A 115,343-nucleotide genomic window follows, 5' to 3' on the forward strand; every position below is an offset into this window, starting at 1 on the left:
CCAACTCTCCGCCAACGACATGGAAAATCATTCGCTTTATTGTCAGTGCATTAATTTCTTCATCCGTTAAAAAACTCATAGTGTCATCCCGTTATTTTGCTTCTTATTTTATCGTTAATTGCTGTGGTAGATTTCAACCCAGGTAGTATAGGTAATCACCTGTGCATGCGTATAATATTTCAAAGCAGGAGGAAGTGCAGAGAAACACCAGCGCCTCTGTGAAGAAATATATACAGGGAAAAGAAAAATAAGGAAACATTCTCCCGGCAGCAATGCCGGGAGAATGGATTATAAGCGTTGTTGTCTGGCGTAATCGAAAGGTGATACTGGGTTTTCACGGTTTGCATCCAGATAATCCGCCCACCACTGAAGCATTAGCCTGCGTTCCTCCAGAAACTCTGCTTTATGGATATATGCAGCCCGAACGCCGTTACGTTCCTGATGACTCATCTGGCGTTCAACCGCATCTCTGGACCACAGTCCTGACTCAATCAACGAACTACAGGCCATTGCCCTGAAGCCATGCCCACAGACTTCAACCTTTGTATCGTATCCCATCAGTCGCAACGCGTTATTCACCGTATTTTCACTCATGGGTTTCCACTGATTGTGGTCGCCAGTGAAAATCAGCTCGTGCCCACCACTGATAGTGTAGATCTGTTTCAGAATATCCATTGCCTGACTTGAGAGAGAAACCAGATGCTCTGTACGCATTTTAGAACCACGATGCGAGTACTTAACCCCTTCAATAGGTTTTCGCTCAGGGGGAATGGTCCACATGGCTTTCTCGAAGTCGATCTCAGTCCACCGGGCAAAGCGCAGTTCACTGGAACGGATGAAGATAAGCAGGGTGAGTTTTGTTGCCAGCCGGGTAAGAGGCTGCCCTCTATAGGTATCCAAACGCTCAAGGAGCTCTGAAAGGCGATTTAAGGCGAGGGCAGGGCGGTGCTGTCGTTTCACCGTCGTTAATGCGCCAGCCATATCCATGGCAGGGTTATAGCTGATAATGCCAGACTGAGCAGCATAACGCATGATGGCTGAGATTCGTTGCTGGAGGCGGGCAGCTATCTCGTATATCTCTTTGGCTTCAGCGGCTTTAACAGGAACAAGCAGGTCCGGCGTTTTCAGTGTGGTGATATCGCGTGAACCGATAAACGGAAAGACATGTGTTGCCAGACTTTTTAGTATTTTTTCACTATGCGAATCTGACCACTTTTTGTTGTTGTGGTGCCACTGCCGGGCAATGGTTTCAAACGTCTGGGCAGTATCAGGTACCGATTTTTGAACTCGTTTTTGTTCGCATGGATCAATGCCTTCTGTTATCTGTTTTCTTGCAGCATCGCGTTTTTCGCGAGCTTCGGATAACGAGACTTCCGGGTACACGCCAAGGGCAAGCGTTTTCTCTTTGCCAAGGAAGCGATAGCGGAGGCGCCAGTAGCGGGAACCATTGGGATGAACAAGCAAAAACATATTGCCGCTGTCGGCGAGTTTATAGGGTTTTTCATCCGGTTTTGCTGCCCGAATTTTAGCGTCAGTGAGCGCCATGGGTAAGGTCTCCTGCCAGTTGAAAAGGGTATAAATTTTATCGAATCAGGCTATACCCTCATTTGTACCCGCACAAGCGGCTTGATGTGGGTTGAAGTTGATTGAGTTGAGTGGAATCGAGTTATTGTGGAGGTGTTGATTCTGGCGGGTTTAGAATGCAAAAACGGACCTCCGTGGAGGTCCGTTGATATGAATTTGGTGCCCGGACTCGGAATCGAACCAAGGACACGGGGATTTTCAATCCCCTGCTCTACCGACTGAGCTATCCGGGCAACGGGGCGCATTAAACCTGATTCACCACGCTCCGTCAACGAAATTTCTTGAAATCGTTGCAGACTGCACAATCTATCACCACTTTGTTGAAAATGCACGCCAGGTCAGGCAAAAAACGCCGTCCACAGGGCAGAAATCGGCATGGCGAGCACCAACGCAGGCAGCATATTTGCCACCGCAAACATTTTAATTCCGCAAATGCGTAAACCGGTCGCCAGCAGCAGGACACCGCCAACTGCGGTGAAATCCCCCATCATTGCTGGCGTAGTCAGCGGCAAAATCAATGTGGCACAGGTGGCGAGCGTCAACTGAATAATCAGCATTGGTACAGAAATGACGGCCACAGCAAAACCGAGCGACGTCGCGAAAATAACCGCGGTAAAGAAATCGAGAAAGGCCTTGGCAATCAGGATGCTGGCGTCACCGGTCATCCCTTCGCGCATTGCGCCAAAAATACCGGTGCCGCTGGCGCAAAACAGAATGATGATCGCCACCAGGCTTTGAATAAACGATTCGTGAGCACTGTTGGCGTCCTGAGTATTTTTGCGCTTTTGCACCAGATTGCGCAGGGCATTCACACCGCCACTGATGCCGCGTTCGACATAGCACAACTCACCAATCAGCGTGCCGACAAGCGTGGCGAGTACCATCACGGGCAGATTAACGCATTTCACCACCAGCAGAATGCCGATACCCAGCGACGCAAGTCCAAAAATTGATGGCATGGAGGCTCGCACCCTTTCCGGCAGGCGATGGCTGAGCAGTGCGCCAAGGGTTCCACCTATCAAGACGGCGGCGGCATTGATAAAAGGGCCAGTTAACACGTTATCTCTCCCGAATGTTCATAAAACTGAATAATACGGCGCACAGAATAGCATTTTTATGCGAATCATCCGCCTCGTTGGTTGCGCCACCTGGGGAAAAGTGACATGATTGCGCGAATTTTCTTCCATCTCTCGGGGGCTTCTGATGACGCAGCTTTCAGCCGTTTATCGCCCGCTTTGCGCCAGCATGCGGCCTGCCGCCCGTTTCATTTTATCCCATACTTTACTCACCATGCGGTGAGGGTATCGCACGCTCACTGCAGGACAACAGTAAGATCAGAAGCGTTCTGCTTTTACTGATGTCTGGCGGTCGGAGCTGGTTCCGGTCAGACACGTTCGTTGGGTGAAGCACCTGCTTCACCTGGGGCCTTTTACTCCCCTGAAACGGGTATTCGTGCTTATGAAATCACTGAAAATTGCCGTCAGCCGCGAGCTGGTATCCACACTCTCCACCCACCGCGAAAAGGTGACGCTGGACAGTACAGACTTTACGGATGTGGCGGCAGTCGTCATGACGATGGCGGAGAGTCGTAGCGGCATTCTTATGCTGCTAAAACGAACGGGTTTTAACCTGCCGGTGTTCGTGTTTGCGAAAGACAATGCGGTCGAAACGCCGGAAGGCGTCACAGCGGTGATCGGCGGTAAAGATCAGGAGTGGCTGGAACTGGAAACCGCCGCCTGCGATTACGAAGACAATCTGTTGCCGCCCTTTTTCAACACGCTGCGCCAGTATGTCGAAATGGATAACAGTACCTTTGCGTGCCCAGGGCACCAGCACGGCGAATTTTTTAAGAAGCACCCGGCCGGGCGTCAGTTCTATGACTTTTTCGGTGAGAATGTCTTTCGCGCCGACATGTGCAATGCCGACGTGAAACTGGGGGATCTGCTGATCCACGAAGGTTCGGCGAAGCATGCGCAAAAATTCGCAGCAAAGGTGTTTAACGCCGATAAGACCTACTTCGTGCTTAACGGAACGTCTGCCGCTAACAAAGTCGTCACCAACGCGCTACTGACCCGGGGCGATTTGGTGCTTTTTGACCGCAATAACCACAAATCAAACCACCACGGCGCGTTGATTCAGGCCGGTGCGACGCCGGTTTATCTGGAAGCGGCACGCAACCCGTTTGGTTTTATTGGCGGTATTGACGATCATTGCTTTGATGAGCGCTATTTGCGCGAGCTCATCCGCGACGTCGCGCCGGAGAAAGCCGATCAACCTCGCCCGTTTCGCCTCGCGGTGATCCAGCTTGGTACGTATGACGGCACTATTTATAACGCTCGCCAGGTGATCGACAAGATCGGCAGCCTGTGCGATTACATTCTGTTTGACTCGGCGTGGGTGGGTTACGAGCAGTTTATCCCAATGATGGCCGACTGCTCGCCGCTGCTGCTCGATCTGAATGAAAACGATCCGGGGATTTTTGTCACCCAGTCGGTGCATAAACAGCAGGCGGGGTTCTCGCAAACCTCGCAGATCCACAAGAAAGATAATCATCTGCGCGGCCAGGCGCGTTTTTGCCCGCATAAGCGGCTCAATAACGCTTTCATGCTGCACGCGTCCACCAGCCCGTTTTACCCGTTGTTTGCTGCGCTGGACGTTAACGCAAAGATCCACCAGGGCGAGAGCGGTCGCCGCCTGTGGGCCGAATGCGTCGCGCTGGGCATTGAAGCGCGCAAAGCGATCATCGCCAACTGTAAAATGATCAAACCGTTTGTGCCCCCGGCGATCGGCGGGCGGCCGTGGCAGGATCATCCGACTGAGGTGATCGCCCGTGAACGCCGTTTCTTCAGCTTCGAGCCTGGCGATAAATGGCACGGCTTTGAAGGGTATGCGCAGGAGCAATATTTTGTTGATCCCTGCAAGCTGCTGCTGACTACACCAGGCATTGATGCCGAAACCGGTGACTATACTGAGTTCGGCATTCCGGCAACCATTCTGGCGCACTTTCTGCGCGAGAACGGGATTGTGCCGGAGAAATGCGATCTCAACTCGATCCTGTTCCTGCTTACGCCGGCCGAAAGCGCAGAGAAGATGGCGCAACTGGTCGCCATGCTGGCTCAGTTCGAGCAACATATCGAAGATGACACCCCGCTGGCCGATGTGCTGCCGACGATCTTTAACAAATACCCGGTGCGTTACCGCGATTACACTCTGCGCGAGCTATGCCAGGAGATGCACGATCTGTATGTCAGTTTTGACGTGAAAGATCTGCAAAAAGCGATGTTCCGCAAAGAGAGCCTGCCAGCTGTGGTCATGAACCCACAGGACGCCAACAGTGAATTTATTCGCGGCAATGTTGAGCTGGTGCGCATCAGCGAGGCGGAAGGGCGCATTGCGGCGGAAGGGGCACTGCCTTACCCGCCAGGCGTACTCTGTGTGGTGCCGGGCGAAGTGTGGGGCGGCGCAGTGCAGCGCTATTTCCTGGCGCTGGAAGAGGGCGTCAATCTGTTGCCGGGCTTTTCGCCGGAATTGCAGGGCGTCTATTCGGAAACCGATACGGATGGTATCAAACGCTTGTACGGGTATGTGCTGAAGTAATGTTTTGCCCCCTCACGCCGTGCAGGGTGAGGGGCAACATTCAGGCGGCAGCCCGACGGTACATACGGCGCGGGTGGCCAATTTTGCCATACTGCATCTCTACCGCCAGGAAACCGGCGTCTACGCAGTGCTCCAGATAACGCCGGGTGGTGGTTTTACTCAACCCGGTTTCGCTGACCACTTCATCTACCGAAAAACAGCGCTCCGCATCGTCGGCAAACAGCTTTTGCACCAGCGCCAGCGTATTCTCCTCGATGCCTTTGCTGCCATTATCCTGCCGGTAGTTTTTGGCCTGTAATTGATAGAGTGAGTCAACGTTTTGTTGGTCGACAACCTTCCATACCCGTTGCTGCTCGGCAAATTGCACAAAACGCTCAAGCGACTGACTCAGGCGCTTCCAGGAAACCGGCTTGAGAATGTAGTCGAAAGCGCCGTTGCGAATAGCAAGACTGCAGGTGTCCATGTCGCTGGCGGCGGTGATAAAAATCACCGAGCAATTCGCCCGGGCAATCAACGGATCGCTGATCAAGGTGATGCCTTTTCCATCCGGCAGGTAATTATCGAGTAAAACCAGTTGCGGCTGCGTACTGCTCAGCAACACCTGCGCGTCGGCAAGCGACGACGCAATGCCCACCAGGCGCAAACGTGGGTGTTTGCCGACCAGTTCAGCATGAAGCTGCGCAAGCGCGTTTTCATCTTCTACTATCAGCACGTCTATCTGTTCATGTCGCATAATTCTGATCTTCCAGGGTCGGTACGGGGCGCTGTACATTGCCCGTTTCAGGAATAAACAAAGAAAAAATAGCACCGCGAGGCGCGTTGGTGGAGACATCAATAGATCCACCTGCTTGCATAACGTAGCTGGCGATCAGATACAGGCCAAAGCCATGATCGCCACTGCGTTTGGTGGTCATCCCTCGCTCAAAAATCCGTTCGCGGATGGCCGGATCGATACCGATACCGCGATCCGCCACCTCAATGATCAGTTCCCGCTCATTAAGTAGGATTAGCACCTCCACCGGCTCATGCGGCAGCGGAGCGCGCTGTGTCGCCTCAATGGCGTTATCCAGCAGGTTGCCGATGATGGAGATCAGCTCCGCTTCTCCCAGCGATCCGCATGCTTTTTCCATCTGGCACAGCGGATCGAAGGCCAGCTCGACGCCTTTTTCACGCGCGCGGGCCGCTTTACCCAGCAGCAGACCGCACAAGGTCGGCGAGCTAAAGCGCGACGAGATAAAGTCCAGCAACTCCTGGGCATGTTCCGACTGCGCCTGGATATAGCGTACCGCTTCGTCGTAACGTTCCATATGCAGCAAGCCAGACAGGGTGGTCATGCGGTTTAGTTGTTCATGGCGCATAATGCGCAGGTTATCGACGTAGCGTTTGACCTGGCTAAGCTGTGCACTGAGCGTGTCAATCTCGTTGCGGTCGCGGAAGGTGATCACCCAACCCTGTAATTTATCTTCCAGCATGATGCGCACCCGGCTGGCAATCACCGTCAATTCGTTAAAACGGCAAATTTCATCGTGGGTATCTTTCTCCAGCATCACCGTGCGGGTGAAAAAGGGCCCCGGTGCAATCACCTCACCAATGGCCAGACCGCGTAACGCGCGCGTTGGCTGGCTTAACCCCAGCAATTTCCGCGCGGCCTGGTTGATCACCTCAATGCGCAACTCGCTGTCGACGGCGATTACCCCTTCATAAATCGATTCCATCATCGCTTTCTGCTGACGCACCAGCAGGCCGATTTCGCGCGGCTCCAGCGAAAAGATTTGCTTTTTAATGCCGCGGGTGAAAAACCAGGAAAAAATAAACAACGCGGCCAGCAACAACACGGCGGCAATAAAAATATTGATCACTTTACCCAGCGTAATGGTGTCGAGATAGCTGGTCAGATAGCCGACCGAAACAATACCGACGACATGCCCATTATCATCAAATATCGGCGCCTTGCTGCGCAGTGAAATCCCCAGCCCCCCTTTGCGAATGGTGGTGGTGCTTAACCCCTGTAATACCTCTTCGTTATCACCGCCAACCAGGGTTTTACCCACTACATCAGCATGGACGGAATGAAATAAATGGAGGCCTTTATTGTCACCGATAACAATAAAACTGGCATCGCTATGCGCGACAACTTTATGCATAAATTGCGTAATCGCCGGAATATCTTTTTCGGCCACCGAACGACGTAAATTCGGAATAATCGCGATCTCTTCGGCTTGTATTTTTGCTCTTGCACTCATTTCCTGGTATAGCTGGCGGCCAACGTCCTTGTAATAATAAACACCAAGCAAGGCAAAAAGGCCGGAGAAAAAAAGCACCAGCGAAATAAAAAGTTTGATTTGAAAGGATACTTTCATGACGGCACGCACAGCAGCTAACAAAGCGTCAATGTAGCATCTTTTACGGGCTTCGTGCGCAGTTTACTGGAAACTTGTGATCCCTTGCACAGCAAGCGTTGGCGGCAAAAAACAGCCTGTTAAATAATTCTTTTGGGAAATGTTATTAACTTGTGTTTCGATATAAAAGAAACCATAAAAACCACGCGCATAATTAAGGCGTGAATCACACAAAATAAAAGAAACCATAAAAACCATAGGCGCCATTAAAACTCCAATTTTATTATGCAGCTCCTCACATAAAGTGTGTGTTTAGCCCTTTAATCTGTACACACAAAATAACCAAGGGGCTTAATTATGAGCACAACTGACGATTCATTTTCTGTTACCTCTGAATCGCTGTCGATTCAAAAAACATCACTTAAAGATAAGTGGTGGCACATTATGGATACCTGGAAAGTAGGGATTATTCCACTGCCATTATTCCTGTTGGCGGGCGCGTTGATTGCTATCGACTGTCTGGGCGGCAAGCTTCCCAGCGATATCGTGGTGATGGTGGCGACACTGGCGTTCTTTGGTTTTGCCTGTGGCGAATTTGGTAAGCGCCTGCCGATCATTGGCAAACTGGGCGCGGCAGCGATTTGCGCGACCTTTATTCCGTCGGCAATGGTCTATTACGGCCTGCTGCCGGATGTGGTTGTGGAATCAACCACCAAGTTCTACAAATCCACCAACATTCTCTATCTCTATATCTGCTGCATTATTGTTGGCAGCATTATGAGCATGAACCGCACCACCCTGATCCAGGGCTTCCTGCGTATTTTCTTCCCAATGCTGTGCGGCGAAATCGTCGGCATGCTGGTCGGCATGGGCGTTGGCCTGATGCTCGGTATGGAACCGTTCCAGATTTTCTTCTTTATTATCCTGCCGATTATGGCGGGGGGCGTGGGTGAAGGCGCTATTCCGCTCTCCATTGGCTATGCTGCTCTGCTGCATATGGACCAGGGTGTCGCGCTGGGTCGTGTACTGCCGATGGTGATGCTCGGTGGTCTGACCGCCATTATTATCTCTGGCTGCCTGAACCAGCTCGGCAAACGCTTCCCGCACCTGACCGGTGAAGGCCAGTTAATGCCAAACCGTGAAAACGGGGACGAGAAAGCCTCTGCTGCACCGGCCTTTTCTGGCAAAACGGACGTGACCACTATTGCTGCAGGCGCGCTGTTGGCGGTCCTGCTGTACATGATCGGTATGCTGGGCCACAAACTGATTGGCCTGCCTGCACCGGTCGGCATGCTGTTTGCCGCGGTGCTGGTCAAACTGGCGCATGGCGTTTCCCCGCGTCTGCTGGAAGGCTCTCAGGTGGTGTACAAATTCTTCCAGACCTCTGTGACCTATCCAATCCTTTTCGCGGTTGGCGTGGCCATTACGCCGTGGCAAGAGCTGGTTCACGCTTTCACCCTCAATAACCTGCTGGTGATCGTGAGTACGGTGTCCGCACTGGTTGCGACAGGCTTCTTTGTTGGTAAAAAAATCGGCATGCATCCCATTGATGTGGCGATTATTTCCTGCTGCCAGAGCGGCCAGGGCGGTACAGGGGATGTTGCCATCCTGACGGCGGGCAACCGCATGAGCCTGATGCCATTTGCACAGATTGCTACCCGTATCGGTGGGGCGATCAACGTGTCGGTATCACTGCTGGTCCTTGGCAATTTCCTCGTCTGATTAAGCATTACAGGAACTGATATGAAACTCGCAAGCTTTGTCCATCAGGGGATCCGTAGCTACGGCATCGTCACGGCTGATGGCGTCATCAATCTGGGTCAGCGCCTGGGCGATCGTTACGGTGATTTGAAGTCGCTGCTCGCCGCCAACGCGCTGCAAGAAGCGCAACAGCTGGCTGGCGAAACGCCGGATATTCGCTTCGATGATCTCCAATTTCTGCCGGTGATCGACAACCCAGGGAAGATTCTCTGCGTTGGCATGAACTACGCCGAAAAGCGCAAAGAATTTGATCAGCACAACCCGGCACCTACGCTGTTTGTCCGCTTTGCCGACTCACAAACCGGGCATAACGCACCGGTACTGAAGCCACGTCACTCCAGCGAATTCGACTATGAAGGCGAACTGGCGGTGATCATCGGTAAAGGCGGTGAAAACATCAGCCGTGAGACAGCGCTAAGCCATGTGGCAGGTTACAGCTGCTACATGGATGGCTCAGCGCGCGACTGGCAGCACACCTGGTTTACCGCCGGTAAAAACTGGCGGCAGACCGGCGCGTTCGGGCCGTGGATGACCACCGCTGATGAAATCCCGGATCCGCATGCGCTGGCAATCCGCACCTGGCTGAATGGCCGCATGGTACAGGACGACAACACCGCCAGCATGATCCACAAGGTGGCGGAGCTGATTGAGTATATCAGTACCTTTACCAGCCTGACGCCGGGTGACGTGATTATCACCGGTTCGCCTGGCGGAGTGGGTAAAAAACGTAACCCACCGCTGTTTATGAAAGCGGGCGATCGCATTGAAGTGGAAATCGAGAATATCGGCCATCTCAGTAATGTGATTATCGATGCGCCAGCCCATGCGCTGACGGCAGCGCACTAAGGACGAAGGCAAGACCATGCAAGCACGACCCCCCATCGACTTCCGCGTAGCGGAAGTCAACGGCAATACTCAACGGCTGGCTTCTATCCGCACGTTGCTCGCAGACAGCGGTTTAGGTATGGACAGCGATATCACCACTTTCGTTGAAGCCTGGTCGGGAAACCGACTGGTGGGTTGTGCGGGGCTGGCCGCCAACGTCATCAAGTGTGTGGCAGTCGATGAAGCGCTGCGCGGTGAAAACCTCAGCGCGCGGCTACTCGCAGAAGTTGAAAACCTTGCGCTGGCGCGTGGCCATTTTCATCTGTTCTTGTGCACCCGTCCGTGCAACCGGGAGCGTTTTCAGCACAGCGGTTTCTGGCCTGTAGCGCAAAGTGGCAACAATGCGATTCTGATGGAGAACACACCGTCTGGCATTCAGCGTTATTGCCGTACGTTACAGGCCGATCGCGTGCCGGGAAAGCGCATTGGCGCGATTGTGATGAACGCCAATCCCTTCACCCTCGGGCACCGTCATCTGGTTGAACAAGCCGCGCAATCCTGCGACTGGCTGCACTTGTTTGTGGTGCGTGAAGACGCGTCGTTCTTCTCTTTCGCCGCGCGGCTGAAAATGGTGAAGGCAGGCGTCGCCCATTTGGCCAATGTCACCGTACACGAAGGCTCTCAATACATCATTTCTCGCGCTACCTTCCCGGCCTACTTCCTTAAAGAGACAGGAAAAGTGCAGCAGGCGTGGAGTGAAATCGATCTGCTTATTTTCCGTAACTATATCGCCCCGGCGCTCGGCATTACGCATCGCTTTATTGGCAGTGAGCCATTTTGCGACGTGACCCGCCAGTACAACCAGACCATGCATCAGCTGCTGGCTGGTGCGGTGGAGGTGCGGGAAATCCCACGTATCAAAGCCACGGGTACTGCCATCTCGGCATCGGAAGTGCGTCGTTTACTGAAAACACACCAGTTTTCCCGTATTCGGGAAATTGTACCGGATACCACTTTCGCGCATCTGGAATCCCATTACAGCGCGGAAGTCGCTTAAAAATCAGGAATGTCATTATGAAAATTGTTAGGGAGGCGCTGGCCGGGACTATGGAGTCCAGCGACCTGATGGTGAAAATAGCGCCCGCCGAAGGCGAGCTTGAAGTGGTTGTTCACAGTGAAGTGATCAAGCAGTTTGGCGATCAGATCCGTCAGGTAGTGAACGCCACGCTGCGTGCAATGGATGTGCGCCAGGGGTTAGTGATCATTGAAGACAAAGGCGCACTGGACTGCGTGATCCGCGCCCGTCTGCAAAGTGCGGTGCTGCGTGCCGCCGAAGGGAGTGAAATCGAGTGGGGGAAACTGCTGTGAAAAAACTTCGTCGTAGCATGCTGTTTCTGCCAGGCGCGAATGCCGCCATGCTCTCTACCGCGTTTATTTATCGCCCGGATTCGATCATGTTCGACCTGGAAGATGCGGTCGCTCTGCGTGAAAAAGACACCGCGCGTCTGCTGGTCTTCCATGCGCTGCAACACCCTATGTATCAGGACATCGAAACGGTGGTGCGTATTAACCCACTGAATACTCCGTTTGGCTTGCCGGATCTGGAAGCGGTCGTCCGCGCTGGCGTGGATGTGGTGCGTTTGCCAAAAACCGACACCCCGGAAGATATTTACGAACTGGAACGTCACTTGGAGCGTATTGAGCTGGCGTGCGGCCGCGAAGTGGGATCAACCCGCGTGATGGCGGCAATTGAGTCCGCTATCGGCGTGATTAATGCAGTGGCCATTGCCCGCAGTTCCCCGCGTCTGATTGGCATTGCGCTGGCGGCCTTCGACTACGTTATGGATATGCAAACCGAGCGCGGTGACGGTACCGAGCTGTTTTATGCACGTTGCGCCGTGCTGCACGCTGCCCGTGCTGCCGGTATAGATGCTTTCGACGTGGTGTGGTCAGACGTTAACGATGAGGCGGGGTTCCTGCGTGAAGTCGAGCTGATCCGCAAAATGGGCTTTAACGGCAAGTCATTGATTAACCCGCGCCAAATCGACCTGTTGCATAACGCCTATGCGCCAACACAGCAGGAAGTTGACCACGCTAAGTTGGTTATCGAAGCTGCGGAAGAGGGGGAGCGTAACGGCCTTGGGGTTGTCTCGCTGAACGGCAAAATGATTGACGCCCCGATTATTAATCACGCGCAGATGGTGCTGGAACGTGCGGCTGCGTCCGGCGTGCGTCAGTAAGGAAAGAACAATGAATCAAACAGAACTTCTTCACGTTAATTTTCCCCATCTGCGTGATTTAAAACCTTTTGATAGCGCCCATGCAGCCACACCCTGGCTGGCGGACGTTAACAGCAAACATACCCGCAAACTCTGCGCCACGCTGGAAGATGCGATTGCCCGTAGCGGCCTGAAAGATGGTATGACCATCTCTTTTCACCACGCGTTCCGCGAAGGCGATCGGGTGATTAATAATGTGATCGCGACCCTCGCGCGTCTGGGTTTTAAAAACCTGACGCTGGCATCCAGCTCACTGATGACCTGTAACGATGCCCTGATCGAACACATCCAGAACGGGGTGATTACCCGAATCTACACCTCTGGCATGCGCGGCAAACTGGCTGATGCCATCTCGCACGGCCTGATGGCGGAGCCGGTACAGATCCACTCCCACGGTGGCCGCGTGAAACTGTTGCAGGACGGCGAGCTGAATATTGATGTCGCGTTCCTGGGGGTACCGTGCAGCGATGAGTTTGGCAATGCCAATGGCACGCAGGGTAAATCCGTTTGCGGGTCGCTGGGTTACGCGATGGTCGATGCGCAGTTCGCCAAAAAAGTGGTGCTGCTGACCGAAGAACTGGTGCCGTTCCCGAATATGCCGGCCAGCCTGGGACAGGATCAGGTCGATCTGATTGTACAGGTGGAGAGCGTTGGCGATCCGGCGAAAATCAGTGTCGGCGCGGCACGCGTCACCAGTAACCCGCGTGAGCTGATGATCGCCCGTTATGCCGCCGACGTGATTGAACATTCAGGCTATTTCAAAGATGGCTTTTCCATGCAGACCGGCTCCGGAGCGGCAGCCACCGCGGCGACCCGCTTTATGGAAGCGAAAATGGAACGTCATGGCGTAAAAGCCCGTTTCGCGCTCGGCGGCATTACCGGCAGTCTGGTGGATCTTCATGAAAAAGGGCTGATCGAAAAACTGCTCGATACCCAGTGCTTCGATGGCGAGGCGGCGGCATCACTGCGCCGTAACCCGAACCACGTAGAGATCTCCACCAATGTGTACGCCAATCCTGGCGGTAAAGCAGCAAGCTGCGATCAACTGGATGTGGTGATCCTCAGCGCGCTGGAGATCGATGTTGATTTTAACGTCAACGTGATCACCGGTTCTGACGGCGTAATGCGTGGCGCTTCCGGCGGTCACTGTGATGTGGCCGCAGCGGCAAACCTGACGATTGTGGTTGCGCCACTGCTGCGTAGCCGCATTCCGACGGTAGTAAAACGCGTGACCACGCTGCTGACACCAGGGGAAAGCATTGATGTGCTGGTCACCGATCACGGGATTGCCGTTAACCCGGCGCGCCCGGAAATCCGCGAGCGTTTGCTGGCGGCAGGGCTGAAAATCGTTGATATCGACACGTTGTATCAGCGCGCCATCTCCCTGACCGGCGAACCGAAACCGATCGCCTTTACCGACCGCATCGTCGGGGTGATCCGGTACCGCGACGGCAGCGTGATTGATGTTGTTCGTCAGGTTAAAGAGGAAAATCAATGACCACACTGACGCCCGTGAGAGCGGGCGTCAGCCTTGAAGCGTTGCTGGCGGCGAAAGATAGTCGCGCAGCGCGTCAGGCTGACTGGCTCACTCACTATCAACAACCGGTCATTTCACTGACGCTGGTGACACCCGGTGCCGTAAAAGACAGTATCCGCTATCGCAATACTATGGGCGTGGCGCTGCAAGCCTGCGACCAGTTGCTGTGGCAACATCACTGGAACGTACTGGACAGGCAGGTACTTTGGTTGCCAACCGGCGCGGAAGCCTTGTGGTGTGTTGAGCACCCGGCGGTGGAAATTAAAGCCCGCTGCGTGGAGATGGAGCAAACGCATCCCCTCGGCAGGCTGTGGGATTTTGACGTGTTCTGCCCTCATAACGGGCAGGTGGGTCGCCATTCACTGGACCTGAACACGCGTCGTTGCCTGGTTTGCGATGAACCGGCGCACGCTTGCGCACGGTCACGCCGCCACCCTGTCGACGACGTGACAGCCCGCGTAGAGAGATTAATCGATGGCTGGTTTGCTCGCGACTAAACCGCAAGCAGCGGATGTTCCTTCTCTGGCGGCGCAGGCGCTGCGCCTTGAACTGGATTTAACCCCAAAACCGGGGCTGGTGGATCGGGCAAACTCCGGGTCGCACCAGGATATGGATCATCGTCTGTTTTTAACCAGTATCGCCGCCATCACGCCGTGGTTTCAGGTATTCGAGCAGGCGGGCAGACAGCACGCGCATCAACCCTCAAGCGAACAACTGCGCCTGTTGCGGCCAGCCGGCATTGCCTGCGAACAGGCAATGTTTGCCGCCACTAACGGGGTGAATACGCATAAAGGCGGTATTTTTTCCCTGGGATTATTGTGTTTTGCCGCCGGGCGCTTGCAGGGGCAAAACCGGATTATCAGCGCTGATGCGCTGTGCCTGCAGGTCAGTGAAATCTGTTGTGGCCTTGTGGAGCGTGAGCTGGCCACCCGTTCGCTGGCGGTAACAGCAGGCGAAAAGCAGTTTCGCGATTACGGCCTGACCGGGGCGCGTGGTGAAGTTGAGCAAGGCTTTGTCACTGTGCGACGCGCAGTGTTGCCGTTCTGGTATCAGGAACAGGGCGAGCGGCGATTGCACAACGCATTGCTGCGGCTGATGGCCGCCAATGCCGACAGCAATCTGGTATCGCGCGGGGGCATGACAGGACTGCGTTATGTACAGGATTATGCGGTGAGGCTACTGGCCACGCAGTGGGATACTGCCGCACTGCGCCAGATGGATGAGGCACTGATAGCCCGGCGTTTAAGCCCAGGTGGCAGCGCTGATCTACTGGCGGTTGCCTTTGTGCTGGCTATGGTCGGGTAACTCTGCACTGGCCGCTGAGCCTCATACCACTCAGGCAATAAAAAACCCGGCGCCAGGCCGGGTTTTCTGTTTTACGCTTTCTGCGCGACGCCTTCAGGCTCTCGCACATGTTTATATTTAAACAACGTGACGAAGGCGAAAGCCAGTACCAGCGAATAACCTGCGAAAATCAGCCATACCGTTTTCCAGTCAGTGATGCCTGCGGTGGTGTAGATTTCTACCACTTTGCCACTGACCATACCACCGAGGATACAGCCAAAGCCGTTGGTCATCATCAGCAGCATCCCCTGCGCACTGGCGCGGATAGCCGGGTTAACTTCTTTCTCAACGAACACCGAACCGGAGATGTTGAAGAAATCGAAGGCGCAACCATAAACGATCATCGACAGCACCAGCAGCACGGTGCCAAACGGCGTCGGATCGCCGAAAGCGAACAGGCCGAAACGCAGCACCCAGGCGAAGATACTGATCATCATGACGTTCTTAATGCCGTAGCGGCTCATAAAGAACGGGATAGCCAGGATAAAGGCGGTTTCGGAGATCTGCGAAATCGACATCATCACTGACGCGTGCGTCACAATAAAGCTATTGGCGAACAGCGGGTTGCTATCGAAGCTGTGCAGGAAGGTGTTACCGAACATGTTGGTGATCTGCAACTCTGCGCCCAGCAGCATCGAGAAGATGAAGAAGATTGCCATACGCTTGTTTTTAAACAGTGCGAAAGCATTCAGGCCCAGCATTTCCACCCAGGTCTGCTTCTCTCTACTTTTGGCGACCGGCATATGCGGCAGCGTCAGGGAGATCAGGCTCAACACCAGCGACAAGCCCGCGCCAATATAAAGCTGCATATGGCTGAGTTCAAAGCCCGAGAAGCTGACTGCCCACATCGCCAGAATAAAGCCGATGGTGCCCCAGATACGGATGGGCGGGAAATCCTTCACGATATCGTAGCCGGCAGATTGCAGGCGGAAATAGGAGATGGTGTTCACCAGGCCAAGCGTTGGCATATAGGCCAGCGAGTTGAGCAGGATAATCGCGAACATGGCCCCCGGCGTGGTGACGCCCGCAGCAATGAACAGTGTGATTGCCCCAACCAGATGACACAGCGCATATACCCACTTCGCACTGAGCCATTTATCGGCCACGATACCAAGCAGTGTCGGCATAAGCAGCGAGGCGATACCCAGCGAGCTGTAAACGGCACCAATTTCCGCTCCCTCGAACTTCAGGGTAACGAACATATAAGAGCCAAGTGTAGTCAGCCAGCTTCCCCACAGGCAGAACTGCAGAAAGATAATGACTTTCAGCTGCAGCTTAAGATTCATGCTAATTTCCTCACAAAGGAGACGGATAGATGTTGGAATGGGCACAATTACTATTGTTATCTGTCACGATCCTACCACTAACGGCGTGTCGAATTTGTTATGCCCGACATAAAAATGCAAACTTCCTCTGATTGCAATTCCGTATGGTGACTCATGTCACAATTTTACGCAACCGTTTGCATTTCCCAGAGGAAACGTTTATGCCTCTTTCCTTCTCAACAGAAAGAGGCATACACGAAACGATTAATTACGGCGCCAGGTTTTTTGCGCGGTATTCACTTTGTAGAGGTAACGGCGGGATTCTGCCGACGGATGGCGGGTGGTCAGGGTCTGGTAAACATCGCCGGGCGTCATGGTATTAATGATGTTCGCCGCCTGCACCTTATCGCTGGAGAAGACGCGTAACACACTGCCTGCACCGCCGTTATAGGCGGTGATCACCGCATAACGGCGTGATGTCGGGTTGCTGATGCCAGAAAGATAAACATTGTTCAGCATCGCCAGATAAGCTGTGCCGGTATCAATATTACTCTGAGGATCAAACAGGTAGCTCCTGTCCGGCGTACCCGATTTCCCCTGTGCGCGGAACACATCTTTCCCGGCGCTGTGCTGTACGACCTGCATCAGGCCAAGCGCATCGGAGCGGCTGACAGCGTAAGGGTTAAAAGAAGATTCGGTTTGCATGATGGCCAGAATCAGCGACTCTTCGACACCATATTTACGCGCGGCCTGGCGCACCATGCCCACGTATTTATGTGCGCGTTTATCGAGGTGGTTCGGGACCAGATTAATGGTCACGCTGTAAATCATATGCAGGCCATTGCTGCGGCTTTTTAACCGCGTTTGCAGCAGATAATCGGCAAAACGCACGGCGCGCCACTGCCAGCGAATCGCTTCGCCGTTGTTATCCAGCACCTGACCATACAAGAACGGCTCTTTGGAAATCTGAATGTCGTCGGCATCGGAATAGAGATCGATAGATCCCGGATCGTCGCCCATCAGCAGGGTTTTGATAATTGCCTCGCGCAAGTGCGCAGCGGGCTCAGTGCCGGCAATGGTTTCGACAGTAATAGTACCTTCGTCGAAGTTAATATGGCTTCGGGTCTGATACTGGTCGGTGTATTTAACGTAATCCTTCGGCCCTGCGATCAGAACTTCGTTAAAGCCCCATAAATTTTCAATATTGTGGGCGAACTGCCCCATCAAAATGTCAAAACCGTTGGTGTCTTTGATCCAGGCTTCGTTATAGTCTTCGCCTGCTTTTTTAGAGCTGGAACAAGAAATCAGCAACGGCGCAATAATGGCAAGCGCTAAAAATTTTTTCATCATTCCGGGATGCAGTTGTGTGGGTGTGAACGCGCCGGTGATGCACGCAGGCTGGCACTCTTTTGCCTGTTTAGCGGCGTTGCCAGCCGGCGGGCGATCAGAAGCTTATTTTTTTTCTTGCGGCGTATAGCCTTCAATGTGCACGTCTTTGCCCTCGAAGAGGAAATTCACCATCTCCTCTTCTAACAGCTTGCGGTGCTCCACATTCATCATGTTGAGTTTTTTCTCGTTGATCAGCATGGTTTGCTTCTGCTGCCACTGCTTCCAGGCTTCCTTCGAGATCTCGTTATAAATACGTTTACCCAGATCGCCCGGATAGAGCTGGAAGTCCTGCCCTTCCGCTTCACGTTGCAGGAAGGTACAAAAAATGGTTCTGCTCATAAGTCATCCTCTTTCATGCGCGAAGCGACAGGGCTTCGGCGCGTAATTGCTGTATCAGGCGTTCCACCGGAGCCGCCAGACCGACCGACGGCGGTTGCGCTAAGTTATACCAAAGACCCACGCCTTCATCCATGCAAGACGAGAACGAGGACACGCCAAGCCACATCGGTACAATATCCAGATGGAAATGGCTAAAAGTATGGCGGAAAGCGACCAGTTGGCTGAGATTATCTGCATTTATATTTCTCTGTGCCAGCCAGTCTCGTAGGCCCGACTCATCACTGAACTGCGGGAAGCAGAACAATCCGCCCCATAGCCCGCTCGGCGGACGCTGTTCAAGATAGACCTCGCTTTCATGCTGCATCAGCAGGAAGTAACCGGTGCGTTCAGGAAGCGTCTGCTTCGGTTTTTTGCCGGGATATTGTGCCCAACTGTGCGCGGCATACGCTTCGCAGCCGGTTTGTAATGGGCACAACTCGCACTTTGGCTTTGAGCGTGTGCACACCATTGCTCCCAGATCCATCATCGCCTGGTTAAAGCGTTCAACGCCTTTTGCTGGCGTGACCTCGGTACTGATCGTCCACAGGCGTTTTTCCACCTCTTTTTTACCCGGCCAACCGCCAACGGCGTAGCAGCGCGCCAGCACGCGTTTGACGTTGCCATCAAGGATGGGAAAATGTTTGCCCAGCGATAAAGAGAGGATCGCGCCCGCTGTTGAGCGGCCTACGCCGGGCAGGGCGGCGACCTCCTCGAATGTTTCCGGGAAATGACCGCCATGATGCTGCGCGACTTGCTGCGCGGCTTTGTGTAAGTTGCGGGCGCGGGCGTAATAACCCAGCCCGGTCCACAGATGCAACACTTCATCCAGCGGCGCATTGGCCAGATCGGTTACCGTCGGGAAACGCACCATAAAGCGCTGGAAATAGGGAATAACGGTTGCCACTTGGGTCTGTTGCAACATCACTTCCGATAGCCATACTTTGTAGGGCGTTTTTTCAGTTTGCCAGGGCAGGGTTTTTCGCCCGTATTTGTCGTACCAGTCCAGAACCTGGGCTGAAAATTGAGACGCTTGCATGGTCACCAGAATCGCGTTGTCAGGGGCGAAGATTGCAGCACAGAGGCACCGCGCTGTAAATCGGAACTTTTACGATGCTTGCATCGGGCGATGAACTTTGGATAATGCCCGTTTCCTGAACACTCTCACAAGCAGAACACTGTATGAATAACGACGTCATTTCACCGGAATTTGATGAAAATGGTCGCCCGCTGCGCCGGATCCGCAGTTTCGTCCGTCGTCAGGGCCGCCTGACCAAAGGGCAGCAGCACGCGCTGGATCACTACTGGCCGGTGATGGGCGTTGAATTCACGGAACAGCCTGTGGATTTTACCGCGCTGTTCGGCCGCAACGCGCCGGTGACGCTGGAGATCGGTTTCGGTATGGGTGCTTCGCTGGTTGAAATGGCGAAACTCCGCCCTGAGCAGAACTTCCTGGGGATCGAAGTCCACTCGCCGGGCGTGGGAGCTTGTCTCTCTTCCGCACACGAAGAGGGGATCGGCAACCTGCGAGTGATGTGCCACGATGCCGTAGAAGTGCTGCACAAAATGATCCCTGACAATTCTTTAAACATGGTTCAGCTGTTTTTTCCTGACCCGTGGCATAAAGCGCGCCATAATAAACGCCGTATTGTTCAGGTACCGTTTGCTGAACTGGTGAAGAGTAAGCTTAAGCTGGGTGGCGTGTTCCATATGGCGACCGACTGGGAAGCGTATGCGCAACATATGCTTGAAGTGATGTCGTCTATCGACGGTTATACAAACCTGTCGGCGACCCACGACTATGTACCGCGTCCGGCGTCGCGCCCGGTAACCAAATTTGAACAGCGTGGCCATCGTCTTGGTCACGGCGTATGGGACTTAATGTTCGAGAGGGTGAAATAATGGCAACAAACCGCAGCCGCCGTTTGCGTAAAAAAATGCATATCGACGAATTCCAGGAACTGGGCTTCTCTGTGGCGTGGCGCTTCGCCGAAGGCACCAGCGAAGAGCAAATCGACAAAACCGTTGATGACTTTATTCAGGAAGTGATTGAGCCGAACAAGCTGGCGTTTGACGGCAGCGGTTACCTTGCATGGGACGGGCTGATTTGCCTGCAGGAAGTGGGTAAATGCACGGAAGAACATCAGGCCATCGTGCGTAAATGGCTGGAAGACCGCAAACTCGATGAGGTGCGTATTAGCGAACTTTTCGACGTTTGGTGGGACTAATCAAGCATAAGGGGCCAGCATTAGCTGGCCCGTTTTGTCTCTACAGGAGTTTTTTATGATGCGCAAAACGCTGCTGGCGGCTGCCCTGACACTGACCGCCTTTGCCGCGCAGGCGGATTATCAGTGTAGTGTGACCCCACGCGACGATGTGATCCTCAGCCCGCAAACCGTGCAGGTTAAAGGTGAGAACGGCAATCTGGTTATCACGCCGGATGGCAATGTGATGTTTAACGGCAAGCAATATACGCTCAGCGCTGCTCAGCGCGAACAGGCGAAGGATTACCAGGCGGACTTGCGTAGCGCACTGCCATGGATTGACGATGGCGCGCGCAGTCGCGTGGAGAAAGGCCGGGTTGCGCTGGATAACATCATCGTCAAAGAAGTCGGTGAAAGCAGCAGCATGCGCAGTCGTCTGACCAAACTGGATGCGCAACTGAAAACGCAGATGAACCGCATTATTGAACATCGTAGCGATGGCCTGGCCTTCCATTATAAAGCGATTGATCAAGTCCGGGCGGATGGCCAGCAACTGGTGAATCAGGCGATGGGCGGCATCCTGCAGGACAGCATTAACGAAATGGGCGCTAAAGCCGTACTGAAGGGGGGCGGTAATCCTCTTCAGGGCGTGTTGGGCAGCCTTGGTGGTCTGCAAACCGCTATTCAGAATGAGTGGCAAAACCAGGAAGCGGATTTCCAGCAGTTCGGAAAAGACGTCTGCAAACGCGTGGTGTCGTTGGAAGATAGCCGTAAGGCATTAACTGCCGGGCTAAAATAATCCTTCTTATAGCCTTCTTTTTTAAGAGGGCTAATTATCGCTTTACTCTCGCACATTTCATCTCCCCCAATATTCTGCCTACTTAAACTCTCTTTTTTTAGAAATTTATCTAATGATATTTCGGAAATGTATTAAGCGAGGTTTTGTATTAATTTGATGGATGTTTATTCTCCTTTTGGAATAAGAATGATAGTGATAGAGTGGCTCCCTAAATTACGGGTATGACTATTGAATGGATTAATATGTCAACATTTAATATTCCTCACGGAAATAATGAGAGTGTATACGGGCCGAATATTGCCCCGTTCAAAAAAGATGAAATAGATCTTTTGGATTTATTTCGGATTTTGTTGAACAGTAAAAAATTCATTATAGCCATCGTTGTGGCGTTTGCGGCGGCAGGTTTCTTTATTTCATTGTTGTTGCCGCAAAAATGGACCAGCCGGGCAGAAATCACCCCTGCCGAGAAAATTCAGTGGAGTGAGCTTAATCAGGCCATTAATACCCTTGATACTCTTGGCGTGAAAGCACCGGTAACCGCCGAACAGGTCTTTAATCTGTTTCTCAAAAATTTTAATTCACAAACGCTACAGGAAAAGTTTTTAGGCTCTTCGCCGTTGGTGGCAGATTTCCCGCAGCTTAAGAATGCAGAGCCGGAGGCGCGACACCGCGGCATTGTCCAGCTTGCCCAGCAACTCAATGCGGTCAATAATCTCACCGATAAAAATAGCCAATCCATGCCTTATCCGTCATGGACGTTAAGCTTCACAGCACCGAATGCACAAGACGCACAGCAGGTTCTTAACCGCTATATTAATTATGTTTCAGAGTTGGTAGTTAAGGAAACTGTAGATACTTTACGGGATGAAGTGGCATTAAGAACCAATTTTGAAAAAGACTCGCTGGAAATAGAGCGTGTTGAAATGCTTAATAAGCATGATGCGAGTATTCACCGTTTAAACTATTCGCTTATTGTGGCGAACGCCGCTGGTATCAAACGCCCGGTTTATAGCAATGGCCAGATAGTACAGGACGACCCGGATTACTCTATTGCGCTCGGTTCAGATGGTATTGCGGAAAAACTTAAGATTGAAAATTCCATTAAAGATGTGACGCGATTGGATCCTGCGTTTCTTAACCGCGAATATCGCTTATCACAACTGCAAAAGATCAATTTAAAAGACATTGATTTTAAACCTTTTAAATATCAGCTTTCCCCTTCATTGCCTTTAAAAAAAGATGGTCTGGCAAAAAGCCAGTTAATGATCATGATGGCGATTCTGGGCGGCGTGATTGCCTGTGCTGTTGTGCTGGTTCGCTCTGCATTCCAGCATCATGACATTGTCAGCAAACAAGAACATGAGGCGGTGAAAAGCGTGCCCGCCGTAGCAGGCACGGCAGAGCGGTTATTCGGCAAGGAACAGTTCAAGGAGTGAATTTAAGAATAGCTTTCCGTGCTCGGTTATCTGCCACGCATTCTCATTTTCAGTCAGATAATTAAGCGACAGCGCCTGGTCGATCTGAGCGCGGATAGCACTTTCATCTAAGCCGGTATAACGAGAAAACTCCGCGCGCGGCGCGGGTTCAAGCAGACGAAAACGGTTCATAAAGAACTCGAACGGTTTATCCTGCGCTTCCACCTCATGCTGCTTATCCAGATAGTTACCCTGCATATAACCACGAGGATGGCGCGTTTTTGCCGTTCTTAAAATGCGGCCATCCGCCAGGGTCACTTTGCCATGCGCGCCGCAGCCAATACCCAGATAATCGCCGAAACGCCAGTAGTTCAGGTTGTGCTGACATTGGTAGCCGGGTTTGGCATAGGCTGAGGTTTCGTACTGCTGATACCCGGCAGCGGTAAGGATCTGATGACCTTGCTCGAAGATATCCCACAGCGCATCATCATCCGGTAATACAGGCGGGCGAGAGCCGAACAGGGTGTTGGGTTCGATAGTGAGCTGATACCAGGAAAGATGCGGCGGATTAAGCGCAATCGCCTGGCGCAGATCGTCCAGCGCCTCTTCCAGCGACTGATCCGGCAGGCCATGCATTAAATCAAGATTAAAACTGCGCAGCCCAAGGCCGCTTGCGAGACGTGCAGCGCGCCGGGCTTCCTCCGGGCCGTGAATACGCCCCAGGCGCTGGAGTTTGTTGTCGCTAAAACTTTGCACACCAATCGAAATGCGGTTCACTCCGGCGCGCTGATAATCGACAAACCGGTCTGCTTCCACGGTGCCTGGATTGGCTTCCATGGTGATCTCCGCATCAGCAGCGAGAGGCAGCCGTTCACGCACACCATCAAGGAGTGTTTGCATCGCCGGGCCGGAGAGCAGGCTCGGCGTACCGCCACCAATAAAAATGGTCTTTATTTCCCGTCCCTGTGCATAGGGCACATCGGCATCCAGATCGTTCAGCAGGTGCTGCACATAATCGTCGTGCGGGACTTCGCCTTTTAACGCATGGGAATTGAAGTCGCAGTACGGGCATTTCTGCACGCACCAGGGAATGTGAATATAAAGACTCAGAGGTGGCAAATCAGCCATTACGCAGTGCTTCCAGTAACAGTTTTAACGCCTGCCCCCGGTGGGAGAGGGCGCTTTTTTCTTCGCGGGTTAGCTCCGCAGCGGTTTTCCCGGCAGAGGGAACAAAGAATACGGGATCGTAACCAAAGCCGCCATCACCGGCAGGCTGGCGGGTAATCACGCCCGACCAGCTACCGTGGCATACCAGGGGAGTAGGATCGTTGGCATGACGCATATAGACCAGCACGCAATGGAACTGTGCCTGACGTTCAGTGTCCGGAACCTCTTTTAAAGCATCCAGCAGTTTTTCCAGGTTCTGCCGATCGCTGGCATCAACACCCGCATAACGAGCGGAGTAGATCCCAGGAGCGCCGCCCAGCGCGTCCACCGCCAGACCTGAATCATCGGCAATCGCCGGTAAACCCGTTATCTGCGCAGCATGGCGCGCTTTGAGGATCGCGTTTTCAATAAAGGTCAGGCCGGTCTCTTCCGCAGACTCAACACCCAGATCGGTTTGCGCCACAATCGTGAGGCCAAAATCAGTGAGTAGCGAGGCAAGCTCGCGCACTTTACCGGCATTACCGGTAGCGAGGACAACTTTCTGCATAAGGGATCCTAATTTATCAACGCCGCGACTTCCGTCGGGATCTGTTGCGGATGCGTGATTTTAATCTGTTTGTGGCGGCCCAGGTCGCCTTTTTCAATGACGACCTGGTTTTTCGCCACGCGAAACTGTTTCGCAAGGTATTTGACCAGATGCGCATTGGCCTGGCCATCCACTGGCGGAGCGGTGATGGCGACTTTTAATTCATCGCCATGTAAGCCAATGATTGCGTCCCGGCTGGCTTTCGGCTGAATATACAGCCGTAACACCAGCCCGTCTTCACAGACTGCAGCGGCACTCATAGCGCCATCCACAGCCCCGGCAGCAGGATATTGCCGGTGGATTGCAGCAGTTCAGCAACCCCCATGTTGATCACGTACAGCAGCAGCACGAGGATCATAGGCGAAAAATCAATTCCCCCCATTGAGGGCAGCAGATTACGGATAGGACGCAGCAACGGTTCCGTCAACTGCATCAAAACGTACTCCACCGGGCTACGCCCCTGGCTGACCCAGCTCATGATCGCCATCACCAGCAGAACCCAGAAAATCATCAGACCGATGGTTTTCAGCAAGATCAACAGCGCAGAGATCCAGATAATCGGCTGGAAGGTGACCACCATAAACAGCACGATGGCTTTGATAAAACTCAGGACAAACGCGATCAGTAGCGAGGCGCTATCAATCGGCCCGAGCGGCGGCAGAATACGGCGAAGCGGCCCGACAATCGGCTGCGTGGCCTTGACCACGAACTGCGAAAATGGGTTGTAAAAATCGCAGCGTGCCCACTGCATCCAGACGCGCAACAGCAGAACCATCGTATAGAGTTCAATGACTGTCGAGAGCAGGAAAGTCAACGTCTTCATGGCGTTCCTCAGTTTTCCTTAATTTTTTGTGTAATCGCGCGCACCAAAAATGGCCGTTCCAATGCGCACCATCGTGCTGCCAGCCGCGATGGCGGCGGCCATATCGTCTGTCATGCCCAGCGACAAAGTATCTACCGTGGGATAGCGGGTTTTAAGCGCTTCAAATGCTACAGCCATTTGCTGCGCCACGGCAAACTGCCTTTCGTACTCTTTCTCCGGCGCTGGGATCGCCATCAACCCACGCAGGCACAGCCCTGGTAATTCCACAACCTGCGCCGCCAGTGCATCCAGTTCCGCAAGAGCAATGCCGGATTTACTGTGCTCGTCGCTGATGTTGATTTGAATCAGTACATTCAGCGGAGCGAGCGTTGCCGGACGCTGTTCACTTAAGCGGCAGGCAATACGCAGGCGATCAACGGTATGACACCAGTCGAAATGCTCGGCAACCAGACGACTTTTATTGGACTGTAATGGGCCGATAAAGTGCCATTCCAGCCCCTGGGTACCGATTTCCTGAAAATGGCGGATTTTATCCACCCCTTCCTGCACATAATTTTCACCAAACACACGCTGGCCTGCATCAATGGCTTCTGCGACAGCGCTCGCAGGTTTGGTTTTGCTCACTGCAAGTAAGGTAACGTCTTCTGAAGCACGACCGCAACTCATTGCTGTCGCTGAGATTTTGTCCCGGACTTGTGCCAGGTTATGCGCAATATCGTTCATGATTCCAGGATGGCTATATGGATATAGAAGAAATAGTGGGGCTTAGTGTAAAGCATAATGTCTCGGATCTACACCTGTGCAGCGGGTGTTCACCACGCTGGCGGCTACAGGGGAGGCTGGAGCCGGCGCCCTTCGAGTGCCCTGATATTAACGCACTCCTGAATGACCATTTGAGTGAAACAATGCAATGTCAGTGGTGGGAGCAGGGGCAGGTAGACTTTGCCCTGACGACCGCCAGTGGCCAGCGTCTGCGGGCGGCGGCGTTTGTCCGCCATAACGGTATTTCGCTGGCGTTGCGTTTACTCCCACATACCTGCCCACAACCCACCTTTCTCGAGCTCCCCCCGGCGCTCACCGAAACGCTCACCCGTGAGACGGGCCTGATTTTGGTGACAGGGGCGACTGGCAGCGGAAAATCGACCACGCTTGCCGCACTGGTTAATCATCTGAATCAGCATGTCGCCGGGCATATCCTGACACTGGAAGATCCTATTGAATATGTCCATGTCAGCGATCGTTGCCTGATCCAACAACGTGAAATCGGTCGGGATTGTCCCACTTTTGCCGCAGGGTTGCGCGCAGCATTGCGAGAGGATCCTGATGTGATCCTGCTTGGCGAGTTGCGGGACCACGAGACCATTAGCCTGGCGCTGACGGCGGCGGAAACCGGCCATCTGGTCCTGGCAACGCTGCATACACGCGGCGCGGCGCAAGCGGTTGAAAGACTGGTGGATGCTTTTCCAGCACAGGAGAAGGAGCCGCTGCGTAGCCAACTCGCCGGCAGTCTGCGGGCAGTACTGGCGCAAAAGCTGGAACAGGATAAGCAGGGGGGACGGGTCGCCCTGTTTGAACTGCTGATTAATACCCCGGCGGTGGCAAACCTGATCCGTGATGGCAAAACCCACCAGTTGCCCGGTGTGATGCAAACCGGGCAGCAGGTGGGGATGCAGACCTTTGAACAAAGCCGCCAGAAGCGGGTGGGGCAGGGCAGGCTTTAGCTGACATTCAGGGAGTAAACCGCCGGGAGCGCCCCTGCTGTGGCAACAATCTCCAGCCGGATGCAGGTGGCCGCCAGCGGTTGATCCAGCCGGTGCTGGCAAACGGAGTGGTGATTATCCTCTACCTCGGCCAGCAACCGATCATCCACCCACAAGCGATAGTGGGTGATACAGTGTGGCGTGACAGCGTAGGGGTGTCCCATCTGGACGGACTCCATTGCGTTATCAAAGTCGTTGTCCTGCACCAGCGTCAGTTGTTGCAATTTCTGAGGCGCATCCCAGCGCCAGATGATTTGTGGAACCTTGTCATCGAGAGCCGGGCTCCATGCATTGGTTTGCTGTTCCGGGCGCAACCGGCCATTAAGCACATTCTGCGCGCGCCAGCAGGTGAGCGGCTGGTTGAAACGCAGGGCTGGAAGGATTTGATGCGGGTGGCGGCGAGGTAGCCAAAAGTCGAATTCATCGACACCGAAGTCGCCATCTGCCACCTGCCGCGTGTGCTTCGCGACACGGGCATTCAGGCTGTTAAACACAGTCATCAGGCCGGGAATGCGGGCGTCGGTCAGCGCGATATCCACACCCTCCTGCGCCCCGAAGGCCAGGAAAAGATACTGGTCGCGATCGCTTTGCCAGTGGAATGTCAGTCGGTGTTTTGCCTCACCGTCGACTCGCACCGCGCACTCGTCGTACTGGTAGTCTGGCGTAAAGTTCCCGGCGCGGGCACTGCCCAGCAGCGATATGACTAACTGCTGCGCTGAAGTGGAACGCAAGCGCAGGGTGATTTCCGGTAAATGTTCGCCAGCCTTAATGGGCAACAGCAGCGCCATGCGTTCGCCAAGCGATTGCCAGCGGCCGTTGGCTGGCAGTTCAGTGAGCTGAAATTCACTACTGGCGGTGACCGTCGCCCCGACGGCGGGATCGCTCAGCCAGTGACGCGGTATATAACAGCCATTCGCCTGGAGCTGGGTTTGTAGCGCGCCAATATGCTCTGGTGTCGCCAGCTCACGCGGCAATAAGTGCCGGGTTTGGCATAACGCGGCGGCGCGACCCACTATTTCGCCCAGCAGGCCACACGTGCACATCACGCGGGCACTGCCAAAAGCGACATGAGAGGCGGAAATCAACCGCCCGGTTAGTAGCAGGTTATCCAGCGATCGGCTGTAGAGACTGCGAAAAGGAATAGTGTAGGTGCCTTTACTGTGGAACTGACGGCAGCCATCGTGAGTACTGTAAACGCCATCTGCCGGATGGAGATCAATAGACCAGCCGCCATATGCCACGGCATCGTAGTGATCGCGTTGTTCAATGATGTCCTGCTGGCTAAGCAGATGATCGCCCACAAAACGGCGGCTTTCCCGTTTACCGGGAATGGCTCCCACCCATTCGATGGTCATGTTTGCCGCTTCCGGGAAGTGGCCTGAGTTTTTAATATGATCCCAGACGCCCCAGACGATTTTCCACAATTCCCATTTGATCTCTTCGCTTTCGTGGACGGTATCAAGACGCCCGCCCCATTCCAGCCACCATAAGTCGCAGCCGTTAAGGGTCGAGGTGAGGCGTTTGTAGCGCGGGATCTCCGTAATGTCCTGCAATGCAAAGGAGGGGGGAACAAAGCGTACCGGTCCGTCGGTTTGTTTGGTGTAAAAATAAATTGAGTGGCCTAACTTGTGGCCGAAGCTATCGCCTGGCGCCATTTTTTCACTCAGCTCCCCGGCGTCTTCCGCCCCTTCGCGGTACTCTGCTCCGGCCAGGTATCCGAGCACACCATCGCCGGTGGCATCACAAAACTGATCTGCGCTGACGCTATAAAACGTTTCGTTAATCGGGTTAAACGCTTTGACTTGCGTGATCCGTTGCTGCGCTTTTTCCACCTCGTAGACGGCCGTGTTCAGTAGCAACGTCAGGCCCTGCTGACGTTTGGCGAGATCGAGCAATACCAGATCGAACATCACAGGATTCCCCTCTTTGTTGCGCCAGAGGTTCTCTTCCATGATTTCGCCCATAATGCCGCCTTCGCGCGCCCAGCGATTATTATTCCCCATATGCGATGTTGCGCCGTTGGCCCACAAGCGGACTTCACTGGAGGCATTCCCCCCCAGTACGGGTCTGTCCTGAATCAAAATGACTTGCAGTCCGTCACGCGCAGCAGCAAGCGCAGCGCACAACCCTGCAAGACCGCCACCTGCCACCAGCAGGTCAGCATGCAGCGTGCGTGTCGGAAAGGTTCTGGCATCGGTTTGGGGAAAGATTTTCATAACCTTGTATCCTTCTTTACTGACGGTAAAATCGAATTTTTGAGCAACCAGAGAAGCGACCCCTGCTATGTCCTCACAACCCAACCAAAGCCTGATCGACGGTATTCGCTGTCTGCAGTACCTGGTATCCAGCGGCCGCGCGATTGGCTGCCGCGAACTGGCGCGCCTGATGGGGATCAACACCACCCGCGTCAACCGGTTGTTAATGACCATGGCCTCTATTGGCCTGACCATGCAGGATGCTCAGCGACGTTATCTGCCCGGCCCAGGCATTCATGCGCTGGCGGCTCAGGCGATTCGCGGTTCGGCGCTGTTCTCCCATGCATTACCCTTACTCGAACGCTACGCGCCGAAAGACATTGTGGTGGCCATGGCGGTGTTGTGGGAGGATCAGGTCATTTACATCTATCACTCCGAACCCGGCAGCCAGGTTAGCCAGGCGCTGGCGGGTTTTCATATGCTGCCGGCCTGGCAGTCGGTCATCGGTATGTCGCTCCTGGCGGCAGAAAGCGATGACGCACTGCAACAGCGCTTTACCGATGAGCAGTGGCAACAACTTGGCCCGCACGTGGCTCAGCAGCGCGAACGGGGCCATGTGGTCTGGCACCATGACGATGGCGAAATCTCCATGGCGAAACCCCTTGGTGCTCATTCGGCCGCTCTGGCCTTTGCCGGTATGTGGCAAGTGGACGACACGGTCGTGGAAGCGCGCTTACAGGAACTTCATACCCTGGTGAAACGCCTGACAGATAAACCCTGATAATCACAGATGTTACCTGTTATGTTTCTTTTATAGAAACAAGAAAAGAATTGCAAAAAGCATGGGCTGAATTTGTGAGAGCGATCGGCAGAAAGCCGCGGATGAGACGCGGCTTGCTGTTTTAAAGGGGAAGGGGGAAGCGCAGATCAGATGTTCTGTTCGAACCAGCTTTCCAGAATGATCACGGCGGAGGCGGAATCCACGCTGCCTTTATCAAGCGCACGAAAACCGCCGCGCTCGAATAGCCCGGAGCGGGCTTCAACAGTGCTGAGCCGTTCATCGTGCAGTTTGACCTGCACACCAAAACGGCCATGTATTTTGTTGGCAAAATTACGCGCCCGCGCGGTCAGCGGCTGCTCTGTGCCGTCCATATTCAGCGGTAATCCGACAATCACCGCATCGGGTTGCCACTCTTTCAACAGCTTTTCAATCAGGCTCCAGTTTGGCGTACCGTCCTGCGCTTTTAACGCATTTAGCGGGCGCGCCGTGCCGGTGATACGCTGCCCAATCGCCACACCAATGCTTTTGGTGCCAAAATCAAATGCCAGCAGAGTTCCGCTCATCAGGCGTGCCCCGCGACACCCGGCATGGTCGTGATGTCTATGCCGATCAGTTTTGCAGCGTCGCGCCAGCGGTCGGCAAGCGGTGTTTTAAACAGAATGTTGAGATCCGCCGGGGCGGTCAGCCAGGCATTGTCGAGGATCTCCTGCTCCAGTTGCCCCTTTTCCCATGAGGAATAGCCCAGCGTGACCAGCACTTCGCTGGGTTGCTGTGCCGTCCCGAGGGTTTCCAGAACATCCCGCGAAGTGGTCACCACGGTATTGTCAGACACGCGAATGCTGGAGGAGAAACTGGCGGGCGGTGTGTGCAGAATAAAACCACGATCTTCCGCCAGTGGGCCGCCGAGCAACACCGGTTTGTCCAGCCGAATCGCCGGATCGCGTGGTTCCGGCTGGATTTTGAGCTTCTCCAGCACGCTGTCTACTTTCAGGTTTTCCAGCGGCTTATTGATAACAAGCCCCATTGCGCCTTCGTCGTTGTACTCGCAGATATAAACCACGGAGCGCCGAAAGAGGGGATCCTGAAGCGTGGGCATGGCAATAAGAAAGTGATGCTGTAAATTCATTGTCAGAGGTTCGGTTTCCTGGTTCAAAAAAGCGACAGTCTAGTATGGGGTGAAAGCAGAATGCTGTCACTAGCCAAACCTGGCAGGATACGGGATCCTCCCGTATCCGATGCGCTAAGGGCTATTTCCCCAGGCGTTTTTCGATGGCATCCATCAGCATGCCGGTAATGGAGATGGGAAATTCAGCTTCAATCTCGCGAATGCAGGTCGGGCTGGTGACGTTAATTTCAGTCAGACGATCGCCAATAATATCAAGACCGACAAAAATCAGCCCTTTGGCTTTGAGCGTCGGCGCAACTTTTCGCGCAATCGCCCAGTCGCTTTCGCTCAGCGGACGCGGTTCGCCGCGCCCCCCAGCCGCCAGGTTACCACGCGTTTCGCCGCCCTGAGGAATGCGTGCAAGGCAGTAAGGCACGGGTTCGCCGTCAACAACCAGAACGCGTTTGTCGCCGTCTTTGATGGCCGGCAAATAGTTCTGTGCCATACAGTAGCGGTTGCCCAGTTCCGTCAGCGTTTCGGCAATGACCGACAGGTTAGGATCGCCCTCTTTCACGCGGAAAATAGAGGTACCACCCATACCATCCAGCGGTTTAAGAATGATATCGCCATGTTTTTGCCAGAAGGCTTTCAACTGGGCTTTATTGCGTGTGACCAGCGTTTCCGGGGTCAGTTCGGCAAACCAGGCGGTGAATAATTTTTCATTACAGTCGCGCAGGCTCTGCGGTTTGTTGACGATCAATGAGCCTTGCTCTTCGGCGCGTTCAAGAATGTAGGTCGCATAGATGTATTCGGTATCGAACGGCGGATCTTTGCGCATCAGAATGGCATCCAGCCCGGCAAGGGCAATATCCTGCTCGCTGCCAAAGTCGTACCATTTATCGTAATTTTGCTCGACGGAGAGCTTACGGGTACGGGCGCGGGCTTCTCCGTTGATCAAATAAAGATCGGACATCTCCATATAGTGCAGCTCGTAGCCGCGGCGCTGCGCTTCCAGCAACATGGCGAAGCTGGAGTCTTTTTTGATGTTAATGTCCGCGATGGGGTCCATCACGATGCCGAGCTTAATCATTATGCTTCTCCTCTCAACCCAGGTCGCCGAAGCGAACCTGAAGGGCGGTGATGGCGGTAAGCGCCGTGGTCTCTGTGCGTAATACGCGTGGCCCTAACAAAATATCCGTGAACTGATAACGCGCGGTCATGGCAATCTCATCGGCGGTCAGGCCGCCTTCCGGGCCAATCAGCAGCCGCACGCGCTCCACAGGCAACGGCAGTGTATTAATACTCTGACTGGCGCGCGGATGAAGGTTCAGTTTCAGACCTGCCTCTTCTTCAGCGCACCAGGCTTCCAGATCCATGGCAGGGCGGATTTCCGGAATACGATTGCGCCCGCACTGTTCGCAGGCGGCAATGGCAATTTTCTGCCACTGTTGCAGCTTTTTATTCAGGCGTTCGGCATCCAGTTTAACGCCGCAACGCTCAGAAAAAAGTGGCGTAATGAGGCTTACTCCAAGCTCAATCGATTTCTGGATGGTGAATTCCATTTTTTCACCACGAGACATCACCTGTCCGAGATGGATGTGCACCGGTGATTCACGATCGTCCACACTGCCGCGCAGCACGTTCACCCGTACGCTTTTCTTATCGGCATAGACGATTTCTGCGTCGAATACCTGGTTAGAGCCATCGAAAAGCTGAATTGCCTGGCCGGGGCCCATACGTAACACGCGGCCAACATGATTGGCGGCATCTTCGCTGAGGGCGATTTCATGACCCGCCTGGATAAGCTCAGGATGATGAATGCGGGGAGTGCGCATAGTGTGAAATTCCGTTTGTCGCGTGGCGCTCAAGTTCCCCTCCGCCGCACAGGTAGAGGGGGGCGCCAGCAAAATAAATGATTGCCGCTAGTGTAGGTTAGCTCTTTCGCGCCATGCAAGCTTGCTGCACATAGGGGTTATGGTTGCCCTGAACTTCAGCGATGCGTGCATCGCGTTTGCACTCCCAGTCGGTAACCGGGTAGAGCTTATCCCATACGGTGAAAAGCTGCGTTTGCTGGCGTGAAAGCGTGATGTGGTATTGGTCGCGCATATAGAAATAAGTACGGGCAATGGCGCCACGGGCACGTACCGGCGGCTCAGCCAGTTTAGCTTTAAAATCGATCTTCATTTGGCACTGGCCGTACTGGCCTTCGCCACCGTTCCACTGGCTGTACATGAAGTTGCCGCGATCGCCATTAACTTCGCCCACGGCAGGTTGCAGGTTGTGCATATCACTCTCGATTTTGCGGTACAGCGGATCTTTAGCACAGTTTTTCCGGCCGCCATCCTGCCAGCACTGGCGCTGATGGCCGAACTGCCATGCAGGCATGACATGCTCCCATTCAATGCGGCTGGCGCGGTTTTCATTTTTGCGAACCTGATAGCCGCAGGAAGCGAGATCAACCACGCCTTTTTTACCCTGCCAGTTAATTTTACAGCCGCAGTAGAAATCGCCTGGCGCGTCGGCGTTCACTTTAACGCCCGCCGCTTTAGCCTGGGCAAAGCTGTTTATGCCATCGGCGGCCAGCGCCGGAGCAGCAATCAGAGTCAGTAAGATGGAGAAAAGACGAAACATGGCGAACTCCCTGTCAAAACGAGTCCGCAACGTAACGGAAGGTGTTGCCTGATGCAATCAGTAAGAGCAGAAAACTTCTTAATGGATTCAGTTACTGGCGTCAGCAATAAGCGGTTCACCGCAACGTACACAGCGGTAAACGGCCTCGCCGCGTATCACCCGATTATGACGGCGCACGGTTAACTGGTGTTGCTGGCATTTACAGCGGTAGGGGAAGGTGTTGCGTCGCACGGATTCCAGCTCAAACTGATGCGTACGGCGGGCCGGGACGCCTAGCACGCTTTCCATCATCCATTTCCACTCTTTTCCGTGGGGAGGCACACGCCCGAAGTGCTTCCACACCAGCAGGTGCGCCAGTTCGTGAGGTACGACCTCTTCAATAAATGCCTGCTCATTTTCCAGCAGCAGAACCGGGTTAAGCCGGATCTCATAATCTGCCAGCCATGCCGTACCCGCAGCAGTGCCGCGTTGCTGGTAAACAAGCTTAGGCTCTGGATAGTTACGGTCGAGCGTCTGGTTGGCCAGAGCGAGTTTTTCTCGCAGGCTACGCATTACGGCTTGTTGCGTGGCGATGGGAAGGCGGGGCGTTTTCATAAGTGCAGAGGATAGGATGGGCGAAGCGGGAGTGCAAGCGTAAGAGGAAAGGCTTCCTCCGCAGAGGAAGCCAGTGTGCTTAGTTTTGCGAACCAATTTCACGTAGCGGGCGGCCACGCATCAGATTGCGTTCAATATGCTCCAGCGAAACGTGTTTGGTTTCCGGAACCAGCCACAGTGTCAGCACAATGAACAGCAGGTTCAGCGCGCCGTACACCCAGAAGGTGTTGGCATTGCCCAGCGAATTCAGCATGGTCAGGAAGGTCGCACCAACGATCATGTTGGCAATCCAGTTGGTTGCGGTCGAACAGGTGATGCCGAAATCGCGGCCTTTCAGCGGCTGAATTTCAGAACACAATACCCAAATCAGCGGACCGGCGCTCATCGCGAAGCCGACAATAAACATTAACAACATCGCGACAGCGAAATATTGCGCCGACGGGGAGTGGATCCCCAGATGCAGCATCGTACCGAGGATCCCCATACCGGCGGCCATGACCAGGAAGCCCAGCACCAGGGTCGGTTTACGCCCCCAGCGATCCACCAGACCGATGGCAATAAAGGTGGCCAGCACGTTGGTCAGACCGACAATTACCGTACCCCACATCTGCTCGGTAGTGTTGCTGTAACCCGCCAGTTCGAAGATTTTTGGCGCGTAATACATGATGACGTTCATACCGGTGAACTGCTGCATGACCTGCAACAGAACGCCCAGGAACACCGCGCGGCGGAAGTTGCTGTTCTCTTTGAACAGCGCCCAACCGCTTTGTTTAACCTGCAGACTTTCGCGGATCTCTTCCAGCTCGTTCTTAGCTTCGGCGCTGGTATCACGCAGCCTCAGCAGAACCCGTTCGGCATCATGGAAACGGCGTTTCGCGGCAAACCAGCGCGGGCTGTCTGGCAGGAAGAAGACGCCAATCAGCAGTAATACCGCCGGAATGATGATCACGCCCAGCATCCAGCGCCATGCACCGCTGTAGCTGAACGCGGTATCGGAAAGGTAAGCACCGAGAATACCGATGGTGATCATCAACTGATACATGGAGATCATGCTGCCGCGGATTTTTTCTGGTGCAATCTCAGAGAGATAGAGCGGCGCAGTATACGAAGCCACACCGACGGCAAGGCCGAGCAGCACACGAGAGATAATCAGAACGTCAACGTTAGGCGCAACGGCAGAGCAGAGCGAACCGATCACAAACAGCACCGCCCCGATCATCAGGCTTTTTTTGCGACCCAGGCGCCATGAGAGCCAACCGCTGCCGACAGCACCGACGGCGGCACCGAACATCATTGAGCTGACCACCCACTCCTGGGTGTGTGAGCTAATTTGAAAATCCTCAGTGATAAAGGGCAGCGCCCCGGCAATCACCCCAATATCCAGGCCGAAAAGCAACCCTGCCAGTGCAGCGAGGAAGCAAACAAAAAAGGTCATTGCCTTGTTTGAACGCCCCTGTTTTTTATTGTCAGGCATTATGCCCTCCATTCGTGTCATTAGTTTTATCGATGTAAAAGGTAGGCCAGTAGCAGGCAAAATTATGTGATTGTTATCACATGAGTGTAATCGGTTACATCTCGATTTTTCGCGAAATGTAAATTAAAGTCATAAATATTATAGAATTACTAAAGACGGATTGTGAGCGGGAAGGCGAAGATTCGGACAAAACCGAAGCGTGATGTAACAACTCGTGTTTAAGATAATTTCAAAGAGAAAATTCTTAATTTGCAGCGGAGCGGCGCTATGTAATCGCTTTCATATTGTGTGGAGCGAGATTAAGCCAGTATAGACCGTGTGAAAAATCCTGGCGGGATGAACGCAGGGGAAATAAAAAAGCCAGCACGAGGCTGGCCTTAAAAGCAGTCGGGAAGGGATTACAGGCCGGCAGCTTCGCGCAGCTGAGCCGCTTTGTCGGTTTTTTCCCATGGGAAGGTTTCTCGACCAAAGTGACCGTATGCAGCGGTTTGTTTGTAGATTGGGTGCAGCAGATCCAACATCTGGATCAGGCCGTACGGGCGGAGATCGAAGAACTCGCGCACCAGCAGGGTTAACTGCTCGCTGGCGATTTTCTCGGTACCGAACGTTTCCACCATGATGGAGGTTGGTTCTGCAACGCCAATGGCGTAAGAGACCTGGATCTCGCAACGGTCTGCAAGGCCAGCGGCAACGATGTTTTTCGCCACATAGCGTGCAGCATAGGCTGCAGAACGGTCAACTTTTGACGGATCCTTACCAGAGAATGCACCGCCGCCATGACGCGCCATGCCGCCGTAGGTATCAACAATAATTTTACGCCCTGTCAGCCCACAGTCGCCCATCGGGCCACCAATAACAAAACGGCCAGTCGGGTTGATAAAGAATTTGGTGGAGGTGTTCAGCCATTCAGTCGGCAGGATCGGTTTAATGATCTCTTCCATCACGGCTTCTTGCAGGGATTTTTGATCAATATCTTCCGAATGCTGGGTCGACAGCACTACCGCATCGATACCGACAATTTTGCCGTCGTCATACTGGAACGTGACCTGGCTTTTCGCATCCGGACGCAGCCACGGCAGGGTGCCGTTTTTACGCACTTCAGCCTGACGCTCAACCAGACGATGCGCGTAAGTGATTGGCGCGGGCATCAGAACGTCGGTTTCATTGGTCGCATAACCAAACATCAGGCCCTGGTCGCCAGCGCCTTGTTCCAGCGGATCGGCACGGTCAACACCTTGGTTGATATCCGGAGACTGTTTACCAATAGCGCTTAGTACCGCACAAGAGTTGGCGTCAAAGCCCATGTCGGAATGCACATAGCCAATTTCGCGGACGGTATTACGGGTGATCTCTTCGATATCAACCCACGCGCTGGTGGTGATTTCGCCGCCTACCAGAACCATGCCGGTTTTGACGTAAGTTTCACACGCAACGCGCGCTTTCGGATCCTGCTCAAGGATCGCATCCAGCACGGCGTCGGAAATTTGGTCAGCAATTTTGTCAGGATGCCCTTCGGAGACGGACTCGGACGTAAAAAGGTGTTTTGCCATATGTTGTTTTCACCCTGGAGTAATACGGTTAGCTCGAATTCTGTGCCCGAATGCCAGCGCGGTGGCGCCGCGTGGACGACAGATGATGACACAGAAGTCTGACTGTTATTCTGTGCATGCGCGATGGTTGTGGCGTATGGACGGATTAACATCTGGATGGCTATTCTAGGTTAATTCTTAACCCCATTGCCAGCGGTTTTTGCTGTTCACCACATCCTGTCACAAATAGTGACGGAAAATTTTCCTGGCAATGCGTCAAACACAGCTTTTTTATTTTGCATTTTCACCCCGTTGTCGGTATAAAACGCCGCGCGCGGCTCATTAAAAATCAGCGCACGGCAAGATGCTGTGTCGCCACTTCCAGCCGGGTTAAGCAGTGAAATTAATGGCTTTGGCTTGTCGCAGGTCGTCAATGGCTTGTGTGGAGGTGATACGAAATAATGAACCGTTGTTTTCTGCAGAAACTGTCGCGTTGTTCTGACGCGCACCTATTCCCCGCAACCTGCATTTCTAATCTGCAAACCTGCCGATGTTATACCCATTTCGGCGCTTCTCAGGACTCCAGGGCCGGTAAGGCGTTGCGATAACTGAACAAGGGCTCTCCTGGTTTTTCAGGAGTTTTCTCGTGGTTTCGCCGGACTGTCATACTCAAGTTCGGAACGTGTTTTACAATGATATGAACAAGAAACCGGTCGCACAGCGGGCGCTTCAGCATGAAATGCTGAGTAGTCAGGCTGTTTATGGGTTGTTATCGCTATGTGTCACTGCGATAGTAGTCAACTGTTTCGTATCCACGCCTTTTCATTCAGCAGCCAACCGGTGCGGTGAAACGGACAGGGTATACACTTTGTTATGTTGAGGTTTGCTATGTCTGACGACATGTCTTCGGTTTCGCCTTCGTCAGCGGGCGAACCAGGTGTACTACGTTCCATGCAGGAGGTTGCGATGAGCTCCCAGGAAGCCAGCAAGATGCTTCGTACTTATAACATTGCCTGGTGGGGCAATAATTACTACGACGTCAATGAGCTGGGCCATATCAGCGTTTGCCCGGATCCGGATGTCCCGGAAGCCAGGGTTGACCTTGCGCAGTTGGTAAAAGCGCGTGAAGCTCAGGGGCAGCGTCTGCCAGCATTGTTCTGCTTCCCGCAGATCCTGCAACACCGCCTGCGTTCAATTAACGCCGCGTTCAAACGCGCGCGCGAATCCTATGGCTACAACGGTGATTACTTCCTGGTATACCCGATTAAGGTGAACCAACACCGTCGCGTCATTGAGTCATTGATCCATTCCGGCGAGCCGCTGGGTCTGGAAGCCGGTTCAAAAGCTGAACTGATGGCGGTCCTGGCGCATGCGGGCATGACCCGATCGGTGATTGTTTGTAACGGCTATAAAGACCGTGAATACATTCGTCTGGCGCTGATCGGCGAAAAAATGGGCCATAAGGTCTATCTGGTTATTGAGAAAATGACCGAAATCGCCATCGTGCTGGAAGAGGCCGAACGCCTTAATGTGGTTCCGCGCCTGGGTGTGCGCGCACGTCTGGCGTCTCAGGGCTCCGGTAAATGGCAGTCGTCCGGCGGCGAAAAATCCAAATTTGGTCTTGCGGCTACGCAGGTTCTGCAACTGGTGGAAATTCTGCGTGAGCGCGGGCGTCTGGACAGCATTCAACTGCTGCATTTCCACCTCGGATCGCAGATGGCGAATATTCGCGATATCGCCACCGGGGTACGTGAATCCGCACGCTTCTACGTTGAGTTGCATAAGCTGGGCGTGAATATCCAGTGCTTTGATGTCGGCGGTGGTCTGGGGGTGGATTACGAAGGGACCCGCTCTCAGTCTGATTGCTCCGTGAACTACGGGCTGAACGAATACGCTAACAACATTATCTGGGCGATTGGCGATGCCTGCGAAGAGAATGGCCTGCCGCATCCGACGGTCATCACCGAGTCAGGCCGGGCGGTGACAGCGCACCATACGGTGTTGGTATCCAACATTATTGGCGTTGAACGCAACGAATACACACAGGCGATCGCACCGGCTGAAGACGCACCGCGTGCGCTGCAAAGCATGTGGGAAACCTGGCAGGAGATGCATGAACCGGGCACCCGTCGTTCGCTGCGTGAGTGGTTGCATGATAGCCAGATGGATTTGCACGACATCCATGTTGGTTATTCGTCCGGGACTTACAGTTTGCAGGAACGTGCCTGGGCCGAGCAGCTGTACCTGAATATGTGCCATGAAGTGCAAAAGCAGCTTGACCCAAGTAACCGCGCGCATCGTCCGATTATTGATGAGCTGCAGGAGCGTATGGCGGACAAAATGTACGTCAACTTCTCGCTGTTCCAGTCAATGCCGGATGCCTGGGGCATCGATCAACTGTTCCCGGTGCTGCCGCTGGAAGGGCTGAACCATGCGCCGGAGCGCCGTGCTGTATTGCTGGATATTACCTGCGACTCTGATGGCGCTATCGATCATTACGTTGATGGCGATGGGATAGCGACCACGATGCCGATGCCGGATTACGATCCGGAGAACCCGCCGATGCTGGGCTTCTTTATGGTTGGTGCGTACCAGGAGATTCTTGGTAACATGCATAACCTGTTCGGGGATACCGAAGCGGTTGACGTGTTTGTTTTCCCGGATGGGAGTGTTGAAGTTGAACTCTCCGATGAAGGAGACACCGTGGCAGATATGCTGCAATACGTACAGTTGGATCCGAACACATTGCTGACGCAGTTCCGCGATCAAGTGAAACAGACCGGGCTGGATGAGACGCTGCAACAGCAGTTCCTCGAAGAGTTCGAAGCGGGTCTGTATGGCTACACCTACCTGGAAGATGAATAACATTTACAAGTAGCAGCCAGTCGAACAATACAGGGAGGCAATATCGCCTCCCTGTTGCGTTATTGAATGCCGTCTGCCGCCATGCGGTCGCGAATATGTTGCGCGCGTGCTGCAGATGCAGGGTGGTCGTCAAACATTGAGCTTTGGCGGCCTTCTTCCATTTTGGCCAGTTTCTCAAAGCTGGTGGCCAGTCCCGCAGGGCTGATGCCGCGTTTGCGCAACAAGTCGTAAGAGTAATCATCCGCTTCGGATTCCTGACGCTGAGAGAACTGCGAATTGACCAGTTGCTCGCCCAGCGCGCCAAGCTGTGACTGCGACAAGCTACCGACAACGCCGCCCGCAGATGCCGCAGCTGCACGTACCGCATTGGTCCCCAGCGCAACCTGCATGCCTTTCTTCACATGCCCTAGCGCAACGTGGCCCATCTCATGGCCAATCACTGCCTCAACTTCGTTATCCGTCATCATATCCATCAAGGCGCTGTAAACACGGATACAGCCGTTCGCCATTGCAAAGGCGTTCACATCCTTCGCCACATAGACTTTGTAGTTCACCGGTTGACCGTTGATATTGTCGCCAAGCGCCGCCGCGATTTTACTCAGACGCTGACTATAGGGGCTGCTCGCTGGCGCGATGCTGGCTTTGCTGTCCATCTGCTTACAAGCGTCATCACTCAGCGCCTTAACCTGTGCATCACTCAGAGTATAGGCCTGGAATGCTTCCGCCCCGGAGGTAAGGAAACCGCTGGAGTCCATATTCTGGCAGCCGGCCAGCAGGGTGGTCATTCCCAGAGCAAGTAATACTGGGCGAATTTTCATGTGTCATCTTCCGCAATGGTGAGTAATTTTCTGATTTTGTCACTGCCCGGGCGAACCGGTAGTGAACGTAAGTATAAAGAAGAGCAGGAAAGGCGAGCGAGAGGATTGCGCAACATGCGAGCAGCTTCCGGAGATTTCTGAACAGGCAAAAGGATGGTCCATGTACATGACTATCCGCTTGGGTTACATTGTTGGCACTTTTTTCCGGCGTAGCCCAAAACGCGCTGTCGTCAAGTCGTTACGGGAACTGCCTTTAATCGTCCGATCTGGAGTCAAAATGTCCTCACGTAAAGAGCTTGCCAATGCTATTCGTGCGCTGAGCATGGACGCGGTACAGAAAGCCAAATCCGGTCACCCGGGAGCCCCGATGGGGATGGCTGACATTGCCGAAGTCCTGTGGCGTGATTTTCTGAACCACAACCCGACGAACCCTGCATGGGCTGACCGCGACCGCTTTGTGCTGTCCAACGGCCATGGCTCGATGCTGATTTACAGCTTGCTGCACCTCACCGGCTACGATCTGCCGATGTCCGAACTGCAGAACTTCCGTCAGTTGCACTCCAAAACGCCAGGTCACCCTGAAGTCGGTTACACCGCCGGTGTAGAAACCACCACCGGGCCGCTGGGGCAGGGCATTGCCAATGCCGTGGGCATGGCGATTGCTGAGAAAACGCTTGCTGCGCAGTTCAACCGTCCGGGCCATGACATTGTTAACCACTTCACCTACGCCTTTATGGGTGACGGTTGCATGATGGAAGGCATCTCTCATGAGGTCTGCTCGCTGGCGGGCACCCTGAAACTGGGCAAACTGGTCGCGTTTTATGATGACAACGGCATCTCTATTGACGGTCACGTTGAAGGCTGGTTCACCGACGATACCGCGAAACGCTTCGAAGCCTACGGCTGGCACGTGGTGCGCGGCGTTGATGGTCACGATGCAGACGCCATTAAACGCGCAGTAGAAGAAGCGCGCAGCGTTACCGATAAACCATCGTTGCTGATGTGTAAAACCATTATCGGTTTCGGTTCACCGAACAAAGCCGGTACGCATGACTCCCACGGTGCCCCGCTGGGTGATGCAGAAATCGCCCTGACCCGTGAGCAACTGGGCTGGAAATACGCGCCATTTGAGATCCCGTCTGAGATTTATGCCCAGTGGGATGCGAAAGAAGCAGGCCAGGCTAAAGAAGCAGCCTGGAACGACAAGTTCGCGGCCTATGCCAAAGCCTTCCCGCAGGAAGCGGCAGAATTCACCCGCCGTATGAAAGGCGAACTGCCGTCTGACTTTGATGCTAAAGCGCAGGCTTTTGTTGAGAAGCTGCAGGCTAATCCGGCGAAAATCGCCAGCCGTAAGGCTTCACAGAACGCCATCGAAGCCTTTGGCCCGCTGCTGCCGGAATTCCTGGGCGGCTCTGCTGACCTGGCGCCAAGCAACCTGACTATCTGGTCTGGTTCGAAAGCGATTAACGAAGAGACTGCCGGTAACTACATCCACTACGGTGTGCGCGAGTTCGGTATGACCGCGATTGCCAATGGGATCTCCCTGCATGGCGGTTTCCTGCCGTACACCTCTACCTTCCTGATGTTTGTAGAATATGCCCGCAACGCGGTGCGTATGGCGGCGCTGATGAAACAGCGTCAGGTGCTGGTTTACACCCATGACTCCATCGGTCTGGGTGAAGACGGCCCGACTCACCAGCCGGTGGAGCAGGTGGCTTCTCTGCGTATGACCCCTAACGTCAGTACCTGGCGTCCGTGCGACCAGGTGGAATCTGCCGTGGCGTGGAAATACGGTGTTGAACGTGCCGACGGCCCGACCGCGCTGATCCTCTCCCGTCAGAACCTTGCGCAGCAGGAGCGTTCGGCGCAGCAACTGGCAGATATCGCCCGCGGCGCATACATCCTGAAGGATTGCGCAGCCGCGCAGCCGCAGCTGATTCTGATCGCTACCGGTTCTGAAGTTGAACTGGCGGTAGCCGCATGGGAAAAACTGACAGCCGAAGGCGTGAATGCACGCGTGGTTTCTATGCCGTCCACCGACACGTTCGACAAACAGGATGCTGCGTACCGTGAATCCGTGCTCCCGAAAGCCGTTTCTGCACGCGTGGCTATCGAAGCTGGTATTGCTGACTTCTGGTTCAAGTATGTTGGCCTGAACGGTGCTGTGGTTGGCATGACCACTTTCGGTGAATCAGCACCGGCTGAGCTGCTGTTCGAAGAGTTTGGTTTCACTGTCGACAACGTCGTCGCCAAAGCGAAAGCAGTGCTGTAAGAGCCTGCCTGCAGGTGAGCTTCCTCTTATCCGGCTAGGTGTGTTAGCTGGCCGGAAAGTGTAAGCGCTAACCCGCATCGTCAGGTAATCATCAACCGGGCAGATTGCCCGGTTTTTTTTCGTCCGCTATTCTTCGTTTCGCCGCCATGTTGCCCATTATTCCAGTGAAAATGTGACACAAGTCAGATTACTGGCGAATCCGTCTGGACAATCATTCCTTTTATTCCTTGTTTCGCTTATTCTAGCTGAAGCGTTTCAGTCGATTAAATGTTCGACAAATGACCAAATAAGCGCAGTTACGGCAGGCGAGGATTCCCCTCCAGGCGTTGCTGGATTACTCTGTCATCCACTTCAAACCAGCCTGTCTTGCAGGAGAGTTATGACCGTACGCATAGCGATAAATGGTTTCGGTCGCATCGGGCGCAATGTGCTTCGTGCTTTATACGAATCCGGGCGTCGGGCGGAAATCACCGTGGTGGCAATCAATGAACTGGCAGATGCCATAGGCATGGCGCATTTATTGAAGTATGACACCAGCCACGGCCGTTTTGCCTGGGATGTGCGCCAGGAGCGAGAGCAACTCTTTGTTGGCGATGATGTGATTCGTCTTTTACACGAGCGCGCTATCGCTGCATTGCCCTGGCGTGAGCTGGGCGTCGATGTGGTTCTCGACTGTACTGGTGTGTATGGCAACCGCGAAGATGGTGAAGCGCATCTGGCGGCGGGGGCGAAAAAGGTATTGTTTTCCCATCCCGGCAGCCACGATCTCGACGCGACCATCGTTTTTGGTGTTAATCAGCAGACATTACGCGCCGACGATCGCCTTGTCTCTAATGCTTCCTGCACCACGAACTGTATTATTCCGGTCATCAAACTGCTCGACGATGCATATGGTATCGAGTCGGGAACGGTAACAACCATACACTCGGCAATGCACGATCAGCAGGTTATTGACGCCTATCATCCGGATCTGCGTCGTACGCGGGCAGCCAGTCAGTCGATCATTCCGGTAGATACTAAACTGGCGGCGGGGATCACGCGAATCTTCCCGCAATTCAACGACAGATTCGAGGCGATAGCCGTACGCGTACCGACGATTAACGTCACGGCTATCGATCTCAGCGTAACGGTTAAAAAACCTGTAAAAGCTATGGAAGTCAACGGGTTGCTGCAAAAAGCAGCGCAGGGGACATTTCATGGTATAGTTGACTATACGGAATTACCGTTGGTTTCAACCGATTTTAACCACGATCCGCACAGTGCCATTGTTGATGGCACACAGACACGGGTCAGTGGCGCGCACCTTATTAAAACCCTGGTATGGTGCGATAACGAATGGGGCTTTGCTAATCGGATGCTCGACACGACGTTAGCAATGTCGGCTATTGGTTTCAGGTAAGGCACTGATGTGTCTGCAAAACTTTAAGAATCATTGAGAGGATTCACCATGTCTGTAATTAAGATGACCGATCTGGATTTGGCAGGTAAACGTGTTTTCATCCGTGCGGATCTGAACGTACCGGTTAAAGATGGCAAAGTGACCAGCGACGCGCGTATCCGTGCTTCTCTGCCGACCATCGAACTGGCGTTGAAGCAGGGCGCGAAAGTGATGGTAACTTCTCACCTGGGTCGTCCGACCGAAGGTGAGTACAACGAAGAATTCTCTCTGCTGCCGGTCGTAAATTACCTGAAAGACAAACTCTCCAACCCGGTACGTCTGGTTAAAGACTATCTGGATGGCGTTGAAGTGGCTGCAGGCGAACTGGTGGTTCTGGAAAACGTGCGCTTCAACAAAGGCGAGAAGAAAGACGACGAAACACTGTCCAAAAAATACGCTGCCCTGTGCGACGTATTTGTGATGGATGCCTTCGGTACTGCGCACCGCGCGCAGGCGTCTACGCACGGTATCGGCAAATTTGCTGATGTTGCCTGTGCTGGTCCGCTGCTGGCAGACGAACTGGAAGCGTTGGGTAAAGCGCTGAAAGAGCCGGCTCGTCCGATGGTCGCTATCGTGGGTGGTTCTAAGGTTTCTACCAAACTGACTGTTCTGGACTCCCTGTCCAAAATTGCGGATCAGCTGATTGTTGGCGGCGGTATCGCTAACACCTTCGTTGCTGCCCAGGGCCACAATGTGGGTAAATCTCTGTACGAAGCTGACCTGGTGGATGAAGCGAAACGTCTGCTGAGCACTTGCGATATCCCGGTTCCGACAGATGTTCGCGTGGCCACTGAGTTCTCTGAAACCGCTACCGCTACCCTGAAATCCGTTAATGACATCAAAGATGATGAGCAAATTCTGGATTTGGGCGACGCGTCTGCAGAAAAACTGGCTGAAATCCTGAAAAACGCCAAAACTATCCTGTGGAATGGTCCGGTTGGCGTGTTTGAATTCCCGAACTTCCGTAAAGGTACTGAAATTGTGGCTAACGCTATCGCAGACAGCGACGCGTTCTCCATTGCTGGCGGTGGTGACACCCTGGCGGCGATTGATCTGTTCGGTATCGCTGACAAGATCTCTTACATCTCCACTGGCGGCGGCGCATTCCTCGAATTCGTCGAAGGCAAAGTTCTGCCGGCAGTAGCTATGCTCGAAGAGCGCGCTAAAAAGTAAGTTTTGCTGGGCAGGGAAACCTGCCCAATTTTCAGCGCGCTTAAAAGCTCGCGACGTTTCTCAACGGTCGAAGATACAGATACAGGACTACGTAACATGTCTAAAATTTTTGATTTCGTAAAACCGGGCGTGATCACTGGTGATGACGTTCAGAAAGTGTTCCAGGTAGCAAAAGAAAACAACTTTGCACTGCCGGCAGTTAACTGCGTGGGCACTGATTCCATCAACGCTGTTCTGGAAGCTGCTGCGAAAGCTAAAGCACCGGTTATCGTTCAGTTCTCTAACGGCGGCGCAGCGTTCATCGCAGGTAAAGGCGTGAAAACTGACGTTCCGCAGGGCGCAGCAATTCTGGGCGCTATCTCTGGTGCGCACCACGTTCACCAGATGGCAGAACATTACGGTGTGCCGGTTATTCTGCACACTGACCACTGCGCGAAAAAACTGCTGCCGTGGATCGACGGCCTGCTGGACGCGGGTGAAAAACACTTCGCTGCTACTGGCAAACCGCTGTTCTCTTCTCACATGATCGACCTTTCCGAAGAGTCTCTGGAAGAGAACATCGAAATCAGCTCTAAGTACCTGGCACGCATGGCTAAAATGGGCATGACGCTGGAAATCGAACTGGGTTGCACCGGCGGCGAAGAAGACGGCGTAGACAACAGCCACATGGACGCTTCTGCACTGTACACTCAGCCGGAAGATGTTGATTACGCGTACACCAAACTGAATGCGATCAGCCCGCGTTTCACCATCGCTGCTTCCTTCGGTAACGTACACGGCGTATACAAGCCGGGCAACGTGAAACTGACCCCGACTATCCTGCGCGACTCCCAGGAATATGTTTCTAAGAAACATAACCTGCCGCACAACAGCCTGAACTTTGTATTCCACGGCGGTTCCGGTTCTTCCGCACAGGAAATCAAAGACTCCGTAAGCTACGGCGTGATCAAAATGAACATCGATACCGACACCCAATGGGCAACCTGGGAAGGTATCCTGAACTACTACAAAGAAAACGAAGGCTACCTGCAGGGCCAGCTGGGCAACCCGAAAGGCGCAGATCAGCCGAACAAAAAATACTACGACCCGCGTGTATGGCTGCGTGCAGCGCAGACCAGCATGGTCGCACGTCTGGAGCAGGCTTTCAAAGAACTGAACGCGGTAGACGTTCTGTAATCTGAATCCTGATTCAGCAAAAAGCCCGCAAATATGCGGGCTTTTTTATTGGGATTTCAACAGGCTGCTGGCGGCATAAAGTGTGATCCGTTTGGCGAAACTGCCTCTTATTGTTTACCCTTTAGGGATCTGTCTCCGCGCGCGGGCGGCAGTTTTTATGTCTGGAACAACAGTAAGGAAGAAAGAATGGAAGATCTCAACGTCGTCGACAGCATTAACGGTGCCGGCTCGTGGCTGGTGAATAACCAGGCGCTATTGCTGAGCTACGCCGTCAATATCGTGGCTGCGATTGCCATCATCATTATTGGTATGATCGTGGCGCGTGTTGTCTCAAGTACCGTTAACCGTCTGATGATGGCAAGACATATTGATGCCACTGTCGCGGATTTTCTCTCCGCACTGATTCGCTATGGGATTATCGCATTTACCCTGATTGCCGCGCTGGGGCGCGTAGGGGTGCAAACGGCTTCGGTGATCGCGGTGCTCGGTGCCGCTGGTCTGGCGATTGGTCTGGCATTACAGGGCTCGCTTTCTAACCTCGCAGCTGGCGTGTTGCTGGTTACTTTCCGTCCGTTTCGTTCGGGTGAGTACGTTGATCTTGGTGGCGTGGCGGGTACGGTATTACAGGTGCAGATTTTCTCAACCACCCTGCGTACCGTTGATGGCCGCATTGTCGTGATCCCGAACGGCAAAATCATTGCCGGTAATATTGTTAACTTCTCTCGTGAGCCGGTACGCCGCAACGAGTTTATTATTGGTGTCGCTTACGATTCCGATATCGACCTGGTGAAGCAGATCCTGACTGAGATTATTCAGGCCGATGATCGCATCCTTAAAGATCGTGACATGACGGTACGTCTGAACGAGCTGGGGCCAAGCTCCATCAACTTTGTGGTGCGGGTGTGGAGTAAGAGCAGCGATTTACAGAATGTTTACTGGGATGTACTGGAGCTTATCAAACGCCGCTTTGATGAAAACGGCATCAGCTTCCCGTTCCCGCAGATGGACGTTAACCTCAAACGTACCCACGAAGCGACAGAACAATAATTATCCGGGCCGACACTGTCGGCCTTTTTTATCGTCTTCTTCATTAGCTGTACTTATGTATGATTAAAATTATCAATTTCCGCTAATGAAAATCTCGCGTTATAGTCTGTTTTAGAAACAATTCAGACGGAATTTCGATGTGATATCTTATTATTTTCAAGGCTTTATGCTTGGTGCTGCACTGATCCTCCCTCTCGGCCCGCAAAACGCGTTTGTGATGAATCAGGGGATCCGCAGGCAGTATCACATTATGACTGCACTGCTCTGTACTTTGAGTGATGTTTTACTGATCTGTGCCGGGGTGTTTGGCGGTAGCGCGTTGCTAATGCAGTCCCCGTGGCTGTTAGCGCTGGTGACCTGGGGCGGCGTTGCTTTTTTGCTGTGGTACGGTTTCGGCGCGCTAAAAACGGCACTCAGCAGCCAACCGGATATTGCCAGCGCGGAAGCGTTACGCCAGGGGCGATGGCGTATTATTGCCACAATGCTGGCGGTGACCTGGCTTAATCCGCATGTTTATCTGGATACGTTTGTCGTGCTCGGTAGTCTGGGGGGGCAACTGGATGTTGAACCGCGCCGCTGGTTTGCGTTAGGTACGGTCAGCGCTTCTTTCCTGTGGTTCTTTAGCCTTGCTTTACTGGCCGCCTGGCTGGCACCGCGCCTGCGAACAGCCAAAGCACAGCGGGTAATTAATCTGCTGGTCGGGCTGGTGATGTGGATTATCGCGCTTCAGCTGGCGAAAGAGGGCGTGCACCATTTGCAGGGATTAGTCAGTTAAGGTAAGTCCGATGGACAATTTGCGCCGAGCCGCTAAGCTTGCTGCCAGGCGTCCAGTGTGTGTGGACGTAACAAAGCACCATGGAGGAGCAACGGTGAAATTTAAAGTGATGGCCCTGGCGGCAATGGTTGGTTTCAGCGCAATGGCGGTACAGGCAAATGAATTGCCTGACGGCCCGCATATTGTCACTTCGGGTACGGCAAGCGTGGATGCGACCCCGGACATCGCCACCCTGGCGATTGAAGTTAACGTCGCCGCTAAAGACGCCGCTTCAGCCAAAAAACAGGCTGACGACCGTGTTGCGCAATACCTGAGTTTCCTTGAGCAAAACGGCATCGCCAGGAAGGACATTAATGCCGCGAACTTACGTACTCAGCCCGACTACGACTACCAGAATGGCAAAAGCATTCTGAAAGGTTACCGCGCGGTGCGCACAGTGGAAGTGACGTTGCGCGAGCTGGAAAAACTCAACTCATTGCTGGACGGCGCACTGAAAGCCGGGCTGAACGAGATCCGTTCCGTCTCGCTGGGCGTTGCGCAACCAGAGTCTTTTAAAGATAAAGCCCGCAAAGCGGCCATTGATGATGCGACGCATCAGGCACAGCAACTGGCGGCCGGTTTTAATGCCAGACTCGGCCCTATCTACAGTGTGCGTTACCATGTTTCTAACTATCAGCCAAGCCCGATGGTGCGGATGATGAAAGCCGAAGCAGCAGCGCCAGCTTCAGCGCAGGAAACCTACGAACAGCCGACGATCCAGTTTGATGATCAGGTTGATGTTGTGTTCCAGTTGGAACCTGTACAGAGCCAGCAGCCAGCCCCCGCGGCGAAATAACGCTCACCCTCACCCTCACCCGTTGCGGGTGAGGGCATTATTAATCCTGCCGTAACACGCGGTGCCCATACTCTAACAGCGCATCGGTCACATTGCGCATCATCCGGCTTTCCGGTGCGAAACGGTGCCAGTAAAGCATGCGGCGTTGCAGCAGTCCCGGCGTTAAGTCAATCAACTCGCCGCTGTTCAGCTCTCTTTCAATCTGTAAGTGTGGGATCATACAGCAGGTGGTTCCCTGACGCGCCAGCTGAACAAACGCTTCTGACGAGTTAACGATATGGCATGGCACACTACCCGGCGGTAAATCAAAATACTGTTGTAAAAAGGCCTGGTGCATATCATCCAGGTGGTCAAACGCCACCGCAGGGGCCTTCAGCAGCGCAGCGCGCGTGACACCATTCGGAAAGTAGCGCTCGGCGAATGCTTTCGAACCGACAAACAGGTAATCCAGCGCCCCCAGTTGATCGACCAGGCAGCTCGGCAGAGCCTGCGGCTGGATACTTACTGCCCCCACTACTTCACCGCGACGCAGGCGTTCCTGAGTACGGGTTTCATCTTCGACTTGCAGATTGAGGCGAATGGGCGAGTCCGCCAGGACAGGGGCCAGCGCAGGCAGCAGCCAGGTTGCAAGACTGTCGGCGTTGACCGCCAGCGACAGCAACAGCGGCGTGGAGCCGGTTTGCTCATCGCCCAGCCACTCCTCTTCTAACAACTCGACCTGACGCAGCAGCGCCAACAGCTTTTGCCCCTGTTCAGTCGGGCGGGGCGGCACCGTGCGCACTAATAGCGGCTGGCCGAACATATTTTCGAGCTGCTTAATGCGCTGCGATACGGCGGACTGGGTAATACACAGCTTTTGCGCGGCGCGCTCAAATCCGCGCTCACGGATGACCGCATCAAGGGCTTGTAGTGTTCTGTAGTCCGGACGTTTCATTGCTCGCGCAGTCTCCTGAAAAATGATTACCCAGCACTATGACATAAATTTTTGTCAGATACAGACGAAATTGGCTGTCGCGTAATGTGACACTGGTCACAGGGACATTTAGGGGGTGGCTGGTCTATAATGCGCCTGAAATTTCACACCACAGGTGAACGACCATGACGCAGGATGAACTCAAAAAAGCCGTGGGCTGGGCAGCGCTGAAGTATGTTGAGCCCGGCACCATTGTTGGCGTAGGCACTGGCTCCACCGCCGCGCACTTTATTGACGCGCTGGGCACGATGAAAGGCCAGATTGAAGGCGCCGTTTCCAGCTCGGATGCCTCGACTGAAAAACTGAAAGGCCTGGGTATTACCGTGTTCGATCTCAACGAAGTTGACCGTCTGGGCATTTATGTTGATGGCGCGGATGAGATCAATGGCCAGATGCAGATGATCAAAGGCGGCGGCGCGGCGCTAACGCGTGAGAAAATTATCGCCTCGGTCGCCGATAAGTTTATTTGTATTGCTGATGCGTCCAAGCAGGTCGATATCCTGGGTAAATTCCCGTTACCGGTAGAGGTGATCCCGATGGCTCGCAGCGCAGTCGCACGCGAACTGGTTAAACTGGGCGGTCGCCCGGAATATCGCCAGAATGTGGTAACTGACAATGGCAACGTGATCCTTGACGTTTACGGTCTGGAAATCATCGACCCCGTCGCGCTGGAAAACAGCATTAACGGCATCCCGGGCGTCGTCACTGTAGGGTTATTCGCCAACCGGGGCGCGGATGTAGCACTCATTGGCACCGCTGATGGCGTGAAAACCATCGTAAAATGATCTGACCGGGAGGCGAAGGCCTCCCTGTAAAAAATCCGCGATCGGCAAATTTGGTGATATCTGTCACGTTTATAGGCCTCTCGTCGTCTACCTGCCGCCGTGTTTCGCTTTTCCAGCATTTTTGTCTGCCTTTTCCCTCTGTATGACATTTCTTCAGATGGCCGACGCAAACGTTCATATTGCTGCAATAGTTTTTTTTGATATGTTGACTAGAGCGGATCGTTATCTGCACAACATCACAGTCAAGACAAAACAGGGTCGGGTAAATGGCAAAGGTATCACTGGAGAAAGACAAGATTAAATTCCTGCTCGTTGAAGGAGTTCACCAGAAGGCGCTGGATAGCCTTCGTGCGGCAGGTTATACCAACATCGAATTTCACAAGGGCGCGCTGGACAGCGAACAACTGAAAGAATCTATCCGTGATGCCCACTTCATTGGCCTGCGATCCCGTACTCAACTGACTGAAGATGTCATTGCAGCCGCTGAAAAGCTGGTGGCGATTGGTTGTTTCTGTATCGGTACCAATCAGGTCAATCTGGATGCGGCAGCAAAACGCGGTATTCCGGTATTCAATGCCCCGTTCTCTAACACGCGTTCTGTCGCTGAACTGGTCATTGGCGAACTACTCCTGCTGATGCGTGGCATTCCGGAAGCGAACGCCAAAGCGCACCGCGGCATCTGGAACAAGCTCGCGGTCGGCTCCTATGAAGCTCGCGGCAAAAAACTGGGCATCATCGGTTACGGTCATATTGGCACCCAGCTTGGCATTCTGGCGGAATCGCTGGGCATGCATGTATTCTTTTATGACATTGAAAACAAACTGCCGCTGGGTAACGCCACACAGGTACAGCATCTTTCCGATCTGCTGAACATGAGCGATGTTGTCAGCCTGCATGTACCAGAAAACAACTCCACCAAAGATATGATCGGCGTGGAAGAGCTGGCGCTGATGAAGCCAGGCGCACTGCTGATCAACGCCGCACGCGGTACGGTAGTTGATATTCCGGCGCTGTGCGATGCGCTGAAACGCAAACATCTGGCCGGTGCGGCGATTGACGTCTTCCCGACAGAACCGGCAACTAACAGCGATCCGTTTGATTCCCCGCTGTGCGAGTTCGACAACGTGCTGCTGACGCCGCATATTGGTGGCTCCACGCAGGAAGCGCAGGAAAACATCGGTCTGGAAGTCGCAGGGAAACTGATAAAGTACTCTGATAATGGCTCTACGCTGTCTGCCGTTAACTTCCCTGAAGTGTCTCTGCCGCTGCATGGCGGTCGCCGTCTGCTGCACATCCACGAAAACCGTCCTGGTGTGCTGACTGCGCTGAACCAAATCTTCGCCAGCCAGAACATCAACATTGCTGCGCAGTATCTGCAAACTACGCCATATATGGGTTATGTGGTTGTGGATATTGAAGCGGATGAAGAGGTGGCGCAGAAAGCGCTGCAGAGCATGAAGGCCATTCCTGGCACCATTCGTTCCCGTCTACTGTTCTGATAAGCCACGCGTCTTCCTCTCCCTGACGGGGGAGGGAGGCCGTTACCATTCCCAGATTTTTGACGGCGTGATCACCGCAGGCAGCGGGACATCCCACTCTTCTACCGGCAATTCACCCACTCCCTGGCAATCATGGGCATAACCCACCGGTTGTAAACCATACCGACGCCAGTTTTGTAACGTCCTGTCGTAAAAACCGCCGCCCATTCCCAGGCGCTGGCCTTGTTCATCAAACGCCACCAGCGGGGTGATAAGTACATCTAACTGCTGGAGTGGCAGCACATCGCGGACGTCCAGTCTGGGCTCCCGGATCTTCAGGCGATTAACCACCAATTCACTGTGCGGATGGTAGTGCAAAAAAAGTAAATTTCCGTGGCTAAAAGGATGCAATACCGGCAGGTAAACGCGTTTGCCGCTGCGCCAGAGTTGTTCGATCAGGGGTTGAGTATCCAGTTCGCCATCAAATGAAAGAAACAGCGCGACAGTATGCGCCATCACGACTGGCGGCCAGGCCATCATACGTGCGGCGGCCTGTTGGGCAAAATGTGCTTGCTGCTCGCTGGTCAGTGCCTGGCGTCGCTGGCGAATGAGTTTGCGCATTTCTTGCCGAGATGAAGGAAAATCAGGAAGTTGTGTCATGGTAGTAAAAAGAAGGGAATCTCCGAGATGCCGCCGCAGGCTGTAACCCTTGAACCCTTGGTTCAAGGTGAATGCGTCGTCATGATTTTAAGGCTTCTCGGACGAACCGAGCATGCTCACCAACCATGGATCGCCACATTCTTGTGGTATGAAATATCGGCTCAGGGGACTGGCCCGCTTGCAAACATCTCAGAGAATTTTTTAACTTCACGGTCACTCTACCACAACTGACCCTGAAGTGTTATTCAAACTTCGGCCCCGGTCTTTCTGTTATGCGACCCTGATCAAGCAATGCCTGTTCGATGGTCTGCTGTAACATCCGAATACGCTGTTCCATGCTGGCGGCGTATTCGCGGGTTTTTGCCTTTTCCTGAGTCAGCTCGTAGCTGATGTTCAGCGCGGCGATAAACACCAACTGCTCAGTATTTGTGACTCTAGTGCGAACTTTCAGATCTTGCAACCGCTGATTCAGATCTTCCGCAGCCTGGTTTAGAGCATCCCTCTGTTCAGGCGGGCAGTTCACTCGCAGTGAACGACCAAAAATTTGGATATCGACGGGTTGTGCAGACATGCCACCTTCCTGCTGTTTGACTGCGCTCTGCCTTCGCATCCGAGCCCTGGGCTGCGAAGGGGCGACACTATATGCTAGCCTGGCGCGTGCTTTCAAGTTTTTTGCGTCTATACCTTAAATATTCAGCGTGCATGCAAAGGCATGGAACGTGAAGCATCACGGGTATATCACCAGGGGCCAAAGTGGTAGCATATCATGAATATTCCCCCCAACGACGACGAATGCGCATGTCTATACAGAACGAAATACCTGGTTACAACGATGTAGGCCAGCTACTCAACCAACAAGGCGTGGGATTGCTTCCTGCTGAAATGCACGGGCTTATCGCGGGGATGCTCTGCGGCGGCAACAAAGACAGCTCCTGGCTGCCGTTGCTGCATGATTTAACCAATGACGGACTGGCGTTCGGCCACGAGCTGGCAGAGGCGCTGCGCAAAATGCATGCAGCAACCAGCGACTCTCTGGAAGACGACGGTTTCCTGTTCCAGCTTTATTTGCCGGATGGCGATGAGGTGAGTGTTTTTGACCGGGCCGATGCGCTGGCTGGCTGGGTCAATCATTTCTTGTTAGGACTGGGCGTAACGCAGCCGAAGCTCGATAAAGTCACGGGTGAAACCGGTGAAGCAATTGACGATCTGCGCAACATTGCGCAGTTGGGCTACGACGAAGAGGAAGATCAGGAAGAGCTGGAGATGTCGCTCGAAGAGATCGTCGAATATGTCCGTGTCGCGGCGTTGCTGTGCCACGACACTTTCACGCGCCCGCAGCCAACCGCACCGGAAGTGCGTAAACCGACATTACATTAATCAGCCTTGCAGGGAGGGGTGTCATGACACAGCTTGAGTTTCTCCGTCGTCGCCAGGCGTTACTGGCGCAGATGGTGCCAGGGAGCGCGGCGCTGATTTTTGCTGCGCCGGAAGTTACCCGCAGCGCCGACAGCGAGTACCCGTATCGGCAGAATAGCGATTTTTGGTACTTCACTGGCTTTAACGAGCCGGAAGCGGTACTGGTACTGATAAAAAGCGATGACACTCATAACCACAGCGTCCTGTTTAACCGCGTGCGCGATAAAACGGCAGAAATCTGGTTCGGTCGCCGTCTCGGCCAGGAAGCTGCGCCGGAAAAATTGAGCGTCGATCGCGCGCTGCCCTTCCCGGATATCAACGAGCATCTTTATCAGTTGCTGAATGGCCTTGATGCGGTTTACCACGCGCAGGGTGAGTTTGAGTATGCTGATAAAGTTCTGTTTACGGCGCTGGATAAGCTGCGCAAAGGTTCGCGTCAGAATCTGACCGCCCCCGCCACGTTGACCGACTGGCGCCCAATTGTGCATGAAATGCGTCTGTTCAAGTCCGCCGAAGAGATTGATGTGATGCGCCGTGCCGGAGAAATTTCTGCGCTGGCGCATACTCGCGCCATGCAGGTTTGCCGTCCGGGCATGTTCGAGTATCAACTGGAAGGTGAGATTCACCATGAATTTAACCGCCACGGTGCGCGTTTTCCCTCCTACAACACGATTGTCGGCTCTGGCGTGAACGGCTGCATCCTGCATTACACCGAAAACGAAAGCCAAATGCGCGACGGCGATTTAGTGTTGATTGATGCAGGCTGTGAATATCAGGGATATGCCGGAGATATCACACGCACGTTCCCGGTGAATGGCAAATTCAGCCCGGCTCAACGTGAAATTTACGACATAGTGCTGGCATCCCTGGAACATTCCCTGACGTTATTCCGACCGGGCACTTCAATTCAGGAAGTGACGGGTGAAGTGGTGCGCATCATGGTAAGCGGGTTGGTAAAACTCGGCATTCTGCACGGTGATGTGGAAGAGCTCATCACCAACAACGCACAGCGCCCTTTCTTTATGCACGGGTTAAGTCACTGGCTGGGGCTGGATGTGCATGACGTCGGCGTTTACGGCCAGGATCGCTCACGCAAGCTGGCGCCGGGAATGGTGCTAACGGTTGAGCCGGGGCTGTATATCGCGCCGGATGCTGATGTACCGGAGCAGTATCGCGGTATTGGCATCCGCGTGGAAGATGACATTGTCATCACAGAAGATGGCAATGAGAACCTGACTGCCAGCGTGGTGAAAACCGCGGATGATATCGAGGCGCTGATGGCGGCGGCACGTCGTTTATGAGCGTGATTATTGTTGGTGGCGGCATGGCGGGCGCCACCCTTGCGCTGGCCATTTCTCGCCTCACTAACGGCCAGTTGCCGGTACATTTGATTGAGGCGACCACGCCTGGTACGGCACATCATCCGGGGTTTGATGCCCGCTCAATTGCCCTGGCGGCAGGAACCTGCCAGCAACTGGAGCGTGTGGGGATCTGGCAGACGCTGGCCGCATGCGCCACGCCCATTTCCACTGTTCACGTAAGCGATCGCGGTCACGCGGGGTTTGTCACGCTGGACGCGCACGATTATCACCTTGATGCGCTGGGCCAGGTGGTGGAGTTGCACGATGTGGGGCAGCGGTTGTTTGCCCTGCTGCAAAACGCCCCGGGCGTTACCCTGCATTGCCCACAAAAGGTCGACCGCTTTTGCCGTACGGAGCAGCACGTCTGCGTAACACTGGAAAGCGGCGAGTCCATTACCGGTCAACTGTTGGTGGCGGCAGACGGTTCGCGTTCTATTATTGGCGGGCAGTCAGGTATTCACTGGGAACAATCGCCTTACGATCAGGTGGCGGTTATTGCCAACGTGACCACCTCCGTAGCCCATCAGGGGAGGGCTTTTGAACGGTTTACTACGCACGGTCCGCTGGCCATGTTGCCTATGTCGCAGGGGCGATGCTCGCTGGTGTGGTGCCATCCGCAGGAAAAACAGCAGCAGGTTGCTGGCTGGTCAGATGAAGAATTTTGCCATGAGTTGCAAAAAGCCTTCGGCTGGCGACTGGGCCGCATCATGCAGACCGGTAAACGCAGTGTTTATCCACTGACGCTCACATGCGCCTCTTCGCCCATCTCTCACCGCACGGTGCTCGTGGGGAATGCGGCGCAAACGCTGCATCCTATTGCCGGGCAAGGTTTTAATCTCGGTATGCGCGACGTGATGACCCTTGCAGAAAGCCTGGCGCAGGCCTGGTCGGCGCAGAACGATGTGGGAAGTTATCCGGTGCTGACGCGCTATCGCAATCGCCGTCATGCGGATAAGAAAGCCACCATCGGTGTAACCGATGGACTGGTGCATCTGTTTGCCAATCATTGGGCGCCGCTGGTCGTCGGGCGTAATGCCGGGCTGATGGCGATGGAATTATTTACCCCGGCGCGCGACAGGCTGGCGCAGCGAACCCTCGGTTGGGTTGCCCGTTAAGGATTTAAGGAGTCTAGAGTGCAGAGTGTTGATGTTGCGATTGTCGGCGGCGGCATGGTGGGGCTGGCGCTGTCCTGCGGGTTACAGGGCAGCGGCCTGCGCGTGGCGGTGCTGGAACAGCAAGTTCCTGAACCATTAGCGGATGATGCGCCACCGGCGCTGCGCGTCTCGGCGATCAATGCCGCCAGCGAAAGGCTGCTTAGCCACCTTGGTGTATGGTCAACTATTATTGCCCGGCGCGCGGGTTGCTACCACGGCATGGAAGTGTGGGACAAAGACAGTTTCGGTCGCATTACTTTTGATGATCACAGCATGGGGTACGATCACCTCGGCTACATTGTTGAAAACGCGGTCATCCAACAGGCGCTGTGGGAAAAAGCCCGGCAGTGCCAGGACGTCACCCTGTTTGCTCCCGCTGGCGTGCAGCAAGTTGCGTGGGGTGAAAACGACGCTTTCCTCACGTTGCAGGACGGAACGATGCTCACCGCACGGCTGGTCGTGGGGGCGGATGGCGCTAATTCGTGGTTACGCAACAAAGCCGATATTCCTCTGACGTTCTGGGATTATCACCATCATGCGCTGGTGGCGACCATCCGCACCGACGAACCACACCAGGCGGTGGCCCGTCAGGTTTTCCATAACGATGGTATCCTCGCCTTTCTGCCGCTCAACGATGCGCATTTGTGCTCTATTGTCTGGTCATTGCCACCCGATCAGGCAAAAGCGATGCAGCAGGCCAGTGATGAAGCCTTTAACCAGGCGTTATGTATGGCGTTCGATAACCGTCTTGGTTTGTGTCATGTGGAGAGTGAACGGCAGGTCTATCCGCTCACCGGGCGTTATGCCCGCCATTTTGCCGGGCACCGTCTGGCACTGGTAGGGGATGCAGCCCATACCATTCATCCGCTGGCGGGCCAGGGGGTTAACCTCGGTTTTATGGATGTGGCTGAGCTCATTACCGAACTGCGCCGTTTGCGCAGCCAGGGCAAAGATATTGGCCAGCATCTGTATCTGCGTCGCTATGAACGCAGCCGTAAACACAGCGCGGCAATGATGCTGGCAGGGATGCAAGGTTTTCGCGAATTGTTCGCTGGCGCTCACCCGGCCAAAAAATTGCTGCGCGACATGGGTCTGAAACTGGCCGATACCCTTCCCGGTGTTAAAAGCCAGCTTTTGCGTCAGGCATTAGGTCTGAACGATCTTCCAGAGTGGTTACGTTAACTTCGTCACACTTTCCCTTCCCCATAGCGGGAAGGGTTCCTCCCCCCTCATTTGAAATATTCTAATTTCACGCCATTTTTCACATTACTTTTTCTCATGTGGTGAATTTTCTTTTTCTGGAAAACTCACTCTTTTACCGAGTGAAAAGCTGGTTGAAGACCAATTTTCATGCAATGTGTAATAATAATGACGGTTTTTTGCGGTCATGCGCAGCATAATAAACTTCCTCTGCTTTTCGTGAAAAAGGCCATAAGCTAATGTGATGACCCATTTTGCCTTATGGTTAAGCACGGCTTTCGGTGATAAGTTCAGGCAAAAGAGAACGTTTGCGTTGCTCTGTGTAAATCGGGGCGACAGCGGTTTTCCGGCGCGTTTCACGTCCGGCAAACGTAATAGCTCAGCTTATTCGACGAGGAAAAGATGGCTCAGCAGACCCCCTTGTATGAACAACACACACTGTGTGGCGCCCGAATGGTGGATTTTCATGGCTGGATGATGCCGCTGCATTACGGCTCACAAATTGATGAACACCATGCAGTCCGGACCGATGCCGGAATGTTCGATGTGTCGCACATGACCATTGTCGATCTGAAAGGCGCCCGAACCCGCGAGTTCTTGCGGCATTTGCTGGCGAACGATGTGGCAAAGCTAACGAAGCCCGGTAAAGCGCTTTACACCGGCATGCTAAATGCCTCCGGTGGCGTGATTGATGACCTCATCGTCTACTACTTCACTGAAGATTTCTTCCGCCTCGTTGTAAACTCCGCCACCCGCGAAAAAGACCTCTCCTGGATTGCCCAACACGCTGAACCCTTTGCGATTGAAATTACCGTGCGTGACGATCTGTCACTCATTGCGGTTCAGGGACCGAATGCGCAGGCGAAAGCCGCTTCGCTATTTAACGATGCGCAGCGCCGCGCCGTGGAAGGCATGAAACCGTTTTTTGGCGTTGAAACTGAAGGTTTTTTCATTGCCACGACCGGTTACACCGGGGAAGCAGGCTACGAAATTGCGCTGCCTAATGAGCAGGCCGCCGGTTTCTGGCAACAACTGCGCGATGCTGGCGTCAAGCCATGCGGTCTCGGCGCCCGCGACACGCTGCGTCTTGAGGCGGGTATGAACCTGTATGGTCAGGAAATGGATGAAAGCGTCTCTCCGTTGGCCGCGAATATGGGCTGGACCATCGCCTGGGAGCCGCAGGATCGTGATTTCATTGGACGCGAAGCGCTGGAGTTGCAGCGTGAAAAAGGCACCGAACAACTGGTTGGTCTGGTGATGACGGAAAAAGGCGTACTGCGCAACGCGCTACCGGTACGTTTCACCGACAGCCTTGGCAACGTGCAGGAAGGCGTGATCACCAGCGGCACTTTCTCTCCGACACTTGGCTACAGTATTGCACTGGCGCGTGTTCCGGCGGGCATCGGTGAAACAGCTGTTGTGCAAATCCGCAACCGCGAAATACCGGTAAAAGTGACCAAACCGATTTTTGTGCGCGCAGGCAAAGCTGTCGCGTAACTTTTTTATCTGGAGAGAATGAGATGAGCAACGTACCTGGCGAACTGAAATACAGCAAAGAACACGAATGGCTGCGTAAAGAAGCAGACGGCACTTACACCGTTGGCATCACCGAACATGCACAAGAGTTGCTGGGCGACATGGTCTTCGTTGACCTGCCGGACGTCGGCGCAACGGTTACGGCAGGCGACGATTGCGCCGTAGCCGAGTCGGTCAAAGCGGCATCCGATATTTATGCACCGATTGGCGGCGAAATCGTGGCGGTCAACGATGCGCTGAGCGATTCACCAGAGCGGGTCAACAGCGAGCCGTATGGCGAAGGCTGGATCTTTAAAATCAAAGCCAGCGATGAAGCGGAAGTTGCTGCTCTGCTGGATGCCACCGCATACGCGGCGCTGTTAGAAGACGAATAAATACGCCCTATCCTTCGCGTTGCAAACGCGTTGGCTTCCTTACTTGCTCCAGTCACTACGGATGTTGATTACTGGGGTGAGTTGCGTCGCCGCCTCCCTGCAACGCGAACGATTTAGCGTACTCCGATAATTTCCAAACTCGATTCACTGCACGTTTCAGGAACTCTCGCTCATGACCCAGACGTTAAGTCAGCTTGAAAATCGCGCCGCATTTATCGGCAGGCACATTGGCCCGGACGCATCGCAACAGCAGGAGATGCTGAACACAGTTGGCGCGGATTCATTAAATGCATTGATCGGCCAGATCGTGCCTAAAGACATTCAGCTTGCGACACCACCGCAGGTTGGAGAACCGACCACTGAATTCGCTGCGCTGGCTGAACTGAAAGCGATGGCGGGCCTGAACAAGCGCTTTAAGTCTTATATCGGCATGGGTTATACCGCCGTGCAGCTACCGCCGGTTATTCTGCGTAATATGCTGGAAAACCCGGGCTGGTACACCGCTTACACCCCGTATCAACCCGAAGTCTCGCAGGGACGTCTGGAAGCGTTGCTTAACTTCCAGCAAGTCACGCTGGATCTGACCGGACTGGATATCGCTTCCGCCTCACTGCTGGATGAGGCCACCGCCGCTGCCGAAGCGATGGCGATGGCAAAACGCGTCAGCAAATTGAAAAGCGCCAACCGCTTCTTTGTTGCCGCCGATGTGCATCCGCAAACATTGGATGTGGTGCGCACCCGCGCCGAAACCTTTGGTTTTGAAGTGATTGTCGATGATGCAAGCAAAGTGCTGGATCACCAGGATGTATTCGGTGCGCTGTTACAGCAGGTCGGCACTACCGGTGAGGTACATGCTTACAGCGCGCTTATCGACGAACTGAAAACCCGCAAAATTGTGGTGAGTGTCGCCGCGGATCTGATGGCGTTGGTGCTCCTGACCGCGCCGGGTAAACAAGGGGCTGACATTGTGTTTGGCTCCGCACAGCGTTTCGGCGTTCCGATGGGTTACGGCGGCCCGCATGCCGCTTTTTTTGCTGCAAAAGATGAATTTAAACGCTCCATGCCTGGCCGTATTATCGGCGTGTCGAAAGATGCTGCTGGCAACACCGCGCTGCGTATGGCGATGCAAACGCGTGAACAGCATATTCGCCGTGAAAAAGCGAACTCCAATATTTGTACTTCACAGGTGTTACTGGCCAATATCGCCAGTCTCTATGCGGTGTTCCACGGCCCGGCGGGCCTGAAACGTATTGCCGGGCGCATCCACCGTTTGACCGATATTCTCGCCGCTGGTTTACAGCGTAATGGACTTAAACTGCGCCATGCGCACTACTTCGATACCCTGTGTGTGGAAGTGACCGATAAGGCGGCTGTCCTGGCGCGTGCCGAAGCTCAGGAAATTAACCTGCGCAGCGACATTCTTCATGCCGTGGGAATTACGCTGGATGAAACCACAACCCGCGAAGATGTGCAGGTACTGTTCAACGTACTGTTGGGCGACAATCATGGGCTGGATGTGGATGCCCTGGATAAAGAAGTGGCGCTCGACAGCCGCTCCATTGCGCAAAACATGTTGCGCGATGATGATTTCCTGACGCACCCGGTCTTTAATCGCTACCACAGCGAAACCGAGATGATGCGTTATATGCACTCGCTGGAGCGTAAAGACCTGGCGCTAAACCAGGCGATGATCCCGCTGGGTTCCTGCACCATGAAACTGAACGCCGCTGCGGAAATGATCCCCATTACCTGGCCGGAATTCGCTGAGCTGCACCCGTTCTGCCCGCCGGAACAGGCAGAGGGTTACCATCAGATGATCGCCCAGCTTTCTGACTGGCTGGTGAAACTGACTGGCTATGACGCACTGTGTATGCAGCCGAACTCTGGGGCGCAAGGTGAATACGCCGGGCTGCTGGCGATTCGCCACTATCACGAAAGCCGCAATGAAGGTCATCGTGACATCTGCCTGATCCCCAGCTCTGCCCACGGCACCAACCCGGCGTCTGCGCAAATGGCGGGCATGCAGGTGGTAGTGGTAGCCTGCGATAAAAATGGCAACATTGATCTGACCGATCTGCGCGCGAAAGCTGCACAGGCAGGAGAGAATCTCTCCTGCATTATGGTGACGTATCCGTCCACTCATGGGGTGTATGAAGAGACGATCCGTGAAGTGTGCGAAGTGGTGCATCAGTTCGGCGGCCAGGTTTACCTGGATGGCGCGAACATGAACGCGCAGGTCGGCATTACCTCACCAGGCTTTATTGGCGCAGATGTTTCGCACCTCAACCTGCATAAAACGTTCTGCATCCCACACGGCGGCGGCGGCCCGGGCATGGGACCGATTGGCGTGAAAGCGCATCTCGCACCGTTCGTGCCTGGACACAGCGTAGTGCAGATTGAAGGAATGCTAACCCGCCAGGGCGCAGTATCTGCGGCACCGTTTGGTAGCGCGTCGATTCTGCCGATCAGTTGGATGTATATCCGTATGATGGGCGCCGAAGGGCTGAAGCAGGCCAGTCAGGTAGCGATCCTCAATGCCAACTATATTGCCAGCCGTCTGAAAGAGGCTTTCCCGGTGCTTTATACCGGCCGTGATGGCCGGGTCGCGCATGAATGCATTCTTGACATTCGCCCGCTGAAAGAAGAGACCGGTATTAGTGAGCTGGACATTGCCAAGCGCCTGATCGACTACGGTTTTCATGCGCCGACAATGTCATTCCCGGTCGCGGGCACGCTGATGGTGGAACCTACCGAGTCTGAAAGCAAAGTGGAACTGGATCGCTTTATTGACGCGATGCTGGCGATCCGCGCTGAGATCGATCGTGTGAAACAGGGTGAATGGCCGCTGGAAGATAACCCGTTGGTTAACGCGCCGCATACACAGAATGAGCTGGTAGCAGAATGGAACCACGGTTATACCCGCGAGATGGCCGTTTTCCCGGCGGGCTTGGCAAACAAATACTGGCCGACGGTTAAACGTCTGGATGATGTCTATGGCGACCGTAATCTGTTCTGCTCCTGCGTACCCATGAGCGAGTATCAGTAATTAACTGATTAGACTATCTTTTAAGGGCGCTTCGGCGCCCTTTTTTAATGGTGGAGAACAAGATGGCGATTGCATTAGTGACCGGCGGGAGTCGGGGAATTGGCCGGGCGACCGCGCAACTGCTGGCGCAGGAAGGCTATACCGTGGCGGTAAATTACCACCATAACGCCCAGGCGGCTGGGGACGTGGTGGCAGACATCGTCGCGCAGGGCGGTAAAGCTTTTGCCGTGCAGGCGGATATAAGCGATGAAAAACAGGTGGAAGCCTTGTTTTCCCGTATTGACCAGGCTGCGGAACCGCTGACGGCGCTGGTAAATAATGCCGGGATTTTATTCCCGCAGTGTCGGCTGGAAAACCTCTCCGCGGAGCGTATTAACCAGGTGCTTACCACGAACGTAACCGGGTATTTTCTCTGCTGCCGCGAGGCAGTCAAACGCATGTCACCTCAGGGCGGCGGGCAAGGCGGTGCTATCGTCAATGTTTCTTCTGCGGCTTCGCGCACGGGTTCACCCGGCGAGTATGTTGACTATGCCGCTTCAAAAGGCGCTGTCGATACGCTGACAACCGGGTTGTCGCTGGAAGTCGCAGCATGCGGGATCCGCGTTAACTGTGTTCGCCCGGGGTTTATTTACACCGACATGCATGCCAGCGGTGGAGAGCCAGGACGAGTTGATCGTGTCAGCCCTGCAATACCTATGCAGCGTGGTGGGCAGCCGGAAGAGGTGGCGCAAGCCATCGCCTGGTTGCTGAGCGAGAAAGCTTCTTATGTTACAGGCAGCTTCCTCGACCTGGCGGGCGGCCGCTGAGTGAATGGCGTTACTCTTATCCAGCCCGGCGTTAACCGGGGCTGGATAAGGCAAAGGGCCCTGATCAGGAAGTCAACACATCACAGGTTTTCGCCATTGCTGGCGATCACTTCTTTATACCAGTTAAAGCTTTTTTTCCGTGAACGCGACATATCGCCTGTGCCGTCATCATGTTTATTAACGTAGATAAAACCGTACCGCTTGCTGTACTGACCGGTGGTGAAGGAGACGCAGTCGATGCAGCCCCACGGCGTATACCCCATCAGATCCACACCGTCGTAAGTGACGGCTTCCACCATCTCTTTAACGTGCGCGCGCAGATAATCGATACGGTAATCATCGTTGATGCTGCCATCTTCTTCGACCTTATCGTAAGCGCCAAAGCCGTTTTCCACGATAAACAGCGGTTTCTGATAACGCTCGTAGAGTTCACACAGCGCATAACGCAGGCCCACCGGATCGATCTGCCAGCCCCAGTCAGATGCCTTCACATGTGGGTTGGGCACACTGCCCTGAAAACCTGAGAGCGCATCACCGACGCCGCCTTCTGCTTTGACCGCGTTGGTCATGTAGTAGCTGAAGCCAAGGTAATCGCAGCAGCCTTCACGCAGTATCGCTTCATCGCCGGCTTCCATTTGGATGTTGAAACCACGGCGCTCCCATTCATTGAGCACATAAGACGGGTAGTAACCGCGCAATTGAACGTCGGTAAACACATAGCGTTCGCGCATCGATTCTTGCGCGTACATGACATCTTCCGGCTTACATGAAAAGGGATACAGCGGCACCATTGCCAGCATGCAACCAATCTTCATGGCTGGATTGATACGGTGACCGATTTTGACTGCCATCGCGCTGGCCACAAACTGATGGTGTAGCACCTGGTACATGGTTTCTTCCGGGTTTTCATGGTCGGTGTAGACCACGCCTGAACAGCAGTAGCCGAACAGCGGTGCCCGCCAGTTGCGCTGGTTGTTGATTTCGTTAAAGGTCATCCAGTATTTGACCTTGTTTTTGTAGCGCTCAAAAACTACTTCCGCGAAGCGAACAAAGAAATCGACCACGTTACGGTTCGTCCAGCCGCCGTATTCCTGCACCAGATGCAGTGGCATTTCAAAGTGAGAAAGGGTGATTACCGGCTCGATGTTGTATTTCAACAGTTCATCGAACATATCGTCGTAGAATTTCAGCCCTTCTTCATTTGGCTGCTGTTCATCACCCTTTGGAAAAATGCGTGTCCAGGCAATGGAGGTACGAAAGCATTTGAAGCCCATTTCCGCGAACAGTTTGATGTCTTCTTTGTAGTGCCCGTGGAAGTCAATAGCCTCGTGGTTCGGGTAGTATTTGCCTGCGACAACGTCTTGAGTGATTTCGCGCGGTACGCCATGCGCGCCGCCGGTCAGTACATCGCAGATGCTGGGGCCTTTGCCGCCTTTATTCCAGCCACCTTCAACCTGGTGGGCGGCAACGGCGCCGCCCCATAAAAAGTCTTTTGGTAAGGTTAATTTTTTCATCATTACTGTTCTCGTCATATTGGCTAATAACGAGTCTAACAAAGGGCAATTAAATGTCACGATATAACAAATTGCTGCCAGAGTAATTTGTTACACAGAAAAAACACCCTGTTTTTTTTATGCTATTTTCTTCGCCAGTTTTCGGCCCAATGATTCAAGAATATAAATAACCGGAATTTGCGTTGTAATATCGTAACCCCCGTTCATGCGCGTAGGCGGAACATGCCAGGAGAGGTTAAAATCAGCGAGTTTTGCCAGCCGGGAATGCTCATGACTGGTAATAGAGAGCACTTTGCAGTGATGCAGGCTGAATTGCCCTGCGAAGCGCAGGATCTCTTCCGTCTCGCCGGAGACAGAAAGCACAATTGCCAGCGCATTTTTTGCCATATCATTTGTTACCGGAAAATAAGGATCGTCGATATGGTTACTGAATTTTCCGATATTAGAAAAGAAGCGTGCGCCATATTTTGCCAGCGAGCCTGATGTCCCTGCGCCCACAAATATAATGCGCTCCGAAGCTAATATGATCTCTACGGCATCATCGAGTAATTTATCAAAATCATCGTTATTGACACTTTTAAAAAAGCTGATGATTTCACTGGCACCGAAATTAGTCTGAAGAGGTTCGTTTTGCTCCAGATATAATTTGAAACGCACGCGAAACTCAGAGTAACCTTCGCAGTTGAGCTTGCGACAAAAGCGCAGCACGGTAGTGGTGGAGACGCCCGCCGCGTCGGCCAGTTCCCGAATCGTCATGTACATCACTTTGTCACGATTTTTGACAACAAAGTTATAAACCATCATCTCCAGATTATTGAGGCTGGCGACGGCGGAGTGAGTAAACATCGTCACGGCGGTGTCCTTTGCTTGCTGTTAACATAGCCCGTTTCAGGCATGGCGGGCCTTTGTGTGCGCACATGCTGCCATAACTCCGGCATGGTTTCCCCGATTTTTATATTCACCAGATATGACTTTTGTCATTACACATTCATACGCGATATTTATTTTAGCTTACAGGTGTGCACTGAAATCATTCTCAGTTACTCTATAATGGCAATGTTTTAAAGCGTTCTCCCGGAGTTAGCCATGGTTCAGAAACCATTAATCGCACAGGGATACACACTGGCAGAGGAAATTGCCAACAGCATCAGCCACGGTGTCGGGCTGGTGTTCGGTATTGTAGGCCTGGTATTGCTGCTGGTGCAGGCGGTGGACAGTAATGCAAGCGTAATGGCCATTACCAGTTACAGCCTGTACGGGGGCAGCATGATTTTACTGTTCCTTGCCTCCACCCTCTACCATGCCATCCCGCATCAACGGGCGAAGGTGTGGCTGAAGAAATTTGATCACTGCGCAATTTATCTATTGATTGCCGGAACCTATACGCCATTTCTGCTGGTCGGCCTGGATTCGCCGCTGGCTCGCGGGTTAATGATTGTCATCTGGAGCCTGGCGCTGCTGGGCATTCTGTTTAAACTGACGATTGCGCATCGCTTTAAAGTGCTGTCGCTGATCACCTATCTGACAATGGGCTGGTTGTCGCTGATTGTGATTTATCAGCTTGCCACACGCTTGTCTGTGGGGGGGGTGACGCTGCTTGCCGTCGGCGGCCTGGTTTATTCGCTTGGCGTGATTTTCTATGTCTGCAAGCGCATCCCTTATAACCATGCCATTTGGCACGGCTTTGTACTGGGTGGCAGCGTGTGCCATTTTCTGGCGATTTATCTATACGTCGGACGGGTTTAAACGCTGTAGCCGGGGGAATGGCGCCAGCCCCCGGCTTGATGATTTCGCTTACTCTTCTAACGAGTAGGGCAGTGGTTCAATACTTAAGGTGTTGGCATCATCGCGAACGCGGAAAACACTGCCTGGCTCCATATCATTGTTCATCACAACCTGTACCAGTACACGCCCGTCATCCAGTTGCACAGCGGCCAGCACAGTACCGGTACGACGCCAGTTCTGCCCCATTTGCAGCTCCAGATCTTCACCCGCCTCGGGAACGCGGCTGGCGTTACCAGCCAGGTACCAGAGCGCACGTTTGTTTGCGCCACGGAATTTTGCCCGCGCCACCATTTCCTGCCCGGTGTAGCAACCTTTCTTGAAACTGATGCCGCCGAGCGCCTGAAGGTTAGTGGCCTGCGGGATAAATTGCGCACTGTTCGGGGTATCGATCACAGGCAAACCGGCTTCGATATTCAGCGCCAGCCACTGCTGGCTGTTGTTGAGCTGCGCTTCGCCACCCAGTTTCGTTGCTACTTCTGTGGCGGTTGCTTCATCGGTGACCAGCAGAAAACGCTCGGCAGGGTGCGCAAACCACAGCAGTGTAGTCGTGCCGTTCTGCACGACCTGTTTTTCCGCATCTGGCAGGGCAGGGAACAGTGCGGCCAGCGCTGCGCGTGCCTGAAAACCGGCAACCCCGAGCAGCACATGTTCATTGTCGGGGGCAATAGTGACTTTCGAGAACACAGCGTATTTTTTCAATTCGGTAAGCTGCGCGTCACGTACGCTTCGGCGTAGGATCCAGGCAAAACCGTCCTGATAGTGGAACAAACGCATATTGCTCCACATTTTACCTTTAGAATCGCAATGCGCTGCCAGCAGGTGCTGTTCAGGGAGCATATTTGCGACATCGGCTGTCACCTGGCCTTGCAGGTATTTCTCGCTGTCTGCGCCAGTAATGGTTGCCAGCGCCCAGTCATCGAGCGTCATAAGCGTCAGCGGCAGACGTGCAGAGGCGGTCGGCTGACGCGGCGGAAATGGAGTAAAAGCCATAATAATGTCCTGATTAGCTTAACGCTGTGTGGGTACTTAATGGTAAAAGAGCCATTGTTCATTGCAAGCGTTAAAGCATGCGTTTTGTGCCATTGTCCTGCTCTTGCGAGGCATTACGCAGAGGAATGAAATTTTTGCACTGCATGCGATTTATTTCGCGAGCAGCACCGGAAGGCCAAATATTCCGCAAAAGAAAGCATAAAAACACGTTACAATAGGCGAATCATGCCTACGCAGGGAGAAGAACATGGATATTAATAACAAAGCGCGTATCCACTGGGCGTGCCGCCGTGGAATGCGCGAGCTCGATATCTCTATCATGCCTTTTTTCGAACATGAGTACGACACGCTCAGCGATGACGACAAACATCTGTTTGTGCGTTTGCTGGAGAGCGACGATCCAGACTTATTCAACTGGCTGATGAATCATGGCAAACCCCAGGATGCGGAGTTGCAAAGAATGGTGCTGTTAATTCAAACGCGGAATCGGGAACGTGGTCCTGTGGCAATCTGATTTACGCGTCTCCTGGCGCGCGCAATGGCTCTCTTTACTGCTCCACGGCTTAGTGGCGGCACTGATATTGCTGATGCCATGGCCATTGAGCTACACCCCGCTGTGGTTATTGCTGCTTTCACTGGTGGTTTTTGACTGCGTACGTAGTCAGCGGCGCATTAATACCTGCCACGGTGAGATCAAACTGTTGGTGGACGCTCGCCTGCGCTGGCAAGGTGAGGAGTGGAGCATTGTCGGTACGCCCTGGATGTTACGCAGCGGAATGATGCTGCGTTTGCGGCGTGAAGAGGACGGCAGACGCCAGCACTTGTGGTTAGCGGCAGACAGCATGGATGCACGAGAGTGGCGGGATTTGCGCCGGGTGCTTTCTCAGAAACCGGCGCAGGGGTTGCATTAAGCGAAAGTCCGGGCTGGCCTCAGGCCAGGCGTTCCGCCATTTCCATCAGGATTTGTTCACACCAGGCCTGAATGCGCGCATCACTCAGATCGTACTGATTGGTTTCATCCAGCGCCAGGCCAACGAACAACTGGCCATCGGCGATGACGGGCTTCTTACTGGTAAATTCGTAACCTTCAGTTGGCCAGTAACCGATAAACGTTGCGCCGCGAGGCGCCAGTTTGTCGTGCAGCATGCCGAGCGCGTCGAGGAACCATTCACCGTAGCCAAGCTGATCGCCCATGCCGTACAGTGCGATGATTTTTCCGTCGAGATTGAGGGTGTCGAGCTGGTCCCAGATGGCTTCCCAGTCTTCCTGCAATTCGCCAAAATCCCAGGTTGGTATACCGAGGATCAGCGCGTCATATTGCTCCATCAGAGAGGGCGCGTCGTCTTTCAGGTTGTGCAGCGTCACCAGTTCCGGCCCGATAATATCGCGGATTTTTTCAGCCGCCATTTCGGTATAGCAGGTGCTGGAACCGTAAAACAGACCAATATTCATAACGTAAACTTCTCAATGCTTGATGTCTCTTTGCGAGCAGTGTACCAGAATCGTTTGGCAATCAGGCATAATGCAGCGATGGAGAGAAAGAGGCGCTTAGATGGAACAGGATCTCGCACGTATTGAACAATTTCTTGATGCGTTGTGGCTTGAAAACAACCTGGCGGACAATACCCTTAGCGCTTACCGACGCGATCTGAAAAGCGTGGTGGAGTGGCTGCATCATCGCGAGAGCAGTCTTGAGCGGGCGCAAAGCGACGATCTGCAAGCGTTGCTGGCCGAGCGTGTAGACGGCGGCTACAAAGCGACCAGTTCTGCGCGGTTGTTAAGTGCAGTTCGGCGTTTTTTTCAGTATCTGTACCGTGAAAAAATACGCAGCGACGATCCCAGCGCGTTGCTGGCCTCACCGAAGCTACCGCAGCGCCTGCCAAAAGACTTAAGCGAAGCGCAGGTCGGCAGGCTTTTACACGCGCCAACGGTTGACCAACCGCTGGAGTTACGCGATAAAGCGATGCTTGAGGTCTTATACGCCACCGGGCTTCGTGTTACGGAACTGGTGGGACTGACCATGAGCGATATCAGCCTGCGTCAGGGTGTGCTGCGGGTTATTGGTAAAGGCAATAAAGAACGCCTGGTGCCACTGGGTGAAGAGGCGGTTTACTGGGTTGAGCATTATCTTGAATATGGTCGTCCGTGGCTGCTTAACGGCGCATCAATAGATGTACTGTTTCCGAGCCAGCGTGCTCAGCAGATGACGCGTCAGACATTCTGGCATCGCATTAAACATTATGCGACGCTGGCGGGAATCGATAGCGAGAAGCTGTCTCCGCACGTCTTACGGCACGCGTTTGCTACGCATTTGCTTAACCACGGCGCGGATCTGCGCGTGGTGCAAATGCTGCTGGGGCATCAGGATCTTTCAACAACGCAAATTTATACGCATGTGGCTACCGAGCGGCTGCGTAAGCTTCATCAACAGCATCACCCGCGGGCGTGAGAGCTGACAATCTAAGGATGTGTTATGAAAAACGGTTTAATGATGTTCACCCTGTTGGCTGCGGCATTCACGGGTGCTGCACATGCTGATGACGCGGCGATCAAACAGTCGCTGGCGAAACTGGGTGTTCAGAGTACAGAAGTCCTGCCCGCTCCCGTCGCTGGAATGAAAGCGGTATTGACCAGTAGCGGCGTGTTGTATGTCACTGAGGATGGCAAACATATTATCCAGGGACCCATGTACGATGTCAGCGGCGCTCAACCGGTTAACGTCACCTCGCAGATGCTAATGCCGCACCTCAACGCGCTGACCAAAGAGATGATTGTGTATAAAGCCCCGCAGGAAAAACACGTGATCACGGTATTCACTGATATCACCTGTGGCTACTGCCAGAAGCTGCACAGCGAAATGGCCGACTATAACGCGCTGGGTATTACCGTGCGTTACCTCGCTTTCCCCCGTCAGGGCGTGGCAAGCGACGCTGAAAAAGAGATGAAATCAATCTGGTGTTCAAAAGATCGTAACCAGGCCTTTACTGACGCGATGAACGGCAAAAGCGTTAAGCCAGCCAGTTGTGATATTGACATTGCTAACCACTATGCGCTTGGCGTGCAGTTTGGCGTGAATGGCACCCCGGCGATTGTACTGAATGATGGGTATGTCGTGCCGGGTTATCAGGCACCTGCTGAAATGAAAGCCTTCCTCGATCAACATCAAAAAGCCACGGGCGGTAAGTAATACGCGTGAAAGCTCAGATACAACTTCGCCGCCGCGTGGTTAATGACGCGGTGGAACTGGCAGATTCGATGCCGCCTTTACTGCGTCGGCTTTATGCCAGCCGCGGCGTGCGCAGTGACCAGGAACTGGAGCGCAGTGTGAAAGGCATGCTGCCCTGGCAGCAGTTGAATGGTATTGAAGATGCCGTTAAACACCTGTACGACGCGCTGCGTGAAGGGTTGCGCATTATCGTTGTTGGTGACTTTGACGCCGATGGTGCCACCAGTACGGCATTAAGCGTGCTGGCGCTGCGTTCACTGGGGGGCGACAATGTCAGCTACCTGGTGCCAAACCGTTTTGACGATGGTTACGGGCTTAGCCCGGAGGTGGTCGATCAGGCCCATGCGCGTGGCGCGCAGCTTATTCTGACCGTCGATAACGGTATTTCTTCTCATGCAGGTGTTGAGCGGGCGCATGCGCTGGGCATTCCGGTGGTGGTGACCGATCATCACCTGCCAGGCGACACCCTGCCGGAAGCCGAAGCGATCGTTAACCCGAACTTGCGTGACTGTACATTCCCGTCGAAATCGCTGGCGGGGGTTGGCGTCGCGTTTTACGTGATGCTGGCGTTACGCAGCTTTCTGCGTGATAACGGCTGGTTTGATGCCCGTGGGCTGGCGATGCCAAATCTTGCGGAGCTGCTCGATCTGGTGGCGCTTGGAACGGTGGCGGACGTCGTACCGTTAGATGCCAATAACCGCATCCTGACCTGGCAAGGGCTGAGCCGCATTCGCGCCGGGCGTTGCCGCCCAGGTATCAAAGCCTTGCTCGAGGTGGCGAATCGGGATGCACAGAAACTGGCGGCCAGCGATCTGGGTTTTGCTTTAGGGCCACGCCTTAATGCGGCGGGACGCCTGGATGATATGTCTGTCGGCGTCGCATTGTTGCTCTGCGAGAACCTTGGCGAAGCGCGCCAACTGGCGAATGAACTGGATGCCCTGAACCAGACGCGTAAAGAGATTGAGCAGGGCATGCAGGCCGAAGCGCTGACGCTGTGCGAGAAACTCGAACGCAGCACGACGGCGTTACCGGGTGGGCTTGCAATGTACCATCCTGAGTGGCATCAGGGCGTGGTGGGGATCCTCGCTTCACGGATCAAAGAGCGTTTTCATCGGCCTGTGATCGCCTTCGCGCCTGCGGGTGAGGGGGTATTGAAAGGCTCCGGTCGTTCTGTCCAGGGGCTGCATATGCGCGATGCGCTGGAGCGACTCGACACACTCTACCCAGGGATGATGCTCAAGTTTGGCGGCCATGCTATGGCAGCGGGATTGACGCTGGAAGAGGCGCGGTTCGGCGAGTTTCAGCAACGCTTTGGCGAGCTGGTCACCGAGTGGCTGGATCCGGCGTTATTGCAGGGTGAGATCGTCTCCGACGGGCCGCTGACGGCGCAGGAGATGACGCTGGAAATCGCTGAGATGCTACGTGAAGCTGGCCCCTGGGGGCAAATGTTCCCTGAACCGGTGTTTGATGGCGAGTTTCGGCTGTTACAACAGCGGCTGGTGGGCGAGCGTCACCTGAAAGTCATGCTCGAACCAGTAGGCGGCGGCCCGTTACTGGATGGTATCGCTTTTAATGTTGATACCGCCTGCTGGCCGGATAACGGCGTAAGGCAGGTGAATATTGCTTATAAACTTGATGTAAATGAGTTTCGCGGTAATCGCAGCGTGCAGTTAATTATCGAAAACCTCTGGCCAATTTAGCGCCAGTATTCGCTACAAAAAGGGGCGTGGATCCGGTAAACTTCCGCCCTTATCACCGCATTTTGACAAGTCCATTAAAAGAAATCAGACCATGTTTGAAATTAACCCGGTAAAAAATCGCATTCAGGACCTCACGGAGCGCTCCGACGTTCTTAGGGGGTATCTTTGACTATGACGCCAAGAAAGAGCGTCTGGAAGAAGTAAACGCCGAGCTGGAACAGCCGGACGTATGGAATGAGCCTGAGCGCGCGCAGGCGCTGGGCAAAGAGCGTTCTTCGCTCGAAGCCATTGTCGACACACTGGATCAGATGAGCCAGGGCCTGGAAGATGTTGCCGGCCTGCTGGATCTGGCGGTTGAAGCCGATGATGAAGAAACCTTTAACGAAGCCGTAGCCGAGCTGGATGGGCTGGAAGAGAAGCTGTCGCAGCTGGAATTCCGCCGTATGTTCTCCGGCGAGTACGACAGCGCGGACTGCTATCTGGATATTCAGGCGGGTTCCGGCGGCACCGAAGCGCAGGATTGGGCGAGCATGCTGCTGCGCATGTACCTGCGCTGGGCTGAAGCGCGCGGCTTCAAGACCGAAGTGATTGAAGAGTCCGAAGGTGAGGTGGCCGGTATTAAATCCGTGACCATCAAGATCATTGGCGATTATGCCTACGGCTGGTTGCGTACCGAAACCGGTGTGCATCGTCTGGTGCGTAAGAGCCCGTTCGATTCCGGCGGCCGTCGTCACACCTCGTTCAGTTCCGCGTTTGTTTACCCGGAAGTGAAAGACGACATTGATATTGAAATTAATCCGGCGGACCTGCGTATCGACGTATACCGCGCATCCGGCGCGGGTGGTCAGCACGTTAACCGTACGGAATCTGCGGTGCGTATCACCCATATTCCGACCGGGTTGGTGACGCAATGCCAGAACGACCGTTCCCAGCATAAAAACAAAGACCAGGCCATGAAGCAGATGAAAGCAAAGCTTTATGAGCTGGAAATGCAAAAGAAAAATGCTGAGAAGCAGGCTATGGAAGACAACAAGTCTGATATCGGCTGGGGTAGCCAGATCCGTTCTTATGTCCTGGATGATTCCCGCATCAAAGATCTGCGCACCGGGGTTGAAACCCGCAACACGCAGGCGGTGCTGGACGGCAGCCTGGATCAATTCATCGAAGCAAGTTTGAAAGCAGGGTTATGAGGAACCAACATGTCTGAACAACAAGCACAGGGCGCTGACGCGGCAGTTGAACTTAATAATGAACTGAAAAACCGCCGTGAGAAGCTGGCGCAACTGCGCGAGCAGGGCGTGCCGTTTCCGAACGACTTCCGTCGCGACCAGACCTCTGACAAGCTGCACGCTGAATTTGATGCCAAAGAGAACGAAGAGCTGGAAGCGCTGGGCATTGAAGTTGCGGTAGCCGGTCGTATGATGACGCGCCGCGTTATGGGTAAGGCTTCTTTCGTCACCTTGCAGGACGTTGGTGGCCGTATTCAGCTGTATGTGTCGCGCGATGACCTGGCAGAAGGCGTTTATAACGAGCAGTTCAAGAAATGGGACCTCGGTGACATCCTCGGCGCCCGTGGCAAGCTGTTCAAAACCAAGACTGGCGAACTCTCTATCCACTGCACCGAACTGCGTCTGCTGACCAAAGCATTGCGTCCGCTGCCGGATAAATTCCACGGGTTGCAGGATCAGGAAGCGCGTTATCGTCAGCGCTATCTGGATCTCATCGCTAATGATGAATCCCGCAATACTTTCAAAATTCGTTCGCAAATCATGGCTGGTATTCGTCAGTTCATGGTCGGTCGCGGCTTTATGGAAGTAGAAACCCCGATGATGCAGGTGATCCCAGGCGGCGCATCTGCGCGTCCGTTTATCACTCATCATAACGCGCTGGATCTGGACATGTACCTGCGTATCGCGCCGGAACTGTACCTCAAGCGCCTGGTGGTTGGCGGCTTTGAGCGCGTGTTCGAAATCAACCGTAACTTCCGTAACGAAGGCATTTCCGTTCGTCATAACCCTGAGTTCACCATGATGGAACTCTATATGGCTTATGCGGATTACAAAGATTTGATCGAACTGACCGAGTCGCTGTTCCGCACCCTGGCGCAGGATATCCTCGGCAAAACGGAAGTCCCGTACGATGATCAGGTTTTCGACTTCGGTAAGCCGTTTGAAAAACTGACCATGCGCGAAGCGATCAAGAAATACCGTCCGGAAACGAATATGGCGGATCTCGATAATTTCGACAGCGCAAAAGCGATTGCGGACAGCATCGGTATTAAGGTGGAGAAAAGCTGGGGTCTGGGCCGTATCGTGACGGAGATCTTCGAAGAAGTCGCAGAAGCGCACCTGATCCAGCCGACCTTTATTACCGAATACCCGGCGGAAGTTTCACCGCTGGCGCGCCGTAATGACGAGAACCCGGAAATCACTGACCGCTTTGAATTCTTTATTGGCGGCCGTGAAATCGGTAATGGCTTTAGCGAGTTGAATGACGCGGAAGATCAGGCGCAGCGTTTTGCTGATCAGGTCGCTGCGAAAGATGCGGGCGACGACGAAGCCATGTTCTTCGACGAAGATTACGTGACGGCGCTGGAGCACGGTCTGCCGCCGACTGCGGGGCTGGGGATTGGTATCGACCGTATGGTCATGCTGTTCACTAACCGCCATACCATTCGCGACGTGATCCTGTTCCCGGCAATGCGTCCGACAAAATAATCACACCGTAACCGGTAAAGCCCCGACGTTCACCGCGTTGGGGCTTTTTTATCGCTGTAATTCGCAGGCGAATTGACGCAGGTTATCCCGGCCTTGATCCGGTGCGGCTTCGCTAACCATCCATGGGCTGAAGGCCCACGGCGTGGCATCCAGTGCATGCAGCACAGATTCCAGCCCGACCCATTGATACGCCATTACCTCATCACGGTTGGGGGCGATCCCGCTGCTTATCCGCGCGGCATAGACCGGGCATACCTCGTTTTCCACGATCCCGGAAGGATCGGTTTCGCAATATCGAAAATCCGCATGGACTGGCGTGATGTTATCGACGCTGGCGCCAATCTCGAACCGGCAACGGCGGATAATCGCCTCTTCGTTAGATTCGCCCAGTTGCGGGTGGCCGCAAACTGAGTTGGTCCACACCCCAGGCCAGGCTTTCTTACTCAACGCGCGGCGGGTAACCAGCAACTGTCCCTGCTGGTTGAAGATCCAGCAGGAAAAAGCCAGATGCAGTGGGGTGTGAGAAGTGTGCGCGGCATATTTCTCCTGAGTGCCAGTCACCTCTCCCTGGTCATTAACCAAAATGACGTGCTCTTGTATACCCATAACGACTCCAGAACGTAGAACGCCGAATGGCGCTGCGTTTATCCAGCCTGTGGGAGGGCTCCCGACAGGGCTGGTAAGCGTAGCGCCACCGTGCGAACCCTATTATACCTGACTATCAGGCAAACAGTTTTGCCCACAGAGCGGAAAACGGCATCACCAGGAGCAGACCGGGCAACATATTTGCCACCGGAAAGGGCTTGATATTACAAATCCGCAGCCCGGTCGCCACCATAATAAGACCGCCAGCGCAGGAGAAATCACCCATCATGTCCGGGGTAATCATGTGCACGATATACACCGCCAACGTTGCCAGCGCGACCTGCACAATAATCAGCGGCAGACCGATGGTCATCACAGAGAAGCCAAGCATGGTAGCGAAGATCGCCGCCGTGAACAGATCCAGCACCGTTTTGATATACAGAATCGACGGATCGCCGGTCATGCCTTCATGCATCGCACCGAAGATACCGGTGCCACTGGCGCAAAACAGCACCAGAATGGCAACGAATTTTTCCGTAAATTCATCGTGGGTTAGCCCCTGTACCGGCGGAAAAATCCGGTTGATCAAACCCCGGGTGGTGCCGGCCGCTCTTCCAATCTGTTTTTCAAAGAAGAACGCTTCGCCAATCACTGCCCCCAGTACCATTGCCAGTACCACTGCGGGCATGAATTTAACTTTAATCACCAGGTTGATGCCCAGACCCACAGAGCACAGACCAAACGTCAGTGGCAGCGCCACTTTGACCCGATCGGGGATGCGGGTGCCAACCAGTGAACCCATAAGACCGCCAACGATCACCGCGGCGCCGTTCACATAAGGACCGATTAACATAATATTTCCTGCGTTTTTACGCGTTATAAGCAAGGTGACCCTCGCCCCAGCGTGGGAGGTTTTTCACATCAATACCGAACAGGTCCAGCGCGCGGCTGACGCTATGGGTAATGATCTCATCTGTGGTTTGCGGGCGCTGATAGAGCGCCGGCACCGGCGGGAAAATTATCCCGCCCATTTCCGTCACTGCCTGCATGTTGCGAATATGCCCGAGATTAAGTGGCGTTTCGCGCGCCAGCAGCACCAGACGGCGGCGCTCTTTGAGCACCACGTCGGCGGCTCGGGTTAGCAGGTTATCCGTCAGGCAGTTTGCGATGGATCCCAGAGAACGCATGGAACAGGGCGCGACAAGCATGCCCATGGTCTTAAACGATCCGCTGGAGATGGAGGCTCCAAGATTGCCGATGGGGTGGACCACATCCGCAAGTGCCATCACCTCATCAAGCCGGTAATCGGTTTCCAGCTCACAGGTTTTTTCCGCCCCTTTCGAAATAACCAAATGGACTTCAATCTCCTGGGCACGTAAAAGTTCAAGGGCTTTTACGCCATACTGAAAACCGGAAGCGCCGCTAATGCCGACGATGATACGTGGTGTCGTGGTCACACCCTTCTCCTTATTCGAAATCTGGCAAGAAACGTTTCACATCAACCTCTTTAAACTTCGAACGTTCAAAGTGGCTCTTCAGATGGAACGGTACGGTGCAGTCAAAAATGGTCTTGCAGGACATTCCCTGCTGCAAAATGCTTGGGCTGTAGGCCGGAATCTGTGAAGGATCAAGCGGATGGCAACGCACGCCGGGGATAGTGACGGTATCCACATCGCCCTGATAGCGTGTCTGCATTGCCCACAGCACGTCGTCGCTGTCAAAAATATCCACGTCTTCGTCAACCAGAATGACGTGTTTCAGTTCCGGGAAGGCTGAGAACGCCAGCAGCGCGGCCTGGCGCTGACGGCCTTCATCTGCCGGAGAGAATTTCTTGAATTGCATAACGGCCAGCAGCTTGCCGCCGCCAGCAGAGTGAGCAAATACGTTGAGCAGTTTGCCTGGCATGGCGCGGCCAACCATATCAAGAATGCTGGCTTCAGTCGGGATGCCCGCCATGTTCACATGCTCTTCACCTGGGCCGACAGTGGTGCGCCAGATCGGGTTATAGCGATGCGTCACGGCTTTGACTTTGATAATAGGCAGCGCATCTTTCGCTTCGCCGGTATAGCCCGGAAACTCAGGCATCGCTTTGCCGGTATCGGTGTTCTGATCTTCACGCAGGCGCGCATGCGGGAGCAATTCGCCCTCAATGACAATTTCAGCATGTGCAATAGCTCGTTCATTGATGGTCTTGCACTGCACCATTTCAACAGCGTGGCCGCGCAACGCGCCAGCAACGCTCAGTTCGTCGTAACCCAGCGGCGTTGTGGGTGGCTCAAAGCAGGCGGCAATTTCAATCGCCGGGTCAACGCCGATACTGATAGAGATCGGCAGCGGCTTGCCGGCAGCTTCCGCTTTCATGCGGAAAGCATCAATATGGCGGCCCGGTGTTAACCACATTGAGAGTTCATCGCGGCTCTGTACACAGAGGCGGTGAATGGTGATATCAGATTCATGCGTTTCAGGATCAGAGGCATAGCAGAGGCCCATGGTGATATACGGACCGGCGTCTTCTTCGGTGTTGGTAGGCGCAGGCAACAGCGTGCGCAGATCGAAGTTTGCATCACTGGCGAGATGCACCACCTGCTGGCAGACCGCGTGGTCTTTGGTCAGTACCGGAGGAATCGGGTTTTGTACCGAGTCTTTCAGCAGATGGCCGAGTTTTTCGGGTTCGCAGTTCAGGAAGTGGCTGACGCGTTTGCGCGAGCCGTTCAGGCCGATGGCAACACTGATGTCCTGAAAACCTTTTATTTTATTGAACACCATTACCGGGCCATTTTTGCGTGTCGGGCGCTGGCAGGTGCCGCCAGCACCTACGTAACGGTACACCCCGGAAAGCTCCGCGTGCGGATCCACTTCGGTGTCCGTTTCAACATATTCGCCGGGTAGCGTTTTTAATAACTCAAGTGCAGAGCGTAAATCGGAAACGCCGCTGACATTATTATTTTTACTATTTGACATGGTCTTTTCCATTGATAGATGGGAATTTACTAACTGCGAGTACCTTATTTTTACGTCACCAATTAAACAAATACCGTTTTCCTGACTCAGACCAGATCAAAAAAGTACTCTTTATATAATTGTTAATTTAACGTTGGTGAATTGATTAAAATAGCGGGCTTTTCCTTTTCCACGCTAAGTGGGATACTGAGCATTCAGATATGGCGGAGAAAAGTTGTATGGATCTGAAAAGATTGCGTTATTTTTGCCGTGTGGTGGAGCAGGGATCGGTAAGTCAGGCGGCGAAAGTGTTGAATATGGCGCAGCCTCCGCTCAGTAAACGCATCCAGGAACTGGAAGAAGAGTTACAGGTTTCGCTGTTTACACGGCAGGGAAATCGTATTGAACCTACTGACGCCGGTTATTTTCTTTACCGTAAAGCGTGTGAAATATTACGTCATGTTGAAGATACCGCACGTGAAACGGTTGCTATTGCTAATAAAGAAAAATTCCAGTTGCGACTCGGTTTGACCCATCTCTTTCAATCCTATTTTAAGCCGTTGCTGCTCGAGCTTTATAAACGGCATCCCGACGCGGAAATTAATATTTCGGTAACGGATTCCAGCCATTTAGAAACCATGTTGAACGAAGGCACTATCGATCTGGCGATGATCCAGCGGCCCTATCGCAGTGAAGGTTTTGATTATGTCTCCTTTGATCCGGTGCGGCTGGTGGCGGTGATCAGTAAACAGTGCCTGCTGGAAGTACCGTCCAGTCCTTATGACTACCAGGCGCTGGCGGCATTTCCGTTGGTACTGCTGCACCGGGCTAAAGACAGCGGCACGTATGAGATGCTAATCGATCTGTTCCGTAAGGCGGGGGTTAACCCGAAAGTGATCATGCATATTACTCAGCCAGGCGTGATCCTTGAGTGGCTGGAATCCGGCCTGGCAGCGGCAACACTGCTACCCTCTTCGGAAGTGAACGCCAGTAAACTTACGCAGTGCCATGTGGTGGATGTTTTCCCTTCGCCGCAGGTGTTTTATCCGGCGCTGGTAAAGATGCCTGCCATGCCTTATCTGCCGGAAATTATGGAAATCATCGCCCAGGGATACCCGATCCCACGCCATCAATCGTAAGGGGTTGGCATCCCGGTCGTGGCTGTTATCATAGGTCGCCTTTTATCACATTCGAGGATCTGTTTTGCGCGCAGGACGCCCGACGATAAACCCGTTTCGCATGCTTATTTGCCTGGCAATCGCTTTGCTGCTGGCAGGCTGCGCCGGGAGTAAATCTTCTTATTCCGGTGCCGTTTATACGGTGAAACGGGGTGATACCCTGTACCGTATTTCGCGGATCACCGGCACCAGCGTTAAAGATCTGGCAAGCCTGAATGGCATTTCACCGCCTTACACGATTGAGGTTGGGCAGCAACTTAAAATCAAAGGCGCCTCAAAAACGGCCTCTTCTGCCGGTAAAAGCGGCGGTAAAACCGCTAAAGTTGTGCCTTCTTCTGCCGTGCCCCAGTCTTCCTGGCCGCCAGTGGGGCAGCGCTGCTGGCGCTGGCCAACGACCGGCAAAGTGATCATGACCTATTCCACCTCTGAAGGTGGCAACAAAGGTATTGATATCGCCGGTGCGCGCGGGCAACCGATTTATGCCGCCGGGGCCGGGAAAGTCGTGTATGTCGGCAACCAGCTGCGCGGTTATGGCAACCTGATCATGATTAAACACAGCGAAGATTACATCACCGCGTACGCGCATAACGACACACTGTTGGTGAATAACGGGCAAAACGTGAAAGCGGGGCAGAAGATTGCCACTATGGGCAGTAGCGATACCGATTCAGTCAGGCTTCACTTCCAGTTACGCTACCGGGCAACAGCGATTGATCCGCTGCGTTATTTGCCCCCGCAGGGCAGCGTACCGAAGTGCTAACGTGCAATGCTAACAGGCGCAGTCCGGCCTGTTAGCGTGTTATTACGGTGAATTAATAATTCCGCGTATCCTGGCCGTTGAAGATATTTTGCTGACTGGTTGATGAATGGCCATTGCTGTACCGTGTGTCCTGCCCGCCAAAAATATTGGCTCGGCTGCTCGCACTTTCGCCATTGCTGTATTGGGTGTCCTGGCCATCAAAAATGTTGGCGCGGCTGGTCGAACTACTTCCATCGCTGTTTTTCACATCCTGACCGCCAAAAATATTGGCGCGACTGGTCGATGATCTGCCGTCGCTATACTGAACATCCTGTCCCCCAAAAATATTAGCCCGACTCGTTGACGTCGTTCCATTATCGTAGCGGCAATCCTGACCGCCAAAAATGTTCTCCCGGCAACTGTCCGCTAATGCAACATTGACGAAACCCGACATCAGAAAAAATCCTACAAACAATGACTTAATATTCATTGTTCTCTCCGGTTTAGAAATGGTGACGACGGGAGATATGCTATTCCTTATCTGGCGAGGCGGCAGGTGCGGTTGTCCTAATCTCTGTCAATTTATCCTGGGAAACGCAAAGAATGAGCAGACTTACGGGGAAGACAGCGAGCGACTTTTGTTTGCCGCGGGCTGAAGCGGAGAGGTCTTCATTGCCGATCCCGGCGCATAAGGAAGCCGTAAAGATTAACTGCTTAAAACTCCAGCGGTTATCCGCAATCACACCTTGCTCTGTCGCGGTAAGGGGTTATAATGCCACTCGCACCTCAAAGCGGGCGTAGTTCAATGGTAGAACGAGAGCTTCCCAAGCTCTATACGAGGGTTCGATTCCCTTCGCCCGCTCCATGACCTTTAAAATCCTTATAAATCAATGCATTACCTCTAAGTTAATGTGACCAAAGTACCGCTATTTACCCTGAAAGTTGCCGCGATTTGTTGAACGGTGAACAGGGCGTTTAGCAAAGCGCTGGCGGTCATCTCACTTTCTTGAAGATGAGCAAGACTAAAACAAGACAAATGGCGCTACCGACAAATGCAGTGATCAAGAGGTTATCCACTGAACGCGATGAGTCATCTTTGATCGCTTCACATAAACGGGCTTCCATCTGACCTGTTGAAGGGGGGCCGTTGTATTGCCGGGTTAGTCCAAAATCAAGCGCTGGGATCATCAGGGCTATAGAGTAGATGGCGAATACTAAGACAATGCCTCCCTATCGAAGGATAGATTTTGTTCTATTTATCATCCTAAGCAGCCCTTCAAATCATCTCACCTTTTTAAAAATAAGTAGAATGAGAGGTACACTGATCACAAAACCGTAAACCGCCGCATCAAAAACACCATTTGTAGCTTCAGCAAGTGAATCAACAGCCTGGTAATACTCTTTTAATGGAACAGGGTTTGACACGAGGAGCTGATTTTCAAAGAAAATCGAGAATGCTTGTGAGGCGATGAACAGCCCGAGGAAGTAGCCCAGGGTGACAATACCCATTCCACACCATCTGAGGATGGTTTTGGTTCTACTCGTCATTGTCATAAGATCCACCTAATACTCCGCCCACAGTACCGCCGGAATAAGGAGATAATGAATCTCCAGTAGCGGCGGCTCCCGCTGCAATATGCTGAATTTTACCTTTTGGCGATTTCTGGAAGTGCGATAAGTTGTCCTTATTGGGATACACTTTTTTAAACTCGCCCGTCATTTCAATAACTGCCATAGATGAGAAGTTTGAGCTTTTTGACTAAAGATAACGCAGCAATGAGACAGGGATCGTGAAATCTTCTTCGGATTCGATAGGAATCTGCGTCGTGGTCGATGTGTAATTGTGTTCGAATACTCTTGAACCAGCAAACTTGATCCCTTCAACAGAATAAGTGGTACAGTTCTTCCCTGTTACGTCGTACTCATCGATTGTATGGCCTCTTCGCTTTGTTGTTTCATTCATCTCCGACGTTTGAATCGCTGGTTCACCCTTGCTCCATCGGTCTTCAAAGAATTGTCTCGTTTTCTTCGGGTCAGCGTCATCTATACGGAATACTCTTGCACCCATCCGGTATCGTTCGGCTCTATAGTAAGCTCTCGCATCTTCACCTTGCAGAAAGTTTAAAATCCCATCACCCGTAAACCCTCCTGGATTCGTTCTACCATAGCGCCCATAGGTATAAAGGTAGACATGGTTATTCTCATGCACCGAAACAAAAGCATGACCAGCCCCTTTGGTTTCAGTCCAGATGTAAACGCCGTTCAATAAATGGTTATCTTCTGGCTTGCAGGTGTCAGCAAAGCTGTTTTGCTTCTTCGCTGCCTGTGCGTGCTGCACTGGCTCTACAGGCGCTCTAGCTCCGGAAGGGGGATTAACCTCAACGGTGCCAGGCGCGATAAGGAAATTTGAACCACCCGGACAATCGCAGTGGATGACAGACCCCTCTACTGCCACAGCTTCGCCGTTTGTTTGTCGGTGATCTCCGGTGACAATCACACCCACTTTCCCGCATTTTGGGCAGGGAGACGTTTTATCGCCATGTAGCCCAATGTTCTTGCCGTGAACGATGAAGCCTCTGTTGACTGAAACCATATGATCCCCTTAATTCCCTTTACTTATTACCCAAATCTTCCTTGCGGCCTTTCTGAGAATAATCATCCCGGATGGAGCAATTATCGTTTCATTAAAACGATGTTTTATTACGGGAGATTAATCAGAACGGGTTTGATGAACCTTTATTAATTTCCAGGCAGGAAGGATAAGTTGTGAGCTTGTTCAAAATTATGCATTAATTTTTCATCAGGGAATAATTGTACCATCAATAAAAATTCTATTTATCAGACGGTTAACTTTTTTATAACCTAAAGCTTCAAGAGAAACACGGTCAGCTGGGAGGGGGTTAAATCCCCCCTCGCTGACAGTCTCTGAAAAGTTAACAGCGAAGACAAGATCGAAGTAAAGCACTATAACGTAATAGGCAATGCACATTAGTGCGATACTCACCCACCTGATCCACAACGTCTTAGCATCACCTTACCTTTTTAAAAATTATTAAGATTAGAGGGATGCAGATCGTAAAACCAAAGAGGGCGACATTAAAAACGCCATCCGTTGCTTGCATGAGCGAGTCTATTGATGCCTGGTACTCTTTTAATGGAATTGGACCTGAGAAAAGCATGCTTTCATTTTCGCTGAATGCGGAAAAAGAGAAAGACGATAGTGCCAGCGCAATATAGTAGCAAAGCGATACAGTGCCAATTCCACACCATCTGAGGATGGTTTTGGTTCTACTCGTCATTGTCATAAGATCCACCTAATACTCCGCCCACAGTACCGCCGGAATAAGGAGATAATGAATCTCCAGTGGCTGCACCTTCCGCTGCAACATGCTGAACGACACCCCCGTAAGTTTCCTGGATTGGTCGCAAATTGCCTGAATTAGGGTATTGCTCCTGGAACTTGCTCGTCATCTCAATGACAAGCATTGAGGACATGTTGCTACCCTTTGCGATGAGGTATTTTTGCAGAGATACAGGAACGGTGAAGTCTTCTTCGGCTTCGATAGGTAGCTGCGTCGTTAATGATGTATACCCGTGTTCGAAAACCGTCGAGCCAGCAAATTTGATACCTGCTACTGAATGTGTAGTGCAATTGCTCCCAGTAACATCATATTCATCAATGGTACGGCCTCTTCTTCTTGTTGTTTCATGCATTTTTTCCGTTTGGATAGCTGGCCTTGCGTTGTTCCATAGCACTTCGAAAAATTTTCGTATTCTCACCGGATCTGCGTCATCTATGCGGAAGACACGAGCACCCATTTCATACAGTTCAGACCGATAGTATACCCTTGCGTCTTCCTCTTGCAGGAAGTTAAGAATGCCATCACCCGTAAACCCTCCTGGATTCGTTCTACCATAGCGCCCATAGGTATAAAGGTAGACATGGTTATTCTCATGCACCGAAACAAAAGCATGACCTGCCCTTTTGGTTTCAGTCCAGATGTAAACGCCGTTCAATAAATGGTTATCTTCTGGCTTGCAGGTGTCAGCAAAGCTGTTTTGCTTCTTCGCTGCCTGTGCGTGCTGCACTGGCTCTACAGGCGCTCTAGCCCCGGAAGGGGGATTAACCTCAACGGTGCCAGGCGCGATAAGGAAATTTGAACCACTCGGACAATCGCAGTGGATGACAGATCCCTCTACTGCCACAGCTTCGCCGTTTGTTTGTCGGTGATCTCCGGTGACAATCACACCCACTTTCCCGCATTTTGGGCAGGGAGACGTTTTATCGCCAATGCAGAGTTTTAGTCTCCCCATAACGGTAAATCCGCTCCGGCTTGCATAACATTCAGCCCCTGTAGACGTTTTATCCCCATGTAGCCCAATGTTCTTACCGTGAACGATGAAGCCTCTGTTGACTGAAACCATATGATCCCCTTAATTCCCTTTACTTATTACCCAAATCTTCCTTGCGGCCTTTCTGCGAATAATCATCCCGGGTGGAGCAATTATCGTTTCATTAAAACGATGTTTTATTACGGGAGATTAATCAGAACGGGTTTGATGAACCTTTATTAATTTCCAGGCAGGAAGGATAAGTTGTGAGCTTGTTCAAAATTATGCATTAATTTTTCTTCAGGGAATAATTTTACCATCAATAAAAATTCTATTTATCAGGTGGTTAACTTTTCTATAACCTAAAACGGTTAAGTCAAAGATATATATTACATCTTTCCATTAATCTGCCTTCTGTATTTACCGATAACAGAAAAAGGCACGGCCGCCATTTTATGACCGCTGCTTTACCCGCCCTATAAAACAACAACAGGTACCGATGCCATGAAACTATCGCTTGCGCAAAAACTGTGGCTCCCTCTTCTCGTGGCGTTGATATGCCTGGCCGGAACCCTCTTCTTTGGTTCTCTGACCGTTAAAAATGACCAACTGGCACTGCGCAAAAACGAGCTGCAGCATGTGTCGCAACTCGCGCTCAGTATTGTTAAAACCCAGGCGGGCCTTGCTGACAAGGGATTGATATCACAGGAAGAAGCGCAACAGCGAGCCCTGCAGCTAATTAAAGACCTGCGCTATGGCGACACCGGTTATTTTACGATTCTGAATAATCAGGCGCAGGTGATCATGCATCCCATCAACGCCAAACTGATTGGAAAAGGGCCAGATATTGCCGATGCAAATGGCGTCTATATTTTCAGAGATATGGTGTCCGTCACCCAGGGGAATCAGGCTGGTTTTACGGCTTATGTGTTTCCCCGTCCGGGGGAGCAGGAAGCACAACCGAAAATTGCGTACAACATCCCCTGGGCGCCATGGGGCTGGATAGTCACCACCGGGTTGTACGTGGATGATATCGACGCAGCATTTCTGGTGTCGCTCTACCACAACCTGATGCTGTTTGTGGCGATCAGTATTCTGCTTTCTGTTCTGGTTTATGTCATTAACCGCGGGACATTGCGCACGCTGGGGGGCGAACCGCGTTATGCGGTTGATGTCGCTGCGCGCATTGCCGCGGGCGATCTCTCCCTGGCGGTAAATAAAAAAGCCGGCGACAGTTCAAGCCTGATCCATGAAATGGGGGTCATGCGTGAGCAATTGACTGCGGTGATAGAAGACATTCGCGATGGGGCGGAGATCATCAATACCAGCACGCATGATATCGTCGCTGGGAACCAGGAAATTGCGATGCATTCTGACCGGCAGGCCAGTTCGCTCGAAAAAACCTCATCCAGTATGGAAGAGATCACCGCAGCGGTTAAACAGAACGCAGAAAACGCCGGGCAGGCACGCCAACTGGCGAGTGAAGCCGTGGATATTGCCTCACGTGGCGGTGTGGCAATGAAGAGCATGAACGAAACGATGAACGGTATTTCTGAAAGCGCCGGGAAAATTGCCAGCATTATCGAGGTGGTCAACGGCATCGCATTTCAGACCAATATTCTGGCGCTGAATGCCGCAGTTGAGGCCGCAAGAGCCGGTGAGCAGGGGCGAGGATTCGCCGTCGTGGCAGGGGAAGTGCGCAGTTTGTCATTACGTAGTTCTCAGGCGGCACAGGAGATAAAAGGCCTGGTTGAGGAGTCTGTCGCGCGCGTTGAGAGTGGCTCTTCACAAATTAAAGTCGCTGGCAGCAGCATTGAGGAGATGATTACCGCAGTGCAGCGCGTGTCGAATATTATGTCGGAAATTTCGGTCGCCACGGATGAGCAGAGCAAAGGCATTAGCCATGTGAACGAAGCCATTGTACAAATTGATGCGGTGACGCAGCAAAATTCAGTCTTACTGCAACATGCTGTATCTGCGGCGAGCGCGCTGGAAGAGCAAACCCGCCGGTTAACCGAAACCGTGGCCTTTTTTAACACCGGCAGATAATACCCGTCATCTTCTCCGCGTGGGTCTGCCAGGCAGATCCACATTTTTCATTCTTCTGCGCTTGCGTAAAACAGCGTTATTGCTTGATCAAAGCATTAACGCTCGCCTGCATTGTCATCGCCGCTGGTTAGTATCATATTGAGTGAGATTATTCGTCAGCTAATGATCTTCAGGAGAGTGATATGGCTTCAGAGAATCCCCGCGTTGCCCTTATTGGCCCGGGCGCAATAGGCACCACCATTGTGGCAGCGATGCATGAGGCTGGCCGCACCCCTACCGTGTGTGGTCGTACCGCGCACCCGCAGTTGGTGCTGCGTCACGATGAGGGGCGCATTGTGGTACCCGGCCCGGTGCTGACCGATCCCAGCGTTATCACGCAGCCGTTCGACCTGGTTTTTGTGGCGGTAAAAACGACGCAACTGGCGGCTAGCGCGGCATGGCTGAAAGCGTTGTGCAACGAAAAGACGGTGGTCTGTGCGCTGCAAAATGGTGTCGAGCAGAAAACACAGTTTGCCCCGTATGTGGCGGGCGCGACGGTGTTGCCTTCAGTCGTGTGGTTTCCCGCGCAACGTGAACCGGATGCCTCTGTCTGGCTGCGCGCCAAACCGCGCCTGACCTTGCCCGATACCCCCGCCACCACGCGGGTGCAGGCGGCGTTAGCCGGGACGCGTTGCAGCGTTGACGTCTCCGCCGATTTCCCATCCGTTGCCTGGCGCAAGTTATTACAGAATGCGGCAGCAGGGCTGATGGTGCTGTCCGGGCGTCGCGCCGGGATGTTCGCACGCGAGGACATCACTGCGCTGGCGCTGGCATACCTGCGGGAATGCCTTGCGGTCGCACGCGCAGAGGGCGCAACCCTGAGTGACGATGTTCCGCAGGAGATTGTGGCCGGGTTCCAGCGCGCGCCGGCTGACCTTGGCACATCCATTCTTGCTGACCGCCAGGCGGGTCGCCCTCTGGAATGGGATATCCGCAATGGTGTGGTACAGCGGTACGGCAAAAAACACGGCATCCCCACACCGTTCAGTGATGTGATTGTGCCGCTACTTGCGGCAGGCAGCGACGGTCCGGGCTGACCAGCAGGGTTGCCATTCAGCGCTGGTGATGCGGCTGAATTGCTGTTACGTTGATAACATGCGCAAAACATATTCAGCCCCATTATTTATTGTGAGCATTATTTACACCGTCATACGAAGGGTGGGATAGCGTTCATCTTTTTCCCGCCAGCACGGCGGGGGCCTTGCTGGTACGCAACCTGTGAGGTATTCAATGACTGACCTTCATCCATCCCGACCGACACTGCATATCCTGTGTGGCAAAATTGCCGCAGGTAAATCGACCCTTGCCGCCGAACTGAGTAAAACACCAGGCACCATTGTGTTGAGCGAGGACAGCTGGTTATCGCCGCTGTTTAGCGATCTTATGCACTCTGTGCAGGACTATGTTCAGTACTCCGCGAAACTCAAACTGGCCATCAAACCGCATGTCATTGCATTACTGCATGCTGGCGTTAATGTCGTGCTGGATTTCCCGGCCAATACGCTTGCCAGCAGAGAGTGGATGATGAGCATCATCAACGCTTCTGGCGCAGAACATTTGCTGCATTATCTCGACGTGAGTGATGAGGTGTGCAAAGCGCGGCTACGCCAGAGAAATGCCGCAGGCCAGCATGATTTCGCTGCCACTGAGCAGCAGTTTGAGCAGATCACGCGCTATTTCGTCGAACCGACAGCAGATGAAGGCTTTCAGATCCGCCGATATTGCTGAGACAGGCAGGTACCTTGTAGTCTCCCGTCAGAGCTATGCTTATTTTCAACACCAATAATAATCGGGGCAATGTCATGGATAAGGAACTACTGGACGCGGGTTACCGGGTCTATACCGGAGAGAAAATCGACGTCTACTTCAACACAGACGTTTGTCAGCATGCTGGAAATTGCGTGCGCGGCAGCGCTAAGCTCTTCAACCTGAAACGCAAACCGTGGATCATCCCGGATGAAGTAGATGCTGCCACAGTAGTGAAAATTATTGATACCTGCCCGAGCGGTGCGCTGAAGTACCGCCATAACTGAGTGAGACAATGATGGAAATACTGGAAGGTCATAACAAGTTCTATGTGAATGATGCCGAAGGGAGCCAGGTGGCGGAGATCGTTTTTGTTCCCACGGGCGATCATCTGAGCATTATTGAGCATACCGATGTCGATCCGAGCCTGAAGGGGCAGGGGGTAGGCAAACAACTGGTCGCGAAAGTGGTAGAAAAAATGCGTGCTGAGAAGCGCAAAATTATTCCGCTGTGCCCGTTCGCCAAACACGAATTTGATAACACACGCGAATACGATGACATTCGTGCATAAATCCCTGCACTGGTTAACGCCAGTGCAGCTATTTCATGCTTCTGCATGAACAGGGCTATCTTGCTGGCGGCCCTGTATGACTGGCCGTTTGCCGCCATGGTAAACGGTGCGCGGAGAGTAAAAAACAGACACATGGAAAATAAATTTAAAATAAGGCTTGCATCCATATCTCTGCCGTGCGTTAATGCGTCGTCGGTTTGATAATCATTATCTCCAGCAGTTCACTAAAGTCTTTCTCATCTCTAAGTACCACCTTGCTACTTCTATTTGGGTCTTCGCTTTACACTCTGATAAAAATAATGTCTCAGACCATTGCTGCCGAAAAGGCTAACAAAATTAGAAGGTAACAAGTATGTCTACTAAAATGACTGGTATCGTAAAATGGTTCAACGCTGAGAAAGGCTTCGGTTTTATTTCTCCGAAAGACGGCAGTAAAGATGTGTTCGTACACTTCTCTGCTATCCAGAGCGATAACTATCGTACTCTTGAAGAAAATCAAGAAGTTGAGTTCACCATTGAAAATGGTGCGAAAGGCCCGGCTGCGGCAAACGTCGTCGCCCGCTAAGGATTTAAAGATTACTCATCGTACTCATTTCCGCTGCCCTTGCTGTAGCGGAACGCAATATCGGATTTCCAGTTTCGATGTCACTGAAAAGAATCCGTCTGGCGCAAAATGTATTTTTTGTAAGTCATCCATGACTGCATTTAATAATTTTTCTGCCTGGATTCACTCTTCTCAGATGCCGCTCGATTTCCGCAAATAATAAAAATCAGGTCAGTTTACTGGCCTGATTTTTTTATTCCTGCTGGTTCAAAATATATTCTCTCTCTTCACGCCATAAGCGCTCCCGTCACAGCAGTCGGAGGGGGAAGAATTACACCGCCATTAACATTATCATTTTGACAGAACGATTGCTGGTCAGTTGCCAGGTCATCTGTCGATAGTGCAGCTCGCCCTGAAGGGGATGGTTAAACACGCGCTCTCCACCTTCGCGCACCACCACCTGCTGGCGTGACCAGAAACTGCGAAACAGATCGCTGTCATTACTCAGGCTTTGCACAAAGTGATTCAGACCCTGGTCATGAGGGTAGTGCATTGCATCGGCGCGCAGTTCCGCTACGATACGGCTGGCGCGCGTTTCCCAGTCGGCCACCAGCGTACGGGCCTGCGGATAACGAAACATAAAATCCATCATGTTGGGTGCAGGCACGCTACCCAGCCAGCCGCTAAACAGCGCTTCGGCGGCCTGATTCCAGGCCAGCATATTCCAGGTGAGATCAAGTAAATAACAGGGGCAGGCCATCTGAGTAACCGTTGCCAGCACGTCCTCCTCTACCGTGACGACCTGCTCTTCCTGCGGATCGTTTTGCATTGCCAGGTGGAAGAGATACTTACGTTCTGTCGGTTTCATTTTCAACACGCTAGCAATATTCGACAGCGTCTGCGCAGACACGACAATGTCCCGTCCCTGCTCAATCCAGGTGTACCAGGTTGTACTTATCCCGCTGAGCTGTGCCACCTCTTCCCGGCGTAACCCGCGGGTGCGCCGCCGGCCCTGCGCCGGTAAGCCAATGTCTGCAGGTTGGGTGTTTTCTCGCTGCGAACGCAGGAACGCGCCAAGCGTTTTTGGCCCGGCGAAGAGGGTATTTTCCATGGGGGGTACTCGCTAATACCAGTATAAATGCCAATATTGTACCAATATAAACAGCCCCGTATAGTCGCCTCAGAGCAGGTTTTTTTGTCGTGCTGAAAAAGGAAAAGAGAATGGCAGTCAATCATCATGAGTTAACCCAAAAGCAATTTGGCGATCAGGCGCAGGCTTACTTGCAGAGTCAGGTTCATGCGCAGGGGGCAGATTTAACCCGGCTGGCAGAGTGGCTGGCAGACGATACCGAAAGTGCCGTACTGGATTTAGGCTGTGGTGCCGGGCACGCCAGTTTTGTGGCGGCCGGGGTAACACGCGCCGTAACAGCATATGATCTGTCGGAAAAAATGCTTGAGGTGGTGCGTCAGGCGGCCGTCGAACGCCAGCTTGGTAATGTCACCACCGTGCATGGCGCGGCAGAAAAGCTGCCGTTTACCGACGCCGCCTTTGACGTCGTGATCAGCCGCTATTCCGCCCACCACTGGCATGATGTGGCGCTGGCGCTGCGCGAAGTGAAACGCGTACTGAAACCGGGTGGAAAATTTATTCTGATGGATATCGCGTCGCCGGGGCGCCCGGTTCTCGACATCTGGCTGCAAACCATTGAGGTGCTGCGCGACCCGTCTCATGTGCGCAACTACTCCCCTGCAGAGTGGCTGCAAATGACTCAGCAAAGTGGCATGACGGTGCAAAAAATGGTTTCGGACAGGCTGGCGCTGGAGTACAGCTCGTGGGTGGAACGCATGAAAACGCCGGAGGTGTTGCGCGCGGCGATTCGCTACTTGCAAAGCCACACGTCTGAAGAGGTAAAACAGCACTTTCTGATCGGTGATGAGGGGTCTTTTACTACCGATACCCTTATGTTTCAGACCCGGGCCTGATGATGCCCGGTGCGCTCGGCTGGACGGGCGCACCAGGCATCCAGGCTGTTAGTAAATAAATCTTTTATAAATCAGCCATAAATAAGTGCTTTTGCACAATAGTTCTCGTGCATTTCATGCCCTAAAGTAAATTACCGCATCAATGGACTTTGGCAATTGACTTATCAATCGAGGACCTATGAACAAATCTCTGCTTGCGCTGATCTGCTGTGGCGCTTTTTCATCTGCGATGGCGCAGGCCGCGCCTTCCCACTGTATTCCTGACGATTTTGGGGGTAAGGGCGATGCAAAAACCCTCAACACCGATGCTATCCAACAAGCAATAGAGCAATGCAGCCAGCGTGGTGGCGGTACTGTGTTGTTATCGCCCGGGGTCTGGCTAAGTGGCCCGCTCCAGCTACGTAGCAATATCACCCTGAATATAGCGCCAGGGGCAACGCTGAAAGCCAGCAACCAGGAAGGGAAATTCATCCCGGCCTTTATTGGTCACCCGGCACGCACCAACGAAGCCTTTATTTTTGCCAGCCAGGTGCAGAATGTGGCCATTACGGGGGGCGGTTCGCTGGATGGCGATGGCGAGCAAAGCTGGTGGCCGGAGGCGCTAAAGATCCGCGCAGAAGTGCGCAGCGGCAATACCAAAGCATTTACCGATCGCTTCCCCGGCATCCCGTTGGCTAATGGCGCGCCACGCCCATGGTTTGTGGAGTTCAATGAAGTGAAGGGCGGTAAGATCGCGCAGCTTCATCTGACCAACTCGCCTATGTGGAACATCGTTATCCGCAATAGCGACAATATTGATGTCCATCAGGTGAACATCAGCAACCCGACCACGTCGCCGAATACTGACGGCATGGATATTGTCTCCTCAAGTAATGTCCATATTTCGAATGTCGACATTCACACAGGTGATGACAATATCGCGATCAAATCGGGTCTGGTTCCCGGCACGGGCGCTCCCGCGAAGGAGATCACCATCACCGATTCCATCATGCGCGATGGACACGGTATTTCGCTGGGCAGCGAAACCGCCAACGGGATCGGGCGGGTCACGGTCAGCAATGTCACTTTCCTGAACACGGAAAATGGGCTGCGCATTAAATCTGCCCGCGATCGTGGCAATACTATTGGTCCGCTGGTGGCGGACCATTTGACGATGACCCATGTCGCCACGCCAGTGCTGGTCACCAATAGTTACAGTGGTCAGTCGGGTGCGCAGGGTAACACCTTAATTTCGCCGCTTGATAACGCCGCTATCACCGCCACCACGCCGAAAATCAACGGCGTGAATATTTCGTATCTCACCGCCACCAATGCCAATCATGCCATGATTTTTAGCGGCTTGCCGGAGTCGCTGGTGCAGGGCGTTTCGCTGCAACATATTGATATTTCTGCCAAGTATGGGGTGCAGGCCCGTTATGTCTCTGGCACAGGCAGTGATGTGCATATCACTGCGCAGGAGGGAGCGAGAGTAGAGCAGGGCCCGCAGACAGCATTGACGCTAAACTGACGGTGCGCCCGGCGCCGTTTCGGGCGCCGGGCAAGCGGGTTAACGCGGAATAATATGTTCTTCCCGCAGTCGGTCAAAGAGCGTCATGAACGAATCGAGCGTGCAGCGATAGCCAGTAAACCCGGCTTTGCGGCTTTTACTCATATCCGCAAAGGCTTCCATCGGGCGGCCGAGATCGGCATCGGTATGCCACCAGGAGGCGAGCTTGCTGACATCGTTTTCGCGCAAGTGATAGCGCTGTGCAATGTCGCGCCAGGCGGTGGCGGCTTCCTGCATGCGGCCTTCCAGCGGGAGCATACTGGTCGGGTAATCCGCCGGTTCAATGCCAAAATAATCTGCCAGTTTTGGCCACAGCCAGTTCCAGCGGAACACATCGCCATTTACGGCATTAAAATCGGCGTTGGCCGCATTCGGGCTTTGCGCCGCCCAACTCAGTTGTTCCGCCAGCACATCCGCATCCGTGACATCCGACACGCCGTTCCACTGCTCGGGCGAACCGGGGAAGATAAATGGCCAGCCCTTTTCCTTGCATAACGTGGCGTAGACCGCCAGCGTTAGCCCCATATTCATGGCATTACCCAGCGCATAACCAATGATGGTATGCGGGCGGTGAACGCTCCAGCGGAAGCCATATTTTTCTGCACCGGCGAATACTTCATCTTCCTGAGCGTAGTAAAAGTTTTCCACCTGCTGGCGGCCCTGCTCTTCACGGAAGGGGGTTACCGGCACGTTGCCTTTGCCATATGCCTCGAACGGGCCAAGGTAGTGTTTCATGCCGGTCACTAGCGCAACGTGCGCGCCACGGAGTCGCTCACCCAGCGCATGGATGACGTTTTTGACCATTGCGCCGTTAACGCGAATATTGGCCTGCTCATTTTGCTGGCGCGCCCAGACGCTAAAGAACAGCGCGTCTGGCGTTATGTCGCGCAGCGCCGTGATTACTGCCTGGTCATCCGTTAAATCCGCAGTCAGGCTGATGCACCCGGCGGGGACTTCACCGCGTCCGCGCGACAGACCGTAAACCCGCCAGCCTTCGCCAGTGAGTTGTTCCGCCAGTGCGCGGCCAATCACACCACTAATGCCGACAATTAATGCTGTTTTCTGCACAGAATTTCTCCCCAATGTTTGCCTATAAAGAGCCTAATAGAGAATTCTTTTCTTATCTCTGGTATTAATTCGCATGATTATCAACTTTGGTTCATAAATACGATGCGCGATCAGCGACTGAAAGACATTGTTCCCTTTGTAACCTGTGTCGAGGAGGGGAGTTTTACAGCAGCGGCGGAACGGCTGCATCTGACCGGGTCGGCCATCAGTAAAAGCGTGGCCCGGCTGGAAGCACGGTTAGGTTCGCGTCTGCTGGAACGCACCACGCGCCGGCTAGAGCTGACCGATGCCGGGCATGCCTGGTACCAGACATGTGTGCGTATCCTGGAGGAACTGGCTGAAGCTGAATCGGTGCTGGCTGCGCACCGCACGATTCCGTCCGGGCGCTTACGCCTGGCCGTGCCGAATACATACGGTCGGCTCGGCGTGATGCCAGTGCTGATGCCATTTTGTCAGCTGCACCCGGAGATAGAACTGAGCCTGACCTTCTCGGATCGCTTTGTTGATCTGTTTGAGGAGGGCATTGATGTGGCGGTACGTATCGGGCAGCCGGAGGCGTTGCCTGCATCGTTGGGTTGCCGACGTCTTGGTCGCGAGAAGATGGTGTTTTGCGCCTCGCCAGATTACCTGCAACGAGAAGGGACGCCGCAGAACGAAGCGGCGCTGATGGAACACCAGGCCATTCTTTATGAGCGCGTAGATGGCACGACCAAGCCTTGGCTGTTCACCACGGAAGACGGTCACCCGCAATGGCGTACCGTCGCGCACCGCATGGCTCTGGGCGATGTCGATGCCCAGGTCCTGGCGATTTGCGCAGGACTCGGCGTCGCGCAGATGCCCACCTGGTTGGTGCACCGCCAGCTGGAAAGCGGAGCGTTGCATATTGTCTTGCCTCACCTGCAGCCTGACGGACTGGCGTTAACGCTGGTGTGGCCGCGTCGCAAGCAGTTACTGCCAAAGGTGGATGCGCTGCTTGCGGCATTAAGCCAACTGGTGATTGCACCGCCGTTACCCGTACAAGCTCTTGACCAATGACAAGGCGGGCCGGGGAGATCACTCTTTATAATCTCCCACGTTTCCCTTCTCACTGGTGTGGATCTATGGCTTACCAACTTAACCTTAACTGGCCAGAATTTTTTGAAAAATACTGGCAAAAGAAACCCGTTGTCCTGAAGCGCGCATTCGTGGACTTTGTTGATCCGATAACGCCGGACGAACTGGCTGGTCTGGCGATGGAGCCGGAAGTCGACAGCCGCATTGTCAGCCATGTGAATGGCCAGTGGCAGGCATGGAATGGCCCCTTCGAGCAGTTTGATCATTTAGGCGAAACGAACTGGTCCTTGCTGGCACAGGCAGTAAACCACTGGCATGCGCCCTCTGCGGAACTGGTAAAGCCGTTTCGTGTGCTGCCGGAGTGGCGTTTTGATGATCTGATGATCTCCTATTCCGTGCCGGGCGGTGGTGTAGGCCCGCATATCGATCAATATGATGTGTTTATTATCCAGGGGATGGGGAGCCGCCGCTGGCGCGTGGGCGATAAGTTACCAATGCGTCAGTTCTGCCCGCATCCTGCGCTGCTGCATGTTGACCCTTTCCCGCCGATCATTGATGAAGATCTGGAGCTTGGCGACATTCTGTATATTCCGCCAGGATTCCCTCACGACGGTTTTACCCATGAGACTGCCTTCAACTACTCGATTGGCTTCCGTGGGCCGAATGGCCGCGATTTGATCAGCAGTTTTGCAGACTACGCGCTGGAAAACGATCTCGGTGGCGAGCACTACAGCGATCCGGACTTAACCTGCCGGGAACACCCGGGCAGAATCGAGGAGTATGAGCTGGAGCGCGTCCGCAGCATGATGATCGCGATGATCAACCAGCCGGAACATTTTAAACAGTGGTTCGGCAGCTTTATTACCACGCCGCGTCATGAGCTGGATATTGCGCCGGAACCGGACGATTACAGCGTAGAAGACGTGGTTGGCGCGCTGCAAGATGGGCAGGTATTGACCCGTCTTAGCGGGTTACGGGTACTCAACGTGGGTGGCCGCTTCTTTATTAATAGCGAAGAGCTGGAAACCGCCGATGCACAAGCGGCAGATGCCCTTTGCCGTTACACCACGATTGGCCTGAATGAGCTGGGTAAGGCACTGGACAACCCGGCATTCGCCGCCGAGCTGACTGCGCTGGTGAATCAGGGCTACTGGTACTTCGATTAGCCCCGCTAAAGCAAAGCTGCCATCGGGCTGGTGCCGGATGGCGGCCTGGTGAATGCACGCTGCCGGAACGCTTCAGGTTCGGTGCAGTTCAAAAGTGATACTGCAGGCCCGAGCGTAACTGGCATGCTAACCGGGAATCATTAGCGCACAGGCTAATGTGGTGAAACGTTATCCTCAGCGCGCGACAATAAAGCGTTTCTCATCATCGATAAAAGTCTTCTCGTCGGCCGGGCCGACAATGTTGCCAAAGTTCATCTCCGCACGCAGTTTCCAGCTTTCAGGGATGGCCCATGTCTGGCGAACTTCCATATCAATCAGCGGGTTGTAGTGCTGCAGGTTGGCGCCGATATTCTGTTCCGCCAGCGCCAGCCACACCGCGTATTGCGCAATGCCGCTGCTTTGCTCTGACCAGACAGGAAAATTATCAGCATAGGCGATGTACTGTTTTTGCAGATGGCTGACCACTTCCTGATCTTCAAAAAACAGCACCGAACCGGCGGCGGCGGCAAAACCGTCGAGCTTATCTGACGTGGCGTGGAAGTTCTCCGCAGGGATCACCTTACGTAATTGCCCACGCACCAGTTCCCAAAAACGATCATGTTCTTTCCCGAGCAGGATCAGCGCCCTTGAACTTTGCGAATTGAACGCGGAAGGGGCCTGGCGAATCGCTTCTTTAATGATTTCCACCACTTTATCTTCGCCGATGGGTAAGGATTTACCCAACAGATAAATGGTCCGACGGGCTCTAGCGAGAGAGAGGAAATCCTCCGGCGTAACGCTCACTGGCAGAGTGTGTAACGCCAGTTCCGGCTGTACGTGCGGCGCTGCCGACGGCGGCGTTCCTTCCGTGCGCGCGAGAGTCGAATGAAGTATTTGCTGAAACGGGTGCATGGTTCACTTTTCCTGTCGTGAGCGTTAACCTGGTAATAGCCCTCTATCAGAGCATGGGCCGTTAAAGATCGATCCTGCGAAAAGATGCGATTAAACGCGGTATTTACTGCAACAAAACCGCGCTTGCGAGGCGCGAGCAATAAAATGCGTTGTCGATCACGCGGCAAGCTACCCGTACCGTGCTCGCGTGGTTTCCTGCCCGTTGGGCGCGCGGTCGAAAAGTAGTACCCGAGATTCACTCAGCGGTTCCTGGGGCAACAAACGCCCCGGTCTGTGACCCACTCAGTGATACATTTTCACGTTACTGGCGCAGTTCCAACAAAAATATTCACCGGACTTTTATAGAGTGAGGGCTTTAATATATGGAACAAATGAAATTCGCACTTTAGGATCGATCTCGTCAATAATTGATGATGATTTAACCTTTTGCTTTTTATAAGATTTTTTTAGTTTTTAAGACATTCCGTATAGATAAATTTCAGTTTATTCTCTATTTTAAATATTAACCCTAAAGAAAATTTCTCCGCGGTCGATGGATATATCTCAGAGTACGGAACATCCCCCTGGACGCCAGGTATTGAGGAAAAAATGAAAGCAGAATCACACCGTAGCCGCCTTCCTTTAGATTTGGAACCGCGCCCCGAGTGTAATGTGCTGGTTCCGCCGTTTGTAAAAACCATCGCCGTTCGTTTGTGCTGGGCTTCCTCTGTTGAAGAGGCCGAAGCGTATCGTCTGCTTTCCTCGCCTTATTACCATGATGCCGTAACCGAAGACGATCGCACCCAGCTGTGCGCGCGTTTCCCCTTTATGGCTGCGATGAGTGTGCCGGCGACCATCGCTGATTACACCATTTCTCTGGTCACTGTCTGGTTGTTAATTGAAGAGATGTATCACCGGGGGACTGTGTTGCCGGACGATATCATGCGCGGCTTAATGAAAAAAACGACAACCATGCAGGCGCATGATTGTCGCAAAGATGAGGAAGAGTCTGCTGCCTGAATTTATGAGCAGCGCTGCTAGCGTCACGCCAGAACGTTATTGTCGATGATGTAACGTTCCATATAGCGGGCAATGGCATTACGCAGGATCTCGTACTTTTTACGCATTGGGTCGCTGCGGTGAAAAATCAGCACCACTTTACGTTTCGGTTCCGGACTTACGCAGCGCAGATAGCGAATATTTTCGTTACCGCCCTGTTGTTGCGTTGAAAGCAGCGGGAAGAAAGAGACACCACGGTTAAAAGCCACACCGCGACGCAGCGTTTCGAGGTGCATCGCCACAAAGCGCGGGTCCGGCTCCAGTTCAAACTGATAGCAATAGCGCAACACCTGGCTGTGCAGGCAGTTACCATCATCAATCATCAGGATCTTACTGTTTTTCAGGTGTCCCATATCGATTTCGCCCATTCGCGCCCACGGATGCTGATGGCTGACGCCCAGCACCAGCGGTTCATCGAACAGCGGTAACTCTACGTATTTGCTGGTGTCTTTATTGGAGGTCATGATCGCGCATTTTATGGCGTCGGACTCCAGCATGTTCAGCAGCTGGTTGGTTTGCGCCTCATGAATTTCCAGTTCGATTTCCGGGAAGTTCTCGTGGCACACCGCGTTCATATGGGAAAAGATATACGGGGCAAGCGTCGGGATGATGCCAATATCAAGCGTTTGCATCAGGCTTTGGTAATGGCTGCTGCTGGCCATGTTTTTCAGCGCTTCAATTTCGCGCAGCACCACCTGCGTTTGTTCCACCAGTCGCAGGCCGGTTTGCGTGAAGCGGATGCGGCGAGTGGTACGTTCGAGCAGTTGCAGGCCCAGTTCATTTTCCAGCTTACGCAACTGTGCGCTGAGCGTCGGCTGGCTGACATTGCAGGCTTCCGCTGCGCGTTGAAAATGTCGGTGCTTGGCCAGCGCAACGAGATACTCAAGGTTACGGATGTTCATTATGATCCCCAGGACGGAAATTGCCGCTTGGTTGACGATCCGCTTGTAACAACGTGCTGTGTAAATGACGTGTTATTATTTTCAACTCTGTCATCAAGTTTCTCCCTCATGCTTGGACATGAGATGTATGTGGTTTTTATTATTCATTGTCCCCCGGCTCGCGCCGCTCCGCGAAGACGGAAACGGCATTACGAACCGGTGTTCCTGTATTCCAGGCCGGTTATCGGTTAATACTCAAAGGCTTCCTGCCAGATTCCTGCGCGTCCCCACGCCGGGCACTGCTTTGTGACGAAATCGTTAAGGTACGCCAGGTCAACGACGCTGGCGCGAAACTCAGTATTACAAGCGATTGCACGCCATTAATTTGCTTTCAACGACGCCGCGAACAGTGCCAGCATATGCAGCACCGACAAATAATATCCTTCGCCGGGGCGGAGAGACTTATCCATATGTTGATAATCGCCCATCGTGACATCGCGTACCGCCAGGATGCCGCCAGACATAACGTAGTTCGCCTGTCCTTCCCCGGAGACATCCACCCACGCGGGTGTTTCGTTTCGGGCATAATTCGCCCAAAAATGACGGAAATTTTCCATCGAATGTTGTTGCGTTTCGCTCAGGCTCAAATACAGCGGGATACGAATTGCATCATAACTAAATCGCGGCGGCCAGTTTTCAGCCGGCACGACTTCACCATTATTCTTGACAAAAATCCAGTCACTCGGCAACTGCGTCTTACCAAATTGCGCTTTATTGAGTAAATCGAGACTCGATTTTTTTAGTTTCAACCAAATATCGTTATGCTTATGTTGCCAGAAACTATCCCAGGCAGGAAAGATAAAGTAAGAAGGGTTAATAATATAACCTTCGTCTTTAGTAAATCCACTTAAACCTGGCAACAGTAAAGTATGCGCATCTTGTTCAATAATCAGACAATTGATTAGCGCCTCTTGAATATTTTCCGAGGCGCTAAGATAACTCTGGTCGTGCCACTTATTCCCGGCCAGTAATAATGCCCAGGCAATTAGTGTATCGCCATCGCTGGCATTATTATCGTCAGTAACTTTTCGTTCCTTCGGATCATAACGCCAGGCAAATAGCCAAAGCGAAGGACGTAATAAGGTATTTCGCGTCCAGCGCCATATTTTCTCGAAACTGGCGGGATCATCGTTCATCACCGCCAATAACATGCCATATCCCTGACCTTCCGAATGACTGATATCGCCATTTTCATGGTCAATAATGCGGCCGTCCTGGCTGAGGTAATTTTGTTTAAATTGCACCCAGTTGCCGTCCTGACTGCGGGCTGAAAAAGAGATCATGGCCAGCGAAAGCATTAAGCACGGCATGAGCCAGGTGGTTCTAAACATGAGATTTCCTGTTATGAAGATAGGGCAGTAAACCCGGTAACACGTGCTCCGGCGTTACACCGCTTCGGCGATCCGGTCAACGACTTCCGCAACGGGCTTAAGCGCCAGTTCATGCTGCAGCCAGTGACGGAAAGCAGGACCGGTTGCGTTATGACGCAGGCCATACTCCACAAACGCTTTCATATAACCAATTTTGTCGCCGCAGTCGTGCGACTTACCGGTCAGGGCATAGGCTTCTACAGGCGCGCGTTCCAGCAGCATGGCAATTGCGTCGGTCAGTTGGATCTCGCCGCCTGCGCCGATAGGGGTTTTACGCAACAGGGGCCAAATCTCTTTCGACAATACGTAACGACCTACCACTGCCATATCAGACGGTGCTTCGTCGACTGGCGGTTTTTCTACCATGCCCTGCACCTGGCCGAAGCTGCCTTCGTTCAGGTTAATGCCGCCGCAGTCAACAACGCCGTAACGGGACACATCTTCATGCGCCACACGTTCAATCATCAGCTGGCTGGCGCCGGTAGTGGTGAAACGCTGGATCATCGCCGCCAGGTTATCTGTCGTAAGGTCGCTCTGGCTGTCGTCTATCAGCACATCCGGCAGAACAACAACAAAGTCGTTATCGCCAATCAGCGGTTCGGCGCACAATACCGCATGGCCAAGCCCCTTTGACTGGCCCTGACGCACATGCATGATGTTCATGCCGGCGGGGCAGATAGTGCGGACTTCTTCCAGAAGCTGGTTTTTCACACGTGATTCCAGCAACGACTCCAGTTCGAAAGAGGTATCGAAGTGGTTTTCGATCGCATTTTTCGATGAGTGAGTCACCAGAACAATTTCGCGGATCCCGCAAGCGTAGCACTCCTGCACGATATACTGGATAAGGGGTTTATCCACAATCGGCAACATCTCTTTGGGAATGGCCTTGGTGGCCGGGAGCATACGCGTACCGAGGCCAGCGACTGGGATTACAGCCTTTAACATATTTATTTCCTCTGGGAAAAAATCATTGCTGTTTGTAGTAATAAAAAATATCAACACACGACGGTGTTAATAATGCTACCAGGCTCATTAATGCCTGGAACCTGATAATTAATAAAATCGTCGCCGCCGCGTGCTTTAACCCGATAGAGGGCAGTATCGGCTGCTTTTAATATTGATGAAAAATTTGGTCCATGCTCAGGATAACTGGCAACGCCAATACTGACCGATAATTCCACGGTTTGTTGTAAGTATTGTAAATACATCGGCTGCCGCGTGGCTTCAACAATTAATTGTAATACGCCACGGCCAGTCGGTTCATCAACACCGTCGATATAGGTCAGTGCAAATTCATCACCGCCCAGCCGACCTAATAACGTACCGCGTGAAATACACTGTTTTACCCGACTGATAAAACAACGGAGTACTTCGTCGCCAGCGGCATGACCCAGTTCGTCATTAATGGTTTTAAAATTGTCGAGGTCGAGGATCGCCACCACAATTTGCGCGCCGCGCGCATTAGCCGCGCGGATCTTTTTGCGGCTGCGAATATAATAACCTTGGCGATTCAACGTCTTAGTTAACGCGTCGTTATGCGCGCGGAAATGCAATTTTTCACGTATGGTCATGTGTCGGGTAATATCAAACCCCAACAGAATAAATGCGAATATTTCACCGTTATCATCACGGCGCGGCAGCAATCTGGTGTCGAGCCATAACATCTCGCCGTTCTTTTTCTGCTGCGAAATTTCACCCTGCCAGTTATCACCGGTTTGTTGCGCGAGGCTAATGGCCGTGGTCAGTGAGATGGCGGTTGTTTCCTCTTCGGACTGAAAAAGGATCTGGCCAATCACCTCTTCACGGTTAAAACCGGTGAGTTGATAGAACAACTGGCTGGCATGAATAATTCGCCCGGACGTGTCGAGAACCAGTGAAACAAAGGCATTATCCTCCATATAGTTAACTGTTTCGATTTCCAGTTTCCTTCCTGAAACCACGATCTCATTAAACATTATGGTTACCTGATGATTGTTATATGGTGGAAATGCCCTTGCGAAATCATTCGCCAATGGCGTAACGGAAAATCAGTACATCTTCGGTCGCGTTGTCTTTCCAGCGTACCGGCACCTGGTTGCCCGCACCCTGTGAAACCAGCCACTGGGAATATGCGCCTTCCAGCACATACGCACTGGCGCGACGCCACGCCGCTTCGTCGCGGTATTCCGGCGCATGCGGCCAGGCGCAGTGCAGCAGGATCAGCTCACGCTGCGCGGGCGCCATTTTCACAAAACCCCAGTTAAACAGCTCAAGCACCCGGTTGATGCTGACTTCCAGTTCATTAACGGTTGCAGCGTTATCAATGGGATACCACTGGGCCATCATCTGACCAATGCGTCTCAGGGCGTCGGGATCTTTATCGCCGCGGCCTTCGGTATATTCACTGAAGAACAGATACACCAGATCGTGCCAGCCGGCCTGATAGTTGCGTTGTAAGTAAGTGTCCTGATTGCTAAACATCATGTATCCCACGGGTTATTTGTCTTGATCGACGTAATATTTGAAATAAACCAACGCTTTACCTTCGTTATAACTGCCGAAGGTGTCGTACCCCAGGTTGGCACCCAGCGCCAGCTTGTCGCTGAGGTGGTAACGTGCATCCACGCCCAGGGTGTAACCAATGCCGCTTTTCGATGTCGCTTTGTAGACGGCATCAACGTCATCATCGGCACTGGCATAACTGTTTAACTGCGATTGCAGACTGCTGTGGCCCGGGAAATAGTTACTCTTATCTTGTTTATAAGATTGGTAACCTACGGAGCCGCTTAACGTCATATCCCAGTCGTTGATTTTGCGCGTCAGAGACACCGGCAGCGAGACGGCCATAAAGTCCTGCGGGCTGAAATAGCCCCCCTGACCCACGGTGTAGTAGCTGAGGTTGCGGTCAAAATTCATATAATTGACGTTAACCCCGACCTTCATTTCGCTGTCGTTGGTATGCCACGGACGCAGGTAACTGCCCGCCAGCACATTGACGGAGTGGTTTGTTGGCACGTTCGTCCCCACCCAGGTATCAAAGCCCAGACGGGTATACAGGCCGATTAAGTCGTTATCCCACGCGTACTGCGCAGACACGCCGTTACGGGTGATCCCGCCCCAGCTTTCGCCGGTGCTTTTATCTTTCACCCCCACGTAAGAGAGCAGGCTATCGGTGACCGCGCGACGCTCCGCTTTTAGCGCCAGCGAACCGTGCTGCGTCAGTTTTGGATCCCACTCCACACCGCCTACCAGACGGGTAAATTCGCCGCCGGTTGGTGTGCTGCCGATATCCAGCTTATAACTTTCGCCGCTCAGGCTGAGGTTGGCGGCCACGCCATTGACCTGCTGGCTTCCCTGGCTGTCGGCATTGGTCGAGGTAGTGGTCGTGCTGGTGCTGGCCGACGCTGCAGCCAGCTTAGCGGCATGATCCAGCGCCCCCGTACCAAAGCGGTTGGCCGACTCACCCGACGATTCACCCGCGTTCAGGGATGTCGGCGTTACGTTCAGGCTAAGGCGCGTGCTGTCACCCACCGCGCCGGACAGGATCAGCGGGGCCTGAACTTCATCTAACGCGCTCAGGCCCGCTTCGCCATCACGGCTACGCAGTGAAACGCCTGCGCTGGTCCAGGTGGCGCTTTTCTCTTGCAGGTCCTGCATCAGGGTGTTGATGCCGCTCATTGCCGTCTGTTGTGCCTGGCGGGTTGGCGATGGCAGCGACATCACGTCGCTTAGCTCATCACTGTCGTCGTCGCCGCCTTGTTGCAGACGCCACTGCGCGGTGCGTAGCAATGACAGGGCACGCTGGTTCTCTCCGTTGGCGGCCGCCACGCGCGCGGCCAGCAGCATATAATCGGCATCCTGACTCGGTTCCAGCGAGGCAAAGGCCCGGCGGGCATCATCACTATTGCCGCGGGCCAGCGACAGGTTGACGATGCCGGTCAATGCTTGCTTGTCGCGTGGGGATTTACGCAACACGTACTGATAAATTTCGCTGGCTTTGTCGTCCATATGATCGGCCTGATAGACGCGTGCCACCGCTAACAGCAGGTCGGTATTGGTGGGATTCGACTGCAGCTCCGGCATCAACAGATTCCATGCTTTTGCAATTTGCCCTTTTTCACGCAGACGATCGGCACGGGTGATCAGGCTCCCGGTGCGGATGGCATTCATCTCTTGCTGGCTGGCACCGTTTTGCAGCGCTGGCGCATTGAGAATACTTTCCGCTTCCGCGAACTGACCAGCCTGGTTGAGTACGCGAATTTGCCCGGCATAATCCACCACCGAGCCGTGCAGCCCCTGCGCCTGGTTGTCGCGCACCAGTTGCAACGCACCTGCGCTGTCGCCACTCTGCATTAACATTTCGGCAAGGCGGCCCACGTCAACCGGCGAGGACGGCGGAGTACGTTTCAGTGCCTGTAAGGAGTTGCGTGCTGCGGTGGTGTTGCCCAGACGCAGATAATTGCGTGCAATATCCAGTTGCTGATTGATCTGCACACGCGTATTCAGCGCGGTCATATCAGCGCTAAAGCTGTTACGCGGAAGGCGGTTAAGCAGGCTTTGCGCCCGCGACCAGTCGCTGTCCTCCGCTGCGTAAACCGCCGCCGCGTAGAGGGCTTCTTTGTTGGCATCGCCGCGCGTTGCCACACCAGACATCAACGTGCTGGCTTGCTGCTTCTGCCCGGCCTTGCGCAATGCCCGAGCATAGTCGAGTTGCAGCCAGACGTTTTGCGGGTATTTCGCCGAGGCTGCCTGCAAAATCTGCATCGCGCGTGAGCTGTTACCGGCCTGCAAAGCTGCCTGTGCCGCTTTGCGATCGTTGTCGCCGTTGTCGCCGACCGAGGCGTAGCGGGTACGCAGGTTAGCTGGCAATGTCCGCAGCATGGCGTCGGCTTCTGCTTGTTTGTTTTGCTGCTTCAGTACCCACCATAAACCGGTGCGGATATCGGTATTCTGCGGGTGCTGCTCCAGCAGGCGGCGATATACCTCTTCGGACTGCGGCAGCTTGCCCTGGCGACGTAAAATATCGGCTCGCAGCATCTCCGCCGCTTGTTGCTGGCTGGCGTCATTGCTGGTGCTGCCATCAAGGCTGGCCAGCGCCTGCTCGTAGCTCCCTTTCTGGCTGAGACTTTTCGCCTGGTTGAGCGCGCTGTAGTAGCGCGCGTTGTCGGCATCTTTCGCCCACTGCAGGCTGTTCGGGTTATTGGTATCTTCCTGCGAGGCACGGCGCAGGTATTTTTCTGCATCGCCGAAATTATTCTGACGCAGCGCCACATAGCCCAAACCCGCCAACGCATTACCGTTATTGGCACGGTTTTGCAGCGCTTCAGCGAACTTATCTTTTGCGCCGCCTAGATCGCCGCCGTTTAAGGCATCAAACCCGGCTTTGGTGGCATCGCCTTCCACGCTCTTGCGGTAGTGATCCATCGGGGCGCTATCTTCCGGGTGGCGCTGTGCCCAAGCACTGTACGCCGGGAGATCGGAAGATTTCGCATCCAGCCAGAGCAACGCCTGCTGGAGCGCTTTGTCGGCTTCTTTATTATCTGCCGCCAGCGTCGTCAGCTGGTTGATCCCTTCCCGGCGGGTAGGTTCCTGGTAGGTCAACGCCATCGCCAGCGCCGTTTTGGTTGGCACGTCATCCGGCATGATGCTGGCACGCTGGCGCATAGCGGCCACCGCTTCTGACCATGTGGCGTTGTCGCCTGCCATGGTCTGGTAATACTCCAGCGCCACGTCGTCCGGCGGCGGGTTCCCATTAAATAGCGCGCGCCACGCGGCGATTGACTCTTTAATTTGCCCCCGACGCGCCAGTGAGCGCGCTGCGTTCATTTTGTCCTGCGGGATATTACGCAAGGTATTGGCGCTGGTAAGAGCCGAAAGACGCGGATCCTGCGGTGAAATCTCAACAATTTTTTTGCGCCAGACTTCAGACTGCTGAACGTTACCCTGTTGCAATTGATAGAGCGCCATCAGGTACATGGCGTCGATATTTTTCTCGTCGGCGGCCAGCACTTTTTGCAGGGCTTCCATCGCCATATCGTCGTGCGCTTTGCTGTGCCAGTAGCCAGCCTGCGCCAGCAGTTTTTTCACCGCCGCATCGTTGCCCGCCGCCTCGGCGTTGTCGGCAGCCACAGCCGGATGGCTGGCCCCTATCAGACACAGCAGATAAAAAGCGTGCGTTAACTGTTTACGCGTATTCATTTCTTCGTTTTATCCTGCAGGCGTTGTTGAGCATGGCGCGAAAGCGCCTTAAACAGCATTGGGCCGGAAACGGCAGCAATCAGGCAGGCAAGGATCACCAGCCAGAAGATGTGCTCGCTGGCAAACCACAACACGCGCAGATAACCTGGCAAATTACCGCTGACGAACTGCTCGCCAACACGCCAGCTGCGAACATCTCCCGCATTGCTCACGACGGTAAAATCACCGCCTACGGCAGACTGAAATGCCGCTTTGCTCATATCCGCAGGCAGTAACGCCAGTTGATGGTCATCCGTCGCGGTCGCCACCACCACAACACGTTGCGGGTTCCATGGTGAACGCATGCTCAACAGACCCCGCCACTGGTTGTTGTCACTCAGGTATTCCGCCGCATCCATATCGGTGCGCGGCGCGTCGCCGCTGAGCAGCGAAAGTACCCGGCTGACAGCACTGGTCGTGTTGACCTCAAGGTTGTTGCCATTGAGCATAAAGGCGCTGCCCTGCAATAGCGGGGCGAGTTGCTCATGGTTGCTAAGGCTGCCAATTGCCAGCACATCGCTGTCGCTCAATTGCTGTTGAGCGTCATCCTGGCCGGGCACGCCGGTATAGAGACGCAGATAGTTTGCGGTCACGCCTGTATCACGGCCCGACTGCGCCATCAAATTAAGCAGTACTGTTGCGTCTTCTACCGTCGGATGGGTGGGCATCAGCACTGTGGTGTGCGCAAGGTCGGCATGGCGTGTGAACGGGAACATGGCCCCGCTAAACCAGGCCAGGTTCGGCAGTTTGCCGTAGTGCCAGGCGCGGGTAAAATCCAGGGTCGAATCACCGTCAATGCGACTCTGAATGTTTTCATCCGCCATTGCATTACAGGGCGCATTCTTCTGCGCTTTCAGACCGAACCAGAAACCCAACTGGTTGCTGCCGAGGATCGCGCGCGGATCGATATTCACCACTGCGCTTTGTTGGCGCTGCGATAATCCCAACATGGCCATTACCGGCGCGAAAATCCCTTCTTTGCTGACAGGCAGGCGTTTCAGGAACTCACCGTTAAGGCTGACATTCAGGAAGGAGTCCTGATCGTCAATCCAGTTTTTCTGTGCAAAGCTGTAGTTGAGATGCAGCGGAACGGCTGAGCCATCCCACATAAACAGATCCGGCGCGATGCGAAACGGCAAATGGTTCTCGCCGTGCCAGACACCGTGCGCTACCAACGCGCCATCATCGCCAACCAGCGAACGCACTGGCACCGGGCGGTCGGTGTTGATCCAACGCGGTGCATCGTATGCGGCGCGTTGTGCCATTTTCAGTGCCGGCACGTCCAGCGTGTCGCTGTCTGGCAGGGCAGGTTGCGTCAGCCGCCAGGCAGCCTGGCGCAGTTGCTGCTCGTTATGGCCACTGATGACCAGCAGTTTATAGGCCGGGTTCTGCGGATTATCGATAACCTGCAGTGCCGCTCCGTTTGTTTGCGGGAGCGTGACGCCGCCGATGGTTTGCCCCGGTTTACCCACCAGAATGCCGTTGCCCGCAGGCAGCGCGTTGTACTGCACTTCAAAGCGAGCAGGGCGGCCATTGCTCAGCGTGCCAAATTGCGAGGCGACAATCGCCGAGGCGGTCATCACGTCGGCGTCCGGGCTATCCGGCCAGGCAATGCTGACGGCTTGATCCTTGGTCTGTTTCACATCCAGGAATGGGCGCGGGAAAGTACCCAGCGTTTTACGCACGTTCAGCCACAGTCCCTGGTAATTAAGGGACGATTCTGGCTGCAGTGTGACTTTGTAATCCGCAGGCAGAGTGCGCTGGCAGCTCCAGGCGTTATTAATGATGTCGTCGCCGGTTTTCAGCTGGAAGCTGAGATTGTTGCTGGAAGCGATCATCGACGCCGGCACATCCAGGTTCCAGTAACCTTTATCCTGTTGCAACTGATCCAGCGGGATCGCGCCCAGCGGCTGGCCGTTAAGCATCAATTGCAGGTTTTCACCGCTGACATCGCTGCGGTTCACTTCCACATTCAGGCTGATGTGGGCGTCGGTGATCACCAGATCGCCGGGCAAGTTAAATGACACGCCATTTTGCAACTGCATACCGGAGAGCGTCAGCCCGCCAGTGGCACCCATGTCGCCAAAGTTCAGGGTGCTGGCAATATTCTGGTTGCTGACGTTCATCGGCGTGGCCGGTTGCGGCTGGGAAGACGACGCGCCTTGCAGCGTCACCGGCAGCGGCAGTTCCGGCAGCGCGTCGCTGTCCGTCGTGGCAAAAACGGTGCTGCTGGCTGAGCACGCCAGTAGCGTGGCGAGTGCGATGGGGTTAAAGCGCATTGTTAACCTCTTTCTGTTTTTTCGCGACCGTGGCCATCTGGCTGTTAAACCCATTGGCGCGTTTCTTCGGGCCAAAAAACAGTTCATACACGCACTGCAAAATCCCCATAAACGAGGCCAGCGGACGATCCGGCGCATGCGGCGGACGGTACCAGGCATCGGCACGTGAAAGCACCACGCGCACCAGCTTGCGGCGCTCATTTAACGGCAGGGTGTCAAACTCAAGACGGATATCGCCCACGCCCATGCCAGCCGCGCTAATCGGCACATGGGCGATCTCGCTGCCCAGCCCGAGGTCGATTTGCACCGGTGTTTTACGGGTTAAATCTTCCCCTTTGACCAGCGCCACGCGTGCGCCACCCATCGAGATATCGAAGGTGCGGGTGTGCATTTGAGAGCCGTCGGAGAAGGTGACGGTTACCGGCAGACGGGCAAAAATACGAATGGTTTTGCGGATCTGTTTCGTCTCTTTCGCCACTGCAATTGATGCCAGCAGAATGATGGTACTGAAGGTGCCCCATGCGATATTGAACAGGATCACGCGTGGGTCGATCCCGGCATAGTCATGCATAAAGTAACGCACGCCGACCCAAATCATGCTGCCAACCATCAAAATGGTGGTGATGATCAGCGGGCGAACCGTCAGGGCATCAAAATAGTTTTTATCGGTCAGGTCGCCTTTGTCGGTAACGTTAAATTTCCCCAGACGCGGCGAAATCAGGCTTAACAGCGTTGGCAGGATCAAGTGGAACGCCATCACCGTTTCATAGATTTCACCCCAGAACGCATAGCGATAGCGCCCGGTAATGCGTGAGTTCACCATGGTGGAGAGGATCAGGTGCGGTAACACGTAGGCGAAAATCAGCGTCGCCGATGAGGAAATAATGTTGAGATTAAACAACATAAAAACCAGCGGTGAGGTCAGGAAGACCACGCGCGGCAGGCCGTACTGGAAGTGCAGCATCGCATTGAGATAGCAGATGCGCTGCGTCAGTTTCAGGCCACGCCCCAGCATCGGGTTATCAATACGGAAGATCTGCGTCATACCACGCGCCCAACGAATACGCTGGTTAACATGCAGCGCCAGACGTTCTGTTGCCAGGCCTGCCGCCAGCGGAATATCAAGAAAGGCGGTGTTCCAGCCGCGACGCTGCAGTTTCAGCGCAGTGTGGGCATCTTCGGTAACGGTTTCGACGGCAAAGCCACCCACTTCGTTCAGCGCTGCGCGGCGAATAACGGCACATGAGCCACAGAAGAAGGTGGCGTTCCAGTTATCATTCCCCTGCTGCACCGGGCCGTAAAACAGCGCCCCTTCGTGCGGCACACGTTTTGCCGCGGTCAGGTTACGTTCGAACGGATCCTGGGAATAGAAGTGGTGCGGCGTCTGAATCAATGCCAGTTTTTCGTCACGGAAGAACTCACCAATGGTGGCCTGTAAGAAGACGCGGGTTGCTACATGGTCGCAGTCAAACACGCAAATCAGTTCACCCTGAGTGACGGTCATCGCATGGTTAAGATTGCCCGCCTTGGCGTGACTGTTATCCGGACGGGTGATATAACCCACCCCAGCTTCAGCCGCAAAATCGCGGAATTCATCGCGTTTGCCGTCGTCAAGAATGTAGACTTTGACTTTGTCTTGCGGATATTCAATACACTGCGCAGCGAGCACAGTATCGCGAACAACTTCAAGACTTTCATTATAAGAAGGCACGTAAATATCGACCGTCGGCCAGGTTGATTTATCCTGCGGTAACGGCGCAATAGGGCGCTCTAATGGCCATGCCATTTGAATATAACCGAGTAGCAAAATCGTCCACGAATAAATTTCTGCAGCGAACAGTAAACTGCCGAGCAGCATTTCCAGCGTGGAGTCAAAATGCAGGGTGGTAGAGGCGCGCCACCAGATATATCGTGTTGACATCAGCACCGAAAGGGTGAGCATGGCCAGCACGGCTTTTTTGCTTTTTATCCGACCCAGAACAAAAACAGCAGCCACGACGCTAAGGCCGAACAGGTATTGTTTATCACTGCCCATCGGGGTGATGATCACCAGCAGGGATAATGATAGCAAGATTAGCGTGAATATAATTCCGATGATTTTTTTCATATTGGTATCATCTTGCACAGAAAAATAATAAAGGTACGCCGGCACAATTACGTTTCCGGTTACCTGTAAACTTCATGATTTATCCTGCCGGTTATACAAATAACCATAGCCAGACAACATCACCTGACAGCAGGTCATGAGAAATCGTGCTTATTATTGCCATGATTGGATTAGACATGGCTTAACGGTATTATTTGCCAATAACCGTAAATAACATATCCAGCCGCACCGGGTTACGCTCACGCGCCTCAAATTCCGCCGGACGGCTGATGGCAGCCACGCTTTCCATGATGGCGTTAGCGGGCGCGGGGGCGCTGAAGGCGTTCGGCGCAGCTACCGGTTTGCTTTTAGGCCACGAAATGGTATTCGTCGGCACACCCGCTGGCGCAGCAGCGTGGTTGATCTCTTTGCGGCTGGCTGCCGGGATTTCAGCGACGGTGGTTTCCTGCGGTTGATCGTTAACGTCGGATGCGACTGCCGTTGTGGTTACTGCTTGCATAGTTTCACCATCTTCTTCATTCATTTCCTGAAAAGAAACACCGGACATCTTCAGTTTTTCAGCCAAAGAACCTAAATCATCGTACATAGTATTTGCCTGACCCCGATGTGTTGAATACGAGCTATAATAAGCAAGATTAATTTCTCTATTTGCCGTGCTATAAAACTTAGCGCCCAAAGCAAATGCCTGATAGTCAATTGGAAATCTCAGATATCCGCTTTAATTGAGAATTTCCTTATATACTGTCGGTGGGGGGTAGCACAGGTCAAGTGAGGGTATCAATAAATTAGAATGCATTTATTATGCGCATCTATGAATACCTGGCTTATTTATTACTGTAAGCCAGAGCAAAGCCGCGAAAGACGTGGGGTGACGGGGAGCGAGAGGCGGAAATTATTGTAAAGATCATTGGTCAGACTTTTTATTAATAATTGACTGGCATCAATTCTTCACAATTTATTCATAATTTCCTGCTTTTTGTTCACTTTGTCTTTATCGGAAATTATTTTTTATTCTTTAGCGATAAATGAAAGTATATATATTGAGAGTATCTATAAATCATCATTCTCAATTAATATAGCTGCTGTGTGATATTGAACCTGGTATTACTTTCAATTAGGATGTGTCCGAACACTTCTTTAAGAAAAACGATTATGCATTCTGAAAATGATATTTTCGGCTCTCAGAATATGCTCGCCGCACTCGAAAATGTTCACGATGCTGTCGTACTACTGGATAGTACGGAAACCGTGTTTTTTTTTAATCGCGCCGCTGAGAAATTATGGGGCTACCCGCGGATTTCGGTCCTCGGTTGTAAAGCGTCGACAATTCCCTTGTTTGGCGCTATCGATGTACTGTCTGGTAATGCAGAGAATGAACGGGCATTGACCGTCATTACGGCAACCGGCGAAGAAACTTCGCTGGCGGCGACCATCAGTTATGACAACCCGGTGGATTCAGGCGCACCTTGTCGAATTGTGGTGCACATTGACCAGGAGCGAGTGACTAAACTCTCAACCTTTGATCGGCTGACCGGGCTGCCGAACCGCAGCGCATTGCATCAGTATATCGAGCAAATGATGACCAACGAGGAGATTGCCCGTGCGGCATTTTTCTTCCTCGATCTGGATCATTTTAAAGACGTTAACGATGCACTCGGCTACGCCGCCGGGGATAACGTGCTGGTGGCCATTGCGGAGAGACTCAGAAGTGAGTTTTCCCGGCAGGGGTTTGTCAGCCACGCGGACAGCGATGCGTTTGTGCTGGTGATCCCGGATTGCGACAGCAGCCGTGCCACCAGTATTGCGCAGAAGATCCAGGCCCTGTTCCGCATGCCGTTCAAAATTGCCGACCTGGCGCTGAATGTGACGGTCAGTACCGGCATTAGCCTTTATCCCGATCACGGTGTTTCCCGCGATGGCCTGCTGAAGCATGCGAACCACGCCTCGCACCTGGCAAAAGCGGCGGCTTCCGGGGGATATCTGTTCTTTAGCCCTGAAATGAACCAGGTCGATCAGGAACGGTTAAAGCTGGCGGCGGCGCTGAAACTGGCGATTGCCAGCAATCTGCTGCATTTGCATTACCAACCGCAAGTTTGGCTGAAAAATGGCGAGCTTTATGGCGTAGAAGCGCTGGCACGCTGGACGGACCCGGTACTTGGCGATATTCCCCCAGGAAAATTTATCGCCCTGGCCGAAGAGACTGGCGAGATCGAGGCCATTGGCCGCTGGACACTCCATGAAGCTTGCCGCCAGATGGCGGAGTGGCGCAATAACGGCATTGATGTGCCGGTTGTGTCGGTCAATCTGTCGCCAATCAACTTCTATAACAGCAGTCTGCCTAACTACATCTCTTATTTATTACGGCAGTACCGCATTCCGGCCAGTTGCCTGACCATTGAGATCACCGAAGGGGTGATGATGGACAAGCGCCCGGAAACAATGGAAGTGATTTGCGCGGTTCGCGAGTTGGGGGTGGGCCTGTCG

Annotated in this window: 110 protein-coding genes, 2 tRNA genes and 1 other RNA gene (2 of these 113 running past the window's edge); 59 read left to right on the top strand and 54 right to left on the bottom strand. The window is 53.5% G+C overall.

Annotated features, from left to right (window positions below):
- From ACUY4S_RS04005 to ACUY4S_RS04020, 4 genes are all read right to left on the bottom strand, one after another.
- Positions 1-79, bottom strand: the 5' end (the start) of a protein-coding gene (locus ACUY4S_RS04005; RefSeq protein WP_458023014.1) for a nucleoid-associated protein. 983 nt of this gene lie to the left of the window's left edge; the window shows 79 of its 1,062 coding nt (coding positions 1-79); it begins with the start codon at positions 77-79; its stop codon lies beyond the left edge, outside the window.
- Positions 80-288: 209 nt separating this feature from the next.
- Positions 289-1,545 carry a tyrosine-type recombinase/integrase gene (locus tag ACUY4S_RS04010; RefSeq protein ID WP_458023015.1) on the bottom strand — a complete coding sequence of 419 codons (1,257 nt, stop codon included), beginning with the start codon at positions 1,543-1,545 and terminating at the stop codon, positions 289-291.
- Between the two features lie 196 nt (positions 1,546-1,741).
- Positions 1,742-1,817 (bottom strand) — tRNA-Phe (locus ACUY4S_RS04015).
- Positions 1,818-1,922: 105 nt separating this feature from the next.
- Positions 1,923-2,642, bottom strand: coding sequence for a DUF554 domain-containing protein (locus ACUY4S_RS04020; protein WP_458023016.1), 720 nt, complete (start codon positions 2,640-2,642; stop codon positions 1,923-1,925).
- 400 nt (positions 2,643-3,042) lie between these two features.
- Between ACUY4S_RS04020 and ACUY4S_RS04025 the strand changes: the two genes are divergently transcribed.
- Positions 3,043-5,181 (top strand): ornithine decarboxylase, encoded by a 2,139-nt coding sequence (locus ACUY4S_RS04025; RefSeq protein WP_458023017.1) that lies wholly within the window; start codon positions 3,043-3,045, stop codon positions 5,179-5,181.
- 40 nt (positions 5,182-5,221) lie between these two features.
- Here ACUY4S_RS04025 and ACUY4S_RS04030 read toward each other — a convergent pair whose 3' ends face one another.
- Together ACUY4S_RS04030 and ACUY4S_RS04035 are read right to left on the bottom strand one after the other, a co-directional pair.
- Positions 5,222-5,914 carry a response regulator gene (locus ACUY4S_RS04030; RefSeq protein ID WP_312691983.1) on the bottom strand — a complete coding sequence of 231 codons (693 nt, stop codon included), beginning with the start codon at positions 5,912-5,914 and terminating at the stop codon, positions 5,222-5,224.
- Positions 5,904-7,541: an ATP-binding protein gene (locus ACUY4S_RS04035; RefSeq protein WP_458023018.1), complete on the bottom strand. Its 1,638-nt coding sequence runs from the start codon at positions 7,539-7,541 to the stop codon at positions 5,904-5,906. Before ACUY4S_RS04035 ends, ACUY4S_RS04030 begins: the two co-directional genes overlap by 11 nt.
- 336 nt (positions 7,542-7,877) lie before the next feature.
- On the opposite strand from ACUY4S_RS04035, the gene ACUY4S_RS04040 reads away from it, so the two are divergent.
- From ACUY4S_RS04040 to citG, 8 genes are read left to right on the top strand one after another with little or no spacing between them, the layout of a single operon-like run.
- Entirely contained in the window at positions 7,878-9,242 is a 1,365-nt protein-coding gene (locus tag ACUY4S_RS04040) for a 2-hydroxycarboxylate transporter family protein (protein WP_312691980.1), read from the top strand.
- 21 nt (positions 9,243-9,263) lie between these two features.
- Positions 9,264-10,127, top strand: coding sequence for a fumarylacetoacetate hydrolase family protein (locus ACUY4S_RS04045; RefSeq protein ID WP_458023019.1), 864 nt, complete (start codon positions 9,264-9,266; stop codon positions 10,125-10,127).
- 16 nt (positions 10,128-10,143) lie between these two features.
- Positions 10,144-11,163 (top strand): [citrate (pro-3S)-lyase] ligase, encoded by a 1,020-nt coding sequence (gene citC, locus ACUY4S_RS04050; RefSeq protein WP_312691975.1) that lies wholly within the window; start codon positions 10,144-10,146, stop codon positions 11,161-11,163.
- Between the two features lie 17 nt (positions 11,164-11,180).
- Positions 11,181-11,474, top strand: coding sequence for a citrate lyase acyl carrier protein (gene citD, locus ACUY4S_RS04055; protein WP_312691973.1), 294 nt, complete (start codon positions 11,181-11,183; stop codon positions 11,472-11,474).
- Positions 11,471-12,346, top strand: coding sequence for a citrate (pro-3S)-lyase subunit beta (gene citE, locus ACUY4S_RS04060; protein WP_458023020.1), 876 nt, complete (start codon positions 11,471-11,473; stop codon positions 12,344-12,346). Before citD ends, citE begins: the two co-directional genes overlap by 4 nt.
- A 10-nt stretch (positions 12,347-12,356) precedes the next feature.
- The gene (citF, locus tag ACUY4S_RS04065) at positions 12,357-13,883 is read left to right on the top strand and encodes a citrate lyase subunit alpha (protein WP_312691969.1); all 1,527 of its coding nucleotides are present in this window, start codon (positions 12,357-12,359) and stop codon (positions 13,881-13,883) included.
- Positions 13,880-14,419, top strand: a complete 540-nt coding sequence (gene citX, locus ACUY4S_RS04070) for a citrate lyase holo-[acyl-carrier protein] synthase (protein ID WP_458023021.1) — start codon at positions 13,880-13,882, stop codon at positions 14,417-14,419. Before citF ends, citX begins: the two co-directional genes overlap by 4 nt.
- Positions 14,397-15,227, top strand: a complete 831-nt coding sequence (gene citG, locus ACUY4S_RS04075) for a triphosphoribosyl-dephospho-CoA synthase CitG (RefSeq protein ID WP_458023022.1) — start codon at positions 14,397-14,399, stop codon at positions 15,225-15,227. Before citX ends, citG begins: the two co-directional genes overlap by 23 nt.
- A gap of 71 nt (positions 15,228-15,298) precedes the next feature.
- Here citG and ACUY4S_RS04080 read toward each other — a convergent pair whose 3' ends face one another.
- The 4 genes from ACUY4S_RS04080 to mutY form a co-directional block, all read right to left on the bottom strand.
- Complete coding sequence (locus ACUY4S_RS04080) at positions 15,299-16,552, bottom strand: nucleoside permease (RefSeq protein WP_312691963.1); 1,254 nt, start codon at positions 16,550-16,552, stop codon at positions 15,299-15,301.
- A 243-nt stretch (positions 16,553-16,795) separates the two neighbouring features.
- Positions 16,796-17,878, bottom strand: a complete 1,083-nt coding sequence (gene mltC, locus ACUY4S_RS04085) for a membrane-bound lytic murein transglycosylase MltC (RefSeq protein ID WP_312691995.1) — start codon at positions 17,876-17,878, stop codon at positions 16,796-16,798.
- 105 nt (positions 17,879-17,983) lie between these two features.
- Entirely contained in the window at positions 17,984-18,259 is a 276-nt protein-coding gene (locus tag ACUY4S_RS04090; RefSeq protein ID WP_020455176.1) for an oxidative damage protection protein, read from the bottom strand.
- Between the two features lie 13 nt (positions 18,260-18,272).
- Positions 18,273-19,334, bottom strand: a complete 1,062-nt coding sequence (gene mutY / locus ACUY4S_RS04095; protein ID WP_458023023.1) for an A/G-specific adenine glycosylase — start codon at positions 19,332-19,334, stop codon at positions 18,273-18,275.
- A gap of 143 nt (positions 19,335-19,477) precedes the next feature.
- Between mutY and trmB the strand changes: the two genes are divergently transcribed.
- From trmB to wzz(fepE), 4 genes are all read left to right on the top strand, one after another.
- Positions 19,478-20,197, top strand: coding sequence for a tRNA (guanosine(46)-N7)-methyltransferase TrmB (gene trmB, locus ACUY4S_RS04100; RefSeq protein WP_458023024.1), 720 nt, complete (start codon positions 19,478-19,480; stop codon positions 20,195-20,197).
- Entirely contained in the window at positions 20,197-20,523 is a 327-nt protein-coding gene (locus ACUY4S_RS04105) for a YggL family protein (protein ID WP_312691957.1), read from the top strand. Before trmB ends, ACUY4S_RS04105 begins: the two co-directional genes overlap by 1 nt.
- A gap of 55 nt (positions 20,524-20,578) precedes the next feature.
- On the top strand, positions 20,579-21,298 hold the full coding sequence (locus tag ACUY4S_RS04110) for a YggN family protein (RefSeq protein WP_458023025.1): 720 nt from the start codon (positions 20,579-20,581) through the stop codon (positions 21,296-21,298).
- A 242-nt stretch (positions 21,299-21,540) separates the two neighbouring features.
- A complete protein-coding gene (gene wzz(fepE) / locus ACUY4S_RS04115) occupies positions 21,541-22,734 on the top strand; it encodes an LPS O-antigen length regulator Wzz(fepE) (RefSeq protein WP_312691953.1) in 1,194 nt (397 codons plus the stop codon).
- On the opposite strand, the gene hemW is transcribed toward wzz(fepE), so the two are convergent.
- The 5 genes from hemW to ACUY4S_RS04140 are packed head-to-tail and all read right to left on the bottom strand — an operon-like array spanning position 22,705 to position 26,012.
- Positions 22,705-23,841 (bottom strand): radical SAM family heme chaperone HemW, encoded by a 1,137-nt coding sequence (gene hemW, locus ACUY4S_RS04120; protein ID WP_312691951.1) that lies wholly within the window; start codon positions 23,839-23,841, stop codon positions 22,705-22,707. The two genes, wzz(fepE) and hemW, sit on opposite strands and share 30 nt — an antisense overlap.
- Positions 23,834-24,427: an XTP/dITP diphosphatase gene (locus ACUY4S_RS04125; RefSeq protein ID WP_312691949.1), complete on the bottom strand. Its 594-nt coding sequence runs from the start codon at positions 24,425-24,427 to the stop codon at positions 23,834-23,836. The genes hemW and ACUY4S_RS04125 overlap by 8 nt, the downstream gene beginning before the upstream one ends.
- 8 nt (positions 24,428-24,435) lie before the next feature.
- Positions 24,436-24,726 carry a DUF167 family protein YggU gene (yggU, locus tag ACUY4S_RS04130; RefSeq protein ID WP_458023026.1) on the bottom strand — a complete coding sequence of 97 codons (291 nt, stop codon included), beginning with the start codon at positions 24,724-24,726 and terminating at the stop codon, positions 24,436-24,438.
- Complete coding sequence (locus ACUY4S_RS04135; RefSeq protein ID WP_312691945.1) at positions 24,723-25,289, bottom strand: YggT family protein; 567 nt, start codon at positions 25,287-25,289, stop codon at positions 24,723-24,725. The genes yggU and ACUY4S_RS04135 overlap by 4 nt, the downstream gene beginning before the upstream one ends.
- Positions 25,290-25,307: 18 nt before the next feature.
- Positions 25,308-26,012 (bottom strand): YggS family pyridoxal phosphate-dependent enzyme, encoded by a 705-nt coding sequence (locus ACUY4S_RS04140; RefSeq protein WP_458023027.1) that lies wholly within the window; start codon positions 26,010-26,012, stop codon positions 25,308-25,310.
- A 17-nt stretch (positions 26,013-26,029) separates the two neighbouring features.
- On the opposite strand from ACUY4S_RS04140, the gene ACUY4S_RS04145 reads away from it, so the two are divergent.
- Positions 26,030-27,010 (top strand): type IV pilus twitching motility protein PilT, encoded by a 981-nt coding sequence (locus ACUY4S_RS04145; RefSeq protein ID WP_458023028.1) that lies wholly within the window; start codon positions 26,030-26,032, stop codon positions 27,008-27,010.
- Here the strand turns inward: ACUY4S_RS04145 and ACUY4S_RS04150 are convergent.
- Positions 27,007-29,265, bottom strand: a complete 2,259-nt coding sequence (locus ACUY4S_RS04150; protein ID WP_458023029.1) for an FAD-dependent oxidoreductase — start codon at positions 29,263-29,265, stop codon at positions 27,007-27,009. The genes ACUY4S_RS04145 and ACUY4S_RS04150 overlap by 4 nt on opposite strands.
- A gap of 67 nt (positions 29,266-29,332) precedes the next feature.
- On the opposite strand from ACUY4S_RS04150, the gene ACUY4S_RS04155 reads away from it, so the two are divergent.
- Positions 29,333-30,025, top strand: coding sequence for an IclR family transcriptional regulator domain-containing protein (locus ACUY4S_RS04155; protein WP_458023030.1), 693 nt, complete (start codon positions 29,333-29,335; stop codon positions 30,023-30,025).
- A gap of 146 nt (positions 30,026-30,171) precedes the next feature.
- On the opposite strand, the gene ruvX is transcribed toward ACUY4S_RS04155, so the two are convergent.
- The 8 genes from ruvX to metK all read right to left on the bottom strand — a co-directional run bounded on the left by ruvX (position 30,172) and on the right by metK (position 37,379).
- Entirely contained in the window at positions 30,172-30,588 is a 417-nt protein-coding gene (ruvX, locus tag ACUY4S_RS04160; RefSeq protein WP_312691934.1) for a Holliday junction resolvase RuvX, read from the bottom strand.
- Entirely contained in the window at positions 30,588-31,151 is a 564-nt protein-coding gene (locus tag ACUY4S_RS04165) for a YqgE/AlgH family protein (protein WP_312691932.1), read from the bottom strand. The genes ruvX and ACUY4S_RS04165 overlap by 1 nt, the downstream gene beginning before the upstream one ends.
- Positions 31,152-31,272: 121 nt before the next feature.
- Positions 31,273-32,220 carry a glutathione synthase gene (gene gshB / locus ACUY4S_RS04170; RefSeq protein WP_458023031.1) on the bottom strand — a complete coding sequence of 316 codons (948 nt, stop codon included), beginning with the start codon at positions 32,218-32,220 and terminating at the stop codon, positions 31,273-31,275.
- A gap of 13 nt (positions 32,221-32,233) precedes the next feature.
- Positions 32,234-32,965 carry a 16S rRNA (uracil(1498)-N(3))-methyltransferase gene (gene rsmE, locus ACUY4S_RS04175; RefSeq protein WP_312691928.1) on the bottom strand — a complete coding sequence of 244 codons (732 nt, stop codon included), beginning with the start codon at positions 32,963-32,965 and terminating at the stop codon, positions 32,234-32,236.
- A gap of 97 nt (positions 32,966-33,062) precedes the next feature.
- A complete protein-coding gene (endA, locus tag ACUY4S_RS04180; protein WP_458023032.1) occupies positions 33,063-33,761 on the bottom strand; it encodes a deoxyribonuclease I in 699 nt (232 codons plus the stop codon).
- Positions 33,762-33,848: 87 nt separating this feature from the next.
- Positions 33,849-34,355 carry a SprT family zinc-dependent metalloprotease gene (locus ACUY4S_RS04185; protein WP_312691924.1) on the bottom strand — a complete coding sequence of 169 codons (507 nt, stop codon included), beginning with the start codon at positions 34,353-34,355 and terminating at the stop codon, positions 33,849-33,851.
- 79 nt (positions 34,356-34,434) lie between these two features.
- On the bottom strand, positions 34,435-35,850 hold the full coding sequence (locus ACUY4S_RS04190; RefSeq protein ID WP_458024248.1) for a sugar porter family MFS transporter: 1,416 nt from the start codon (positions 35,848-35,850) through the stop codon (positions 34,435-34,437).
- A gap of 377 nt (positions 35,851-36,227) precedes the next feature.
- Positions 36,228-37,379 (bottom strand): methionine adenosyltransferase, encoded by a 1,152-nt coding sequence (metK, locus tag ACUY4S_RS04195; protein WP_312691922.1) that lies wholly within the window; start codon positions 37,377-37,379, stop codon positions 36,228-36,230.
- Between the two features lie 440 nt (positions 37,380-37,819).
- Here metK and yqgG point away from each other — a divergent pair, with 440 nt between their 5' ends.
- The 3 genes from yqgG (at position 37,820) to speA (ending at position 40,223) form a co-directional block, all read left to right on the top strand.
- Positions 37,820-37,966, top strand: coding sequence for a small protein YqgG (gene yqgG / locus ACUY4S_RS04200; RefSeq protein ID WP_458023033.1), 147 nt, complete (start codon positions 37,820-37,822; stop codon positions 37,964-37,966).
- A 131-nt stretch (positions 37,967-38,097) separates the two neighbouring features.
- Positions 38,098-38,238, top strand: a complete 141-nt coding sequence (yqgB, locus tag ACUY4S_RS04205; protein ID WP_458024265.1) for an acid stress response protein YqgB — start codon at positions 38,098-38,100, stop codon at positions 38,236-38,238.
- A gap of 8 nt (positions 38,239-38,246) precedes the next feature.
- Positions 38,247-40,223, top strand: a complete 1,977-nt coding sequence (gene speA, locus ACUY4S_RS04210) for a biosynthetic arginine decarboxylase (protein WP_312691920.1) — start codon at positions 38,247-38,249, stop codon at positions 40,221-40,223.
- Between the two features lie 59 nt (positions 40,224-40,282).
- Here speA and loiP read toward each other — a convergent pair whose 3' ends face one another.
- A complete protein-coding gene (loiP, locus tag ACUY4S_RS04215) occupies positions 40,283-41,041 on the bottom strand; it encodes a metalloprotease LoiP (protein WP_312691917.1) in 759 nt (252 codons plus the stop codon).
- A gap of 277 nt (positions 41,042-41,318) precedes the next feature.
- On the opposite strand from loiP, the gene tkt reads away from it, so the two are divergent.
- The 7 genes from tkt (at position 41,319) to ACUY4S_RS04250 (ending at position 49,757) form a co-directional block, all read left to right on the top strand.
- Positions 41,319-43,313, top strand: a complete 1,995-nt coding sequence (gene tkt / locus ACUY4S_RS04220; RefSeq protein WP_458023034.1) for a transketolase — start codon at positions 41,319-41,321, stop codon at positions 43,311-43,313.
- Positions 43,314-43,692: 379 nt separating this feature from the next.
- Entirely contained in the window at positions 43,693-44,712 is a 1,020-nt protein-coding gene (epd, locus tag ACUY4S_RS04225) for an erythrose-4-phosphate dehydrogenase (protein WP_458023035.1), read from the top strand.
- A 48-nt stretch (positions 44,713-44,760) separates the two neighbouring features.
- Complete coding sequence (pgk, locus tag ACUY4S_RS04230) at positions 44,761-45,924, top strand: phosphoglycerate kinase (RefSeq protein WP_312691911.1); 1,164 nt, start codon at positions 44,761-44,763, stop codon at positions 45,922-45,924.
- A 96-nt stretch (positions 45,925-46,020) separates the two neighbouring features.
- Complete coding sequence (gene fbaA, locus ACUY4S_RS04235) at positions 46,021-47,100, top strand: class II fructose-bisphosphate aldolase (RefSeq protein ID WP_312691909.1); 1,080 nt, start codon at positions 46,021-46,023, stop codon at positions 47,098-47,100.
- A gap of 186 nt (positions 47,101-47,286) precedes the next feature.
- Positions 47,287-48,147 (top strand): small-conductance mechanosensitive channel MscS, encoded by an 861-nt coding sequence (gene mscS, locus ACUY4S_RS04240; RefSeq protein ID WP_458023036.1) that lies wholly within the window; start codon positions 47,287-47,289, stop codon positions 48,145-48,147.
- Positions 48,148-48,286: 139 nt separating this feature from the next.
- Positions 48,287-48,922 (top strand): arginine exporter ArgO, encoded by a 636-nt coding sequence (gene argO / locus ACUY4S_RS04245; RefSeq protein WP_458023037.1) that lies wholly within the window; start codon positions 48,287-48,289, stop codon positions 48,920-48,922.
- A gap of 94 nt (positions 48,923-49,016) precedes the next feature.
- Positions 49,017-49,757: an oxidative stress defense protein gene (locus ACUY4S_RS04250; protein ID WP_312691903.1), complete on the top strand. Its 741-nt coding sequence runs from the start codon at positions 49,017-49,019 to the stop codon at positions 49,755-49,757.
- Positions 49,758-49,797: 40 nt separating this feature from the next.
- Here ACUY4S_RS04250 and argP read toward each other — a convergent pair whose 3' ends face one another.
- Positions 49,798-50,691, bottom strand: a complete 894-nt coding sequence (gene argP, locus ACUY4S_RS04255; RefSeq protein ID WP_312691901.1) for a DNA-binding transcriptional regulator ArgP — start codon at positions 50,689-50,691, stop codon at positions 49,798-49,800.
- A gap of 164 nt (positions 50,692-50,855) precedes the next feature.
- On the opposite strand from argP, the gene rpiA reads away from it, so the two are divergent.
- Together rpiA and serA are read left to right on the top strand one after the other, a co-directional pair.
- Positions 50,856-51,515: a ribose-5-phosphate isomerase RpiA gene (rpiA, locus tag ACUY4S_RS04260; RefSeq protein ID WP_312691899.1), complete on the top strand. Its 660-nt coding sequence runs from the start codon at positions 50,856-50,858 to the stop codon at positions 51,513-51,515.
- A 266-nt stretch (positions 51,516-51,781) separates the two neighbouring features.
- Positions 51,782-53,014 carry a phosphoglycerate dehydrogenase gene (gene serA / locus ACUY4S_RS04265; protein WP_312691897.1) on the top strand — a complete coding sequence of 411 codons (1,233 nt, stop codon included), beginning with the start codon at positions 51,782-51,784 and terminating at the stop codon, positions 53,012-53,014.
- A 42-nt stretch (positions 53,015-53,056) separates the two neighbouring features.
- Here the strand turns inward: serA and ACUY4S_RS04270 are convergent, their stop codons facing one another.
- From ACUY4S_RS04270 to zapA, 3 genes are all read right to left on the bottom strand, one after another.
- Positions 53,057-53,653: a 5-formyltetrahydrofolate cyclo-ligase gene (locus ACUY4S_RS04270; RefSeq protein WP_458023038.1), complete on the bottom strand. Its 597-nt coding sequence runs from the start codon at positions 53,651-53,653 to the stop codon at positions 53,057-53,059.
- A gap of 15 nt (positions 53,654-53,668) precedes the next feature.
- A non-coding RNA gene (gene ssrS / locus ACUY4S_RS04275) (6S RNA) lies at positions 53,669-53,852 on the bottom strand.
- Between the two features lie 42 nt (positions 53,853-53,894).
- Positions 53,895-54,224, bottom strand: coding sequence for a cell division protein ZapA (zapA, locus tag ACUY4S_RS04280; RefSeq protein ID WP_017457603.1), 330 nt, complete (start codon positions 54,222-54,224; stop codon positions 53,895-53,897).
- A 227-nt stretch (positions 54,225-54,451) separates the two neighbouring features.
- On the opposite strand from zapA, the gene ACUY4S_RS04285 reads away from it, so the two are divergent.
- From ACUY4S_RS04285 to ACUY4S_RS04320, 8 genes are all read left to right on the top strand, one after another.
- Positions 54,452-55,030 (top strand): YecA/YgfB family protein, encoded by a 579-nt coding sequence (locus ACUY4S_RS04285; RefSeq protein ID WP_312691891.1) that lies wholly within the window; start codon positions 54,452-54,454, stop codon positions 55,028-55,030.
- Between the two features lie 23 nt (positions 55,031-55,053).
- A complete protein-coding gene (pepP, locus tag ACUY4S_RS04290; protein ID WP_312691889.1) occupies positions 55,054-56,370 on the top strand; it encodes a Xaa-Pro aminopeptidase in 1,317 nt (438 codons plus the stop codon).
- Positions 56,367-57,545 carry a 2-octaprenyl-6-methoxyphenyl hydroxylase gene (gene ubiH, locus ACUY4S_RS04295; protein ID WP_458023039.1) on the top strand — a complete coding sequence of 393 codons (1,179 nt, stop codon included), beginning with the start codon at positions 56,367-56,369 and terminating at the stop codon, positions 57,543-57,545. The genes pepP and ubiH overlap by 4 nt, the downstream gene beginning before the upstream one ends.
- A gap of 18 nt (positions 57,546-57,563) precedes the next feature.
- Positions 57,564-58,766 carry an FAD-dependent 2-octaprenylphenol hydroxylase gene (gene ubiI / locus ACUY4S_RS04300; RefSeq protein ID WP_312691885.1) on the top strand — a complete coding sequence of 401 codons (1,203 nt, stop codon included), beginning with the start codon at positions 57,564-57,566 and terminating at the stop codon, positions 58,764-58,766.
- A gap of 420 nt (positions 58,767-59,186) precedes the next feature.
- Entirely contained in the window at positions 59,187-60,281 is a 1,095-nt protein-coding gene (gcvT, locus tag ACUY4S_RS04305; protein WP_458023040.1) for a glycine cleavage system aminomethyltransferase GcvT, read from the top strand.
- A gap of 23 nt (positions 60,282-60,304) precedes the next feature.
- Positions 60,305-60,694: a glycine cleavage system protein GcvH gene (gcvH, locus tag ACUY4S_RS04310; protein ID WP_312691881.1), complete on the top strand. Its 390-nt coding sequence runs from the start codon at positions 60,305-60,307 to the stop codon at positions 60,692-60,694.
- Positions 60,695-60,866: 172 nt separating this feature from the next.
- A complete protein-coding gene (gcvP, locus tag ACUY4S_RS04315; RefSeq protein ID WP_458023041.1) occupies positions 60,867-63,740 on the top strand; it encodes an aminomethyl-transferring glycine dehydrogenase in 2,874 nt (957 codons plus the stop codon).
- Between the two features lie 62 nt (positions 63,741-63,802).
- The gene (locus ACUY4S_RS04320; RefSeq protein WP_458023042.1) at positions 63,803-64,546 is read left to right on the top strand and encodes an SDR family oxidoreductase; all 744 of its coding nucleotides are present in this window, start codon (positions 63,803-63,805) and stop codon (positions 64,544-64,546) included.
- Positions 64,547-64,626: 80 nt separating this feature from the next.
- On the opposite strand, the gene ACUY4S_RS04325 is transcribed toward ACUY4S_RS04320, so the two are convergent.
- On the bottom strand, positions 64,627-66,060 hold the full coding sequence (locus ACUY4S_RS04325; protein WP_458023047.1) for a 6-phospho-beta-glucosidase: 1,434 nt from the start codon (positions 66,058-66,060) through the stop codon (positions 64,627-64,629).
- A gap of 117 nt (positions 66,061-66,177) precedes the next feature.
- Entirely contained in the window at positions 66,178-66,906 is a 729-nt protein-coding gene (locus tag ACUY4S_RS04330) for a MurR/RpiR family transcriptional regulator (protein ID WP_458023048.1), read from the bottom strand.
- Positions 66,907-67,146: 240 nt separating this feature from the next.
- Here ACUY4S_RS04330 and trhA point away from each other — a divergent pair, with 240 nt between their 5' ends.
- On the top strand, positions 67,147-67,806 hold the full coding sequence (trhA, locus tag ACUY4S_RS04335) for a PAQR family membrane homeostasis protein TrhA (protein WP_312691874.1): 660 nt from the start codon (positions 67,147-67,149) through the stop codon (positions 67,804-67,806).
- 48 nt (positions 67,807-67,854) lie between these two features.
- On the opposite strand, the gene ygfZ is transcribed toward trhA, so the two are convergent.
- On the bottom strand, positions 67,855-68,835 hold the full coding sequence (ygfZ, locus tag ACUY4S_RS04340; RefSeq protein ID WP_312691872.1) for a tRNA-modifying protein YgfZ: 981 nt from the start codon (positions 68,833-68,835) through the stop codon (positions 67,855-67,857).
- Positions 68,836-69,082: 247 nt separating this feature from the next.
- Between ygfZ and sdhE the strand changes: the two genes are divergently transcribed.
- Positions 69,083-69,349 carry an FAD assembly factor SdhE gene (gene sdhE, locus ACUY4S_RS04345; RefSeq protein WP_312691870.1) on the top strand — a complete coding sequence of 89 codons (267 nt, stop codon included), beginning with the start codon at positions 69,083-69,085 and terminating at the stop codon, positions 69,347-69,349.
- Positions 69,330-69,746, top strand: a complete 417-nt coding sequence (locus ACUY4S_RS04350) for a protein YgfX (RefSeq protein WP_312691868.1) — start codon at positions 69,330-69,332, stop codon at positions 69,744-69,746. Before sdhE ends, ACUY4S_RS04350 begins: the two co-directional genes overlap by 20 nt.
- 19 nt (positions 69,747-69,765) lie before the next feature.
- On the opposite strand, the gene fldB is transcribed toward ACUY4S_RS04350, so the two are convergent.
- Complete coding sequence (gene fldB / locus ACUY4S_RS04355) at positions 69,766-70,287, bottom strand: flavodoxin FldB (RefSeq protein ID WP_312691866.1); 522 nt, start codon at positions 70,285-70,287, stop codon at positions 69,766-69,768.
- A gap of 100 nt (positions 70,288-70,387) precedes the next feature.
- Between fldB and xerD the strand changes: the two genes are divergently transcribed.
- The 5 genes from xerD to lysS all read left to right on the top strand — a co-directional run bounded on the left by xerD (position 70,388) and on the right by lysS (position 76,478).
- Positions 70,388-71,284, top strand: a complete 897-nt coding sequence (gene xerD / locus ACUY4S_RS04360; RefSeq protein WP_312691864.1) for a site-specific tyrosine recombinase XerD — start codon at positions 70,388-70,390, stop codon at positions 71,282-71,284.
- 24 nt (positions 71,285-71,308) lie between these two features.
- Complete coding sequence (gene dsbC, locus ACUY4S_RS04365; protein ID WP_312691862.1) at positions 71,309-72,022, top strand: bifunctional protein-disulfide isomerase/oxidoreductase DsbC; 714 nt, start codon at positions 71,309-71,311, stop codon at positions 72,020-72,022.
- A 5-nt stretch (positions 72,023-72,027) separates the two neighbouring features.
- Positions 72,028-73,761, top strand: coding sequence for a single-stranded-DNA-specific exonuclease RecJ (gene recJ, locus ACUY4S_RS04370; RefSeq protein WP_312691860.1), 1,734 nt, complete (start codon positions 72,028-72,030; stop codon positions 73,759-73,761).
- A 91-nt stretch (positions 73,762-73,852) separates the two neighbouring features.
- Positions 73,853-74,951 (top strand): peptide chain release factor 2 gene (prfB, locus tag ACUY4S_RS04375; RefSeq protein ID WP_312691858.1). Its coding sequence is split into 2 segments (ribosomal slippage): positions 73,853-73,927 and positions 73,929-74,951, totalling 1,098 coding nucleotides; the frame shifts between segments, so codons are not numbered across the junction.
- Between the two features lie 9 nt (positions 74,952-74,960).
- A complete protein-coding gene (gene lysS, locus ACUY4S_RS04380; RefSeq protein ID WP_312691856.1) occupies positions 74,961-76,478 on the top strand; it encodes a lysine--tRNA ligase in 1,518 nt (505 codons plus the stop codon).
- Between the two features lie 48 nt (positions 76,479-76,526).
- Here the strand turns inward: lysS and idi are convergent, their stop codons facing one another.
- From idi to ACUY4S_RS04400, 4 genes are all read right to left on the bottom strand, one after another.
- A complete protein-coding gene (gene idi / locus ACUY4S_RS04385) occupies positions 76,527-77,084 on the bottom strand; it encodes an isopentenyl-diphosphate Delta-isomerase (protein ID WP_458023043.1) in 558 nt (185 codons plus the stop codon).
- A 115-nt stretch (positions 77,085-77,199) separates the two neighbouring features.
- Positions 77,200-77,916 carry a DUF554 domain-containing protein gene (locus tag ACUY4S_RS04390; RefSeq protein ID WP_458023044.1) on the bottom strand — a complete coding sequence of 239 codons (717 nt, stop codon included), beginning with the start codon at positions 77,914-77,916 and terminating at the stop codon, positions 77,200-77,202.
- Positions 77,917-77,932: 16 nt separating this feature from the next.
- Positions 77,933-78,520 (bottom strand): UbiX family flavin prenyltransferase, encoded by a 588-nt coding sequence (locus ACUY4S_RS04395; RefSeq protein ID WP_312691850.1) that lies wholly within the window; start codon positions 78,518-78,520, stop codon positions 77,933-77,935.
- Positions 78,521-78,530: 10 nt separating this feature from the next.
- Positions 78,531-80,024, bottom strand: a complete 1,494-nt coding sequence (locus ACUY4S_RS04400) for a UbiD family decarboxylase (protein WP_312691848.1) — start codon at positions 80,022-80,024, stop codon at positions 78,531-78,533.
- A gap of 218 nt (positions 80,025-80,242) precedes the next feature.
- On the opposite strand from ACUY4S_RS04400, the gene ACUY4S_RS04405 reads away from it, so the two are divergent.
- Together ACUY4S_RS04405 and actS are read left to right on the top strand one after the other, a co-directional pair.
- The gene (locus ACUY4S_RS04405; protein WP_312691846.1) at positions 80,243-81,142 is read left to right on the top strand and encodes a LysR family transcriptional regulator; all 900 of its coding nucleotides are present in this window, start codon (positions 80,243-80,245) and stop codon (positions 81,140-81,142) included.
- A 100-nt stretch (positions 81,143-81,242) separates the two neighbouring features.
- Positions 81,243-81,941, top strand: a complete 699-nt coding sequence (gene actS / locus ACUY4S_RS04410) for an amidase activator ActS (RefSeq protein ID WP_312691989.1) — start codon at positions 81,243-81,245, stop codon at positions 81,939-81,941.
- 52 nt (positions 81,942-81,993) lie between these two features.
- Here the strand turns inward: actS and ACUY4S_RS04415 are convergent, their stop codons facing one another.
- Complete coding sequence (locus ACUY4S_RS04415) at positions 81,994-82,410, bottom strand: hypothetical protein (RefSeq protein ID WP_458023045.1); 417 nt, start codon at positions 82,408-82,410, stop codon at positions 81,994-81,996.
- A gap of 301 nt (positions 82,411-82,711) precedes the next feature.
- On the opposite strand from ACUY4S_RS04415, the gene ACUY4S_RS04420 reads away from it, so the two are divergent.
- Positions 82,712-82,785, top strand: a tRNA-Gly gene (locus ACUY4S_RS04420).
- Positions 82,786-83,201: 416 nt separating this feature from the next.
- Here the strand turns inward: ACUY4S_RS04420 and ACUY4S_RS04425 are convergent.
- From ACUY4S_RS04425 to ACUY4S_RS04440, 4 genes are all read right to left on the bottom strand, one after another.
- The gene (locus ACUY4S_RS04425; protein ID WP_312691656.1) at positions 83,202-83,429 is read right to left on the bottom strand and encodes a hypothetical protein; all 228 of its coding nucleotides are present in this window, start codon (positions 83,427-83,429) and stop codon (positions 83,202-83,204) included.
- 28 nt (positions 83,430-83,457) lie between these two features.
- Complete coding sequence (locus tag ACUY4S_RS04430; RefSeq protein WP_458024249.1) at positions 83,458-83,655, bottom strand: hypothetical protein; 198 nt, start codon at positions 83,653-83,655, stop codon at positions 83,458-83,460.
- A 24-nt stretch (positions 83,656-83,679) separates the two neighbouring features.
- On the bottom strand, positions 83,680-84,513 hold the full coding sequence (locus ACUY4S_RS04435; RefSeq protein ID WP_458024250.1) for a PAAR domain-containing protein: 834 nt from the start codon (positions 84,511-84,513) through the stop codon (positions 83,680-83,682).
- A 695-nt stretch (positions 84,514-85,208) separates the two neighbouring features.
- On the bottom strand, positions 85,209-86,345 hold the full coding sequence (locus tag ACUY4S_RS04440) for a PAAR domain-containing protein (protein WP_458024251.1): 1,137 nt from the start codon (positions 86,343-86,345) through the stop codon (positions 85,209-85,211).
- A gap of 411 nt (positions 86,346-86,756) precedes the next feature.
- On the opposite strand from ACUY4S_RS04440, the gene ACUY4S_RS04445 reads away from it, so the two are divergent.
- From ACUY4S_RS04445 to ymcF, 7 genes are all read left to right on the top strand, one after another.
- Complete coding sequence (locus ACUY4S_RS04445; RefSeq protein ID WP_458022171.1) at positions 86,757-88,301, top strand: methyl-accepting chemotaxis protein; 1,545 nt, start codon at positions 86,757-86,759, stop codon at positions 88,299-88,301.
- 182 nt (positions 88,302-88,483) lie between these two features.
- The gene (locus ACUY4S_RS04450; RefSeq protein ID WP_312691660.1) at positions 88,484-89,377 is read left to right on the top strand and encodes an oxidoreductase; all 894 of its coding nucleotides are present in this window, start codon (positions 88,484-88,486) and stop codon (positions 89,375-89,377) included.
- A 193-nt stretch (positions 89,378-89,570) separates the two neighbouring features.
- The gene (locus ACUY4S_RS04455; protein WP_312691661.1) at positions 89,571-90,068 is read left to right on the top strand and encodes a P-loop nucleotide/nucleoside kinase family protein; all 498 of its coding nucleotides are present in this window, start codon (positions 89,571-89,573) and stop codon (positions 90,066-90,068) included.
- Between the two features lie 74 nt (positions 90,069-90,142).
- A complete protein-coding gene (gene yjdI / locus ACUY4S_RS04460; protein ID WP_312691662.1) occupies positions 90,143-90,373 on the top strand; it encodes a 4Fe-4S mono-cluster protein YjdI in 231 nt (76 codons plus the stop codon).
- A gap of 11 nt (positions 90,374-90,384) precedes the next feature.
- On the top strand, positions 90,385-90,657 hold the full coding sequence (locus ACUY4S_RS04465; protein ID WP_458022175.1) for a GNAT family N-acetyltransferase: 273 nt from the start codon (positions 90,385-90,387) through the stop codon (positions 90,655-90,657).
- Between the two features lie 352 nt (positions 90,658-91,009).
- Positions 91,010-91,222, top strand: a complete 213-nt coding sequence (gene cspE / locus ACUY4S_RS04470) for a transcription antiterminator/RNA stability regulator CspE (protein WP_312691663.1) — start codon at positions 91,010-91,012, stop codon at positions 91,220-91,222.
- Entirely contained in the window at positions 91,179-91,421 is a 243-nt protein-coding gene (gene ymcF / locus ACUY4S_RS04475; protein ID WP_409429832.1) for a cold shock small protein YmcF, read from the top strand. Before cspE ends, ymcF begins: the two co-directional genes overlap by 44 nt.
- A gap of 111 nt (positions 91,422-91,532) precedes the next feature.
- On the opposite strand, the gene ACUY4S_RS04480 is transcribed toward ymcF, so the two are convergent.
- Entirely contained in the window at positions 91,533-92,312 is a 780-nt protein-coding gene (locus ACUY4S_RS04480; RefSeq protein ID WP_458022170.1) for a helix-turn-helix transcriptional regulator, read from the bottom strand.
- A gap of 110 nt (positions 92,313-92,422) precedes the next feature.
- Between ACUY4S_RS04480 and ACUY4S_RS04485 the strand changes: the two genes are divergently transcribed.
- Both ACUY4S_RS04485 and ACUY4S_RS04490 read left to right on the top strand, forming a co-directional pair.
- Positions 92,423-93,184, top strand: a complete 762-nt coding sequence (locus tag ACUY4S_RS04485; RefSeq protein ID WP_458022169.1) for a class I SAM-dependent methyltransferase — start codon at positions 92,423-92,425, stop codon at positions 93,182-93,184.
- A 178-nt stretch (positions 93,185-93,362) separates the two neighbouring features.
- The gene (locus tag ACUY4S_RS04490; protein ID WP_458022168.1) at positions 93,363-94,691 is read left to right on the top strand and encodes a glycoside hydrolase family 28 protein; all 1,329 of its coding nucleotides are present in this window, start codon (positions 93,363-93,365) and stop codon (positions 94,689-94,691) included.
- Between the two features lie 39 nt (positions 94,692-94,730).
- Here ACUY4S_RS04490 and ACUY4S_RS04495 read toward each other — a convergent pair whose 3' ends face one another.
- The gene (locus ACUY4S_RS04495; RefSeq protein ID WP_458022167.1) at positions 94,731-95,798 is read right to left on the bottom strand and encodes an SDR family oxidoreductase; all 1,068 of its coding nucleotides are present in this window, start codon (positions 95,796-95,798) and stop codon (positions 94,731-94,733) included.
- A gap of 102 nt (positions 95,799-95,900) precedes the next feature.
- On the opposite strand from ACUY4S_RS04495, the gene ACUY4S_RS04500 reads away from it, so the two are divergent.
- Together ACUY4S_RS04500 and ACUY4S_RS04505 are read left to right on the top strand one after the other, a co-directional pair.
- Positions 95,901-96,833: a LysR family transcriptional regulator gene (locus tag ACUY4S_RS04500; protein ID WP_458022166.1), complete on the top strand. Its 933-nt coding sequence runs from the start codon at positions 95,901-95,903 to the stop codon at positions 96,831-96,833.
- A gap of 65 nt (positions 96,834-96,898) precedes the next feature.
- Positions 96,899-98,017, top strand: coding sequence for a ribosomal protein uL16 3-hydroxylase (locus ACUY4S_RS04505; RefSeq protein ID WP_458022165.1), 1,119 nt, complete (start codon positions 96,899-96,901; stop codon positions 98,015-98,017).
- Between the two features lie 174 nt (positions 98,018-98,191).
- Here ACUY4S_RS04505 and ACUY4S_RS04510 read toward each other — a convergent pair whose 3' ends face one another.
- Positions 98,192-98,908 (bottom strand): nitroreductase family protein, encoded by a 717-nt coding sequence (locus tag ACUY4S_RS04510; protein WP_458022164.1) that lies wholly within the window; start codon positions 98,906-98,908, stop codon positions 98,192-98,194.
- 588 nt (positions 98,909-99,496) lie between these two features.
- On the opposite strand from ACUY4S_RS04510, the gene ACUY4S_RS04515 reads away from it, so the two are divergent.
- Positions 99,497-99,907, top strand: coding sequence for a hypothetical protein (locus ACUY4S_RS04515; protein WP_312691671.1), 411 nt, complete (start codon positions 99,497-99,499; stop codon positions 99,905-99,907).
- A 23-nt stretch (positions 99,908-99,930) separates the two neighbouring features.
- On the opposite strand, the gene oxyR is transcribed toward ACUY4S_RS04515, so the two are convergent.
- The 9 genes from oxyR to ACUY4S_RS04560 form a co-directional block, all read right to left on the bottom strand.
- Positions 99,931-100,848: a DNA-binding transcriptional regulator OxyR gene (oxyR, locus tag ACUY4S_RS04520; protein WP_312691672.1), complete on the bottom strand. Its 918-nt coding sequence runs from the start codon at positions 100,846-100,848 to the stop codon at positions 99,931-99,933.
- A 359-nt stretch (positions 100,849-101,207) separates the two neighbouring features.
- Positions 101,208-102,218, bottom strand: a complete 1,011-nt coding sequence (locus ACUY4S_RS04525; protein WP_312691673.1) for a family 8 glycosyl hydrolase — start codon at positions 102,216-102,218, stop codon at positions 101,208-101,210.
- 54 nt (positions 102,219-102,272) lie between these two features.
- The gene (gene galU, locus ACUY4S_RS04530) at positions 102,273-103,202 is read right to left on the bottom strand and encodes a UTP--glucose-1-phosphate uridylyltransferase GalU (protein ID WP_312691674.1); all 930 of its coding nucleotides are present in this window, start codon (positions 103,200-103,202) and stop codon (positions 102,273-102,275) included.
- A gap of 50 nt (positions 103,203-103,252) precedes the next feature.
- Complete coding sequence (locus ACUY4S_RS04535) at positions 103,253-104,212, bottom strand: GGDEF domain-containing protein (RefSeq protein ID WP_458022163.1); 960 nt, start codon at positions 104,210-104,212, stop codon at positions 103,253-103,255.
- Positions 104,213-104,258: 46 nt separating this feature from the next.
- Positions 104,259-104,720, bottom strand: coding sequence for a cellulose biosynthesis protein BcsD (gene bcsD, locus ACUY4S_RS04540; protein WP_312691676.1), 462 nt, complete (start codon positions 104,718-104,720; stop codon positions 104,259-104,261).
- Positions 104,721-104,732: 12 nt separating this feature from the next.
- On the bottom strand, positions 104,733-108,434 hold the full coding sequence (locus ACUY4S_RS04545) for a cellulose synthase subunit BcsC-related outer membrane protein (RefSeq protein WP_312691677.1): 3,702 nt from the start codon (positions 108,432-108,434) through the stop codon (positions 104,733-104,735).
- Positions 108,431-110,752, bottom strand: a complete 2,322-nt coding sequence (bcsB, locus tag ACUY4S_RS04550; protein WP_312691678.1) for a cellulose biosynthesis cyclic di-GMP-binding regulatory protein BcsB — start codon at positions 110,750-110,752, stop codon at positions 108,431-108,433. The genes ACUY4S_RS04545 and bcsB overlap by 4 nt, the downstream gene beginning before the upstream one ends.
- Positions 110,742-112,859, bottom strand: a complete 2,118-nt coding sequence (gene bcsA, locus ACUY4S_RS04555) for a UDP-forming cellulose synthase catalytic subunit (RefSeq protein ID WP_312691679.1) — start codon at positions 112,857-112,859, stop codon at positions 110,742-110,744. Before bcsA ends, bcsB begins: the two co-directional genes overlap by 11 nt.
- 190 nt (positions 112,860-113,049) lie before the next feature.
- Positions 113,050-113,445, bottom strand: coding sequence for a hypothetical protein (locus tag ACUY4S_RS04560; RefSeq protein WP_312691680.1), 396 nt, complete (start codon positions 113,443-113,445; stop codon positions 113,050-113,052).
- A 566-nt stretch (positions 113,446-114,011) separates the two neighbouring features.
- On the opposite strand from ACUY4S_RS04560, the gene ACUY4S_RS04565 reads away from it, so the two are divergent.
- Positions 114,012-115,343, top strand: the 5' portion of a protein-coding gene (locus tag ACUY4S_RS04565; protein WP_312691681.1) for a sensor domain-containing protein. 318 nt of this gene lie beyond the right edge of the window; only the first 1,332 of its 1,650 coding nucleotides appear in the window; it begins with the start codon at positions 114,012-114,014; the stop codon falls past the right edge of the window.

The organism is Kosakonia beeri, from assembly GCF_054165705.1.

Coding starts and splice junctions, on each gene's coding strand:
- bcsA (WP_312691679.1), bottom strand. CDS start 112,859: ATGAAAAAAATCATCGGAATTATATTCACGCTAATCTTGCTATCATTA.
- ACUY4S_RS04190 (WP_458024248.1), bottom strand. CDS start 35,850: ATGACACGAATGGAGGGCATAATGCCTGACAATAAAAAACAGGGGCGT.
- citC (WP_312691975.1), top strand. CDS start 10,144: ATGCAAGCACGACCCCCCATCGACTTCCGCGTAGCGGAAGTCAACGGC.
- ACUY4S_RS04415 (WP_458023045.1), bottom strand. CDS start 82,410: ATGAATATTAAGTCATTGTTTGTAGGATTTTTTCTGATGTCGGGTTTC.
- zapA (WP_017457603.1), bottom strand. CDS start 54,224: ATGTCTGCACAACCCGTCGATATCCAAATTTTTGGTCGTTCACTGCGA.
- ACUY4S_RS04135 (WP_312691945.1), bottom strand. CDS start 25,289: ATGAAGACGTTGACTTTCCTGCTCTCGACAGTCATTGAACTCTATACG.
- ACUY4S_RS04450 (WP_312691660.1), top strand. CDS start 88,484: ATGGCTTCAGAGAATCCCCGCGTTGCCCTTATTGGCCCGGGCGCAATA.
- trmB (WP_458023024.1), top strand. CDS start 19,478: ATGAATAACGACGTCATTTCACCGGAATTTGATGAAAATGGTCGCCCG.
- citG (WP_458023022.1), top strand. CDS start 14,397: ATGGCTGGTTTGCTCGCGACTAAACCGCAAGCAGCGGATGTTCCTTCT.
- mutY (WP_458023023.1), bottom strand. CDS start 19,334: ATGCAAGCGTCTCAATTTTCAGCCCAGGTTCTGGACTGGTACGACAAA.
- epd (WP_458023035.1), top strand. CDS start 43,693: ATGACCGTACGCATAGCGATAAATGGTTTCGGTCGCATCGGGCGCAAT.
- serA (WP_312691897.1), top strand. CDS start 51,782: ATGGCAAAGGTATCACTGGAGAAAGACAAGATTAAATTCCTGCTCGTT.
- ACUY4S_RS04155 (WP_458023030.1), top strand. CDS start 29,333: ATGTCCTCACAACCCAACCAAAGCCTGATCGACGGTATTCGCTGTCTG.
- ACUY4S_RS04110 (WP_458023025.1), top strand. CDS start 20,579: ATGATGCGCAAAACGCTGCTGGCGGCTGCCCTGACACTGACCGCCTTT.
- ACUY4S_RS04270 (WP_458023038.1), bottom strand. CDS start 53,653: ATGACACAACTTCCTGATTTTCCTTCATCTCGGCAAGAAATGCGCAAA.
- lysS (WP_312691856.1), top strand. CDS start 74,961: ATGTCTGAACAACAAGCACAGGGCGCTGACGCGGCAGTTGAACTTAAT.
- actS (WP_312691989.1), top strand. CDS start 81,243: ATGCTTATTTGCCTGGCAATCGCTTTGCTGCTGGCAGGCTGCGCCGGG.
- galU (WP_312691674.1), bottom strand. CDS start 103,202: ATGTTAAAGGCTGTAATCCCAGTCGCTGGCCTCGGTACGCGTATGCTC.
- hemW (WP_312691951.1), bottom strand. CDS start 23,841: ATGGCTGATTTGCCACCTCTGAGTCTTTATATTCACATTCCCTGGTGC.
- ygfZ (WP_312691872.1), bottom strand. CDS start 68,835: ATGGCTTTTACTCCATTTCCGCCGCGTCAGCCGACCGCCTCTGCACGT.
- cspE (WP_312691663.1), top strand. CDS start 91,010: ATGTCTACTAAAATGACTGGTATCGTAAAATGGTTCAACGCTGAGAAA.
- ACUY4S_RS04010 (WP_458023015.1), bottom strand. CDS start 1,545: ATGGCGCTCACTGACGCTAAAATTCGGGCAGCAAAACCGGATGAAAAA.
- ACUY4S_RS04545 (WP_312691677.1), bottom strand. CDS start 108,434: ATGAATACGCGTAAACAGTTAACGCACGCTTTTTATCTGCTGTGTCTG.
- yqgB (WP_458024265.1), top strand. CDS start 38,098: ATGCTGAGTAGTCAGGCTGTTTATGGGTTGTTATCGCTATGTGTCACT.
- ACUY4S_RS04500 (WP_458022166.1), top strand. CDS start 95,901: ATGCGCGATCAGCGACTGAAAGACATTGTTCCCTTTGTAACCTGTGTC.
- citX (WP_458023021.1), top strand. CDS start 13,880: ATGACCACACTGACGCCCGTGAGAGCGGGCGTCAGCCTTGAAGCGTTG.
- ACUY4S_RS04525 (WP_312691673.1), bottom strand. CDS start 102,218: ATGTTTAGAACCACCTGGCTCATGCCGTGCTTAATGCTTTCGCTGGCC.
- ACUY4S_RS04325 (WP_458023047.1), bottom strand. CDS start 66,060: ATGAAAAAATTAACCTTACCAAAAGACTTTTTATGGGGCGGCGCCGTT.
- ACUY4S_RS04390 (WP_458023044.1), bottom strand. CDS start 77,916: ATGTTAATCGGTCCTTATGTGAACGGCGCCGCGGTGATCGTTGGCGGT.
- metK (WP_312691922.1), bottom strand. CDS start 37,379: ATGGCAAAACACCTTTTTACGTCCGAGTCCGTCTCCGAAGGGCATCCT.
- ACUY4S_RS04285 (WP_312691891.1), top strand. CDS start 54,452: ATGTCTATACAGAACGAAATACCTGGTTACAACGATGTAGGCCAGCTA.
- argP (WP_312691901.1), bottom strand. CDS start 50,691: ATGAAACGTCCGGACTACAGAACACTACAAGCCCTTGATGCGGTCATC.
- ACUY4S_RS04125 (WP_312691949.1), bottom strand. CDS start 24,427: ATGCAGAAAGTTGTCCTCGCTACCGGTAATGCCGGTAAAGTGCGCGAG.
- ACUY4S_RS04400 (WP_312691848.1), bottom strand. CDS start 80,024: ATGTCAAATAGTAAAAATAATAATGTCAGCGGCGTTTCCGATTTACGC.
- xerD (WP_312691864.1), top strand. CDS start 70,388: ATGGAACAGGATCTCGCACGTATTGAACAATTTCTTGATGCGTTGTGG.
- gcvH (WP_312691881.1), top strand. CDS start 60,305: ATGAGCAACGTACCTGGCGAACTGAAATACAGCAAAGAACACGAATGG.
- gshB (WP_458023031.1), bottom strand. CDS start 32,220: ATGATTAAGCTCGGCATCGTGATGGACCCCATCGCGGACATTAACATC.
- fbaA (WP_312691909.1), top strand. CDS start 46,021: ATGTCTAAAATTTTTGATTTCGTAAAACCGGGCGTGATCACTGGTGAT.
- ACUY4S_RS04165 (WP_312691932.1), bottom strand. CDS start 31,151: ATGAATTTACAGCATCACTTTCTTATTGCCATGCCCACGCTTCAGGAT.
- idi (WP_458023043.1), bottom strand. CDS start 77,084: ATGGGTATACAAGAGCACGTCATTTTGGTTAATGACCAGGGAGAGGTG.
- ACUY4S_RS04145 (WP_458023028.1), top strand. CDS start 26,030: ATGGATATAGAAGAAATAGTGGGGCTTAGTGTAAAGCATAATGTCTCG.
- pepP (WP_312691889.1), top strand. CDS start 55,054: ATGACACAGCTTGAGTTTCTCCGTCGTCGCCAGGCGTTACTGGCGCAG.
- yggU (WP_458023026.1), bottom strand. CDS start 24,726: ATGAGTGCCGCTGCAGTCTGTGAAGACGGGCTGGTGTTACGGCTGTAT.
- rsmE (WP_312691928.1), bottom strand. CDS start 32,965: ATGCGCACTCCCCGCATTCATCATCCTGAGCTTATCCAGGCGGGTCAT.
- ACUY4S_RS04030 (WP_312691983.1), bottom strand. CDS start 5,914: ATGCGACATGAACAGATAGACGTGCTGATAGTAGAAGATGAAAACGCG.
- yqgG (WP_458023033.1), top strand. CDS start 37,820: ATGAACCGTTGTTTTCTGCAGAAACTGTCGCGTTGTTCTGACGCGCAC.
- ACUY4S_RS04035 (WP_458023018.1), bottom strand. CDS start 7,541: ATGAAAGTATCCTTTCAAATCAAACTTTTTATTTCGCTGGTGCTTTTT.
- ACUY4S_RS04435 (WP_458024250.1), bottom strand. CDS start 84,513: ATGGTTTCAGTCAACAGAGGCTTCATCGTTCACGGCAAGAACATTGGG.
- ACUY4S_RS04105 (WP_312691957.1), top strand. CDS start 20,197: ATGGCAACAAACCGCAGCCGCCGTTTGCGTAAAAAAATGCATATCGAC.
- ACUY4S_RS04330 (WP_458023048.1), bottom strand. CDS start 66,906: ATGTTTACTCACTCCGCCGTCGCCAGCCTCAATAATCTGGAGATGATG.
- ACUY4S_RS04480 (WP_458022170.1), bottom strand. CDS start 92,312: ATGGAAAATACCCTCTTCGCCGGGCCAAAAACGCTTGGCGCGTTCCTG.
- ACUY4S_RS04025 (WP_458023017.1), top strand. CDS start 3,043: ATGAAATCACTGAAAATTGCCGTCAGCCGCGAGCTGGTATCCACACTC.
- ACUY4S_RS04080 (WP_312691963.1), bottom strand. CDS start 16,552: ATGAATCTTAAGCTGCAGCTGAAAGTCATTATCTTTCTGCAGTTCTGC.
- ymcF (WP_409429832.1), top strand. CDS start 91,179: ATGGTGCGAAAGGCCCGGCTGCGGCAAACGTCGTCGCCCGCTAAGGAT.
- ACUY4S_RS04425 (WP_312691656.1), bottom strand. CDS start 83,429: ATGGGTATTGTCACCCTGGGCTACTTCCTCGGGCTGTTCATCGCCTCA.
- trhA (WP_312691874.1), top strand. CDS start 67,147: ATGGTTCAGAAACCATTAATCGCACAGGGATACACACTGGCAGAGGAA.
- yjdI (WP_312691662.1), top strand. CDS start 90,143: ATGGATAAGGAACTACTGGACGCGGGTTACCGGGTCTATACCGGAGAG.
- ACUY4S_RS04040 (WP_312691980.1), top strand. CDS start 7,878: ATGAGCACAACTGACGATTCATTTTCTGTTACCTCTGAATCGCTGTCG.
- ACUY4S_RS04185 (WP_312691924.1), bottom strand. CDS start 34,355: ATGAAAACGCCCCGCCTTCCCATCGCCACGCAACAAGCCGTAATGCGT.
- ruvX (WP_312691934.1), bottom strand. CDS start 30,588: ATGAGCGGAACTCTGCTGGCATTTGATTTTGGCACCAAAAGCATTGGT.
- ACUY4S_RS04150 (WP_458023029.1), bottom strand. CDS start 29,265: ATGAAAATCTTTCCCCAAACCGATGCCAGAACCTTTCCGACACGCACG.
- ACUY4S_RS04510 (WP_458022164.1), bottom strand. CDS start 98,908: ATGCACCCGTTTCAGCAAATACTTCATTCGACTCTCGCGCGCACGGAA.
- citD (WP_312691973.1), top strand. CDS start 11,181: ATGAAAATTGTTAGGGAGGCGCTGGCCGGGACTATGGAGTCCAGCGAC.
- sdhE (WP_312691870.1), top strand. CDS start 69,083: ATGGATATTAATAACAAAGCGCGTATCCACTGGGCGTGCCGCCGTGGA.
- fldB (WP_312691866.1), bottom strand. CDS start 70,287: ATGAATATTGGTCTGTTTTACGGTTCCAGCACCTGCTATACCGAAATG.
- ACUY4S_RS04485 (WP_458022169.1), top strand. CDS start 92,423: ATGGCAGTCAATCATCATGAGTTAACCCAAAAGCAATTTGGCGATCAG.
- ACUY4S_RS04140 (WP_458023027.1), bottom strand. CDS start 26,012: ATGAACGATATTGCGCATAACCTGGCACAAGTCCGGGACAAAATCTCA.
- gcvP (WP_458023041.1), top strand. CDS start 60,867: ATGACCCAGACGTTAAGTCAGCTTGAAAATCGCGCCGCATTTATCGGC.
- rpiA (WP_312691899.1), top strand. CDS start 50,856: ATGACGCAGGATGAACTCAAAAAAGCCGTGGGCTGGGCAGCGCTGAAG.
- ACUY4S_RS04445 (WP_458022171.1), top strand. CDS start 86,757: ATGAAACTATCGCTTGCGCAAAAACTGTGGCTCCCTCTTCTCGTGGCG.
- pgk (WP_312691911.1), top strand. CDS start 44,761: ATGTCTGTAATTAAGATGACCGATCTGGATTTGGCAGGTAAACGTGTT.
- bcsD (WP_312691676.1), bottom strand. CDS start 104,720: ATGATGTTTAGCAATCAGGACACTTACTTACAACGCAACTATCAGGCC.
- gcvT (WP_458023040.1), top strand. CDS start 59,187: ATGGCTCAGCAGACCCCCTTGTATGAACAACACACACTGTGTGGCGCC.
- loiP (WP_312691917.1), bottom strand. CDS start 41,041: ATGAAAATTCGCCCAGTATTACTTGCTCTGGGAATGACCACCCTGCTG.
- ACUY4S_RS04535 (WP_458022163.1), bottom strand. CDS start 104,212: ATGTTTAATGAGATCGTGGTTTCAGGAAGGAAACTGGAAATCGAAACA.
- ubiH (WP_458023039.1), top strand. CDS start 56,367: ATGAGCGTGATTATTGTTGGTGGCGGCATGGCGGGCGCCACCCTTGCG.
- bcsB (WP_312691678.1), bottom strand. CDS start 110,752: ATGCGCTTTAACCCCATCGCACTCGCCACGCTACTGGCGTGCTCAGCC.
- ACUY4S_RS04320 (WP_458023042.1), top strand. CDS start 63,803: ATGGCGATTGCATTAGTGACCGGCGGGAGTCGGGGAATTGGCCGGGCG.
- ACUY4S_RS04490 (WP_458022168.1), top strand. CDS start 93,363: ATGAACAAATCTCTGCTTGCGCTGATCTGCTGTGGCGCTTTTTCATCT.
- tkt (WP_458023034.1), top strand. CDS start 41,319: ATGTCCTCACGTAAAGAGCTTGCCAATGCTATTCGTGCGCTGAGCATG.
- speA (WP_312691920.1), top strand. CDS start 38,247: ATGTCTGACGACATGTCTTCGGTTTCGCCTTCGTCAGCGGGCGAACCA.
- ACUY4S_RS04455 (WP_312691661.1), top strand. CDS start 89,571: ATGACTGACCTTCATCCATCCCGACCGACACTGCATATCCTGTGTGGC.
- dsbC (WP_312691862.1), top strand. CDS start 71,309: ATGAAAAACGGTTTAATGATGTTCACCCTGTTGGCTGCGGCATTCACG.
- endA (WP_458023032.1), bottom strand. CDS start 33,761: ATGTTTCGTCTTTTCTCCATCTTACTGACTCTGATTGCTGCTCCGGCG.
- oxyR (WP_312691672.1), bottom strand. CDS start 100,848: ATGAACATCCGTAACCTTGAGTATCTCGTTGCGCTGGCCAAGCACCGA.
- ACUY4S_RS04465 (WP_458022175.1), top strand. CDS start 90,385: ATGGAAATACTGGAAGGTCATAACAAGTTCTATGTGAATGATGCCGAA.
- ACUY4S_RS04440 (WP_458024251.1), bottom strand. CDS start 86,345: ATGGTTTCAGTCAACAGAGGCTTCATCGTTCACGGTAAGAACATTGGG.
- mltC (WP_312691995.1), bottom strand. CDS start 17,878: ATGAAAAAATTTTTAGCGCTTGCCATTATTGCGCCGTTGCTGATTTCT.
- ACUY4S_RS04090 (WP_020455176.1), bottom strand. CDS start 18,259: ATGAGCAGAACCATTTTTTGTACCTTCCTGCAACGTGAAGCGGAAGGG.
- ACUY4S_RS04045 (WP_458023019.1), top strand. CDS start 9,264: ATGAAACTCGCAAGCTTTGTCCATCAGGGGATCCGTAGCTACGGCATC.
- ACUY4S_RS04515 (WP_312691671.1), top strand. CDS start 99,497: ATGAAAGCAGAATCACACCGTAGCCGCCTTCCTTTAGATTTGGAACCG.
- ACUY4S_RS04430 (WP_458024249.1), bottom strand. CDS start 83,655: ATGGCAGTTATTGAAATGACGGGCGAGTTTAAAAAAGTGTATCCCAAT.
- ACUY4S_RS04505 (WP_458022165.1), top strand. CDS start 96,899: ATGGCTTACCAACTTAACCTTAACTGGCCAGAATTTTTTGAAAAATAC.
- mscS (WP_458023036.1), top strand. CDS start 47,287: ATGGAAGATCTCAACGTCGTCGACAGCATTAACGGTGCCGGCTCGTGG.
- citF (WP_312691969.1), top strand. CDS start 12,357: ATGAATCAAACAGAACTTCTTCACGTTAATTTTCCCCATCTGCGTGAT.
- ACUY4S_RS04560 (WP_312691680.1), bottom strand. CDS start 113,445: ATGTACGATGATTTAGGTTCTTTGGCTGAAAAACTGAAGATGTCCGGT.
- ACUY4S_RS04405 (WP_312691846.1), top strand. CDS start 80,243: ATGGATCTGAAAAGATTGCGTTATTTTTGCCGTGTGGTGGAGCAGGGA.